The sequence below is a fragment of the Caldalkalibacillus mannanilyticus JCM 10596 genome, assembly GCF_000615945.1.
Classification (GTDB): Bacteria; Bacillota; Bacilli; order Caldalkalibacillales; family JCM-10596; genus Bacillus_AT; species Bacillus_AT mannanilyticus.
Genome location: NZ_BAMO01000003.1, coordinates 1 through 115,343, shown reverse-complemented (window position 1 = coordinate 115,343; position 115,343 = coordinate 1). Strand labels below are relative to the sequence as shown.

Below are 115,343 nucleotides of genomic sequence, written 5' to 3'. Positions count from 1 at the left end.
GCATTCCCAAAACCATCTCTATGGCTGATCTTGATCGTTCACAAGGGGATCTTATGACCGTGATAATTCCATTAGATGAATATATAAGAGATCGTACCAATGAGCTGATCGAATTGCGTATGGAGGCTCACATTGCTGATGAAAAAGGAGGAGCTTGCTATCGCAATCAAAACGATGGTCAGTGGATATTAATAGACAATGATAGTGCTTTTCATCTCCCATACGAAGTGGCGAAGGAAAGAACATTCCGTTATTGGCCTGCTCCATTTGTCAATGAGCGAGGGATGGATTCAACCGTCTTTTTGATTCCTCAAGAAGTAGACGGGAAATACCTGACTCAGCTTGCTCGTGTGGCAAAAGAGATGTTACTAAGCACCCAGCATCGGAACACAATCGATATTGTGAAGGACACACCAGCGGCGAAAGAGAAGCTGATGCATCATCATGTTGTGATTTTGGGCGATGCAAGTCAGTACCAAGCCCTGGATACATTAGAGGAGTTATTGCTCGTCCAAAGGGAGAAAGGGCAGCTTCAGGTATCGGACTTTCATGCGCTGAATGAAACAACAGCCTATGTGGCGTGGTTACAACCCTCTGTCTGGGATGAGAATCGAACCATGCTGATTATTCAACATACGGATGTAGGTGAAAATGAAAAAGGAAACTTTATTCATCCAGCGCTCTTGCGTTCTCTTACGTCTGAACCAAGGGATTCTGTGTTATTGACGATGAATCATGCGCAGCAAATCCATCACCTCCCTGCTACACTGGAACAAGAAACGGAATTTGTTGATCCTCCCGAGAAGTCTAAAGAGGATGATCAAAGCTTGCCTTACTGGATTTTTCTGATCATTTTTGCTGTGTTTCTTATTGCTTTCTATGTCTTTATGAAACTCTGGAGAAGGCAAAGCCAAGTGAAGGAATAGGCTTTCTTGTGTTTTTAAAACCGTTCTGTTATCATCAGTACATTGATGATGTTCGGTGGAGGTCGAATTATGACATACAAATTGGTGGTTGATTATTCTCCGGTATACGAGCTTATTTCCAGCTTTACCTTGTTTTCAAGTAAGAAATTTATTCGTAATACGGACTTGGGTAGTGAATGGGTTCAAAAGGTGAAAAAACAGTTGGATCCTGAATTTCTTAGTCTGATAGCGAATCCGAAAACGGTACCTTGCTTGGAGAAGCCGTATATCTTGGCGTGGAAATCACCATATAAACAGGACATACAGAAATTTCTTTGGTGGTTAGGAGAACTTACACCAGGGGATATGTATGAGATGCTCGCTCCTTTTGTCACAGAAGGGCTGCCCAATGATTTAGGAGATGTGCGTGACAAGTATGTCCAGCTATTTTCTGCTTGGTATGAACAATATTATAGCAAGGTTGAGGAGCACATAGGAAAGGCGTTAGAGCAGGATGCCGAGTACAAAAAGCGGTTAGAAGGTAGCCTGAATGCGGTAGATTTACTAGAACAAGCCTCAGGCGGAGTACGAATTGAACCACTAGAGGGCTTGGACCTGATCGTCTTATCTCCAAGCTCTCATTACGCTCCTCTGACAGTGTATTGCGAGTTTCAACACTTTTATTTTGTGCAGTATTCCATAGATATTCCGCATGAAGACCCAGAGGCACCACAAAAACCGTTAATGAGAATTACGCGTGCCTTAGCAGACGAAAATCGCATGAAGATTCTTAAGTTTTTAGCTCAAGGTCCCAAGACGTTTAAGGAAATTGTAAAGTTTACTAGACTTTCTAAGAGTACAGTGCATCATCATTTGATGGCACTTCGAAGCTCAGGACTTATTAGTGTCTATGTGACGCAAGATTCGAATGTGGATCGCTATCGCTTTCGACCCAATGCGTTTAAGGAATTTAATAAATTAATGTCCACCTTTTTAGATGCTGGGATCGAGCATATTGGGTAGGACAGTTCCGCGAAAACACAGGTGTCTTCAAGACTCCTGTGTTTTCTTATACAGAAAACAAAGTAATCATTCATTTTATAGAATAGTAAAAAAAATATTGCAATTATATTAAGTTCTACTATAATTATTTCTAACGAGTAGTTTTATGCACATAGAACAACGTGAATATGTTTAATACATATCAAATCTCAAGAACTAGGGAAAAAGGCTCTTGTATGGAATGTGTATAGGTAATTTATAACACTTAGGTTTGGAGTTAGAGGATGCCGGACGATGTAAGAGACAGGTCCTGCATTCTTTCTCAATATAAAAAAAGTAAGGGGAGAGTTTACTTATGAACAAGAAGTTCTATAAAGTCCTGTGCTTAGTGCTGGTGTTTGTTCTCGCACTGACTGGATGTTTTGCTGGTCAAGAAACGAGCACGCCGAGTACATCTGGTGAGCAAACAGGAGAATCAGGAAATACAAACACAGATGCTAAAATCTTACGTTTAAATAATAGCTCAGAGCCGGGTTCATTACACCCAGCAAAAGCACTAGGTACCCATGATTCTTGGGTGATCGAGCATGTTCTAGAAGGATTAACGAGAATCTCTGCTGATGGGAAAGCAGAGCCTGCAATCGCGACAAAATGGGATGTGAGTGAAGATGGTTTATCCTACACGTTCTATCTGCGTGATGATGCTAAATGGTCCAATGGCGATACAGTCACTGCTGGGGACTTTGAAGTAGCTTGGAAGCACCTGCTAGCTCCTTCTACTGCTTCTCAATACTCCTATCAACTATACTATCTAGTGGGAGGAGAGGAGTATAATAGCTCTGAAGCAAAAGATGCAGAAACATTGAAGGCTTTAGAAGATGCAGTGGGAGTCAAAGCAGTAGATGATACAACACTAGAAGTGAAGCTAAAAGCTCCAACTCCATATTTTATCGAGTTGCTTGCTTTCTATACCTACTTACCAGTCAATAAAAATGTACAAGCGTCAAATCCAGACTGGGCGAACGATGCTTCTACTTATGTTTCCAATGGACCTTTCAAGCTAGTAGAATGGAAGAACAAAGAAAGCATTAAGATTGCCAAAAATGATAGCTACTATGAAAAAGATAGAGTGAAGCTTGATGAAATTCACTTCGCTATGATTGAAGATGAGAATACAGCTTGGCAAATGTACCGTAATGGTGAATTAGATGTAGCGTATCCAATTCCTGGAGATGTATTGGGCCAATTGGTTAACAGCGATGATAAAGAATTTATTATCGGATCTGATTTAGCCACCTATTTCTATAACTTTAATACCAATCGTAAGCCTTTGAACAATGTAAAGGTGCGTAAAGCACTAGCAATGGCAATTGATCGTCAAACGATCGTTGAGCATGTTGCCCAAGGTGGACAGCAGCCTGCTTATAGTTATACTCCATTTGGAATTCCAGATATTCAAGGGGATTTCCAACAAAATAACGGTCCTCTTTTCTCAGAGGATATTGAATTAGCGAAGAAATTGTTAGCTGAAGGCTTAGCAGAAGAGGGCATGGATCAGTTCCCTAAAATGGTCCTTCTCTACAATACATCTGATGGTCATAAGAGAATTGCTGAAGCTGTACAAGAAATGTGGCGTAAGGAGCTTGGAGTTGATATTACCCTTGAAAATGTGGAGTTCCAAGTGAAAATAGACCGTGAAAAAGCAAAAGATTACGATATTTCTCGTGCAGGCTGGATTGGTGATTATGTAGATCCAATGTCTTTCCTTGACATGTTTATCACGAATGGCGGTAACAATGATACCGGCTGGAGCAATGCGGAGTATGATGCTTTAATCGCTAACGCGAAAGCATCTAATGATCAAGTTCAACGTATGGCTGATTTACACGCAGCAGAAAAAATCCTGATGGAGCATATGCCGATTTCACCTATCTACTACTATACCTTCCCGTATAGTCAGAAAGAGCATGTAGTGGGTGCATTCAAACCAGCAGGAAGATATCCTCAATATCAATTTGCTGATATCGTGAAGTAATGAACTGTAAATAGGAATCTAGTCCAAACTGAATCTGGGGATGCTGATGAGCAAACCCAGATTTTCTTGGTTTTGTTTTAATAAATTCAAATAATTCAAGCAATGAAGAAGAGGAGGGAAGCAAGTGTTAAAATATACGCTGAAAAGACTAGGCTGGTCATTACTAACCTTATGGATCATCATCACGCTCACATTTATTTTGATGCACTCTGTCCCTGGAAATCCTTTTGCCAAGGAAGGTCCAATGCCACAGGGAGTGTATGATAATCTTCAACGCTACTATAACTTAGATAAGCCTCTGTATGTGCAATATTTTCTTTATTTGAAGCAGCTTGCCAAATTAGATTTCGGCCCTTCACTTAAATCTTCCGTGATTACCGTGAATGATTACATAAAAAATGGTTTCCCTGTTTCTCTGCATTTGGGAGCGCAGGCACTGGTTGTCGCCATCACCTTTGGCTTGATTTTGGGTGTAGTCGCCTCATTACACCATAATAAATGGCCTGATTATTTTTCAATGGTTCTAGCTATTATTGGAATTTCTGTACCAAGCTTTATTCTTGCCACTGTCTTAATTCACTATATAGCAGTAGAATGGGGAATTCTCCCTGTAGCAACCTGGAAATCTTGGTCCCATACCATATTGCCTACCCTTTCTTTGGCGATGATGCCCATGGCATATATTGCACGTTTAATGCGCTCGAGTATGTTAGAGGTCTTAGGTCAAGAATACATCAAGACGGCGAAAGCAAAAGGAATGTCTAGAAGTGTTATTATTATCAAACATGCGATTAGGAATGCAATCCTGCCTGTTGTGACAGTATTAGGTATCATTGCGGCAAATCTAGTAACAGGCAGTTTTATCATAGAGTCTATCTTTGGGATACCTGGAATGGGAGAAATGTTTGTCAAATCGATAAATAACCGTGATTACCCTGTGATTTTGGGTTCGACTGTCTTTTATAGTACCATCCTTATTTTCATGATCTTTATTGTCGATATTGCGTATACATGGATTGATCCGCGAATCAAGCTTACAGGAGGGAGCAAGTAATGCAACCACACAAAGAAATTAAATTTACCGAAGACATGTTCCTTCCTGTAAAAGATAATTTTGCTGAAGCGGAAAAAATATCAAGACCTAGCCTTTCCTACTGGTCTGATGTTTGGCGTCGTTTGAAGCAAAACAAGCTGGCGATGCTAGGTCTAGTGATTATTATTGTTTTAGTCACTCTAGCGATTATTGGTCCTTATTTGAATGAATATAGCTATTATGAACAGGATTTTACGAAGAAGAATTTAAGTCCTAATGCCGAGCATTGGTTTGGAACGGACCAAGCTGGGCGAGATATTTTTACACGTGCTTGGCATGGAGCAAGAATTTCTCTGTTTATCGGGATCATGGCGGCTATTCTAGACTTTGCTATTGGTGTGATCTACGGAGGAATTTCAGGAATGCGCGGAGGAAGAGTGGATAACATTATGATGCGTATAGCTGAGGTCTTATATGCTATTCCTTACCTTCTATTGGTTATTTTACTCATGGTTGTAATGGGTGGAGGAATATGGACCATCATTATCGCTATGACGATTACGGGTTGGATTCCAATGGCGCGTTTAATCAGGGGACAAGTCCTGCAATTGAAGGAACAAGAGTATGTTCATGCTTCTTATGCGCTAGGAGCCAACAATGGCTGGGTACTGCGTAAGCACTTGGTTCCTAATACGATGGGACCGATCTTGGTTAATGTGACCTTAACCGTTCCTACAGCTATTTTTGCTGAAGCGACTCTAAGCTTCCTTGGTTTAGGAATTCCTGCCCCACAAGCAAGCTGGGGAACAATGACCGCAGATTCCTTGGGAAGTTTATTGGTTGGGAATGTATACCAGTTGTTTATTCCTGCCGCTTTAATTTCTTTGACGATGTTTGCCTTTAACGTTTTAGGGGACGGTTTACGTGATGCTCTAGACCCTCGACTTCGTAAATAATCAATAGAAAGGAGGAGCATTAATGGATAACGTATTAGAAGTAAAGGATTTACATGTTTCCTTCCATACGTATGCTGGGGAAGTGAAGGCGGTACGGGGAGTTAATTTTGAAGTGAAAAAAGGGGAAGCGATTGCCATCGTAGGGGAGTCGGGCTGTGGGAAGAGCGTAACTGCTCAATCGATTATGCAGCTTCTACCTAAGCCCCCTGTAGATTACAAACAAGGTTCTATCGTTTTTGATGGTCAGGATCTGTTGCAGAAAACAGAGAGGGAAATGCAAAGTATACGTGGGAAAGAAATCGGAATGATCTTTCAGGATCCCATGACTTCCTTGAATCCCACGGCTAAAATCGGACATCAAATTGCCGAAGGGATGATCAAGCATCGGGGTATTTCTAGAAAGGAAGCCTATGAGCATACCTTAGATATGCTAAAGCTAGTAGGAATACCCGAGCCTGAGAAGAGAATTGATCAATATCCTCACCAGTTCTCTGGGGGAATGCGTCAACGAGCGATGATTGCAGTTGCCTTAGCCTGTCAGCCTAAGCTGCTTATTGCTGATGAACCAACGACGGCATTGGACGTGACCATTCAGGCGCAAATTCTAGAATTAATGAAGGATTTGAAAGAGAAGATTGGCTCTTCTATTATTTTAATCACCCATGATTTAGGTGTGGTAGCAGAGATGTGTGACCGAGTGATTGTCATGTATGCGGGACAAGTGATTGAATCAGGGACCATTGATGAAATTTTTTATCAGCCGAAGCACCCTTATACCAAGGGACTACTTAAATCCGTTCCTCGCTTAGATATGAAGCGTGATGAACCTCTCTATCCGATTATTGGTACCCCTCCTGATCTGCTTAAGCCGCCGGCAGGATGCCCTTTCTTCGCACGCTGTGAAAGTGCGATGCGAATATGCAGAGATCATAATCCAGTTCTAGAACAGATGGGTGGAACACAGCAAGCTGCCTGTTGGCTGCATCATCCAATGGCACAGGTAGCGGCAGGTAATGAGAATGGAGGAGGGAGATAGTATGGCAATGACAGCTCAATCCCTCAAACAGACAGGGACGAAGAAACCATTGGTAGAGGTGCGCAAGCTAAAGAAACACTTTCAAGTTGGTGATCAGGTACTAAAGGCAGTTCAAAACCTCGAACTGGATATTTATCCTGGAGAAACCCTTGGGTTGGTAGGAGAAAGCGGCTGCGGCAAATCCACAGCAGGAAGAACCATGCTCCGTCTCTATGAACCAACAGAGGGAGAAATGTTATTTGATGGAAAAGACATTTTCAGGCTGTCTCAATCTGAGATGAAGAAGATGCGCAGGGAAATGCAAATGATCTTTCAGGACCCGTATGCCAGTTTAAATCCCCGCATGACGATTGAGGATATTATTGGAGAGGCATTAGATATTCATCAGCTAGCTCCAGGTAGCAAGCGCAAGGAAAGGATCGCAGAACTGCTTCAACTTGTTGGGCTTAACCCTGAGCATATGGAACGCTTTGCTCACGAGTTTAGTGGAGGTCAGCGTCAACGGATTGGGATTGCTAGGGCGCTTGCTGTTGAACCCAAATTTATTATTTGTGATGAGCCGATTTCAGCACTAGATGTATCGATCCAAGCTCAGGTTGTGAATTTATTGAAGGAATTACAGGTGAAAATGGGCTTAACCTACCTGTTTATTGCTCATGATTTATCGATGGTCAAATATATTTCAGATCGAGTGCTAGTGATGTATCTAGGCAACATGGTGGAATTAGCGGAAAGTGATGAACTGTATGAGAACCCATTACACCCCTATACCCAAGCTCTGATGTCAGCCGTTCCGATTCCAGATCCTGAAGTGGAAAGAAATCGTGAGAGGATTGTATTGACAGGAGATATTCCAAGTCCGATCAATCCACCAAGCGGTTGTGTGTTTCGAACTCGCTGTCCAGTAGCCATGGAGGTGTGTGCAAGTCGAGCCCCTGAATGGAAGGAAGTCAAGTCAGGTCATTATACGGCTTGTCACCTTTATAATGATAAATAAGTAGAATAGGGATCTTTTAGCGTAATAAGAGTGCCTTTTGATAGGAGTGCACTCTTATTTTTTTGTGTTTGCAGGATAGGACGACTACTCAACAGGTGGAGTGAAGCTCCATCTAATCCTCTTCTTCAAAAATTTTGTATTGTAGGGAAAGAATTTTGGAGGTAGAATCGTCTATATGTGCAGAATGGAGAACGGAGGAGATCGTGTGATCGAATATGAGCAACTATTTAAAGATCATTTCCACTCTGTCTATCGTTATGTCTATTATATGGTAGGTAACAAGGCGGATGCAGAAGATGTTACACAAGAAATTTTTATAAAAATAGCTCAACATTATGAGGATTTTAGAGGAGATAGTTCTATTTCTACTTGGATATTTACAATTGCTAGAAGAGCGGTGATTGATTTTGCGCGGAAGAAGAAAACGATCAAATACCTCACCTTCTGGAAGCATCACATCCCTGAGAATATGGAGTTTGAAGGGAATTTGGAAATACCAGGAGAATCCCTCTTGAAGCAAGAGCAAGCAGAGGAAATCCATCGAATCATTAAACAGCTACCAGAAAAATTGCAAACCGTGATTTATCTGCGTTGGATCAAAGGATTAACTGTACAAGAAACGGCTGGGTTATTAAATATCTCTATTAATCAAGTAAGTGTAAGGCAAAATAGAGCGATGTCGAAACTGCGAGGAATGCTCGATTCAGAGATCTTATTAAAGGAGGAAAGCATATGAATCAAGATAGAATGGAGAAAAAAATCCTAGAGTCGATTCAAACGTTAGAAATCCCTGGTCCAGACCCTGAATTTGAAGCAAAGGTAAGGTCGCAGTTTTTAAACAAAGCTAGTCATAGCAAAAGAAAACGCAATTCATATAAAGTGATCAAATATACAAGTGTTGCGGCTGCCACTATATTTCTTGGGAGCTACTTATATAATAGCAATGTGTTAGAACTCATTCCTTCTAATCAAAAGGAAATCGTGCAAGAATACAGCGAGAAGGATACGAAAATCCAGACGGCAGAGCTGTCGAAGGGAATGTGGGAAAAGTTCACGCTAAGCTTGGCAGATGGATACCAAGTTATTTCTGCCCCTGATCAATCCTTCTCTCTATTTGTTGATGCTGACCACAAAAAGCTGTACATGGTCAAGGGAGACCAAGGTCTGCTGATTCATGAAAGTGCCAATGATATCGTCAATATGCAATTGGTTCCTTTTCCTAATCAAGAGGATCGATTCTATGTTTTTATCAATGAGCTAGACGCTACCTCAGAGTCGGAGTCTCGAAACATGACAGCTGTGCTTTATGAGCTTCATGCAGATGGTTCTGCGGAATTCATTCATGATCTCCCGCAAGCGGGCTATTATGGTGATTATCAAGTGTATTGGTCACCTAAAGGTGAAAGAGCCTTTATCACTTTTGAGAATCAAGAGGGGTATTGGTAGGTGGAATCATTGATCCTTTAACCTATTCGTATCAGGTTTTGTATGGTCAGGTGAAGAAGACACCAGAAGAAGAACGTAGAGAAGGACCTCAGTTAAATAGATGGGCAGCCAATTGGCTGGATGAATCAAGAATTCTCTTCTACAATGCTCCTGGTCAAGCGTTCTATCAATTACATGTTGATGAGAAGAGAGCCTTTGAACTTAAGCTACCTTTGCCTGAGCTTTCAGATCAAGCTTCTACGTTCAAGAGATTCGACCAGCCAATGAAAGTGCAAGGTATGCTTTTATTAAAGTAGGACCGCCGCAATATGATGCGTCTTTTGCCGGAACACAAAGAGTGTACCTTCTTGATGTCGAAAAGGAGAGAATGAGTGAGCTTCCCTTCCCGTTTAAAAGAACGGCTTCATCCTATGATCAGGAATATATTACGGGGTTACCAGAGGGAAATGCTTTGGTGAGTCAGGTTCTTCAGCTGAAGAAAAATCACTATCTTCTTCATGTGGGTCTTTTTGATCTGAATCATGAAGAGTATACTTTCGATTACGAGGTGAGCTTTGATTATCCTGTTTATGTAGATAAAACCATCCTGATTTCCCCAAGCGGAAAACAAGCGGCGATGCGAGTGATTGGCTATACCTTAGAAGGAGAACCGCAGCAAACGCTTATCCTGTTTGATTTAGAAACGGTGTCGGAGCTGCTTTCCCCACTTGAAGTAGGAGCGTACTATGACACGTTTGAGTGGAAGGATGATCATACCATTATTGTGCAAGGTGAGGAGATCTCCATTTCCTCTGTAAAAAAATAGCTGAGGCGATACACTACAATATGTTACACTAATGACAAATCATATAACTTATTATGAGGTGAAGCTGATGAGTCATGAAGTAATGATCCGTTTACGTATGTCCCAAGCTGATGCGCATTATGGTGGTGATTTAGTAGATGGTGCTAGAATGTTGGCATTGTTTGGAGATGTAGCAACAGAGCTATTAATTCGTCATGATGGGGACGAAGGTTTATTTGTAGCCTACGATAAGGTGGAGTTTAAAGCTCCTGTTTATGCTGGGGACTATATTGAAGCCACTGGAAAGATCGAAAAGATAGGCAATACGTCTAGAAAAATGACGTTTCATGCCTACAAAGTGATTGAAGGAAGTCGAGATCCGAATCATCCAACATCAGCGACCTACTTAGAGGAACCTCTTCTTGTTTGCTATGCATCAGGAACCTGTGTAGTTCCCAAGGATAAGCAGAAAGGGAGCTGATGTAAGGATGGAAAAATGCATCATTACGGTTGCTGTCAACGGGGCTGAGGTAACTAGAGAACAACAGCCCGCACTCCCTTATACACCTGAAGAGATTGCCTTGGAAGTGGAAAAAGCCCATGCAGTAGGGGCATCAATTGCTCATATTCATGCACGATGGGACGATGGTTCTTCAACTCAAGCGAAAGAACGCTATCAGGAAATCATCGAACAAATTCAAAAACGTTGTAATATCATTATCCAGGTATCAACTGGAGGGGCTGTGGGAATGTCGATTGAAGAGCGCATGCAGCCCCTTTATTTGAAGCCGGAAATGGCAACGCTTTCAACGGGTACGGCTAATTTTGGGGACGGAGTCTTTATGAATGCCCCTAGAGATATTGAGCGAATCGCCACGGTGATGAAACAAGAAGGAGTCAGACCTGAATTTGAAATATTTGAGGTCGGGATGATTAATAATGCTCTTCAATTGGTGAAAAAAGGATTCGTAGAAGGGCATCTTCATTTTGATTTTGTCCTCGGAGTTCCAGGGGCGATTCCAGCGACGATTCAGCATTTGCTCCATATGGTTCAACAAATCCCTGAAGGAGCGAGCTGGACCGTAGCAGGGATTGGACGTCATCAATTACCTATGGCGATGCATGCCCTTGTCTTGGGAGGTCATGTGCGAGTTGGTTTTGAGGATAATATTTATTACCATAAGGGCGTATTAGCGGAATCCAATGCCCAGCTTGCCGAGCGAATTGTTCGAATTGCCCGAGAGCTTGGACGAGAGATAGCGACTCCTGACGAAGCAAGGAAAATGTTAGGGATTGTTAGAGGAGATGCCTAAAATTCGGCACATACGACGAAAAACGGGCAGATTGTTTTTCGTTTAAGGAGGTGCACATGGGACAATCCGTAGTTACTCTGGAAATGCTACAAGCAGTATTAGGTTCGATTGATGAAGGAATTCATGTGGTCAATGCGGAAGGTGAAACGATTTATTACAATCATGTCATTGCCAGCCTAGATGGTTTATCGGAAGAAGAAGTCATGGGCAAGCATATTTTAGAAGTCTTTCCTTCTCTGGACACGCACACAAGTACATTACTTAAAGTGATTCAAACAGGGGAAGCGATCGAGAATCAGCCTCAGACCTATACGAACCTGAAGGGCAAGCAAGTAGATACAGTGAATACAACATTACCCATCTATGTTCATAGGAAGCTAGTGGGTGCAGTAGAAGTAGCCAAGGATATTTCTAAAGTCAAACAGCTTTCAGAAAAGCTGCTTGAGCTTCAAGAGAAAGTGAATGCAACACAGAAAGCACGTAAGATATCACGTGCCAAAGCCAAAGAATATTATGAGATGGATGACTTTATCACGCAAGATCCCACAATGAATCAGATGAAAAAAATGATTCCCCGAATTGCCAAGACGGATTCTCCTGTTTTGGTATATGGTGAAACCGGCACAGGAAAGGAAATCGTAGTTCAAGCGATTCATTCTGCTTCTGGCAGAAAAAAAGCTCCTTTTATCGCCCAAAACTGTGCGGCTCTACCTGCTACCCTGCTTGAGAGCTTATTATTTGGCACGACGAAGGGCTCCTTTACAGGCTCGATTGATCGTCCTGGTTTATTTGAGCTAGCAGATGGGGGAACTTTATTTTTAGATGAAATTAACTCTATGCCCGTAGAGCTTCAGGCTAAATTATTGCGAGTTCTGCAAGAGGGGGTCGTGCGGCGAATTGGAAGCAGTAAGACCTATCCCGTGGATATTAAGGTGGTGGCGGCTTCCAATGAAGAGCCGTGGGAGGCGGTCAAAGAAGGGCGACTTCGTTCGGATTTATACTATCGCATCAATGTCGTGTCGATCTTCTTGCTTCCTTTACGAGAGAGAAAAGGAGATATTCCCTATCTGATTGACCATTTTTTGCGGTACTATTGTCAGCGCTTTGGACGAGAGAAGGTCCAGATCGAGCCCAGTGTTTTGCGAAAAATGAAGGAGTATTCGTGGCCGGGAAATGTACGTGAGCTTGAGCATGCGATTGAAGCCGCCTTGAATGTGGCGGAAGGAGATCTTTTACAAGAAGAGGTCTTTCCAGAGTCTCTTCAACGTCGCTGGGTTGGAACACTACCAGCCTCTCCAACAGAAAGGACGCAATTATCCGATGCAGGCAAGGCTTCTCGGGAGAAACAATCGGAGATGCCCTTGTATTCCTTGAAAGAGAGGCTGGAGAGGGAAGAAAAGAGCTGGATTCAGAAAGCTCTGGAGCAAACCTCTGGGAACATTATGCAAGCGGCAAGTGTGTTGCGTATACCGCGCCAAACGCTGCAATATAAAATCAAAAAATACAAAATTGAATGAGGGTAGCTGAATGTAAGATGAACCTTCATAGATAAAAAATTGTTCAAGAAAAAGAGCAGTTATTCAAAAATAAAGAGTGTGCCCGAAATCCGGCACGCCCTTTATTTTTTTGGATAAAACAAAGCCTAGAGAAAAAAGAATCAAGGGAGAGAATAAAAGACTCTCCCTTTATATAAACAGCTTTTTCAGTATTCTTATTCCTTTTCTTATTCTTTTTTTTCTTCATTTCTGTCTTTTGGCATCACTTTTGCTTATAAATAACTAACAGAAAAAATTAGAGAGGGGGAGGGACGTGTGCAAGGTCATCGATATGGCTGTCACCGAGTGATTGAACCACAGGGAAGCTTACCGCAGCCTGCGTGGAGGCTGGATGCTTCTTCTTTCTTATATGACAATGAGCTATTAATTGAGGTAGACGTCCTCAATATAGACTCCGCTTCTTTTTTACAGCTTAAGGAAGAAGCAAAAGGAGAAGTGGAAGCGCTTCAAAAATCAATTTTATCCATTGTAGAGGAACGTGGAAAGCTGCATAATCCAGTCACTGGATCAGGAGGAATGCTGATTGGCAGGGTCAAGGAAATAGGAGCCAACTATGGTTCATCTGAGGTCCAAGTGGGAGATCGGATTGCGACACTGGTTTCTCTGACCTTAACTCCTCTCTCTATCCAAAAGATCCATCATATTGATCTGAACACAGGTCAAATCAAGATCACAGGAGAGGCGATTTTGTTCCAATCAGGAATCTATGCCTTGCTGCCTGGTGATTTACCAGAGGCATTATCCTTGGCTGTATTAGATGTCTGCGGAGCCCCTGCTCAAGTAGATCAACTAGTTCAAGAGGGAGATACGGTTCTCATACTAGGTGCTGGTGGAAAATCGGGTCTGCTCTCAACGTATCAAGCGAAGAAAAGAGCAGGAAGCAAGGGCAAGGTGATTGCGATGGAGTATGGGGAAGCGGGTATACAGCTTCTCGAACAACTTCAACTGGCGGATCATGTGATTCAAGGAAATGCCAGAGATGCCGTAAAAACCTTGGAGCAGGTGGAGCAAGTGACGGCTGGAGCCTTAGCGGATGTGGTTATCAATTGTGTCAATGTTCCTCAGACGGAGATGAGCTCTATTCTCTGTACCAAAGAAAGAGGAATTACTTACTTTTTTAGTATGGCTACTAGCTTTTCAGCAGCGGCATTAGGAGCTGAAGGGTAGGTAAGGATGTTCAATTAATGATGGGAAATGGCTATACCAAGGGGCATGCTGAGCTTGCCTTGCAAATCGTTCGTGAATCAACAGCCATTCGACAAGAGTTTTTGAAAAAGTATGCCTGACTACCCCATAAGCCTGATATACCTATAAAAAAAATCATTCGAGGGAGGAAGATAGAGATGAGAACGCTTCGTCATTGGAAAGAGGTTGAAATGTGGAAGGATGTTACACAGGAACAATGGGATGATTGGATGTGGCAATTAACCAACACGATTCGTACGGTCGATGATCTAAAAAAAGTCATTAACTTAACTCCAGAAGAAGAAGAGGGAGTACGGATTTCGACACAGACCATTCCTCTAAATATTACACCATACTACGCATCCATCATGGACCCGGATGATCCAAGATGCCCGATCCGCATGCAATCTGTACCGATTTCCTCGGAAATAACTAAGACACGATACGACATGGAGGATCCTTTGGAGGAAGATGAAGACTCGCCAGTTCCTGGTTTAACTCATCGTTATCCAGATCGTGTGTTGTTCCTAGTCACTAATCAATGTTCGATGTATTGCCGGTACTGTACAAGAAGACGCTTTTCCGGTCAGGTAGGGATGGGCGTTCCCAAGAAACAGCTTGATGCTGTCATCAACTACATTCGTCAGACTCCTGAGATACGAGATGTATTAATTTCTGGAGGAGATGGACTCCTTATTAATGACCGCATTCTTGAATATATTTTGAAAAATTTACGTGAAATAGAGCATGTGGAAATCATCCGAATTGGAACAAGAGCTCCTGTTGTTTTCCCACAGAGAATTACAGAAGATTTGTGCAATATTCTAAAAAAATATCATCCTGTATGGCTGAATACTCATTTCAATCATTCACTAGAAATAACTCCTGAAGCGAAGAAAGCCTGTGAGATGTTAGTCAACTCAGGGGTTCCAGTCGGAAACCAATCTGTTATTCTCGCAGGAATTAATGATAGTGTCCGAATCATGAAGAAGCTGATGCATGATTTAGTAAAAATACGTGTACGTCCGTACTATATCTATCAATGTGATTTATCAGAAGGAATCGGTCACTTTAGAGCCCCTATTTCCAAAGGGTTAGAAATTATGGAAGGCTTACGCGGTCATACATCTGGTTACTCCGTTCCTACCTTTGTTGTCGACGCACCAGGGGGTGGAGGTAAGATCCCAGTGGCGCCGAACTATATTATCTCTCAAAGTGCAGACAAAGTGATTTTGCGTAATTTCGAAGGGGTCATTACCTCGTATCCAGAGCCAGAGGGCTATGTGGCGGGTCGAGCAGATGCTTATTTCGAGGAGATCTACGGGGAGAAAGCAGAGAAATCAATTGGAATTAGTGCCTTAATGGATAATTCTGAGTTTAATCTGGTCCCTAAAGGGCTACAGCGGATGAAGAAGAGGGAAGCGTATGAAGAAATCGGGCGTGAAAGCTTGAAGGACCGCCGAGAAAAGCGAGATGAGATGAAATCTAAGCTAATGGAGAATCAAGAAAAGAAAAAAAGCAGTCAAGATGATGCCGATCAAGATAGACGGGCAGAAAAGAGTGGAGCTTAAATGGAAGGTTTCCTTCCTTTCACCTATCAACGTCTAGCGATCGTTGGTTTAGCCAAAAATGTAGGGAAAACAACCACATTAAATTGGCTGGTTGAAGAAGGTGACAGGCAAGGCCATCAGCTTGGCTTGGCGAGTACTGGGGTGGATGGTGAGAAGCAGGATGTCTGGGATCTTCACCAGAAGCCAGCGATTAACATCAAAAGAGGAATGTGGGCTGCTACAGCTAAAGCAGCCCTTCAGCAATCGACTGCCCATGTGCGAATTGTAGAAGAACTCAAGTCAAGCTCTCCTATGGGACCTGTTTACTTGGTGGAGTGTATTCACGATGGACAAATCAAGTTGGCAGGAACACACATGAATCAGGATGTTCGTCAAGCAATAGAAAGGTTCACTCAACATGGAGTGACTCTTTCTTTCATTGATGGCGCATATGATCGACTTGCCTCAGCACAGGAAGAACTAGCTGACGCCTTTATTTTATGTACAGGAGCCGCCTTAGATGCTGATTTAGAAACGGCGAAACGAAGGACAGAAGAGGTTCTTTTGCGCTGGGACCTGCCGCTATGGACGGAGCTTCAAAGTGTTACGGAGCAGAAAGTGGGATATCTACAAGAGGGGAAATGGAACAGCCTTGAAACACCTTCTTTACTTGCTTCTCTGGAGGAACTACGGCTGAAAGTAGCAGAAGGAATATCCTGTCTTTCCATTCCTGGCGCATTGACTGAATGGGTGATGCAACACTTTATCCACACTCGAAAGCCGTTTGCTTGGATTATTGAAGATCCGACAAAAATATTCCTTACTCGCAATACCATCCAACGTTGGTTCCGCATGGGAGGAGAAATCTATTTGCGTCGAAAAAGCAAGCTTATCGCCTTATCTGTCAATCCTTTTTCTCCTCAAGGAGAGCAGGAAAGTGAAAGGTGGCTTCATGGAATGAAGGAAATTGCAGGAGAGATTCTTGTCATCGATGCTAAACGTCGTCACATCATATAGAGTTTAAGGACTAGAGGGTGATCATGTGCAGAACCGGGAATGGATGGACCGAATCACAGCAGAATGGCTTGAATGGTCATGGATTTGGAATCAATTAACCCCCTTGTCTCCTCAAGGTAAGGCTCATAAAAAGAACCTAAAGCCCTTTTTCAAAGGACAAGAAGTGGAATGGCAAGCAGAAATAGAGCGAACAAAAAAGCTAGAGGAGCTTCTGCAACAAGAAAAAAGGGCAGAAATGGAGGAAGCCTTCACCAAGCTGAAGGACCCTTCTTTCTTTATTCAATTGCTGCAAAAAGGGGAGGCAGGGGCAGAAACAGATTGGTTTCATCTCAAACAGTTTTTATGGGAAGTAAGAAAGCTGTTTCATTATTTAGGCAGTATGGATACTGAGCTAGCCTCTAGTCTGGATAAGGTGGAACAGCTCATCCAAATCCTAGCCGCAGATCAGAGTTCTTTTGCACTGAGCGATTTCAGTAAGAGATTACAAGAATATCATCAAGAGAAGGTTCGAGCCAATCTTGCTCTGCAACAAATAACAGAGGAACGAAAACAGAGGTTAGAGGAAGAATTAGCTCTATCCTTCCAAGGAACTCACTTATTTGTTTCATTAAAAGATCAACGAAGAGTCGAACAATGTCTTCAGCACAAAGAGTTGATGAAGGTCAGAGAAACCCCTTTTGAAATGGTTTTTTCTCTATCACCCTCTCAGGAGGAAAAGGCTTTTCATGAGCAGATTGAAGAGATGGAAAGAGCTATTGCTGCCGAGGAAAAGAGCTGTTTAGAAGCCCTGCTCAAAGCGTTTACTCCATATCTACAAGATCTTGAACAATGGAACAGATGGGTAGGAGAATGGGATTGGCGCTGGACCAAGTTCACTTGGCTACTGAATGAGGAGCGTTCCTGGCCTGTTCTTGACCCGCGAAAAATCCATATTCAGCAGGGAAGATATTTACCTCTTGAAAAACGGCTTCAGAAGGAAGGAAAGCTGTACACTCCACTTTCTGTTGAACTGGAATATGGCTTAACAACTCTTGTAGGTTCAAATATGGGCGGGAAAAGTGTGACCTTAAAAACAATGGCTTTACTCGTCGCCTTAGCCCATTATGCTCTTCCTGTTCCAGCACGCTCCTTCTGTATGTCCTTAGTCGAGCGTATGGTGGCGATTCATGGGGATCAGGAGAATATAGAAGAGGGTGTGAGCACATTTGGCTCAGAGATGCTGCGTTTAGCCGAATATGTTCATGGTCATCATCAGCTATTCCTCATGGATGAGCTGGCAAGAGGAACAAATCCTCAAGAGGGAGAGGTGCTGGCTCTAGCACTGGCTGAACATATGGCAAGAGAAAAAACACAACTATGTGTGATGGTAACTCATTTTTCACGCTTATCTGCCTTATCTGAGGCGAAGCATTATCGTGTGGTGGGGTTAGAAGCAGAGGGTCACATGAATTATGTATTGGTTGAGAATGAAGAGCAGGATGTACCTAGACATGCTTTAATTATGGCAGAGAAGCTGGGGGTACCGACAGAGATTATCAAGAGGGCACATGACCTGCTAGAGGAGGGGGAAAGCCATGGGGCAATTAGATCTGGATCAGAACAAAATTGAGCAAGCGAGAGCTGCGGCAGCCAAAATTGCTGAAGAAATGGATCGCTTTATTGCAAAAAGATCCACGGTAGCTACAGAGAGGACGGTATTACGCCTATTGGGGATCGATGGGGTCTATGATGGGATTCCTTATGTCAATCTGATTGTTGATCATTTAAACGAAGTTGGCTTGTTAGAAAGAGGTTCCTTTCTGCCCGTTATACAAGCGATGATGACGCTGAATCTATCTGGTCAAGAGATAGCAGAGAAAGTAACCAACTCTAGCTTGTCTTTGGCAGAACTGCCAACGGTAGCAGAAGAAGAGCTGATTTCCTTTTCTGCCCGTCTAGTCGATCAACAATTGGGCAGGATTGAGCAGCGACGTCAAGAAAGGGAGCAATATCTTGCCACATTAGGGGAGGGGAAACAGCCCTATCTATATGTCATTGTCGCTACCGGTGATATTTTTGAAGATGTTCGTCAGGCAAGGACAGCAGCTCGACAAGGTGCTGATATCATTGCGGTTATTCGCAGTACGGGACAAAGCCTGCTAGATTACGTTCCTTATGGAGCCACACGAGAAGGATATGGAGGAACGTATGCGACCCAAGAAAACTTCCGTATTATGCGCGAAGCTCTAGATGAAGTAGGGGAAGAGGTCGGGAGATATATTCGGCTGTGTAACTATTGCTCAGGTCTATGTATGCCCGAAATCGCAGCGGCGGGTGCTCTGGAACGATTAGATGTCATGCTGAATGATGCCTTGTATGGCATTCTGTTCCGAGATATTAATATGCAGCGTACTTTGGTTGATCAATATTTTTCAAGGATGATTAATAGCTATGCAGGGATCATTATTAATACAGGGGAAGACAATTATTTGACAACGGCAGATGCTGTGGAAGCGGCTCACACCGTATTAGCCTCTCAATTTATCAATGAACAGTTCGCATATAAGTCTGGTCTTCCTGCCTCACAGCTTGGATTGGGTCATGCTTTTGAAATGAATCCTGACTTGGAGGACGGTTTTTTACTCGAATTGTCTCAAGCCCAGATGGCTAGACAGATTTTTCCTGATGCTCCCTTGAAATATATGCCTCCAACCAAACATATGACGGGCAATATATTCAAAGGACATATCCAGGATGCTCTCTTTAATGTGGTATCGATTATGACCAATCAAGGGATTCAATTACTGGGAATGATGACAGAGGCGATGCATACCCCGTATATGCATGATCGTAAATTGCTTTGGAGAATGCCCAATATATTTTTAACAATATGCGTCATATTTCAGAGGAAATTCAATTTACACCAAATGGAAGAATCCAAAACAGAGCCAAAGAGGTGTTAGATCAAGCCGCAGCTTTCTTGCTAGAAGTAGAGAAAAAAGGATTATTTGAGGCTGTTGAGGCAGGACTCTTTGCCGATGTGAAACGTCTAAGGGATGGAGGACGGGGATTAGCAGGGGTCTTTCTCAAGGATGAAGCCTACCAAAATCCATTTGAAGATGAACTGAGAAGACGCTTAGGTCTGAAGTCAAGGAGGGGGTAAAAGAATGGAACGTGAGGGGATCTTTCAAGTAGATTATTCACGAGTGAAGCCGTATGGCGATACATTCAATGACGGAGCTGTACAAATGAGCTTCACACTCCCTGTCCCTTATGGAGAAGAAGGAAAGGAAGCGGCTAGACAGCTTGTCTTGAAAATGGGCTTTGAAGAGGCTCAGGTTTACGATGCTCAGGATTTGGGAGAGGGCTTTAGTTTTTATACTGTTTATGGAAAGTGTCAGCATTGGGTGGACTATTCCTCGATCTATGTCCCCAAAGTGGAATCGGAAAGAATGAGCTTCTATGAAATTAATCAATTTATTAAGGATCATATTGGACGGAAGGTCACGGTGATTGGAGCCTGTACGGGAACGGATGCCCATACTGTAGGAATTGACGCCATTATGAATATGAAGGGCTATAATGGAGAATATGGATTGGAACGCTATCCCGAAATGGAAGCATTGAACATGGGGAGTCAGGTTCCCAATGAGGTACTGATAGCCAAAGCACTTGAAATGAATGCAGATGCGCTACTTGTATCACAGATCGTCACCCAAAAAGGCTCACATATCAAAAACCTAACAGAGCTAGTCGAGCTGCTAGAGGCAGAGGGTTTGCGCCAGCAATTTCTGTTGATCTGTGGAGGACCGAGAATCAATCATGAAATGGCGTTAGAGCTAGGTTTTGATGCCGGCTTCGGTCCAGGATCTCTTGCTCCTGATGTTGCTTCCTTTGTGGTTCATGAAATGGTTCGAAGGAATAAAGGGATTTAAGCCTGGGCAGGGTGAATACTTTTAAAACAAGCTAGTAGAAAAAAATAGCCAGAAGAAACAACCCCGCTCTGATAGGGTTGTCAAGCTGTTGAGCCGTTCTCGACAGCTTTTTTGTATTTTTTATCCATTTTTCGCGGTGATTTAGTATAATAAAAAGAAAGGCAAATACAAGCAGTGAGGATGAGTGATATGGAAACGGCAGAAGAAATCGTGCTATCGCTAAAAGATCTAAGAATGAGCTATGCTGAAAAAGAAATCCTAAAAGGGATTAACTTAGATGTTTATCAGGGTCAAATTATTGGATATATCGGTCCAAATGGAGCGGGAAAAAGCACAACAGTGAAAATCATGTTAGGTCTTGTAGAAGGATACTCTGGAACTGTGCAGGTGTTTGGTCGGGATATCTCGGATGGAGATGTAGAGTATAAAAGAAGAATTGGGTATGTGCCTGAGGTGGCAGAGATCTATGATAACCTAACAGCGAGAGAATATTTAACCTTTATTGGTGAAATCTATGGGTTATCATCAGAACAAGCGGAGCACAAAGCAGCTAAATTAATGAGCAAATTAGGATTAGGAGAGGTGTATGACACTAGAATAGCTTCTTATTCTAAAGGAATGAAACAAAAGGTGCTAATCATCTCAAGTTTATTACATAATCCAGACCTCTTATTTTTTGATGAGCCTTAAGCGGTTTAGATGCGAATAGTGTAATGGTGGTCAAGGAAATGCTAGCTCAATTAGCAGCCCAAGGAAAAACCATCTTTTATTCCTCGCATATTATGGATGTCGTAGAGAAAATAAGCAGTCGAATCATCCTATTAACGGGTGGGGAAATTGTGGCAGATGGAAGCTTCGAAGAGTTAAGGGAACAGAATAAAGAAGGGACACTAGAAGATATTTTTAACCAATTGACTGGCTTTCATGAGCATAGAACCATTGCAGAGGAATTTGTGGCGATTGTTCAAGGGAAGGAGGAGTCATGAAGAATTTCTATAGTTTGAAGTTTCTTGATCTGTTTCGAGGCATCTTTCTCAAGCTGGGCATTGATTATCCAATGATGCGAAAAATACTAGAGTTAAAGCTGGTTATGGATCAGAGAAGAGTGCCGACAATTTTTAATCAATCTGCCATGAAGAAAAAGGGTGATTCCTCTGCAGAGAGCAACCATTTTCTTAAATCTATGTGGTTGTATGGGCTACTAGGATTATTTCTGATTCCCATTGCTCTAATGGGGGAAAACTTTATTTTTCAAATGAGTATCGTCTTTGGTATTTTTATGTTTCTAGCGATGAGCTCTATGATTTCTGATTTTTCTTCTGTCCTGCTAGATTTAAGAGATAAACAAATTCTGTATACCAAGCCTATAGATAGAAGAACAATTGGCATGGCAAAAACCATCCATGTGACCATCTATTTGTTTTTTATTAGTTTCTTTCTCATGGCAGGGGTCTTAGTAGCGAGTCTTATGAAATATGGTGTGCTCTTTTTTTTCTTGCTCTTAGTAGAAGTTTTTCTAATGAACCTTTTTATTGTGGTCCTTACAGCTCTGCTCTATTTGATCATCTTAAAATTTTTTGACGGCGAAAAACTAAAGGACATGATTAACTATTTTCAAATTTTCTTATCTGTTGCCATGATTATCGGCTATCAATTATTGATTCGGTCATTTGAACTTGTTCAGCTGGATGTGATCTTTCATTTGCAGTGGTGGCAGATCTTGATTGTCCCTCTTTGGTTTGGGGCTTCCTTCGAATGGTTATTTAATGGAAATGGAAGTATTGAAATTGTTTTGTTTTCTCTAATGGCACTCATTGTTCCGATTGTATCGATTCTTTTGTATAGTAAGATGATGCCTTCTTTTGAACAGCATTTACAGAAGCTTTCCACACATAGCTCTAAGGGGAAAAGGAAGATCAATCTTTGGAGCAGTCTCTTTGCCAGAATCGTGTGCCCTAAGCGAGAAGAAAGGACGTTCTTTCTTTTTGGAACGAAAATGATGCGCCAAGAACGAGAGTTTAAACTGAAAGTATATCCTGCACTCGCCATCTCTCTGTTCCTACCCTTTATTATGATGCTAAGTCAATTGCAGTTTCGAACCCTAGAAGAAATCTTCTCAGGGAAGTGGTACTTTTCCATTTATATTGCCTTACTATTTATTCCGCAAGTGGTGATGATGCTCAAGTATTCAGGAAAGTATAAGGGAGCATGGATCTATCGGGTAAGCCCTACCCAGACACCTGAACCCATTCTTAAGGGAATACTGAAAGCCTTTTTTGTTCAGCTCTTTCTTCCTATTTACTTTATTTTAGGCACAGCCTTTGTTCTTTTATTTGGAATTGAGATCCTCCCAGATCTAGGCTTAGTGTTCTTGTACGCTTGTTTATATACAATGATCTGTTTTAAAATGCTTCAACCAGGTCTGCCTTTTTCGACCTCCTTTACCGCTATGCAAAAAAGTGATGGCTGGTTAGTGATCCCGATGTTTTTGATCCTTGGAGGAATGGGGCTTCTCCATTTTTTTGCGGCGACTGAAGGCTACATATTCTTACTATTGATCGTTTTTGTTTTCTTCTGCAATTTGTTACTATGGAGAAAAGGCTGTAAGGTATCATGGGAAAGTGTCGCGGATCAGAAAGATTAAAAGAATAGGATAAATTTATTCGTTAGTTAAGGGAGTGGTATCATTTGTTTGGAAAGAACACGAGCTGGGCTGAAATCCAAAAAAGAGGAAAGATCAATTTTATTCTTACTAATGGTGTCATTGGTTGGGGAATTCCAACGGCAATCCTTGTTTTTCTTTTCACACAGTTTCTCGAGTTTGGACTAAATTTTTCTTTATATTTCAGTAACGAATGGGTTGGAGATTTATTAATCAACCTGATTGTCTTTCCAATAGGCGGTATATTCTTTGGATGGTTGCTTTGGAGATCGGTGGAGAAAAAAAATCAAGAAGGCTGACAGGGGTAATACAACATTTGCTCAGAATTCTTAGATAAGGTAGCCCTAAACATAAGAAAGTAGGATAAAAGATGGTTAATGAAAAAAATCAATCTATTGATGCTACTTTTAAGATTGAAGATTATGAACAATATATAGGTATAATCTTAGGATTAGGCATAGTAGTATTAACTTTTTTATATTTTCATATTTGGGATTTAAGTTCTTTTAAAGCTCTTATTTCACTAAGATACATCTTTATTTTAATAGGACTTGTAATCGTTGGGCTGATTCTTCATGAATTAATCCATGCCTTTTTCTTTCTGATACTAAGCAAAGGAAATGCGTCAGGGATTAAATTTGGTTGTAACCTTAAACAAGGAATATTTTATGTGGGATGTTCAGAACCGCTCAAAATAAATAGCTATAGGGTAGTAGTATTTGCCCCATCGTTTTTCCTTGGAATGCTTCCTTTAATTATTAGTTATCTATATAACCTACCATTGCTGTTCATCTGGTCTATTATTATGCTGCTAGTATCAATTGGAGATTTTCTGATTTTATGGAATATAAAAAAATTCCCGGCTAGCTCTTATGTGCAAGATCACCATGAAAAGATCGGTTGTCTAGTTTTTTTGAATAAATAAAAGAATTTCCGCTTCCTGCTTTATCAAAACAAAAATATCATACGAATATAGAAGCCAATTCAAAGGAAAGTACTGGATTGGTTTTTTTTTTGAAAAAAACCATTGAATAGAAACCGGTTTCGTTCTATTATTTAAATTAACGCGCGTTATTATGTAAAAATGGAAAGGTGGGGATATTTGTTATTGAGAGATTGTATTTGAAGGTTGTTTCTTTAACAGCAGAGATGATAATGAACTAAATCTGAAGGAGGTTTACTATTTTGAAAAGGTATCTCACTTTAATTCTCATTGTTAGTTTGATTCTTTTACAAGGTCCTGTATTAACTTTAGGATTTTCAGGAGAGGTGAATGTAGGATTGGGAAGTTACTCAACGGTTAAACCACCTGGTGTGACAGATGTTCAAGAAATGATTTATAAAACATCAAATGTGAGGGGAGCGATGCCGACCAATGATTGGTGGAGTTCAACTGCTTGGATGCAATATTCTGAACGACAATATCCCCATCCTTTAGCCGTTCAAAATCAACACAATGGCTTGCGTGTATTCTATCCAGGTCCAACAATGACAGCCAACTCAGCTTGTATTTGCGCTTGGATGCCAGGTTTAACAGATCCTAATGGAAATGACGATTTTATTATTGGACATACTGGAACTTCTCAATTTTCTAGTACAAATGTAGATGGTTTTAATGACTGGTTTGTAACAAATGTTTTTGAAAGCGTTTCCGGTTCGTTAAAGGTAACGTATGGTCATGGTTCACCGTATATATATGCTACCTACGCAGGAGGAAGCCCTAAAATTAGTTTTCCACAAACACCCATGATCTGGTCTGGGCATGCTCATAGTGCTGTGTTAGGGGTCACGATCAATGGGAGACATTATGGTTTGTTTGCTCCATCAGGATCGACCTGGTCTGGAATGGGTACCTCTACTTTAACTAATAATATGAATGGAAAAAACTATTTTTCAATTGCAGTATTACCTGATAACTCAAGTGCTACGCTAGAAAAATTTAGAGAGTACGCTTATGCCCATGTTATTGATACCAAAGTATCATGGTCATTCAATGAGAACACTAGTGAAGTCATCACCACGTATAACTATACTACAGAAGCCAAGGAAGGCATTCAAACTGGCACCCTCTTCGCTTTATACCCACACCAATGGAAAAATACCTCTACGAATTTCTTACCCTATACCTATACATCCGTTCGAGGAATGATGAAAGTAGCAGAAGGAAGTTCTTTTCAAACAAAAATGATATTTCATGGGGTCCTCCCTTCTCTACCAGACTTAGGCTCTTATGACAGAAGTAGATTAGCGAGATACATTGATGAGGCAGAAGAAGAAATATTCCCAGGGGTGGCTGACACATATTGGTATGGCAAACATCTTGGGAAATTAGCCACCTTAGCACCTATTGCGGATCAAGTAGGTGACACCAAGGCAGCTAATAAATTCCGTAACGAGATAAAGAGTGGCTTAGAAAGATGGTTTAAAGCCAGTGATGTGCATGGAAACCTTAAATCCTCTGAGGTATTTTACTATAACAATCATTGGGGGACCTTATTAGGCTATCCGGATAGTTTTGGTAGTGTTGTAGAAATGAATGATCACCATTTTCACTATGGTTATTTCATTAAAGCAGCATCTGAAATTGCTAGGGTAGATCAAAACTGGGTCAACAATGCGAACTGGGGAGGAATGGTGAATCTCTTAATTCGAGATATAGCAAGTGCGGATCGAAATGATCCAATGTTCCCTTTCTTACGCAACTTTGATATTTACGCTGGGCATACATGGGCATCTGGACATGCCAAATTCGGAGATGGAAACAATAACGAATCCTCCTCTGAGGCAATGAATGCATGGACAGGGGTTATCCTATGGGGAGAAGCTACGGGGAACAAGGCTTTAAGAGATCTAGGTATTTATCTCTATACGACAGAGATGAATGCAATTAATGAATATTGGTTTGATGTTCATGATACCAACTTTCATCCTGATTTTACTCGCTCTACGGCAAGTATGATTTGGGGTGGAAAGGTCGTAGGTGATGGAGTGTGGTGGACAGGGAATCCCGAAGAAGTTCATGGAATTAACTGGTTACCACTTCAAGGAGGCTCCTTGTATCTAACGCATTACCCGAACTATACTCAAAAAAATTATGAAGCTTTAGTCAGAGAAAACAACGGAACCAATTGGGATGCTTGGGAAGATATTATTTGGATGTATCGTGCGATTCATAATCCTGCCGATGCCATTCAACAGTTTAATGCTAGAGCGGATGTGTATATTCCAGAGGCAGGAAACTCAAAGGCAAATGCCTACCACTGGATACACAACTTAAACGCTCTCGGGACGGTAGATCGATCGATTACAGCAAACACTCCTCTTTATGCCGTTTTCAATAAAAATGGAAGAAAGACCTATGTAGCCTACAACATGAGTTCTGCTAATAAAACGGTTCAATTCTCTGATGGAATTACACTCTTTGTGCCTGCGCATAGCTTTGCATCTAGAAACTAAATTTGTGATTGATCAATGAAAGAGCATGGACATCCATGCTCTCTTGGTAATATATCCCTGATCGACAATAAAATTAAAAGTGTTGCTCCATTTTTTGAGAAGTTTTCTTATAATATCGACCTAAAAACACTATGAACCATATACACATGATGAGAGGAATGCCGTGCATGATTCCTGCAACAATAAAAGGAGTTGTGATTTCTAATAATGGTGAACAGATAATCATACCAATTCCAAAACCAAAGGTTTGAATGGAAGAAGCCACACCGAAGATTCTTCCTCGAATATGATCTGGCTCACTCTGAAGTCGGGAGTTAAAGCAAATGGCTGATACCCCATCAGCAATTCCGGCTAGAACGGCTATAGGAAGTATCAAATACCAATGTTCCCAGAAAAAAACAAAAATAAAGAATAGAGACATAAAGAAGGTAGCATAACCAAAAGCATACTCACTGGTTTTGGCTGAGTTGTTTTTCAGCTTTTTCATCGAACCACTGGCTCCAAGTACATTACCGACTGCCCAACATGCCCAAATAGAACCTAGGTAAATGGAAGGGTTTTGCGGATCTAATTGTGCAGCAAATACGGGCATGCCTACGTTATGAGAAGCAGAACCAAATGTATCGACGAGTCGAATAAACAAGAAAGTCATCATAATGGGTAGTAGACGTACATATTGGAATATCTGAGTAACTTGAGAGAGAAAGCCTTCTTTTTTCTCGGTAGAAGAGTCAAGTGAGGTTCTTTCCCTTGTTTCAATGGATAGTAGGATTAAGATGAATCCTGACAGAATGAACAGCAAGGCATTTAACGAAAAGACAAAGGCATAAGAAACAAAACCAAGGAGAACGCCAGCTGTTAATGTTCCTCCTACCATACTAATCGATTGTAGAGCTGTAATGACTGCATTGGCTTTGATCACTCTTTCTTGACCTACAATAGCGGGGATACTTGCTTGTAAGGCAACATTAAAAACTTGTCCCAACCCCCCTAATATAAATGATGTAAGTGCTAGTAACGGGATATGCCATTCTTGTGGAGTTAAGACTAGCGCCAATAATGCGAGTCCTCGAACAAAGTCCGAAAAAATCATCAAAGATTTACGGTTCCATTTATCAGCTAAAAACCCTGAAAGAAAGCCACAGATAAATCCTCCAAACAAACGTATGGCCATAAAAAAACCTAAGTATAAAGCACTTCCAGTTAAAATATAAACATATAAGTTAAACGCAATCATGTTCAGAAAATTACCGAAATCAGACATCCCTTTACCTGCGACCATCATATAAAAATTTGTCATAGGTTGTAAGGGTTTGGTAGTTGAAGACATTCTATTCCCTCTCTTTACATGCAGCCCATTATCCACAGAACCTGTGGATAATGGGTCTACTATTCTTATTTCACATATTCCTGCTTTTTGATATGGAACTTGACTGTTTCTTTTGCTTTTTCATAAATGGTGACAATGTCATCATAGGTTTTGGCTCGTGTCCAACACATTAAGAGGAAGATTTCCTCGTGATCCCCTTGTATCCATGTTTTCTCTGGAAAAATGAGAATGGCTTGTAATATCTCTTCCCATTCTTTCAACTCTTCAAATCCCTCCACTTTTTCGAAAAAACCTGCATGGGGCGGATACAAAGTAAACATGGCGTGCAATTCTTCTTTACTCGCAGGTGGCTGGTACCCAGATGGAAAAGTTCCAAGTGCCAGATGAATCATAGCTTCTAGGGCGTCAAATTCAATCATCGTTTTTAAGCTTTGAGTCACCAACATCCCACCTACTCTGGGATTAATCTCTAATAATTGGGGACCTCTTGTTTCGTCATACCGAATTTCTATATGACAGAGTGAATTTTTGATCCCTGTAGCTTTAGCCACTTGAACCGCATATTGCTTCATCGCTTCTACTTCAGAGGGAGTGAATCGTACAGGAGGGACGGTAAGTAAATGTTCATAAACGGTTGTTTCTCCATGACTTACGAGCACCTTATCATGAATGAGCAGAGGAATCATCTCGTCTTCAGTAGCCAAGAGTTCAATGCTTGCTTCTCTTCCAGAGATATATTCCTCGATAAGCAATGTTTGGAGGGGATCAAAAAAGATCATTTTTCCAGACATATCAGTATATTCGTGACATCCAGTATAAATTTCTTGCTTAAATTCTAATAGAGGGAGCTGTTTAATAGCATAATTAAACTTCTCAACAAGCTCTATTTCATTTTGACAGGTCATTACTAACTGCGAAGCGCAACCATTTATGGGCTTAAGAACAACTGGAAAGCCAATTTGTTCAGCTCGTAAGCGTGCCTCTTCAATGTTTGAAGCTAGTCCGAAATTCACAGTGGGTACGCCCGCTACTTTCAATGCATCACGAGCCAGATATTTATTATTTGTTCGATATAAAGCTTCAGGAGACTGGGAGGGTAATCCTCTATCTTGAGCAAGCTGCGCTGTATAGGCACCCAATAAACCGGAACGGTTAAATAATCCGCCTAAAGTGAGAAAAGCAGCAATCGGTGTTTCCCTTTCAAATGTAGCCACCGTTTCTTGCAGAAATGAGAAGTCCCATTGATCGGTTTCGATGACATGCTCAAATAGAGGAGAGGGATTTGTAGCATTATACTTATCGATTCTTTCGCGCTCATGCTCCTCTAGGATTCGAGAGATGACGTAATTGGTGTAGCCAAGCTGCTTTGTTCGCTCTGCTAATTGAGTTAGAGTAACAAATGCAGTATCCTCTATAAATACAAAGCCTTTTTTCATACAAAAGCCTCCTCTTCATCATACCCGTCAAGATAATGTGAAATGATGTAGCCATCTTCATTTACTTCATGCAGTGGAGGGAGGGATATGTTATCTGAAAAGGCTAAAAAGTCAGATTCTTTATAAGGGGTAACAGCCCGAATATAACGGTGATCGTTAATGGTTACATAATCCAGATGGTGCTCGGGAGAGATTCGATGTTTGCCGATGGGAGTAACATACACGTACTGTAGAGCTGTAGTACCTGAATATGTAGAAAGGGTACGCAGTATATCCAGTCCTTTTTTCACAGAGGTGCGGAAATGTTTTGCTCCTACTACTGGCATGCAATGGAATAGGTAGTAAGGAACAATCCCTGTACAGGTAAACGTTTCAACTAGGTTATAAATATCCTGAAAACGATCATTAATTCCCTTTAATAAAACAACTTGTCCTCGTACGGATACCCCTTCTTGAATAAATTTTTGGTAGGCATTAACAACATCAGGAGTTAGTTCGTCAACATGATTGATCGAGAGTCCAATTGACACGTTTCTGGATAAATGGGGTTGTGTAAGGTTAATAGAGCGGTAACTAGCAATCATTTTAGCCAGTTCTGTCGTAATCGTTTCGGGTTTAAATAAAATGTTTCTTGTTCCAATACGAATGTTTCTAACATGAGGAATAGGAGCCACCTGTTCAAGTACTTTTTGAAGAAGATAGGGATTAATGAACGGATCGCCACCAGTGATGAGTACAGTACGAATTCGTGGGTCTGAAGCAATAAATTGAGTAGCTTTTTCGATATCTGCATCACTCATTTCCTTCGCTTCCCCTGCTAATGTGCGTGTTTTCTTGAAACAGTATCTACAGTAAGCAGAACAATCAAAATAGGGTGTAATGACGGCTCGATCTTCGTAAATTCTTTCTAAGCCGTAAATCCCATGATTATTCTTCCCTTCTTCAAAGGGAGTTTCTGTTCCAAAATCTAACGCTTCAAAAGCACTGGGGACAAATTGTTTCTTAACTGCCTCAGAATGTCGTGTAATTCTTGTCAGGCTTGGACTTAGCTTAGAGCGATACTTTTGAATTACTTCCTTGATCATTTCCTGTTCCTTTTTCTTTTGTACTACAGTTTTCACTTTTTCCATACAAAGCCAAACCTCCTAAATAATCGTTATTTTTAGGCTGAGGCACTTTCTATGATAGTACAAGTTCAGGAAGAACTTTCCTCTATATTGTATCACTCAAGACCCATTATTGTCAGTATTTTCTTTGGTTTATTTTAGAAGAAAAGTACTAATAACTCAATAAAAAATAATACTATATATTTAAAACACAAAAAATGAATGACTCTTCATTCAATATGTGCTACAATAAATTCAAAATCATCTCTCACCAGTTTGTATAAGGCTTCTTCAAGTAGTCTGGCTATAAAATACAGTGACAGAAAAAGGGACTCTTGTTATAATACAATTACAAGCATAGGGAGAGAAAATATATCACATGTTTATGCTTGGCTGAACATATATATCACTATATCGAACGAGCGTTCAGTCAGGGTAAGGCTGTTGGGGAGGAGTGTGTTGACATGTCATCATGGTTATCAGTACTTAACTTACTTGCTTTTTTTGCTGTGCTAAGCTACGTACTTTACTTGTTTACTCACATCGTGTATAGCAGATATTTGTTTATCAAGCTGGGAAAAAAGGTTGACTTCAAAGGAGAGCTGAACGAACGCCTTAATGAATTATTCGCCCAAATGTTTGGTCATAAGAAATTAATGAAAGACAAGAAAAGCGGGATCATGCACTTCGTTATGTTTTATGGTTTTATTATTTTGCAATTTGGAGCCCTAGACTTGATTGGGAAGGGCTTAACAGGGAATCCTTATTGGCTTCCTTTTGGAAGCGCTTACCCCTATTTTGTCTTTATGCAGGAAATAACGGTTCTGTTGATTCTTCTTGCTGTAGGGTATGCAGGATATCGTCGATTTATTGAAAAGCTTCCGCGTTTAAAGAGAAATTTTAAATCAAGTATCGTGATTATCCTTTTATCATCCTTGATGCTCACTGTTTTAATGTCCCTAGGATTTGAAGCGGTTATGCTGGTCCAAGAAGGAGAATTGGCAGCAGGTTTTTATGTGCTTCATCCCGTATCTTCTGTGGTTGCCCTCGCGTTTGGCTGGCTTTCTTTGGAGGCGGCAACCGTTTTGTTCTATATCTTTTGGTGGGCGCATAATCTTGTGTTGCTAACGTTCTTATTATATGTACCTCAATCAAAGCATTTTCATATCTTTGTGGCTCCTATTAATATTTTCTTCAAGCGCAAGGTTCATCCAGGTAAATTAAGTACGATTGATTTTGAAGATGAATCGGCTGAGGAGTTTGGTGTAGGAAAGGTTGAGAACTTCACTCAAAAGCAAATGATTGATCTTTATGCCTGTGTAGAGTGTGGACGATGTACGAACATGTGTCCAGCTGCTGGAACGGGGAAAATGCTTTCACCGATGGATTTAATAACAAAAATCCGTGATCACCTGACAGATAAAGGGGCTGCGATTACGTCAAGAACTCCTTGGATGCCTGTATTTGCTTTTAGTGGAGCACAAGGAAATCAGTTAGCCTTAGCGGCTGCGAAGGTTCAGCAAGCTGGAAGCGACGAAGTGGCAGTAGCGACAGAAAAGGAATTACTATCTAATTTTGAATATAATATCAATTTAATTGGTGATGTCATTACAGAAGAAGAAATTTGGGCCTGTACGACCTGTAGAAACTGTGAGGACCAATGTCCAGTCATGAATGAGCACGTAGACAAGATTATTGACATGAGACGTTACCTTGTCTTAACAGAAGGGAAAATGGCGACAGAGGCTCAGCGTACCTTCAATAATATTGAACGTCAAAGCAATCCTTGGGGAATTAACCGTAATGAGCGAATCAACTGGCGTACAGAACGTGAGGATATTCATGTTCCTACGGTGAAAGAAGTGGAGGAGTTTGATGTACTATGGTTTGTTGGTTCGATGGGGAGCTTTGATAACAGAAATAAAAAAGTGGCTCATTCCTTCGCCAAAATCATGAATGAAGCAGGTGTGAAATTCGCCATTCTGGGTAATGAAGAGAAGAATTCTGGAGATACAGCAAGACGTATGGGGAATGAATTCCTCTTCCAGCAGCTCTGTCAGGAGAATATTGAAATCTTCCAAAAGTATGGCGTGAAGAAAATCGTGAGCACATGTCCACATACCTTCAATACATTAAAGAATGAGTATCCTGAATTTGGTCTTGAAGCCGAAGTTCTGCATCATACAGAATTGATCGCTCAATTGCTGAAAGAAGGAAAAATCAAGCCAACAAAAGAAGTAAAAGAAAGAATTACATTCCACGATTCCTGTTACTTGGGTCGTTACAATAATATCTACGAGCTTCCACGTGAAATCCTACAAACGATTCCCGGTGTAGAGCTGGCTGAAATGGATCGAAACCGTGAAGATGGAATGTGCTGTGGAGCCGGTGGTGGAATGATGTGGCTGGAGGAAACAGAAGGGAAGCGAGTGAATATTGCTCGTACCGAACAGGCACTAGCTGTCAACCCAACCATGATCAGTAGCGGCTGTCCTTATTGCTTAACGATGATGGGAGACGGGACGAAGGCACTCGAAGTCGAAGAGAAGGTAGCGACCAAAGACATCGTTGAGATTCTTGAAATGTCCCTAGAATTTTCAGATGAAAAAGCCGTACATTAATCGAACAACAGCAGAATAAATGGAAAATGGTATAGCTAACCCGATACACGAAAAGGTGTATCGGGTCTTGCTAATCATTCATAAACTGAATGAGCGCTCAGTTGACTGAGCGGGATGGGCTTAGTTAAGAAGAGGAATAAGGAACGATCCATCTATAAAAAAAACTATTCTGTCCATGACAAATATGAGAAAGGGGATTAGAAGATGAAGCATAGTGTTATTGTAAGTGGAGCAAGAACACCTTTTGGTAAATTTGGAGGAGCGTTAAAATCATTACAGGCTGTGGATTTGGGAGCGGTTGTGTTAAAAGAAGCAGTACATAGAGCCAAAGTTCAGCCTGATGAGGTAGATGAAGTGATTATGGGGATGGTACTACAAGGAGGACAGGGGCAGATTCCCTCTCGTCAAGCTGCTAGAAAAGCAGGTCTACCGTGGGAGGTTCAAACCGAAACGATTAATAAAGTATGTGCTTCAGGATTGCGCGCTGTGACGCTGGCTGATCAGATTATTCGTGCAGGAGACGCTGAAGTGATTCTGGCAGGAGGAATGGAAAGCATGAGTAACGCTCCTTACATTGTTCCAGGAGCACGTTGGGGGTTGCGCATGGGAGATCATACGATGAAGGATCTGATGATTCATGACGGACTAACCTGCGCTTTTCACGGAGTGCACATGGCAGTACATGGCAGTAACGTAGCCAGTGAATTACAGGTGAGTCGTGAGGCTCAGGACCAGTGGGCTCTGCGAAGTCATCAACGAGCGGTCAAAGCCATAGAAGCAGGCAAATTTGATGAGGAGATTATTCCTGTTACCATTCCTCAGCGTAAAGGAGAGCCTCTTATCGTTCAGAGGGATGAAGCCCCTAGAGCAGATACGAGTCTAGAACAGCTTGCTAAGCTTTCCCCGATATTTGATCCACAAGGGAGTATCACGGCGGGAAATGCTCCTGGAATCAATGATGGAGCGGCTGCTTTTCTGATCATGTCAGAAGAGAAAGCGCTTCAAGAAGGGAAGCAGCCTCTGGCTAGAATCTTAGGTCATACCGCTGTAGGAGAGGATGCTCCTTATCTAGCGAAAACACCAGGTCTTGCTGTCCAGAAGCTGTTAAAAAAGACAGGTTATACTCCAGAACAGATTGATTTATATGAAATGAATGAAGCCTTTGCCGCTGTGAGTTTAACAAGTGCTGGAATCGTCGGCTGTGATCCTGAGAAAGTGAATGTGAATGGAGGAGCTATTGCTCTAGGGCATCCTATTGGAGCAAGTGGAGCCCGTATTCTGCTTACTTTGATATACGAGCTCAAGCGACGCGGAGGAGGACTTGGAGTTGCCGCGATATGCAGTGGAGCAGCGCAAGGGGATGCGATTTTGGTTGAAGTCATGCCTTAAAAGGGCGGTGGCTCTGTAGAGAGGGTAGTAAAAGATGAAAAAATTCATTTAGTGAGCTAAAGTGAGGGAGGATATAGGTATGGAAATGAAAAAGATAATGGTGATTGGTGCAGGGCAAATGGGCTCGGGATTGCTCAAGTGATCGCTCAGTCAGGACTTGAAGTGATTCTTCAGGACTTAAAAGACGATTTTCTGAATCGTGGGGTAACAACAATCCAAAAAAACCTCATGCGACAAGTGGAAAAGGGCAGGCTATCTGAAGCAGAAGTAGAGGCAATTCTCTTAAGAATTCGAACCACGACGGATGTGTCGGATGTGAAGAAAGTAGACATGGTGATTGAAGCGGCTGTTGAAAACATGGAGATAAAAAAGAATATTTTTAGTCGTTTAGATAGCTTGGCTCCTGCCCATACGATTTTGGCGACGAATACGTCCTCCCTACCTATTACAGAAATTGCCGCAGTAACGAAAAGACCTGAGAAGGTTATAGGGATGCATTTTATGAACCCTGTACCGGTGATGAAGCTGGTCGAGATTATTCGTGGTCTGGCAACGGCAAATGAAGTGTATCAAGCGGTCTATGACTTAACGTTAAAGCTGGAGAAAACACCTGTAGAAGTAAATGATTTTCCAGGCTTTGTTTCAAATCGGATCTTAATGCCTATGATCAATGAGGCTATTTACACCGTGTATGAAGGAGTTGCTTCTCCAGAAGCTGTTGATCAGGTCATGAAGCTAGGTATGAATCATCCCATGGGTCCCTTAACTCTAGCTGATTTTATCGGGTTAGATACTTGCTTATATATAATGGAAACCTTACATGAAGGGTTTGGAGATGACAAGTACCGTCCTTGTCCATTGTTACGAAAATATGTGAAGGCAGGATGGCTAGGTAAGAAATCAGGGCGAGGTTTCTATCAATACGAGTAGAGCGTGCCAGTATAGATTGTGGCTGAGAAAGCGCGCCGGATAGCTGATAAGAATCAAGCCCAGCAGCGAAGAATGGTAAGGAGGAGAAGGAATGGAGTTTCGATTTACTGAAGAACAAGAAATGATGCGCAGAATGGTTCGAGATTTTGCCCAGCAAGAAATTCTACCTATTGTGCATGAAATGGATGAAACAGATCAATTTCCAAGAAAAATTGTAGAGAAGATGGCAGCATTAGGACTGATGGGCATTCCGATCCCAGAAGAGTTAGGTGGAGCTGGAGCAGACTTCCTTTCTTATATTATTGCAATTCATGAGCTATCCAAGGTGAGTGCGACGGTAGGAGTGATTCTCTCTGTGCACACATCAGTAGGAACCAATCCTATTCTCTATTTTGGTAATGAAGAGCAAAAAAAGAGCTATATTCCCAAGCTAGCCAGTGGAGAATACCTGGGAGCCTTTGCGCTTACGGAACCTCATGCTGGATCTGATGCAGCAAGGATCAAAACCTCCGCTGTAAAACAAGGAGAAGAATATATACTTAATGGCTCCAAGGTGTTTATCACAAATGGAGGAGAAGCGGATGTCTATATTACCTTTGCTGTAACCAATCCGGAATTAGGCACGAAGGGGATCAGTGCTTTTATTGTGAATAAGGATACTCCGGGACTCACAGTCGGTAAGAAAGAGAAAAAAATGGGGATGAATGGCTCAAGTACGACAGAGCTGATTTTTGATCAAGCTAGGGTTCCTGCCAGTCATTTATTAGGTCAGGAGGGAATGGGCTTTACCATTGCCATGGCAAACTTAGATGCAGGACGTATTGGAATCGCTGCTCAAGCGCTAGGGATTGCAGAAAATGCCTTAGAGTTATCCATTCAATATGCTAGAGAACGAAAGCAATTTGGCAAACCGATTGGAGCCCAGCAAGGCTTAGGTTTTAAGCTAGCAGACATGGGGACACAAGTGGAGGCGGCAAAGCTATTAACCTATCGTGCTGCCTTCTTACGAAATGAAGGAGTGAAGTGTGGGATGGAGGCTTCTATGGCGAAGAAGCTCTCATCAGATACGGCTATGATGGTGACAACAGAAGCCATACAGGTTTTTGGTGGCTATGGTTATACCAGAGAATATCCAGTAGAACGACTATTTAGAGATGCCAAGGTGACTCAAATTTATGAAGGAACGAATCAAATCCAACGCATTGTGATCGCCAAGCATCTATTGCAATAGAAAACGAGTAGGGAGAGATGAGAGATGAATTTTAAATTATCTGAAGAGCATGAAATGATCCGCAAGATGGTCCGTGATTTTGCTGAAAATGAGGTAGCCCCTAGTGCGGCTCATCGAGACGAGGAAGAGATTTTTGATCGAGCGATTTTTGAACAAATGGCGGAATTGGGCTTGACTGGAATCCCGTGGGATGAGAAATATGGAGGGATAGGCTCAGACTATTTAAGCTATGTCATTGCAGTAGAGGAATTATCGAGAGTGTGTGCTTCTACTGGAGTGACCTTATCCGCGCATGTATCCTTAGCGAGCTGGCCGATCTATAAATTTGGTACAGAGGAGCAGAAACAAAGGTTTTTACGTCCCTTAGCTGAAGGAACAAAGATGGGTGCGTATGGCTTAACTGAGCCAGGTTCAGGATCGGATGCCGCGGCAATGAAAACAACAGCGGTGCGTCAGGGAGATCATTATGTCTTAAACGGCAGTAAGATTTTTATTACCAATGCTGGAGAGGCAGAAATTTACGTTGTTTTCGCGGTAACAGAGCCAGAGAAAAAGCACAAAGGAATTACGGCTTTTATTGTGGAAAAAGGGATGGAGGGCTTTGGCTTTGGGAAAAAAGAAAAGAAATTAGGGATTCGTTCTTCCCCTACACTGGAAATCTTATTTGATCAAGTAAAGGTTCCCGTAGAAAACCGTTTAGGAGAAGAAGGGGAAGGCTTTAAAATAGCGATGATGACCTTAGATGGAGGACGCAATGGAATCTCAGCGCAGGCTGTGGGCATTGCTCAAGGAGCGTTAGATCATGCTGTGGACTATGCCAAGGAACGTAAGCAATTTGGCAAACCCATTGCTCAACAACAAGGACTTCAATTTATGCTGGCAGATATGGCTACGAAGGTGGAAGCAGCTAGACTTCTCACTTATCAGGCAGCTTGGTTAGAAAGCGAAGGTCTGCCTTATGGGAAGGCGTCAGCTATGTCCAAGCTCTATGCCGGAGATATTGCCATGGAAGTGACAACCGATGCGGTTCAGGTCTTTGGTGGTTATGGTTATACCAGAGAGTATCCCGTGGAACGGTTTATGCGTGATGCCAAGATAACACAAATATATGAAGGAACCAATGAAATTCAAAGGCTAGTGATTTCTAAATATTTATTAGCAGATTAATAAGCAGTTAAGTTGATGGAGAGGAATCCATTCTGGCGGTGACGAGAATGCATGAGTTGGCGAAACGAATTTTAAAACAAGAAGTAAGAGCTTTGGCGCGGGCAATCAGCTATGTAGAGAATGATCATCCTGATCGACTGACAATTCTCAAAGACCTGCATTCCTATCAAAACAAGGCTTATACGTTAGGGATTACGGGAGCTCCCGGTGCAGGGAAAAGCTCGCTAGTCAATCAACTGGTTACTTTTTTACGAGCAAGGGAGCTTTCTGTGGGAATCATTGCTGTTGATCCTACAAGCCCTTTTACAGGAGGCGCACTCTTAGGTGACCGAGTTCGAATGTCCAATCATTTTACAGATCCTCACGTCTATATTCGAAGTATGGGGACAAGGGGGAGTCTAGGAGGACTAGCCAGAGCGACCAAGGAAGCTATTCGGTTGGTGGATGCTTATGGCATGGATGTGATCCTTGTTGAAACAGTAGGTGTGGGTCAATCAGAACTAGATATTATGAAGGTTGCCGATACGACGGCTGTGGTGCTCACTCCGGGTGGAGGGGACTCTGTCCAAGCCTTTAAGGCTGGGATTATGGAGATTGCCGATTTTTATATCATTAATAAGGCAGATTTGATGGGAGCAGATAAGCTTGTTGCTGAAATCAATCATATGCTAGACATTGTCAAGCATGATGCTACGTGGCGACCTCCTGTGCTCAAAACGATCAGCACCCAAAATAAAGGGATGGAGCTCATCTGGGATACCTGCGAGCAGCATCAGAAGTATCTGGTGCAATTTGGTTTAGGTGAGGAGAGAAGAAGGCAGCGCTATGTGACGGAAATGCTCGAGGTACTAGAGCATCAGTATGTTAAACGTATGCAACAAGAAATAGAAACACCCATATACCAAGAAAAAATAAAGCAAATTGAACAAGGAGAAACAGATCCGTATTCGGTTGCTGAGGATCTCTTTGCGAGTTGGTTACAGCAGTTGAAACATAGAGAAGAAAAATAGCAAGGAATTGGGGGAGAGGAAAAATGACACAAAAAAAACAAATACCGTCTTTAGTAAAAGACCCAAAATTAGTGAAAAAAAGACGTGAACAAATGATTGAAGCAGCGGTTTCCCTATTTATAGAGAAAGGCTTCCATAAAACAACCACTCGTGAGATTGCAGCGAAGGCGGGCTTTAGTATAGGCACACTTTATGAGTATATACAGTCGAAGGAAGATGTCTTGTATCTCGTCTGTGATTCCATTCATCAGCAGGTGGAGGATCGCTTACTTGAAGCGATGAAGGAGAAAGAGAATAGCTTAGAGTCGCTGAAAGCAGCAATGAAGCACTACTTTATGGTACTGAATGATATGCAGGATCAGGTGCTTCTGATCTATCAGGAAACAAAATCACTGCCTAAGGATACCTTGCATTACGTCTTAAGCCGAGAAGAACAAATTACGGAGATATTCGAAGAGGTATTGAAAAAAGGGATTGAGGATGGCAGCATTCATCTTGATCCACGAGAAATTAAGCTAATGGCTCACAATATTGTGGTACTCGGGGAAATGTGGGTCTTTAGAAGATGGGCGTTAACCAAACAATTTAGCTTAGAGGACTTTATTGAAAAACAGACACGATTGATCGTGGATCAACTCTCTGTGGCGAAGTGAAAGACCATGAAAATGATATGAGGAAGAAGATGTGAGATGTAAGGGAAAGGAGGATCAAGTATGGTTCAAGAAACGATTTATGTACCGAAGCATAAGCTTCGTTTTGTTACCGCCTCTAGCTTGTTTGATGGACATGATGCATCCATCAATGTCATGCGCCGTATTTTACAAGCCTCTGGTGCAGAAGTGATTCACCTAGGGCATAATCGTTCGGTGGATGAAGTAGTAGGTGCTGCCATACAAGAGGATGTTCAGGGGATTGCCATTAGCTCCTATCAAGGGGGACACATGGAATATTTTAAGTACATGGTGGATTTGCTGAGAGAAAGAGGAGCAGGGCATATTCGAGTGTTTGGAGGTGGAGGTGGCGTTATTATTCCTCCAGAAATGAAAGAACTCCATGAGTATGGCATTGCCCGAATCTTTTCTCCTGAGGATGGACGCAAATATGGCTTGCAAGGAATGATTAATCAAATGCTAGAGCTTGCTGATTTCTCAACATTGACTCCTGAGGAAGATGCGGAGTTAGAGAAGGAATGTGATCTTGAGCAGCTACATGTGCAGGCCAAGCGTTCTGTAGCACAATTAATCACCTTAGCGGAGGAAGTGGTAGACGGAAAGAGTCCTGCTTTTCTCGGAAAAACAGCTTTAGATGTTCTAACTGAATTAAGAGCAAAGGCAAAGCAGAAGAAAGGGCTTGCTCCTATTCTAGGGATTACCGGAACAGGAGGAGCGGGGAAAAGCTCGTTAACAGATGAGCTCGTTCGTCGCTTTTTAGAGCACTTTCCCGATAAGCATCTTGCCATTATTTCGATAGACCCATCGAAGCAGAAAACAGGTGGAGCTTTACTTGGGGACCGTATAAGAATGAATGCCATTCACAATCCAAGAGTGTATATGCGTAGTTTAGCCACACGTAAGTCCAGAACAGAGTTAAGTGCGGCTATAGCTGATGCGATTCATGTGGTGCAGGCAGCAGGGTTCGATTTCATCATTGTGGAAACAAGCGGAATTGGGCAAGGAGATGCGGAGATTATTGAGATCTCGGATCTTTCGATGTATGTGATGACTAGCGAATTTGGAGCTCCATCACAGCTAGAGAAAATTGATATGCTAGATTATGCTGATCTGATCGTCATTAATAAGTTTGACCGTAAAGGCTCTGAAGATGCCCTGCGAGATGTTCGTAAGCAATATCAGCGAAACCATATGTTGTTTGAAGCAAGACCTGAGGAGTTGCCCGTCTTCGGAACAATGGCGAGTCAATTCCATGATCCAGGAACCAATCAATTATTTACGGCTTTGATTCGCAAGATCAATGAAAAGTGTGAGCTAGGCTGGTCCCTTCCTTCCTTTACAAGTCAAGATATCTCGAAAAAAAGCACAATTATTCCGGGAGAGCGCGCACAATACCTTGGTGACATTGTACAGACAATGAAACAATACAAAGAGTTTATGTCTGAGCAAGTGGAGATTGCCCGTAAGCTGTATCAGATCAAGGGAACGAAGGAAGCGTACCGACAGTGGAGGAATGTAGAGGCACAAGTAGCAGAATCAGAAAAATGGGCAGAACAGCTTCACACGCTGGAAAAGTATTATGCTGACCAACTTCATCCTGAGTCCAAGAAGAAGCTAGAGGAATGGCCTCAAGTGAAGGCAGCCTATGCACAGGATGAATTTGTGACAAAGATTCGTGATAAGGAAATAAGAACTGTCTTGTATACAGAGTCTCTGGCAGGAACGAGAATTCCAAAAGTATCCCTTCCTTCATATGAAGATTGGGAGATATTCTAAAGTGGCTAATGAAAGAAAATGTTCCTGGAGCCTTTCCTTTTACCGCAGGAGTGTTTCCTTTTAAACGAGAAGGAGAAGACCCAAAGCGCCAATTTGCTGGAGAAGGAACACCAGAAAGAACGAACCGTCGCTTTCATTACTTATCCAAGGATGATGAGGCAAAGAGGCTATCGACAGCCTTTGATAGCGTAACCCTTTATGGAGGAGATCCAGACTATCGTCCTGATATTTATGGAAAGGTAGGAGAAAGCGGTGTCAGTATTTGTACCCTCGAAGATATGAAGAAACTCTACAAGGGCTTTGATTTATGTGCACCGAGCACCAGTGTGTCGATGACGATCAATGGACCTGCACCGATTATCCTAGCGATGTTTATGAATACAGCGATTGATCAGCAGATCGAGAGCTTTAGAGAACGTGAAGGAAGAGAGCCTGCACCTGAGGAAAGAGAACAAATAAAGGCGTATGCCTTGCAGACCGTAAGAGGAACCGTTCAAGCGGATATTCTGAAGGAAGATCAAGGGCAGAATACGTGTATCTTCTCTACTGAATTTGCGCTAAGAATGATGGGAGATATTCAGGAATTTTTTATTCAGAATAAGGTTAGAAACTATTATTCAGTGAGTATCTCGGGCTACCATATTGCAGAAGCAGGAGCGAATCCAATCACTCAGCTTGCCTTTACCTTAGCGAATGGCTTCACGTATGTAGAATACTATTTAAGTCGTGGAATGCAAATTGATGACTTTGCGCCTAACTTATCGTTCTTCTTTAGTAATGGATTAGATCCTGAATATAATGTAATTGGTCGGGTAGCTAGACGGATCTGGGCAACCGTGATCAAAAACAAATACAAAGGGAATGAACGTAGTCAGAAGCTGAAGTATCATGTCCAAACCTCAGGGCGAAGTTTGCATGCCCAAGAGATTGATTTTAATGACATTCGAACCACGCTTCAGGCGCTTATGGCGATTTATGATAACTGTAATTCCCTGCATACCAATGCGTATGATGAAGCCATTACAACGCCGACAGAAGAGTCTGTGCGCCGGGCAATGGCCATTCAAATGATTATTACCAAAGAAATGGGCTTAGCTAAGAATGAAAATCCATTACAAGGCTCTTTCATTATTGAGGAGCTAACAGACCTGGTAGAAGAAGCCGTTCTTCTAGAGTTTAGTAGAATGAACGAGCGTGGTGGAGTTCTTGGATCGATGGAAACTCAATACCAACGAGGCAAGATCCAAGAGGAATCCTTGCTTTATGAGATGAAGAAACACTCTGGAGAGCTTCCTATTATTGGAGTCAATACGTATATTAACCCACATGCTTCTGACGAAGAAGAATTTAATATGGAGCTAGCGCGAGCGACACAGGAAGAAAAAGAGCAGCAAATTCATTCACTCCAGCAATTTCAACAGCTTCATCAAGAACAAACAGCCGTGGCTCTACAGCGCTTGAAGGAAGTAGCAAGAAACGGAGAGAATATTTTTGCTAAGCTGATGGAAACAGTGAAAGTGGCGAGTTTGGGTCAAATAACGAATGCTTTGTATCAAGTAGGAGGGCAGTATCGCAGGAATATGTAAAAAAAACCTACTAAAAAAGCTAGCATAAATTTCCTCATTCAGTCTATAATGAGTAGGTAGATGAAGTAGAAGGGAAGTGCTAGTGTGAGCATTCGGGACTTAGACAGAGAAGTTATTATGGAGATGTCTATGGTAGATATCGTTTATGCTCTCTTAAAAGAGAGTAATAAAGAGCCTAAACCATATCATGTCCTGCTAGATGAAGTAGCGGCTTTGAAAGGCTTCACTCAGGAACAAAAAGTAGATGCTATGCCTCGTTTATATACAGAGATTAATATTGATGGGCGCTTTAATGGGCTTGGTGATAATGTCTGGGGACTTCGTAGCTGGTATCCAGTAGAACAAGTTGAAGAGATTGTTATTACCGAGTTGAAGAAGAAGCCGAAGAAGAAGAAAAAGGATGAAGACGATGATTATCTAGATGACGATTATCTAGAAGATGAGCTAATAGATGAGGATGATCTTTTGCTTGATGATGAAGATGATCTGGATGATCTAGATGACCTCGATGAAAATCTGGACGAGGAAATCGAAGATATTGATGATCTCGATGAAGATTTAGACGACAGCATTGACGAAGACTTGGAGCTTGAAGATGACGACCTTGTTGACGACGATGAGAGTGAAGAAGACAGCGATTTTGAAGACGAAAACGAGGATTTATAGCACAAATGAAAGAGAGATAATCCCCCTTGACAAAGGTATGTTCAAGGGGTATTATTTTCCTTGGGCTTTATTATAATTTTTTTGGACGTGAATACGTTAAATTGAATATGAAGATATCCAGCTACAAAAGCGCCCCCTGATCTTGATAGGGATTCGTGTCTTTTGTTTTTTTATTTTTTAAGAAAATTTTTCTATAAAAAAATGATTGTTTTTACCAAATTGAGCAAAACTAAGAGCAGGAAAGAGGGGTAGTAGGTGATGACAAAATATATTTTTGTGACAGGTGGAGTTGTATCTTCATTAGGGAAAGGGATCACAGCAGCTTCCTTAGGGAGATTATTAAAAAATAGGGGACTAAATGTAACGATTCAAAAATTCGATCCTTACATTAATGTGGACCCGGGAACGATGAGTCCATATCAGCATGGAGAGGTTTTTGTAACAAATGATGGAGCGGAAACGGATTTAGATCTAGGTCATTATGAGCGCTTTATTGATATCAATCTGAATTCAAATAGTAATGTAACCACAGGGAAAATCTACTCAAGCGTCATAACAAAAGAAAGACGTGGGGATTACTTAGGGGGAACTGTTCAGGTTATTCCTCATATTACGAATGAGATCAAAGATCGTGTTTTTCGTGCAGGACGCGAAAACGAACCAGATGTCGTTATTACTGAAATTGGGGGTACAGTAGGTGATATTGAGTCCCTTCCTTTCTTGGAAGCCATACGTCAAATTAAGAGCGATACTGGACGTCAAAATGTCATGTATATCCACTGTACATTGATTCCTTATTTGAATGCGGCAGGTGAGTTAAAGACAAAACCAACTCAGCATAGTGTCAAAGAGCTTCGTAGCTTAGGAATCCAACCTAATGTGATTGTGTGCCGAACAGAACATGATTTATCTCAAGATATGAAGGAAAAGCTAGCTCTATTCTGCGATATTGATAAGAATGCAGTGATTGAACTGAAAGATGCCGAAACGCTCTATGAAGTGCCTTTATTCTTACAAGCTCAAGGTGTTGATGACTATGTGTTGAATCATTTAGGTATTGATGCTCCACCAGCAGATATGACGGAATGGCGAGAAATGGTGAACAACATCAAGGGATTAAGTAAGATGACGAGCATTGCTTTGGTGGGTAAATATGTAGAATTACAGGATGCCTACATTTCTGTGGCGGAAGCACTATATCATGCGGGAATTGCTAATGAAACGGATATTGATATTAAGTGGATTAACGCGGAAGAAGTGACAGCAGAGAATGTGACGGAGCTGCTTACTGGTGTTGATGGAATCTTGGTTCCAGGTGGATTTGGAGATCGTGGAGTAGAAGGGAAAATCGAAACGGTGCGCTTTGCCAGAGAAAACAAAATTCCGTTTTTCGGTATTTGTTTAGGAATGCAGGTTGCCTGTATAGAATTTGCTCGCAATGTTGTAGGGCTTAAGGGAGCGAACAGCTCGGAGATTAATCCTGAAACAAGATACCCAGTGATTGATTTATTACCTGAGCAAAAGGACATTGAAGATTTAGGTGGAACGATGCGTTTAGGCTTGTACCCTTGTAAAATTGAAGAAAACTCGATGGCAATGGAGGCTTATCAACAGGAGCTTGTCTATGAACGTCATCGTCATCGTTATGAATTTAACAATGAGTTTAGACGTCAATTAGAGGAAAAAGGCTTTAAATTCTCAGGAACTTCACCAGATGGCAGATTGGTTGAAATTATTGAAATTCCTGATCATCCTTGGTTTGTGGCGAGCCAATTCCATCCTGAGTTTACTTCCAGACCAAACCGTGCTCAAGCTTTATTTAATCAATTCGTCAAAGCATCCATTAAGGTAAACCAATTAGTATAACCAAGATTCCCTATTAGTATGTCTTAGTTTGGTACGAAACTTTAATTTTGTATTTTTTAGACAAAAGTGCTGAACAGAGGAGGATATAAGGCAAAAAGGGCGAATTTAGCTAACTATGGATCAATAGAGAGGTCAATTGTATAGCTAAATAAGGGAAGAGGGGATTAGTTTGGAAAAAAAGAAGATTTTAATCGTTGATGACCAGTATGGTATCAGGGTACTTCTTGATGAGGTTTTTAGAAAGGAAGGCTACACCACTTTTCAAGCAGCCAATGGAACTCAAGCTTTAACGATTGCCCAAAACGAAGAACCGGATCTTGTTATCCTTGATATGAAGATCCCAGGAATGGACGGACTAGAAATATTGAAGAGAATCAAACTCTTGAATCAAACCATTCAGGTCATTATGATTACAGCCTATGGAGAGCTAGACTTGATTCAAGAGGCCATGCGTTTAGGAGCCCTAACTCATTTCACTAAACCTTTTGATATTGATGAGTTACGCAAAGGTGTCGAGAGTTATTTGACACCAACTCAAATGAGCTAAGAATAAAAGGAGGACGAAGCACATGCCATTAGTTTCGATGAAGGAAATGCTATTAAAAGCCGTAGAAGGAAAATATGCTGTAGGACAATTTAATCTAAACAATCTAGAATTTACTCAAGCTATTCTCCAAGCAGCACAAGAAGAGAACTCCCCTGTTATTTTAGGTGTAAGTGAAGGCGCTGCTCGCTACATGGGAGGATTTAAGTTTGTAGTTGCTATGGTCAAAGCTCTAATGGAGGAATATAAAGTAACGGTTCCTGTAGCGATACACTTGGATCATGGATCTTCATTTGAAAAATGTGTCGAAGCGATGTATGCTGGATTTACTTCTGTTATGATCGACGGTTCTCATCATCCACTTGAGGAAAACATCGCCCTAACGAAGAAAGTAGTAGATGTAGCTCATGCCCTCGGTGTTTCTGTCGAGGCAGAGCTAGGAAGAATTGGGGGTCAAGAAGACGACCTGATTGTTGATGATGCAGATGCGATGTATGCTATTCCTCATGAGTGTGATCAATTAGTGAGAGAAACGGGAGTAGATTGCTTTGCACCAGCTTTGGGTTCGGTTCATGGACCTTATAAGGGAGAGCCTAACCTTGGTTTTGACCGCATGGAAGAAGTTCAAAAATTAACGGGTGTACCTCTTGTCCTTCATGGTGGTACTGGAATTCCGACGCACGATATTAAAAAAGCGATCTCCCTAGGAACAGCAAAAATCAATGTGAATACAGAAAATCAAATGTCTTCAGCTGCTGCTGTAAGAAAAGTCTTAGCGGAAAAGCCAAATGAATACGATCCTCGTAAATATTTAGGACCAGCAAGGGATGTCATCAAAGAAACAGTTAAAGGAAAAATGCGCGAGTTTGGCTCAAGTAATCAAGGATAAGGGACGAGGATAGGAGGAACGAGATGAAAATTTTTATTGATACAGCCAATTTAGAAGAAATTAAGAAAGCACATCAGCTAGGAATTCTTTCAGGTGTGACAACAAATCCTTCTCTTGTAGCGAAAGAGGGAATTGACTTTAAAGAGCGTTTGAAAGAAATTTGTAGCTTTGTGACTGGCTCTGTGAGTGCCGAAGTGATTAGTCTTGAAGCAGAAGGCATGATTAAAGAAGGGGAAGAGCTTGCTGCCATTGCTCCTCAAATTACAATTAAGGTTCCGATGACCTTAGAAGCTTAAAAGCCGTACACCATTTTGCCCAAAAGAAAATAAAAACCAATGTGACTCTTATTTTCTCTGCCAACCAAGCTTTGCTTGCTGCTAGAGCAGGAGCTAGCTATGTGTCGCCATTTTTAGGACGTTTAGATGATATTGGTCATAACGGAATTGAACTGATTTCAGAAATTGCTCAACTATTTGAGATCCATCAATTAGAAACGGAAATCATTGCCGCCTCCATTCGTCACCCTCAACACGTGACGCAAGCGGCACTTCAAGGAGCGCATATTGGGACGATGCCTCTATCTGTCATTGAACAAATGAGCAAACACCCATTAACAGATCAAGGGATAGAGAAATTTTTAGCTGATTGGCAGAAAGTTCAATAATATACATAAGACCACTAACTCGCTTCGATATGAGCGAGTTAGTGGCATGTATAGAACTTGTTAAGAATTAGATGTTAAATTTACCAATATCGGTAATAATAAAAGGTATGGGATCTCTATCAACAAAGGAATGTACATAAGGAAGGAGAAGAGAGATGGACAAGTTATATATTCAGGGAGGAACACCCTTAAAGGGCAAGGTGCAGATTAGCGGAGCAAAAAATAGTGCCGTAGCATTAATTCCAGCTACGATCTTAGCAGAAAGTACTATAACCATCGATAATCTCCCGAATATTAGTGACGTGCGCGTTTTTGCTGATCTTCTCAGAGAAATTGGAGGTACAGTAGAACTTCGAGAAGGAGAGCTAACTGTGGACCCTTCAGCCATGACGGCAGTACCTCTACCTAATGGAAGTGTGAAGAAGCTTAGAGCCTCCTACTATCTAATGGGAGCTATGCTCGGACGCTTTGGGCGCGCAGCAGTAGGATTACCAGGTGGATGTAATCTAGGTCCACGTCCTATTGATCAGCATATTAAAGGATTTGAAGCCTTGGGTGCTACGGTTTCCAATGATCATGGAGCCATTTTCTTAAAAGCAGATGAGTTACGTGGCGCTCGAATTTACCTAGATGTAGTTAGTGTAGGTGCAACGATTAATATTATGCTAGCTGCTGTAAGAGCGAAGGGGCAAACCATCATTGAAAATGCAGCAAAAGAACCTGAAATTATAGATGTTGCTACTCTTCTTTCTTCTATGGGTGCCAAAATTAAAGGAGCAGGAACCGATGTTATCCGTATTGAAGGGGTAGACAAACTAAACGGTTGTCGCCATACAATTATTCCTGATAGAATAGAATCAGGTACGTTCATGATCGCTGCGGCAGCGTCGAAGGGTCAAGTCATTTTGGATAATGTGATTCCTAAGCATCTTGAGTCCCTTTCTTCTAAGTTAAGAGAGATTGGAGTCACCATTCAAGAGCAGGACGATCAGTTGTATATTGACGCTTCTCAAGCTGATTTTCAAGCGGTTGATATTAAGACGCTCGTACATCCAGGATTTCCAACCGATTTGCAACAACCCATGACAACACTGTTAACTCAGGCTGTAGGCACCAGTATTGTCACTGATACGATCTATAGTGCCAGATTTAAGCATGTAGATGAATTGCGCCGAATGGGAGCTAACATTAAAGTAGAAGGAAGATCCGCTATTATTTATGGTGCGACTCCACTGCAAGGAACCAAGGTGACAGCTTCTGATTTGCGTGCAGGTGCGGCTCTAGTCATTGCTGGACTTATATCAACGGGCGTGACTGAAATAAGTGGAGTAGAACATATCGATCGTGGTTACGAAGATCTGGTTGCGAAGCTTCAGGAGCTGGGAGCGGAAGTATGGCGTAATCTACCAGCGCCTGCAACAGAACCCGCAGAAATGGACAAGGCTATTGAATCGTAGAAATGTATACACTATGAACGGGGTATACACATGAACAAAACATAAGTAGACCAGATAAACCTTTTTTGTAGATAAGGAGAGGATGCTAATGATCGTCATCGTATTAGTCATAACCTGTCTCATTAGCTTCTTCTTTTCCCTCATTTTCTCTACATCTGTCTTCCAGCATAAGCGTTGGAATCATATCTATATTTCCCTTTCATTCTTACTCATCTCTTTTACCCTATTCAGTCTCATTGTTGGACAATTATTAAATTGGTATCAATGGGTGATCCTGTTGTTTATCTTTAGTTTTTCCATGTTAGGACCAAGTATGTTTGGTTTTCTTTGGGAAACGGTTGTACAACGATACGCTGAGAGAAACAAGAGATACTATTCTATATTTTATGCCATTATTTATAGTGTATTAATGATAACATATTTCGCAAATGTGTTATACTTAGAAGAGGTCGTTCTGATTGTTCCTCAAGGAATTCAATTACAGTGGGTTCAAGAAAACCTTGTGATGTATTCCTGGATCACCGGTATTTCTACCATTCTATTCATTTTAGGGAGCCTTTTTTTGTGGCTTCGTAAACAGGGAAATACATGGATCTGGTGTGGGTTGGCGGGCTGCTCTATTTTTTAATAGAAAGAATCGCAAGCCAATCGGCTTTAACGACTTACTTATATACGTTGTTTATTTTTGTTCTTGTTGTTTTACTTTATCAGGGTTCTAGGAGACAGGGAGAGCAGGATCTAATATAAACAAGGGCAGATAAAATATATGAATGTGATCGGTTTAGAATCAGTGATGAGTCTATCGCGATCAAGAGAAGGGGAATTGAGAGATGGAAAGAAGTTTATCAATGGAATTAGTGCGCGTCACAGAGGCAGCAGCCCTTGCTTCAGCACGATGGATGGGAAGAGGACGAAAAGATGAGGCAGATGATGCTGCAACAACCGCGATGCGTAGAGTTTTTGACACCGTTCCAATGCAAGGGACAGTGGTGATTGGAGAAGGAGAGATGGATGAAGCTCCTATGCTCTATATTGGAGAAAAGCTAGGGATGGGCTATGGTCCAGAAGTGGATGTTGCTGTAGATCCTTTGGAAGGAACCAATATTGTGGCTAAAGGAACATGGAATGCCTTATCTGTTCTCGCTGTAGCTGATCATGGGAATCTGTTACATGCACCAGACATGTATATGGATAAATTAGCCGTAGGTCCTGCTGGAGTAGGGCATGTAGACATCAATGCTCCAGTAAAAGACAACCTGCGTGCCTTAGCCAAAGCTTTAAATAGGGATGTATCTGATTTAGTAGCCATTATCTTAGATCGTGATCGTCACGCTAAAATTATTCATGAAGTAAGAGAGGCTGGAGCCAGAATTAAGTTGATTTCCGATGGAGATGTCGCCGCTGCAATCAATACCGCGTTTGAAAATACGGGTGTAGACATCTTATTTGGAACCGGTGGAGCTCCAGAGGGAGTCATTGCAGCCGTGGCTTTAAAATGCCTTGGTGGTGAGATTCAAGGAAGACTGGTTCCTCAAAGCCAAGAGGAATTAGATCGTTGCAAAAAAATGGGGATTGTGAACCCGAACCAAGTCTTGCGTATGGAGGATCTTGTTCGTGGGGACGACGCTATTTTTGCGGCGACGGGAGTGACTGATGGTGAACTGCTCCGTGGAGTTCGATTCAAAGGAAATGTGGGGAGTACACAATCAGTAGTAATGAGAGCCAAATCTGGCACAGTACGATTTATTAACGCTGATCATCGACTAGAAAGAAAACCAAATATGGTGGTAGAGGAGTAGAGATCGGCAATTAGAGAAAAGTGGTGGATATTTTTTATGTCAATAAACATAACTGAACTAGAGGAAAAAAAATTAACAGATCTATATAAACTAGCTAGAGAATATCAAATTCCTTATTACGGACAGCTGAAGAAAAAAGAAGTTGATTTTCGCCATATTAAAAGCACAGGCTGAAAAGGATGGGCTCTTTTTCATGGAGGGAGTACTTGAAGTTCTCTCTGAAGGATATGGTTTTTTAAGACCGATTAACTATTTACCATCTTCAGAGGATATTTACATCTCTGCTTCACAGATCAGACGATTTGAATTAAGAAATGGGGATAAAGTATCGGGGAAAGTACGACCTCCTAAGGATAATGAGCGCTATTTCAGCCTACTCTATGTCGAGGCTGTGAATGGAGAAGATCCAGAACTAGCCAAGGAACGCCCGCATTTTCCGGCGTTAACCCCTCTATATCCTGATAAAAAAATCATGTTAGAAGCATTTCCGAATAAATTAGCTCCACGGATTATGGATTTAGTGGCTCCTGTCGGTTTAGGTCAACGTGGCTTAATTGTGGCACCTCCTAAAGCAGGAAAAACCGTTCTTTTACAAGAGATTGCCAATAGTATATCTCATAATTACCCGGATATAGAACTGATTGTGTTACTTATTGATGAGCGTCCTGAAGAAGTGACGGACATGTCTCGCTCTGTCAAAGGGGAAGTCGTTAGCTCTACTTTCGACGAAGTTCCAGAAAATCATATTCGTGTAGCGGAGCTAGTGCTTGAAAGGGCTCAACGTCTTGTGGAGCATAAAAAAGATGTGGTCATCCTATTAGATAGTATTACAAGACTCGCTAGAGCCTATAACCTTGTTATTCCGCCAAGTGGACGTACGTTATCTGGGGGGATTGATCCAGCCGCTTTCCATCGACCAAAACGCTTTTTTGGATCGGCACGAAATATCGAAGAAGGCGGAAGCTTAACTATTTTAGCTACGGCACTTGTCGAAACAGGGTCGAGAATGGATGATGTCATCTATGAAGAATTTAAAGGAACAGGAAATATGGAGCTTCATCTAGATCGTAAGCTAGCTGAGCGAAGAATCTATCCATCCATCGATATCCGCCGTTCAGGAACAAGAAGAGAAGAATTGCTGCTGGAGAAGGAAGACTTAGAAAAACTATGGCTCATTCGAAAAAATCTGTCAGAAACACCAGATTTTATCGAACAATTTGCTAGGAAAATAAAAGAAACCAAAACAAATGAGGAGTTTATGGCGACATTATCAGCCCCAACCTCCAATAAGTCAAGTCAACCAAGCCCGCCAAGAACAGCGGCAACTTCTCCTGTGAGAACAGCCAAAAATAAAAATCCTATTTCGTAAATGAAATAGAAAAATCACTACATTAGACAAAATGTAGTGATTTTTTTGCCTATGCATCATATAGTTACAATGGAAGATCAAAGGAGGGGAAATCTGTGCCTAGTATAAAAAAGGTGGTCACGTCTGCTCTATTCGTGACAGGGGCTACGGCTCTTTCCACCCTACCAGCAGGAACAGCAGAAGCTGCGATGGATGGCTGGCTACAGGAAGACATAGATATGCTAGAGATGGAAATGATTGAGAACGCTCTCAGGAATTATACCAACCCTCTTCACCGAATACACTCAACCATTGATCAGGTAACTGTAGAAGATACCATTACATATGAAGTGCAATTAGGGGATACATTATCTGATATTGCTTACAAATTTGGGATCCCGCAAAAAGAAATTGAACAAGTGAATCATATTCATAATAAACACAAGCTTTCCATCGGTCAAAAGCTGCAAATACGCTTGAAGGAAAAAGAGTATGTAGTCAAGCATGGTGAGTCTGTTGACGAAATTGTTAACCAACTGGGAGTCAGCAAGGAGGAATTGATTACCTATAATCAAATCGTCAAAACAATGAATTATACAGTCTACCCGGGGCAAACCCTAAGAATCCCTACCGCTCCTCCTGAACCCATCCATCAACCAATCATGACAGTCAGCCAGCAGGATAAGAGAGAAGTGAAAATAGCCAGCCGATTTAAAACCGATCAGGCAGGAGCGTTTCAATGGCCTTTGTCTGGGATTGTGACAAGTAATTTCGGTACAAGATGGGGAAGGATGCATAACGGAATCGATATTTCTAATGCTGATCGCTCCAATGCAGAAATTAAGGCAGCAAAGTCTGGTGTTGTAACAGATGCCTATTTTCATCGAGGAGGCTATGGGAATCTGGTCATTATTGACCATGGGGAGGGTGTAGAAACCTATTATGCTCATCTCAGTAAAATAAGCGTTAGCGAGGGTGATCAGGTGAACTCTGGTGACCTGATCGGTTATATGGGCAGGACAGGGAAGACAACGGGGTATCATCTACATTTTGAAATTAGAAGGGATAACAACCCTGTCAACCCCCTTAAACATTTGCCTTGATGAACATTGCAGAGGAAAGTTATTGCAAGTCTAAGACCGATCATGATATAATCTTTTTATGTGTTTAGTTAACTCTGTTTCTTCAAGATTCAGGGCGGAAGGAGTGAACCAAGATGAAACCAGAAATTCATCCTAAGTACCAAACTGCAAAAGTAACTTGCGTATGTGGTAACGAATTCGAAACTGGTTCTGTTAAGGCTGAGCTACGCGTTGAGATTTGCTCAAACTGTCATCCATTCTTTACTGGAAAGCAAAAGTTTGTGGATGCAGGTGGACGTGTGGATCGCTTTAAGAAGAAATATAAGATTCAATAATCTTATATTTTTGAAGCCGTCGTCAATTAGAACAGGCAAGCGTGGTCTTGCCTGTTTTTTGTATTTTTGAAAAACGAGAAGAAATAGCAGGACAGCTCATTGCTGATAAGAGGAAGAATATTATGGGTCTGGGGGAAAAAGCGGTGGCACAACTCTATTTTCGATATGGCGCCATGAATGCGTCTAAGTCTATACAACTACTAACGGTGGCACATAACTATGAACAATCTGGAAAGAAGGTCATTGTGTTTACTCCAGCTATTGATGATCGTTTTGGAGTAGGGAAAGTAGCGTCCAGAGTGGGGATTAGCCGAGAAGCAATCCCGATTTCATATGATACTGATATTTATCATATTGTTGAGCAAGAGCATCCCTTCCCAGATTGTGTTCTGGTCGATGAGGGACAATTTCTTCATGCTCATCATGTTTCTCAGCTTACTTCTATTATTGATCGTTTAAATATTCCTGTGATTGTCTATGGCCTGCTTAAAGATTTTAAAAATCAGTTGTTCGAAGGAAGTCAGGCTTTGCTATGTGAAGCAGATAAAATAGAGGAAATCAAAACGGTATGCGTTTTTTGCAATAAAAAAGCAACGCATATCTTAAAATTCAAGGATGGAGCGCCTGTTTATACCGGTGAATCCATAGAGATTGGTGGAGAAGAAACTTATAGCAGTGTATGTCGAAAACATTACTACAATCCACCACTAAAAAAATCATAACGCATTTTTTATTCCTCTTTATTTGCCATGCTATAAAAAAATATGTATAGCATGGCATAAATTGTTGTAAAGTGGAATACTCATATATACGGTCGTTTTTTGCAAGGGGAAACCAATATGATTTCCTTGAAGGGAGCGCTTCAGATGACGACACATCCTTTGGTGAAGAATCCAGGCTTTGAAGAGGGGCTACATGGCTGGACCCATTGGGGAAATGTTCACATCGTGTCCAGTCCAGTAGCAGGAGGAGAAAGAGCAGCAAGAATTGGTCCTGACGCTGGGGGTGCAGGGCAAGTGATTGGAGGAGTTTCTCCAGGTGAGAGGTATACATTATTCGCCAAAGGAGCTGTTAGCGGAAGAGGAGAGAGGGCATATATAGGAGTGGATTGTCTAGACGCGGACGGAAATAAGTTACCTCAAGGAAAATTTGAAATCGTTTTCAATAAGACGGTGTATGCACATCATAACGTAAGTTTTACTACGGTTCCTAATACCGCTAGTCTTCAAGTATATATTTGGAAAAATGCAGCGAACAACAACGGAGGCTACGCTTATGCCGATGATATTGCCTTAATTCACCTGAATCCATATGTGGAGAAGGCTATGTTTAATGATTTTCATTATGATCATTCCACAGATCCTCTGATTGAAGAACACAATTGGTCGATTCGAAGTTATGCTGGAGGTCCTGGACCAGATGGGGTTACATGGTCTAGGGATAATGTTGCTTTTTTGGATGATCCTACAAATTGCCACAACAGACTGTTACGGCTGACAGCTGTAACAGATGGTACAGGAGCGGGAACGAGTCAAGCTCAAGTATATACTTCAGAAAGAAAGTTTTTTGAGGGGACCTATGCGGCAAGAGTGAGGCTCACCAATGAGCCAATATCCGGTATGAGCGGTGATGGGATAGTGGAAACGTTTTATACGATCTCTCCGTTCAGATACGATCAAGACCCGCTCTATAGTGAACTGGACTTTGAATATTTGGCTAATGGCGGTTGGGGCGTGGCACAAGCTGCTATGTGGAATACATCGTGGTACACGTATACGGTTTCACCCTGGTCTGCGGATAGTCAAAATACAACGACCGTTGGCGATTGGTCAGGTTGGCGTCAGCTGGTCATGGTAGTCTATAACAATGAAGTGAACTATTATATGGATGGAGAGTTACTGGCTACGCATGGAGGTAAATACTATCCAAGGCAAGCGATGAGCATAAACTTCAACTTATGGTTTCTTCCAGAACAATTCGTAGCTTCGTCGGGGACGAGAATGTATGAAATGGATGTGGATTGGGTTTACCATGCCAAAGACGTTGCCCTTACTCCTGCGGAAGTGAATCGTATTGTTCAGAACCATCGCATAGCTGGTGTAACATTTACAGACAATATAAAGTAGACTACGACTATCATCTAATGGAGTTCTTACCCCATCAGGCGGTTAGAACGAGATCAATTAGTTTCACTTTCACTTTCACTTTCACTTTCACTTTGACTCAGAGGACTCTCTATACTATAATTATAATGTTATGGATTTTTTCCAATGAGGTGAGACTGATGTACGATCGTTTACAATCACTAGAGGATCGTTACGAAGACCTGAGTCAGCTTTTGTGTGACCCGGCCGTAGCAAGTGATCCCAAGAAGTTAAGAGAATATTCCAAAGAACAATCCAATCTAGAGGATACGGTTCAGTGTTACCGTGAATATAAAGAAGTGGTGGACCAGTTACAAGATGCGAAGTCCTTGCTCGAAGAGAAGCTAGATGACGAAATGCGAGATATGGTCAAAATGGAAATCTCCGAGTTATCTGAGCGCAAAGAAGAGTTAGAAGGTCGCTTGAAGATCTTGCTTCTACCTAAGGACCCCAATGATGATAAGAACGTTATCGTCGAAATTCGTGGTGCAGCTGGTGGAGATGAGGCTGCCTTATTTGCTGCTGATTTATATAAAATGTATACAAGATTTGCAGATAGCCAAGGCTGGAAAACAGAAATGATTGAAGCTAGTCTGAATGACGTTGGAGGCTATAAAGAAGTGATCTTCTCAATCAATGGAAATGGAGCCTACAGTAAGCTGAAGTACGAAAGTGGAGCCCATCGAGTTCAACGTATTCCAACAACGGAATCAGGCGGTCGCATTCATACCTCTACAGCTACTGTTGCTGTTCTTCCTGAGGTAGAAGATGTCGAGGTAGAAATCCATGATAAAGATATTCGAGTCGATTTGTTCTGTTCCAGTGGGGCAGGTGGACAAAGTGTTAATACAACTCAGTCCGCTGTACGTCTTACACATATTCCAACAGGAACAGTTGTTACCTGTCAGGATGAGAAGTCACAGCACAAGAATAAGGATAAGGCGATGAAGGTATTACGTGCCCGAATTTTTGATAAGATGATGCAGGAAGCTCAGTCTGAATATGCTGGCATTCGTAAATCTGCGGTAGGAACTGGAGATCGAAGTGAGCGTATTCGTACGTATAATTTTCCTCAAAGTCGTGTGACGGATCATCGGATTGGATTAACCTTGCATAAGCTAGATACCGTGCTTAACGGAGACCTTGGTGAAATCATCGATACTCTTATTGTTCATGAACAGGCAGAACAATTAAAGAAGGTTGAATCCTAATGCAAAAGCCAACTACGTATAGAGAAGCCCTTCACAGGGCTTCTTCTTTATTAGAGCAGAATCAATTAAATCCTAAAATAGCAGAGTGGCTTATGCTGCATGCCGCGCAGATAGAACGTAGGGAATGGCTAGAGAAGTTGAATGACATCATTTCTGTTTCGCTGCTAGACATCTACATAAGTTGGATAAGACGGGTTATAGAGGGGGAGCCTTATCAGTATATCACCGAAGTTGAAGAGTTTTATGGGCGAGAATTTCATGTCAATTCTGCTGTCTTGATTCCACGTCCAGAAACTGAGCTGTTGGTTGAACATGTATTAGCGTATCGTCAGGAGGTCTGGCCTGCTTTGCAACAGGATCAGCAAATAAAAGGCGTTGATGTAGGAACAGGAAGCGGAGTCATTGCGATTAGTTTGGCCTTGGAAGACCCGAAGCTAGAGATGCTGGCCGTTGATCTTTCAGAGAGTGCCCTCGAGGTCGCCCAAAAAAATGCCGATCGTTGGAGAGCACAAGTGCAATTCTTGCCTAGCGATCTCTTGACAAGCTTGCAACAAGCCCAAGAAAAAGTGGATGTCATCGTTTCGAATCCTCCCTATATTCCCTATCGTGATAAAGCAACCCTAGCTCGTAATGTGGTGGATTTTGAACCGCATTTGGCTTTATTTGCTGATCAAGAGGGCTTATCTTGTTATCGTCAAATTGTAGAGCAATCACGTGACATTTTACGACGTCCAGGGCTTATTGCTTTTGAAATCGGACAGGGACAGGATGAGGCTGTTGTTCAATTGATTCACAGCGTGTATCCAGAGGCAATCTGTCAGGTGAAAGAAGATTATAATAGGATCAAGCGGATGGTCTTTGCCATCGTTCGATAGAAAAACGAATGTAAAGTAACGAATTCAAATTAATTCTCTCAGACATGTTTAGATTTACTAGAATCAGACTATGCTATAGCTAGAGAAAGGAATCTAGTGTCTGAGAGGAGATTATGATAATGATTAGAATCCATGGTCGTTTAAGATATAGATTGACGATTTACCTTATTACTAGTTTACTAGTTTTGGTTATGAGCTGGGAACATCAGAAATACGTAGCTGCAACGGTGCTTTCGGCTCAAAACCAAAACATTGAAATTCCTGAGGAATCCATGCGGTTACGAATTTTAGCCCATAGTGATTCTGTTCGTGACCAGTGGCTTAAGCGTGAAGTAAGAGATGAGATTGTTCAACAGATTACCGAGTGGGTAGAAGAAATAGAAACGCTAGAAGAAGCGCGTGAGCAAGTCCAGCTTTCTTTACCAGAAATTGAACAAATCGTTGGACAGACGATTCAAGAACATGGCTTTGATTACACTTTTAGTGTAGAATATGGTCAAATCGCGTTTCCTTCCAAATTATATGGAAACAAGCTCTATCCTGCTGGAGAGTATGAAGGTTTGCTCGTCAAGATCGGTTATGCTCAAGGAGATAACTGGTGGTGCGTATTATTTCCTCCGTTATGCTTTGTCGATTTTGGTACAGGAGAGGTTCAAGATCCCGACCAAGAAGCAGAGGAAACGGATGAGCTAGAGAAAGAGGAAGACCAGGATCAAATTCAGGATCAAGTTCAAGACAAGGCAGAAGAGAGTGCACAAGATCAAATTGAAGTTCGCTTCTTTTTAGTAGAATTGTTTACAAAAATAAAAAACATCTTTGTTTAATACATACTATGCTGTAAAAAAGAGGAGTTATCAACATGAAAGGAACAAAATGGGATACCAAACATTGGGTTATACACAATGCTGTGGATAAAACTGTGGAAAACTTGGTGAAACATCCACATATTCAAGAAGCAGCACAGTGGATAAACAGGGATGAACTTGTTGCCTTTCCCACTGAAACGGTCTATGGATTAGGGGCAAATGCCTTGTCAAATCAAGCTTCTATGAAAATTTTTGAAGCCAAAGGGCGCCCAAGTGATAATCCACTTATTGTCCACATTGCCCATCTGGAACAGCTTGATGGTGTTGTGGATAACATTCCTCCTCTGGCAGAAAAATTAATGAAAACCTGCTGGCCAGGTCCTTTAACTTTAGTTTTAGCCAAAGGAAGGAATGTATGTCAGACCGTTACAGCTGACTTATCCACAGTAGCTGTGCGTATGCCTGATCACCCTGTAGCCCTAGCTCTCATATTAGCTAGTGGCAAACCACTAGCGGCACCAAGTGCCAACCGTTCAGGGAAGCCGAGCCCAACTTCAGCCGAGCATGTTCTTCATGATCTAAATGGACGTATCTCAGGGGTACTAGATGGAGGAATGACAGGGGTGGGTGTCGAATCGACGGTTGTCGACGTCACAGAAGAAATCCCGATGATTCTCAGACCTGGAGGGGTCACCAAGGAACAGCTCGAGCAGATTGTGGGAGAAGTGCGTGTTGATCCGGCTCTGCAAGCGGAAGGGCTAGATGTACGGGAAAAACCCAGATCTCCGGGTGTAAAGTATCAACACTATGCGCCAGAAGGCGACATGTGGTTAGTTGGATTAGAGCAAGGGCTTGAATGGATGCAGCAAAAAATCCGTCAACTTGTACGTGAGGATAGGTTGAAAGGCTATCGTGTAGGTGTACTAACAACAGATGAAGGAATGTCAGGCTACGAAGCAGATACGGTTCTATCTGTGGGCAAGCGCGAGGACTTATCCACAGTAACCCAGAGGATATATCATGTTCTAAGAGAATTTGACCAACAAGGAACTCAACGAATATATGCTGAAACCTTCCCTATAGAGGGCTTAGGTGCTGCTGTGATGAACCGTCTTCATAAGGCGGCGGGAGGTAAGGTAATTCGGTTCAACAGCGATCTAATATCTGAAAAATGAAGAAGCTAACAGGAGAAAACCTGTTAGCTTCTTCATTTTTTCCGAAAGTAGTTTTCCACTTCAAACGTTAACGAAATGGGAGTAGTTCAGGAGTGCTGTTTAACCATGTGTTCTACAAAAGCTAAGAAATCGGGATAGTCGGACTTCCCTTGCAAAAATTGTGCTACTTCGCTTAATGGAGATAGCACCACATCCCTTTTTTTAGAATAAAGGAGAGTATAAGGTGAGGTGTGTCTATATTCCTCAGCCAGATTGGATGAATGTTGATAGACAGAATGAAATTCATACCAGCAAAAATCCTCTTGGATCTTACTTTTAATTACTTCTCCAATATACGCCCCAATTCTGGACACAAGATGATCAAAATGCTCATTTAAAAGCGCTTGACCCTGTTCTGTAGTCAATAATCGATTTACATACAGATCTATATACCGAATACTTTCAATGGTGAAATCTAAATTCCTTTTCGTGAGATTCTCTTGGTCCCAAGCATCGTCTGATACATCATCATACATTAACTTTGCAATTCCTTTTAAAGGATCTTTTACTAGCTTTGTTTTTTTCAAGAAACTAAACATTCTAGCACCTCTATTTTGCCAGTATTTTGAGCAAAACTTTATTCATATTTAATTTTGCTAACTCTCTAAGGGCTAGTTTTCTAAAGAAACGATCACCAGCATTTTGAAAATGATCTATTGATTTATAAAGATCATCTCTATTTTGATGAATATAATAGGAAAAATACAAATAATAGGCCTTTAGTTGTTCATTTAGTTGATCGAAAGAGATTTTGTGCAGGTGTGCTAAAGCCAACTCTTTTTCCCCTTTTATGATGTAGTAACTAACCGCGTTAAGAACGTCGTGTGGTCGTAGAGATTCAAAATCAATGTGTTCGGGTGCTTTGTTCCACACGAAGTCAAGGAGATTTAGGGATTGTAAAGCCCATCTAGGATGTTTGAAGATGGTAAGAAAATGATGGTGTGCTTTAAGTAAGTAGGATTTTGACAGCTCATAATCTGTATATAAATATGTTTCACCCATCAGTTGATAGCCAGAAGCAATAAGGACTCGGGCATTCTCCTGCTCGATCATTTGCTTTGCAGACTCCCTGCATTCCTCTACTTCATCATTGTATAATTTGGTTATAGCATGCAATTGATTACTTCGTACTAGATAAGATTTCTTCAAAAAATCAGATTCTATCCTTTTAATGGCTACTCTCAATCTTCGGGCAAGCTCGTCCATCGGTTTAAAATCCCTTTTATCATAATAGAGCATCATCCGTAATAAGATTTTATAGGCTTTCATTTCAATTGATTTTGTTTTAAGTTCATCAAGCTGTTCAAGTACATGATCGGGGTCTGAAACAGCTCGCAACGAACCAATGAAGTAGACATTGGCCCATTCTGGATCAACATCCCTCATTTTTGTTATTAGTTCTTCACGTTGAGGTAGGGAATTGGCAACGCAATATTCTAAAGCGACTTTCATTTCTTCTGAGCGCTTTGCCGTAAGAGCGTAATCTCCCATCAAGTCAAATTCTTTATCAGGGACAATCTCTCGGATTATGCTTAATGTTGAAAGGAAGTTCAGTCTAGCTTTTCCTTGCAACCATTTAGAGATATGAGTATCATGGACGTCCGCTATTTTGGCTATGTGTCGATTTGAAATTTCGTATTTGTATATGTACTCTCGAATGAATTTATATAAATGAATACTCACCTTTTGTCCCCTCCCCTTTTGATCCTTCAAAAAGTGGTCTTGCTCATTATTCTACACCCATATTCCAAATAATTCCACAACAAAATAACGCTTACTATTTGACAGACTGAAAAGAATCGATTTATAATATGACTGACTATCAGTCATTATTTAAAAGAGTTGGGGCAGTAGAAAAATATGAGAGTATGAAAGTAAAGGAGAGGTGAATGAGGTATGTCTGTTTTTTCGAAGCCCTCTGGGCCAAAAAGTATTCCGTTATTAGGGAATATGGTAGACTTCGGTAAAGATCCACTTCAGTTTTTAACCAAATGTGCTCAAGAATTTGGAGAGATTACACGCTTTAAGCTGGAAAGGGATCATGATGTCTTCCTGATTACGAATCCTGATGATATTGAGTATGTCTTAATGAATAAGGAGAATCATTTTTCGAAAGGGTACCAACGTGATCCAGTCATGAAGCTGCTATTGGGGAATGGACTTGTCACTAGTGAAGCTCGTTTTGGCTTAAACAACGCCGCTTATCTCAACCTGCCTTTCAACCCAAGCGCATCGCAAGTTATGCAGATACGATTGTTGAATTGGGTGAACGGATGATCCATTCTTGGGAAGAAGATCAGGTGCGTGATATCCACCATGATATGATGCAATTGACGATGAACATTGCAACCAAGACCCTTTTTGACCTGGACTTAGAGGAGGATAGTTCTCATGAATCGAGCGAGGCACTTGATATTGTTTTCGCTGAATTTAACAAGCAAATGACGAACATCTATAAGCATGTATTAACCTCCATTGGATTGGGCAGATTCGTTCCTCCCGTTAGTCGTCGTTATCAAGAAGCTGTAGAACGGCTTGATCAGGTGATCTATTCGATTATCGAGGAGAGAAGAAAAGATCCAAGAGATCGGGGAGATTTACTCTCCAAGCTGATTTCGACACAGGATGAGGAAGGAACGGTCATGACAGATCAACAGCTTCGTGATGAAATCATTACGCACTTTCTGGCAGGACACGAAACCACAGCCAATACCTTAAGTTGGGCTTGGTATTTATTAGGGCAGAATCCTGCTGTTGCAGAGCGTCTATTTACAGAGATCAGAGAGGTTCTTGGAGATCGTTTGCCTACATATGCTGATTTACCTCGTTTAACCTATGTAGAGCAAGTGATTAAAGAAACACTACGTATTCAGCCGACAGTGTGGTGGATTTCTAGAAGAGCGGAACAAGAAGTAAACCTTGCGGGATACCGTATCCCTGTAGGATCTGAAATTGCCATGAGTCAATGGGTGATGCACCGCGATCCGCGTTATTTCGATGAACCGTTGACTTTTTCACCTGAGAGATGGAATAATGACAATAATATTCCTTCAAAGTTTGTCTATTTTCCCTTTGGAGGAGGACCTAGGGTTTGTATCGGAAGTCATTTCGCCATGATGGAGTCTGTTTTGTTGTTGACGATGATTGCCAATCACTATCGCATTGAATTAGTTAAGGGTCATCCAATAGAACTGGAGCCGTCCATAACATTAAGACCCAAGCACGGCGTTAAAGTCATTCCTCATAAGAGAACTTAAAGAATACAAGAGGGTGGTGGTTACGATTGGAAATAAAAAACAAGATCGTCGAGTACAAATCCTAGCTGCTGCCCGCGAAGTATTAGCTGAAAAAGGGTTAGATGCCACTAAGATTTCGGATATTGTAAAAAAAGCGGGGGTCGCTCAGGGTACATTTTATCTTTATTTTGAAACAAAAAATTCATTGGTACGAGCTTTAGAAGAAGAGATGCTCGAAGTTGTTTTTAAGGAAATAGGATTGATTATTGACCAATATAGCTCTTTTGACCAAGCCATGGCAAAATGTATTGAAGTGGCTTTTTATCGAATGGCTGATTATGATGACATTTTCTTTATCATTAATAATGGATGCGGTATTGAAGCCGACCCCTTAGAGTGGGAAAGATTATGTGCTCCTTACTACACGCTGATGGAGGGCTATATTTTGAAGTGGCAGGAACAAGGTGAATTAGATCCTATACTTAACCCCAGGATTACAGCCAGATTAATCGTTTCTTTAACAGAAAAAGCCGTACAGGACTATTTCATTCATCCTTCCGAACACACCATCGATAGCTATATTGCCAATGTCGTTCGCTTTGTCTTAAAAGCATTAAAGCCCTAGGAAAAATAAGCTGACCCCATCTCGTAATATCGGATGGGGATTTTTCATGGCTTTTAAAAAGGCAAGAGCCTGTACTTTTTCCTTTCATCTCTGCATATTCTGTGAGAGACAGGGGGGAGAAAGGATGCCGTATCAGTCAGGGGAATTTATGGCGTTATGCTTTATGGCAGTGGCTTTAGGGATGGATGCATTTTCGATGAGTATTGGCTTAGGAATGAGAGGCATAAGGTTACTGCATGTTGTCAAAATCAGTATGATGAATGGCTTATTTCATATCATTATGCCTTTTCTAGGGATGATCGTTGGGCGGTTTCTAAGCTCTTTTATGGGGGATATAGCGGTAACCATAGGAGGGGTCCTCTTAATTTTCTTTGGTTTTCATATGATTTATTCCTCCTTATTTGGAGAAGATAAGGTGTCTTGGATCAGCGGCACTCCTTGGGGGCTTCTTCTTTTTTCCCTAGGAGTGAGTATGGATGGGTTTTCTGTAGGCTTATCTCTGGGCATGTTTGCCGTCAATACTTGGCTAAGTCTGCTTTGTTTTGGTCTATTTGGCTTTCTACTGACAGCCTGTGGCTTATTATTGGGCAGGAGATTAAGGGGCTGGATTGGTCAATATGGAGAAGCTTTTGGCGGTATGATTCTACTTGCCTTTGGTATTAAATTTCTCATATGATGAAAGATAATATAGAATAGAGAAAAAAGTAGATGAAAGTAGGGGTAGAAAATGATGCATGTGCTATTTGTGTGTACCGGAAACACGTGTCGAAGTCCTCTAGCTGAATATCTATTACGTTCCAAGGCAGGGGAGCAGCTAGAGGTGAAGTCTGCTGGAGTAGCTGCCTATTCGGGTGACCAAGCCTCCTCTCATGTGATCAAGCTGTTAGAAGAAAAGGGAATAGCTGCTAAGCATAGTTCGCAGATCGTAACGGAGGAGCTGATGCACTGGGCGGATCTTATCCTAACCATGACTACTTCTCACAAACTGCGTTTACTTCAGCAATTTCCCTACAAGGCGGATCATATTTTCACCTTAAAAGAATATGTAGATCCTTCTGGTTCGTCTTTAGATATTTCAGATCCCTTCGGAGGAGATCTTGAAGTATATAGGAGCACATTAGAAGAATTAGAACAGCTATTAGATCCCTTATTAGAGAAGCTGCATCATGAACAAGATTCCTCCACTTAGAGAGAAAAGATACATGAACAATACGTTCAATTAGGGTATAATAAGAACAGCATTTACTATGATGACATGGTCCTTCAATGAGCAATCATACATAAAAATGAAAAATGTCAGGGAAAGGAATGATGGTGGGATGAGAATTGCACTTGCTTCTGATCATGGTGGGCTTAAAATTAAAGAGGAAATTAAGCATTTGCTGGAGGATTTAGGATTCCAATACGAAGATTTCGGGTGTGAATGTTCGAATTCAGTTGATTATCCAGATTACGCTCTTCCTGTGGCAGAAAAAGTGGTGGGCGGTGAATTTGATCGCGGGATCTTAGTATGTGGTACTGGAATCGGGATGTCTATAGCCGCTAACAAGGTAAAAGGGGTACGTTGTGCCTTGGTTCATGATACGTTTAGCGCCAAAGCAACTCGCCAGCATAATGATAGCAACATTCTTGCCTTAGGAGAAAGAGTGATAGGTCCGGGCTTGGCTCGTGAGATTGTGAAGGTATGGCTAGAAACCGAATTTGAAGGTGGGCGTCACGCTACAAGAGTGGACAAAATTACAGCACTTGAGGCGAAGTAAACATGATGGAAACAGAGCAATTACATTCCATATATCAAGGGACGCAGCAGGTGTTAACGGAACTACTAGATACATTTCCTTTGACCGAAGAGCACATTCTTGTGTTGGGTGTAAGCACTAGTGAAGTGATCGGTTCCAATATAGGAACCAGCGGAACAGAAGAAGTTGCGGCAGTGATCTATCGAGCCGCTTCTGAATTTCAAGAGAAATATCAGTTCCACCTTGCTTTTCAATGTTGTGAGCACCTGAATCGAGCCCTTGTGCTTGAAAAAAAGACAGCAAAACAGTTTCAATTAGAGGAAGTAACCGTTGTGCCTGTTCCTAAAGCAGGTGGTGCGATGGCATCGTATGTGTACAAGCAGTTACAACATCCAACGATGGTAGAACATATTCGAGCGGATGCTGGAATTGATATCGGTGATACATTTATCGGTATGCACCTTAAGCATGTGGCTGTTCCTCTTCGCAGTTCTTTAAGAAACATCGGGGAAGCTCATGTAACGATGGCAATCACAAGACCCAAGCTCATTGGTGGGGCACGTGCGGTTTACATAATTTCTACAGAAAAAGAATAATTCAGGAGGGAAAGAAACATGTCAGTATTAAAAAACCAAGATCCAGAAATTTTTCAATCTATTCAGGATGAGCTTGCTCGTCAGAGAGACAAAATCGAGCTAATTGCATCAGAAAACTTTGTTAGTGAAGCTGTTTTAGAAACCATGGGAACTGTTTTAACGAACAAATACGCAGAAGGGTATCCAGGACGTCGATATTATGGCGGATGTGAGCATGTCGATGTAGCAGAAAACCTAGCGCGTGATCGCATTAAGCAGTTATTTGGCGCAGAGCATGCCAATGTGCAGCCCCATTCTGGAGCACAGGCGAACATGGCTGTTTATTTTACCGTCTTAAAGCCTGGAGATACTGTACTTGGCATGAACCTTTCACATGGGGGACATTTAACACACGGAAGCCCTGTTAACTTTTCAGGGAACCTCTATAACTTTGTAGAATATGGGGTTGACGAAACAGAGCATCGTATTAACTATGATGATGTTCGTGCTAAGGCGAAAGAACATCAGCCTAAGCTGATTGTAGCTGGAGCAAGTGCATACCCACGTGAAATTGATTTTGCTAAGTTTAAGGAAATTGCCGATGAAGTAGGAGCTCTTTTCATGGTAGATATGGCGCATATTGCGGGTCTAGTAGCTGCTGGAGTTCATCCATCTCCTGTTCCTTATGCTGATTTTGTTACATCTACAACGCACAAGACACTTCGCGGTCCACGTGGAGGATTAATTCTATGTAAGGAAGAATATGCGAAGGCAATTGATAAATCTGTCTTTCCTGGGGTACAAGGAGGACCTTTAATGCATATTATTGCGGCAAAAGCAGTTGCATTTAAAGAAGCCCTAAGTCCAGATTTCAAAGGCTATGCAGAAAAAATTGTGGAGAATGCGAAGCAATTGGCGGCGAGCTTAAAAGAGCATGGTTTTAAGCTTGTTTCTGATGGGACAGATAACCACTTGATTCTTATTGATGTCCGCAACTTGAACTTAACTGGGAAGGTAGCAGAGCATTTACTTGATGAAGTGGGAATTACATGTAATAAAAACTCCATTCCTTATGACACAGAAAGCCCATTTGTAACGAGTGGAATTCGTATTGGTACAGCAGCTGTAACCTCTCGAGGCTTTGATCTTGAAGCCATGAAGGAAATTGCTAACATCATGGCGATTTCTCTTAAAAATCCTGAGGATGAAGGGAAACAAAAAGAAGCTGCCCAGAGAATAGAGGCTCTGACCAAGAGATTTGCGTTATATCCAAATAAATAAAAATAAGCAGAGGAAGTCTAAAAGGTCTTATTTAAAAATAAAGGAGTTTATTCATGAGCAAAGTGTACGTATTTGATCATCCCTTAATCCAACACAAGTTAACCTACATCCGAGATAAACATACAGGGACCAAAGAATTCCGTGAGTTAGTTGATGAGGTTGCAGGTCTTATGGCTTATGAGATCACACGTGATATGCCGCTAAAAGAGGTCGAAGTTGAAACTCCTGTGGCAAAATGCACCTCGTATAAACTAGCAGGTAAAAAACTAGGTCTTGTACCGATTCTGCGTGCGGGCTTAGGAATGGTTGATGGAATTCTTAAGCTGATACCAGCTGCAAGAGTAGGGCATGTAGGCTTATATCGTGATCCAGATACTTTAGAAGCTGTAGAGTATTACGTGAAGCTTCCAAAAGATGTGGAGGAAAGAGAGTTTATCGTGATCGATCCGATGCTTGCAACTGGTGGTTCAGCCGTTGCTGCTATTAACTCATTAAAAAAGCGTGGAGCTGTTAATATTAAATTAATGTGTTTAATTGCAGCGCCAGAAGGAATTAAAAAAGTAGAAGAAGCTCATCCAGATGTCAACATTTATATTGCTGGCGTAGAGAGAAGCTTAATGATCATGGTTATATTGTACCTGGTCTTGGTGACGCTGGAGATCGCTTATTTGGTACTAAATAAGGAGAATACAGATGTCTAAGAAAATCAAAGTAATGTCCGTATTCGGGACAAGACCTGAGGCCATTAAGATGGCACCGCTCGTGCATGAATTAAGAAAACATCCTGAGCAAATCGAAGCGTATGTGACTGTGACAGCTCAACATCGTCAAATGCTGGATCAGGTATTAGAGATTTTTGAGATTACTCCAGATCATGATCTAAACATCATGCAGAATCGCCAAACCTTAACGGATGTAGTGACAAGAGCGTTAAGCGGTCTAGATGAAGTGATGAAGGAAGTAGAACCTGATATGGTATTGGTTCATGGAGATACAGCGACTTGTTTTATTGCTAGCTTAGCTGCTTTTTATAATCAGGTAGCAGTGGGGCATGTCGAGGCAGGATTGCGTACACATAATAAATATTCTCCGTTTCCTGAAGAGATGAATCGTCAGCTTGCGGGAGTACTTGCTGATTTGCATTTTGCTCCTACTACTCAGTCGGCTCAGAATCTATTACGAGAGAATAAGCCGGAAGAGTTAATCTATATTACGGGAAATACGGCGATTGATGCCTTGAAAACCACGGTAAGAGAGGATTATCAGCATCCGATCCTAGAGCAGGTAGGGGAGGATCGCTTGATTCTCATGACAGCTCATCGTCGGGAAAATCTAGGTGAACCTATGCGACAAATGTTTAAGGCGATTAAACGTTTGGTTGATGAGCATCAGGATACCCAAGTGGTCTATCCTGTTCACCTTAATCCTGCTGTGCAAGAGGTTGCTAATGAGATATTAGGGAATGATCCTAGAATCCATTTGATTGAGCCTTTAGATGCTTTAGATTTTCATAACTTTGCCGCTCGTTCGTATCTCATTCTGACTGATTCTGGTGGTGTGCAGGAAGAAGCACCTTCCCTAGGCGTTCCTGTCCTTGTCTTACGGGATACGACGGAACGTCCAGAAGGAATTGCAGCAGGCACCTTGAAGCTAGCTGGAACGGAGGAAGAAACGATTTATCAGTTAGCGAAAGAGCTTCTAACAGATGAAGCGGCTTATCAAGCCATGGCTAAGGCATCCAATCCGTATGGAGATGGTGAAGCATCAAGAAGAATTGTCGAGGCAATCCTTTATTATTTTCAACAGAGCAACCAGAAGCCTGATGAATTCACTGTCTAAACCGTTTCTAAAAAAGAGCATTCAGTTGATCATGACTGATGCTCTTTTTTTCAAACAATAGATTCAAAAAAATGTAAGCGCTTAAATAAAGTGCTATAATAGAAAAGGAAAATGAAATGAAGGGGGAAGGGTTTACATGAGAGAGGTTGCTATTGTAAGCGCTGCAAGAACAGCGATTGGAAATTTTGGAGGAAGCTTAAGTCAAGTACCTGCTACAGAGCTTGGTGCTACTGTAATAAAAGAAGTACTGCATCGAGCAGGTGTATCACCAGAGCAAGTAGATGAAGTGATTATGGGAAATATTCTGCAAGCAGGGCTAGGACAGGGGCCGGCGCGTCAAGCGGCGATTCGAGCTGGGCTTCCTCATCATGTCCCGTCCATGACCATCAATAAATTATGCGGTTCTGGATTGAAAGCGATTCATCTTGCTTCACAAGCGATCCAACTTGGAGAAGCAGATGTCGTTATTGCTGGTGGAATGGAAAACATGAGTCTAGCTCCTTATCTATTACCCAAAGCAAGAACAGGGTTTCGAATGGGAGATCAAACGGTCGTAGATAGTATGATTCACGATGGATTAATGTGTTCCGTCAATCAATATCACATGGGAATTACCGCTGAAAACCTTGCTGAAAAGTACGGAATCACGAGAGAGGAACAGGATGCTTTTGCCGCATTTAGCCAACAGAAAGCGGAAAAAGCGCTGCAAGAAGGGCGCTTTAAAGACGAAATTGTGGCTGTAGAGCTTCCTCAACGAAAAGGAGATCCTCTTCTTTTTGATACAGATGAATTTCCGAAAGCAGGCTCCACAGCAGAAGGACTTGGAAAACTAAGAGCTGCCTTCAAGAAGGATGGGACGGTAACAGCAGGGAACGCGTCAGGACTCAACGACGGGGCAGCAGCTGTCTTGCTTATGTCTGTGGAGAAAGCACAGGAGTTAGGAATCAAACCGATGGCTGTGATCAAGGCGAATGGTCATGCAGGAGTAGATCCTGCTATAATGGGAATAGGTCCTGTACCAGCCACTGAAAAAGCCCTGCATAAATTAGGTCTAAGCCTAAAGGATATAGACTTAATAGAAGCGAATGAAGCCTTTGCAGCACAATCATTAGCTGTAGGGAAGGAATTAGGGTGGAATCCTGACATCGTCAATGTAAATGGAGGAGCGATTGCACTAGGGCATCCAGTTGGAGCAAGCGGAGCCAGAGTGCTAGTCACATTGCTCTATGAAATGCAAAAAGGAGAAGCAAAAAGAGGATTGGCTACCTTATGTATCGGTGGAGGTCAGGGAGTGGCAACTATAATAGAAAGAGTGTGATGTATATGAGAGAAGTAAAAACAAATGAAGAATTTAATCAAGTGATTTCTGAAGGGATTATAGTGGTAGAATTTTTTGCAGATTGGTGTCCTGATTGTCACCGAATTGATCCATTTATGCCAGAGGTAGAGGAAGCGTATAAGCCTAAATTGAACATGGTGAAGGTAAATCGAGATGTCCTTCCAGAAAAATCTCAAGAGCTAGATGTGATGGGGATTCCAAGCTTTATTGCTTTTAAGGATGGGAAGGAAACAATTCGTTTTGTTAGTAAGCTATCTAAATCAAGAGAAGAGATTGAACAGTTTTTAGACCGTGTGGTACAGGTTTCTGAGGAATTGTAGATTGGAAGTTCTGAATTCACGAAGTGTGATTTAGGTCACAAAAATTTCACAATTAAAAGTAAATCAACTAATCCGAGTTGTTTAGCGTGTGATAGACTGAAATAGTGGGTCAATCTGCGTTGACAAACATATGTGACTATTGTACGATATTACAGGTATGTTTTATTATTCACAAGCAGGTATATATTCACCTAATGAGCAAATACTTACTCTATGTATAGATATCACCTAGGTAAGGGGAGGATCTATTTGGCAGAACCTAGTTCACCTTGGAAAGCCCTTTCACTCGTTAGTCTGATAGGTATTGACATTGCCTTTTGTACTGTTTTAGGCTATTGGATTGGCGGGAAGGTAGATGCTTGGTTAGGAACAGCTCCCTTTGGCTTAATTATTGGGGTGCTTGTAGGTTTGGCCTCTGGAATTCTTAGTATGATTCCAGTAGTAAAAAAGTACTCAAAGGATTTGGGATAGTGGAAGAGTATATCAGGCAAGTCAAAAGACTCTCAATAACGTTATGTTCAGTCCTCATAGCTAGTGTCATTCTATGGCTCCTTACCTCTTATTCTACATGGGTTGCTGGGTTTGCATTAGGCTTATTTATCGGTTTGTTTAATACGCTCCTAACAGGGATCAAAGTACATAGATTTAGTGAAGCAATAGCACAGGGTGGAAGAAGAGCTGGATTAGGGATGGCAACGCGTTTCTCTATGGCGATTTTGGGTGCCTCATTGCCACGCGCTTTCCGGAGCATGTAAGCGTGGTCGGTTTAATTGTAGGAATCCTAGCTACACAAGTATTCGCCGTTGGCGATGCTATATATTTTCAGAAAAAGAACCAACATACATCACAAATAGGGGAAAGGGGTGAATAAATCATGGAACATAACGATCCAGTCATAGAGCTGTTTAAAGGTTTTAGCCTAAATCTTTCAACAGCGCTTATGGTTACGATTACTGCAATTATTGTATTCGCTATTTGCTATGCTGGAGCTAGAAATGCGACTTCAGGGAAACCATCTGGAATGCAGAACTTTATGGAATGGGTTATTGACTTTATTAGAGGAACCATTGCTTCGACAATGGATATGAAGAAGGGTGAGAAATTTGTGGCATTAGCTACAACACTTATCATGTTTATCTTCGTAGGTAACTTCTTAGGAATTCCATTTTCCATTTCTGTCAATACAGAAACTTGGGGCCATCATACTTTGTTTTGGAAATCTCCAACAGCAGACCCTCATGTTACATTAACTTTAGCGATGGCAATGATCGTACTCACTCATGTTTTCGGTATCAAATATACCGGATTTAAAGACTATCTCTTACATTATTTCAAGCCACAGTCATGGCAATTCCCTCTACATATTATTGAGGAATTTACGAAGACCTTAACGCTTGGTCTGCGTTTGTTTGGTAACATCTATGCCAAAGAAGTATTGCTTGCAATGCTTGCAGGAGCAGCTGGGTATGGAATGTTGGCAGCAGCACTACCACTTTTAGTCTGGCAAGCATTTGGAATTTTTGTAGGAGCTATTCAGGCTTTCGTTTTTACAGTATTGACCCTAGTATACATTTCACAAAAAGTGCAGCATGATCACTAATCTTAAGAAGGTTATGTAATTAGCTTTGGATTCTTAATCTCAGCTATGCTTGGGATTTGAATTATATACTTATATAAAATTTTGTTTTTTCATATTTTGAAGGGAGGATTTACAAATGAGTTTAGGAGTATTAGCAGCGGGTATCGCAGCAGGTTTAGCCGCAATCGGTGGAGGTATTGGAGCAGGGATTCTAGTAAGTAAAACAGTTGAGGCGATTGGTCGTCAACCAGAAGCACGTGGAGTTCTTTCCACTACAATGTTTATCGGTATCGGTCTATTAGAGGCGATTCCAATTATGGCAATCGTTATTGCGTTTATTGCATTAGGACAATAATCATCTCTAGAGATTAAAGTACTTATGGCGAGGTCCAAGGGTCTTCGCCATTCCTTTATGTCCCTAAAACATAAAACTAGATGAATTAGGAATCTAGAAAGGAGTGAATCATTGTGTTGGAATTTATCTCAGCCCCTGCAGAAGAGGGAGCAGGCTTATTAGGAAGTGTAGAATGGGGAACGATGTTCTTTTCGCTCTTCATTTTTATGATATTGTTATTACTTCTTCGTAAATACGCTTTTGGACCGTTGATGGGTGTTATGGAAGAGCGTCAAACTCAGATCGCGAATGACATTGCCACAGCGGAACAAAACCGTTTAGAAGCACAAAAGCTAATTGCTGAGCAGCAAACGGCACTGGAAAAGGCTCGTAAGGATGCACAGCAAGTACTAGATAATGCACGAGTAACAAGTGAGAAACAAGCCGCTGAAATTCAACGTCAGGCACGTGAAGATGCGGAACAATTTAAGAAAGTAGCTCGCGATGAAATCACTCGTGAGAAGGAACAAGCTGTGGAAGCATTACGTACTCAAGTAGGAGCACTATCTGTTTTATTAGCTACTAAAGTGATTGAAAAAGAACTAGATCAGAAGCAACAAGAAAAATTGATTGCTGACTATCTAAAAGAGGTAGGGAATAAATAATGAGTGGAGCTATAGCGAAACGTTATGCAAAAGCCTTATTTGAAATCGTAGCCCAACAGGGAGCGCTTGATTCAGTAGAGCAAGAACTGACGCTGATCCGTCAAGCTCTGAATGATAACCCTGCTTTTGTTCAACTGCTTCATCATCCACAGATTGATAAACAAGTAAAAAAACAAGAGTTCACGACGATCTTTGGTGGAGCCGTATCTCAAACCATGGTGAACTTTATGAGCTTACTTATTGATAATAATCGAGAAGAGCATATTGAAGACATTCTGGACAGCTTTGTGCGTTTTGCGAACAAAGAGCGTGGTCTAGAGGATGCTTATGTGACCTCGATTCAACCATTAACAGATGCTGAAAAAGAAGAGATTGCTTCTCGTTTCAGTCAGATTATAAATAAGAAGATCCGTATTCACAATGTCGTCGATCCTGCTATTTTGGGTGGGATTATTGTGAAGATCGGGGATCGTCTTTTTGACGGTAGTGTAGTAGGTAAATTAAATCGCTTTAAGCGACGTGTAGAAACAACAATAAGCTAGTAGATTGGGGTGAAACGAATGAGTATCAGACCGGAAGAAATTAGTTCACTGATTAAAAAGCAAATTGAACAATACCAAGCAGAAATTGAAGTTGTTGAAGTAGGTACTGTTATCCAAATAGGGGACGGTATTGCTCGTGTACATGGACTTGAAAAAGTAATGGCAGGAGAGCTTCTTGAATTTTCTAATGGTGTTATGGGTATGGCACTTAACCTTGAAGAGGACAACGTTGGGGTTGTTATCTTAGGTCCTTATACAGAAATTCGTGAAGGTGACCAAGTGAAGCGCACAGGGCGCATCATGGAAGTACCTGTAGGTGAGGCATTATTAGGACGCGTTGTAAATCCATTGGGTCAACCACTAGATGGTCGCGGGCCTATTGCTACAACAGCTTATCGTCCAATAGAATCACCAGCTCCTGGTGTTATGGATCGTAAATCGGTTCATGAGCCAATGCAAACAGGTATTAAAGCGATTGACTCTATGGTTCCAATCGGACGTGGTCAACGTGAGTTAATTATCGGAGACCGCCAAACAGGTAAAACAGCGATTGCCTTAGATACGATCATCAACCAAAAAGGAAAAGATGTTGTCTGTGTCTATGTAGCTATTGGACAAAAGCAATCAACAGTAGCTGGGGTTGTGGAGAAGCTTCGTCAACACGATGCTCTAGATTATACAATTGTAGTGACGGCAAGTGCATCTGATCCAGCACCTCTATTATTCTTAGCACCATTTGCAGGATGTGCAATGGGTGAGTATTTCATGTATAACGGCAAGCATGTCCTTGCAGTATATGATGACCTATCCAAGCAAGCTTCTGCTTATCGTGAGCTTTCATTACTATTAAGACGTCCTCCAGGTCGTGAAGCATATCCAGGGGATGTATTCTACTTACACTCTCGTTTATTAGAGCGTGCTGCTAAGCTAAGCGATGAAAAAGGCGGCGGTTCTTTAACAGCCCTTCCTTTCATCGAAACGCAAGCAGGAGACGTATCTGCTTATATTCCAACAAACGTTATCTCCATTACAGATGGACAGATCTTCCTAGAATCTGATCTATTCTATTCAGGGGTTCGTCCAGCAGTTAACGTAGGTCTATCCGTATCTCGTGTAGGTGGATCTGCTCAAATTAAAGCAATGAAGAAGGTTGCTGGAACTCTTCGTCTTGACTTAGCTCAATACCGTGAGCTACAAGCCTTTGCTCAGTTTGGTTCTGATCTAGATAAAGCAACAGCGGCGAAGCTTACTCGTGGAGAAAGAACGGTTGAGATCCTCAAGCAAGGTGAGAATCAACCTCTAGATGTAGAAAAACAGATTATTAGTATCTATTCTGTAACAAAAGGTTTCTTAGATGAAATTCCTGTACAAGATGTGAGTCGTTTTGAAAAAGAGCTACTTGCTTTCTTTGATGGAACAAAGAGCCATTTATTAGACCATATTCGCCAAACAAAAGAACTTCCAGATCCAAAAGAATTAGACGCAGCAATTAATGAATTCAAAACAGGCTTCATTCCGTCCGTCTAAATAGATCTTGAGGAAAAGGAAAGGATGGTGAAAAAATGGCGGCAGGAACAAGAGAGATAAAACGAAGAATCAAAAGTATAAAAAACACTAGGCAGATTACCAAAGCAATGAAAATGGTTGCAGCAGCAAAGCTTCGCCGTGCGCAAGAGCGGGCAGAAAGCGCTCGTCCATATTCAGAAAAGATCAAAGAAGTGATTTCTAGTATTGCAGCTGGTACGAAAGATTTTTCACATCCAATGCTAGAAGATCGTCCAATCAAAAAGACTGGCTATCTTGTGATGTCTTCCGATCGTGGTTTAGCAGGAGGGTATAATGCTAACGTTCTTCGTTTGGTCCTTAATACGATTCGAGAAAGACATAAGTCAGAAGATGAATATGTAGTTTTTGTCATTGGAAGAAAGGGAAGAGACTTCTTCCGCAAGCGCAGGCTGCCAGTCGCAGAAGAAGTGACAGGCATAAGTGAAAATCCCACTTTAGTGGAGATTCAAGCTATAGCTGGGAAAGCAATTGGGATGTTTGCCAATCAAACGGTTGATGAACTCATCTTATTCTATAATCGTTTTGATAGTGCCATTCAACAGACCCCTGTTGAGAAGAAGCTACTTCCTCTTCAATCAGAGGATGTCTTAACTGGCAAAGTAACCGCTTATGAATATGAACCAAGCAGTGATGTCGTCTTACAAGATCTATTACCGAAGTACGCTGAAACGCTAATCTATAGTGCTTTACTTGATGCCAAGGCGAGTGAGTATGGTGCTAGAATGACAGCGATGGGGAATGCGACGGATAATGCGACTGAACTGATCGATTCACTAACTTTACAATATAACCGTGCTCGACAAGCAGCAATTACACAAGAAATTGCGGAGATTGTTGCAGGAGCTAATGCATTAAGCTAGAACGTAAGAAGGAGGGTATCTCATGTATAAAGGACGTATTGCTCAAGTAATGGGTCCCGTTGTTGACATTGAGTTTGAACGCGGACAATTACCTGATATCTATAATGCCATTACAATCAAAAAAGAAGATGGAACGATTCTTACTGTAGAGGCTGCTATCCATTTAGGAGATAATATGGTTCGTTGTGTTGCGATGGCGACAACGGATGGACTTGTTCGTGGAATGGAAGCTGTGGATGCTGGCAAAGCAATCTCAGTACCTGTAGGAAGAGCCACTCTTGGTCGTGTATTTAACGTATTAGGAGAGCCGATCGATAACAAGGGTGAGTTAAAAGCAGAAGAGAATCATCCGATTCATAGACCAGCTCCAGCGTTTGAAGAGCTTTCTACTGCCGATGAAATCTTAGAAACAGGAATCAAGGTAGTAGACTTACTTGCTCCTTATGCTAAGGGTGGTAAGATTGGTCTATTCGGAGGTGCGGGAGTAGGAAAAACCGTACTTATTCAAGAATTAATTAATAATATTGCTCAAGAGCACGGTGGATTATCTGTATTCGCAGGTGTTGGAGAGCGTACTCGTGAAGGAAATGACCTTTTCCACGAGATGAGCGATTCTGGGGTTATCGCTAAGACATCCATGGTATTCGGACAAATGAACGAGCCGCCTGGAGCACGTCTTCGCGTAGCATTAACAGGATTAACAATGGCGGAATACTTCCGTGATCGTGAAGGACAAGACGTACTTCTGTTCATCGATAACATCTTCCGCTTTACTCAAGCAGGTTCTGAGGTATCGGCATTACTTGGACGTATGCCATCTGCGGTAGGTTACCAGCCTACTCTTGCAACAGAGATGGGACAGCTTCAAGAGCGTATCACCTCAACGAAAAAAGGTTCTGTAACATCGATTCAAGCGGTCTATGTACCAGCCGATGACTATACGGATCCAGCTCCAGCTACAGCGTTTGCTCACTTAGATGCAACGACGAACCTTGAGCGTAAATTATCTGAGATGGGGATTTATCCAGCGGTGGATCCACTTGCATCTTCTTCTCGTATTTTAACTCCTGCGGTTGTAGGAGAAGAGCATTATCAAGTAGCTCGTGGCGTTCAGGCGATCCTACAACGTTATAACGAGTTACAAGATATCATTGCAATCCTTGGTATGGATGAGCTTTCTGATGAGGATAAATTAACTGTTGCTCGTGCTCGTAAGATTCAAAAGTTCTTATCTCAAAACTTCCACGTTGCGGAGCAATTTACAGGTCAACCGGGCGTATATGTTCCGTTGAAGGAAACGATCCGTAGCTTTAAAGAAGTCTTAGAAGGTAAGCATGATGAATTACCAGAGGATGCATTCTACCTCGTTGGTTCCATCGATGATGTAATAGAAAAAGCGAAAAAAATGCAGTAGGATACCCTAGATAAAGGGGAGGAATCCAGATGAATACAGTGCAAGTTGATATTGTAACACCTGAAAGAAAGGTGTTTGAAGGGCAAGCGACGATGGTGATTGCTCGTGGAGTGGAAGGGGAGCTGGGGATATTACCTGGTCATACCCCTCTCGTTACACCGTTAAAAGTAGGGGTTTTACAGCTCAAAGAAGGAACTACGGAGAAGCTGATTGCTATTAGTGGTGGATTCTTAGAAGTAAGACCTGATAAAGTAACGGTGCTGGCTGAAACAGCCGAGCTGCCTGAAGAAATCGATGTGGACCGTGCAGAGAATGCAAGACGTAGAGCAGAACAGCGACTAGCTAATCTGAACAAAAGTGATCGTGACTTTGACCATACAGAAATCGCATTAGCACGTGCCATTAATCGAATTCGAGTGGCTAAATGGAAGTAAACACAAAAAAACTCTAAGGAACTTTACAGTCCCTTAGAGTTTTTTCCGTTTACACTACATCTTCATTTGGTTTCAACACAAAGGAACCAAAACCAAGTAATACAATACCAAAAAGAAGGAGAATGCCAAGCTGTATACTAATTTGCACTAGATCTTCCCCTGCAGCAAGCCTTTCAATACTTTCTATCGCCCATTTTTGAGGAACAAAGTTGGCTAGCTTTTGCATAAAATCAGGCATGATGGAAATGGGCCACCAACATCCCCCAATCATCGCGCTCGGAGTGATAATCAACGAATTAATCGTAGAGATCGTTTTATGGTTTTTGACCAACCCTGCTACGGCAGTCCCTATTCCCACAGTGGCGAATATAAAGAGCGAGAATACGAGGAGTAAGTGGGGCAACGAAACCCCATATTGATAACCCAGAATATATTTGGTGACACATAACACGATGATAATTTGGAGCAAACCAAGCCCAAAGCTACCAAGAAAATAACCAATTGCTATCTCAATCGAGCGTATAGGAGTTGTATAGATACGAGCCATAGTACGCATCGTCCGATCCTCCATGACTAGTCCAAGAGAACTCATGATAAGTCCCATAACGAAAAACAGCATAAAACCAATGACTAGAAATCGTCTTTCATTGACAGGAAGATTTTGATCAATTTTGGATAAGGAAATCTGCGTTTGATTTTGCTGATGGATTACTTTTTCAATAAGAGTTAGCTGTTCAGCTTCTGTTGGTTGGTAGGGCAAGAGTCCATGAACCGTTTGGGCTAGCTGACTGACTTGCTCTCTTAAATATAACTCTGTGCTGACCGCAGTATCACTTACGGCTAAATAGTAGTATTCAACCTGCGGAGCTTTTCCGGCTAAAAGCTGCTGACTGAAATTTTCTGGAATAATAAATCCAGCACGTATCTTCTGCAACATAATTTTTTCCTTCAAGCCTTCTTCATCGTATTCTTCAAAAGTATACTCAGTATTCGTAGACAAAGAGTGAAGTAAATGAGAGCTTAATTCCCCTTGATCATGATTGGCATAGGCGATGTGAATGGGTTCAGATGAATCGCTCCCTAAGAAATGAACAATCAAGGACATAAGAATCGTAGGGAAAAGAAGGTAGGCAATGATGCCTTTGGGACGCCCGAACATTCGTTTAAAGAGATAAAATGTAATGGTTAAGCTATTCATTGTAACCCGCCTTTCGATAAAAACCAATAGAGCAGAGAGTAAGTGTCATGACTATGGCAAATAAGTACATAAGATTGTGATAAATATGACTAGGATCTTGACCTAGCATGAGCTGAATCAAGCCCTGGTGTGCCCAATAATTGACTGTAAATTGCTGTAGGGTAGCAAAGACACCCTCGGTATGTGGAACCATACCACCAGCAATAAAAGTCATGACCCCGATAAAGGCTGAGAATACACTTCCTAATGTCTTAACATTGTGGAAGATGAAAGAAACCAATAAAGCCATCCCCATTGAAGCAAAGATCGTGAGTAATAGGATTAAAATGATATAGCCAATAGATTCTCCCCAATCGACATCATACACCAAAGCAGTGAAAACAAGGATGATACCAGCTTGGATAAAGGCTAAGAGGACATTACCCAAAAGCTTTCCAAGGACAATGTGATACGATGTAATGGGAAGGGAATGTAGGCGTTCTAAGGTGTGCTTTTCTCTTTCCTCTACTAAACTAATGGCAGCAGTTAGCCCAGTATATAATAGAAACATTATCAACATGGTTGAGGTGTAATATTGAACAGCAGAAAAGTCCTTCTCTCGATGTAGCTTTCCAGAGATCACATAGTCTTGAGAAGTGCTTGAAGAAAGAGCGGACTCTTTTATCATGTTCTTTTCTAGAGAGAGAGCTGCCACAACAGCCCCCGTAGCTTGAACACGATTTAGTTCATCTAAGAACGACCGAATGATCGTTTCTGCTGTTCGATTTTTTACTTGAGAATAGCCTAGAAAGAGCTTAAGTTCTGTCTCGCTTCTAGATATAACAGCCTCAGTAAAGCCGTGTGGAATCATTAGTCCAAATTGTCCTTCACGCTCTTTTATTGCCTCCTCCACCTTCTCTATTGAGTCAACGTAATGAACGTGAATCATTTCTTTGATGGGTTCAGTTTCCAGAAATTGTTGTAAGGCAAAAGATATTTCTTTGGCATCAGCATCATAGAGATACAGATCTAATGGCTCTATTGCCCTATCTGTGACTCTAAAATCTTCGGATAAGGCAGAGCCTAAAATAAAGATAAGTAATAGTGGAGTAATGATGAGCATGACAAATAAGAATTTCATTCTCCAGTATCTTTTTAATTCATAGATTGCAATTGTCCATATTGACATCATGATGAACCTCCCATGTCCTTCTAAACCATGATTGTTAATTCGATTCTTACATTATCCATCTCTTAGACTACGTCCAGTTAAGGATAAGAAAAGCATTTCAAGATTAGGCTCAATTTGCTTTAAGGATTTAATTTTTACTTGATGCTGAGCAAGGATGAACAATATATCCTGTAGAAAAAATTGAGAGTTTTCTAAATAAATTTCAAGCGTTTGAGCTTCATGTAGAACCTGCTTTACATTAGGATGCTTTTGGATCTCTTTAAAAGCATCCGGAACCATGCCTGAAAGCTCAAGGATAAGCTTTTCTTCATTTTTAATTTTTTGACGCAACTCCTCCTGAGTTCCAGATATCATGAGATGTCCTTGATCCATGATTCCGACACGATCACTGATGGCGGCGACCTCCTCCATGTAGTGACTTGTATAGATGATGGTTGTTCCTCTGCGGTTTAACTCCTTGATGCTTTCAAGAATATGGTTTCTTGATTGGGGGTCGATTCCTACTGTAGGTTCGTCCATTATTAAGAGCTGAGGCTGGTGAACAATGGCACAAGCGATATTGAGCCGGCGTTTCATTCCTCCTGAGAAAGTAGAGGGGTATTCTTTTTGACGATCAAGTAGACCAACAAAGGATAAGGCTTCATCTACACGCTGGTGTAGGAGCTTTCCACGCATACCATGTAACTTTCCAAAGAATAAAACATTATCCTTTGCTGTAAGTGTTTCGTAAATGGCTAATTCTTGTGGAACTAAACCAAGTCTTTTTTTTGCTTCTAAGGGATTGCGATTGACACTGATACCATGAAAGATAATCTCTCCTTGATCGATTTTGATCAGACCACAAAGCATCTTTATTGTCGTGCTTTTTCCAGCTCCGTTGGGTCCTAAGAGACCAAATATTTCTCCTTCTTGAATGGACAAGCTTAAATGATCGATCGCGACTTTGGATTGATATCTTTTGACTACATTCTTCATTTCAATTAGACTCATCGTTCTTCTTCCCTTCTTCTGTCCGATTCGTTTTGTCTTCTTATTGTAACTGGTTCTTTTCCGTTACACAGGTAGAGAAAGTCATGAAGGTGATATGACAAAAGTCATATGACTATGCAAATAAAGAATGTGTTATAATCTAGCCAATCTACGGAGAGTGAAGGAGCTTAGGAATGGAGCAGAAATTGCTTTGGATTCGTTACTTTTTAATCCTTATTGCCCTGTTAGGAACCATTTTTTTAGAAGAGGTGGGTTCTTATAAAATCTATACTTTTTTAAGTTTGTTGTATATCGCCTTAGATCAGCTTCTGCATAGAAAGTTGGATGAGGGAAAACAAGCGCTGCTTTTAGTGCTTCAGCTTTGTTTTATTACTTTTTTAAACCATAGCTATATGGGGATGATGTTTGTTTTGTACTACTCCACTCTATTGAGTTTTTTTAGACAGACGAGAAGTGTATGGCAGGTGCTCTATACTTTGATTCAATGGATAGTGATGAATGTGATGTTGTTGCATGAAACTCAACAGGTTTTGATTCTGGCCAACCTTATGTATGGTGTCATGGTCGCCTCTATCTTCTTAATGCGGAATATTTTTCTCCAAAGAGAGGAAATTCAACATCTCTATGATTCTCTGCGCAAAAAGCATTATGAATTGGAGGAGGCAAGAGGGAGACTTTTAGAACATTCTCGGAAGGTAGAGAATTGGGCTCAGCTTGAAGAGCGTAATCGAATATCAAAATCGATTCATGATGATATCGGTCACCAGTTGATACGCTGTAAAATGATGATGGAGGCAGTGATTCAGGTACTTCCAACAAATCAAGAAAAGGGAATGGAGCTTATTTATCAGGTGCGGGATCACCTGTCTGCTAGTATGGATATTCTACGTAAGACCGTAAGACAATTAAAGCCCAATGAACGGCAAATGAGAAATATTTCTTTAAAGCAATGGATGGATTCGTTCGCTCTCGAAAGTGGCGTAGAAGTTGATTTTCAAATAGAGGGCGAGCCTTACACTTTGTTTCCAAGCATGGAGGTGGTGCTATATCGCAATGTACAAGAGGCGTTTAGTAATGCTATTCGCCATGGACAAGCAACTAAAATAGAGGTTCGGCTGATCTACGATACGGAAGGAGTACAGTTAATCATTCGCAATAACGGATCCCCTCCATCTGAAGGTTTTGAGAAGGGACTAGGTATAAAAGGAATGGAGGAACGAGTTGAACTGATTGGTGGAGAATGTTTGGTAGAATCCAGAAATCCATTTACGATCAAGACCGTGTTACCCTACAAGAGAAAGGTGGATGTAAGTTGATTCGTGTATTAATAGTAGATGATGATTTATTTATTCGTGAGAGCTTGAAATTAATTATTCAGCAGGCTGTAGATATGGAAGTGGTGGGGACCTGCCAACAGGGGGAGGAGGCGTACCAATTTTGTTTCGAAAACTCGACTGAGGTGGATGTCATACTGATGGATATTCGAATGCCAGTGTGTGACGGGGTAGAGGCAACGAAGCGAATGAAGCAAATGAACCCAGAGTTGGTGATTTTAATATTAACCACCTTTGACGATGACGAGTATATTCTAGAAGCCCTAAAGCATGGGATTCATGGGTATATGCTAAAAAATGTACCGCCAGATCAGATTCTTGAAGGGATCAGGATGGTGGCACAAGGACATATGCTAGTACATCCTCATGTGGCTAGAAAGCTGCCAAGTTTTCTTCATGCTAAACCGCAAAGCTCTGTAGATTTACAAACCTATGGTCTGACGCCTACAGAGCAAAAAATTCTTGAGCATATAGCAGAAGGACTATCTAATAAAGAAATATCTCAGGCTCTTTTTCTAAGCGAGGGAACAGTGAAAAATTATATTACTCAAATGCTAGGAAAGCTTCAGCTTAGAGATCGAACACAGATGGCTATTTTTTATTTAAAAAATACGAGTGGAGCATAAAGGATCGTTCACTTAAAATGATGTCCAATGCTGCTGAAGGAGTTTACGCAGAATGAACACTAGATTCATTTGCTGACGATATAAGGTTTGTGCTTTTTCGACGGCGATCGGTGTAAAGCTGATCTTGTGATGTGCTTGCATTTGTGCGATGAAGGAAAGATCAATGGAAGCGACACAAGCTATTTTCGTGTAGCCACCTGTTGTTTGGCGATCGGACATCAGAATGATAGGCTGTCCGTCCGCTGGAACCTGAATTCCTCCAAGGGGAACAGCTTCAGATAAGATATCCGCTCCATCTAGATGCTCGATAGCAGGGCCTTGTAATCGGATTCCCATCCGATCCATTTGAGGGCTCACATGATAGGTTTCTGAAAAAAAGGTTTGAAGTCCTTTTGAAGTGAAATGATGGGTCTGTGGACCCTGAATAACTCGGATAGGCTGTACTTCAGCAGGGTAGATTAATTTGGTTAGCTGTGTAAGACGAAATGAAGGAACCTTCTGCCCTCTTATGGCTGGGGTAGAAGGATAGGGGAGAATATCTCCTTTTTGCAAAGCTCTTCCTTTCCAGCCTCCTATTTTTCCTTTGACATAAGTGGAGCAGCTTTGAAATACGTTAGGTACATCAAATCCTCCATAGATGCTAGATAGGATCTACAGCCTGCCACAGCTCTACCGAATGTAAGAATATCTCCTTCTCTTACAGCTACCGCTTGCCACATAGGAATTGTTTGACCGTTGAGCATTGGGGATAAGTTAGCCCCCGTGATAGCAATATAGGTAGGCTGTGAAAAATATAATCGAGGTCCTACTAGAGTGATTTCCAGTGCTGGACTCGTTGGTTTATTTCCCACTAGGATATTCCCAATCTGATAGGAAAAAGAGTCCATTGCCCCCGAAACAACGATCCCTGATGCCTGAAAGCCAGAGCGTCCTTGGTCCTGAATGGTATCTAATAATCCAGCTTTTTCTACGATTAATCCTTCCATTTCGTTAAAGACTCCACTTCAATGGATGCGTGATGAAGAGCTTTGCTTAGCTTCTCAGCAAACTCTGGAGCGTTGGGCGAATCCCCATGGATACAGATCGTGTCTGCTTTTAGTGTTAGTTCCATCCCCTCAATACTAGCTACTTTTTTCTCTTGAACCATTTGAATCACCTGCTTAATGGCCATATCCACCTCGTGAATAACGGCTTGTGGATGTGTTCTAGGGGTTAGACTCCCGTCCTTTTGATAGGTTCGATCAGCAAATACTTCATGGGCTGTGACAAGGCCGATGTTTTCCCCTGCCTTGACTAATTCGCTATTGGCTAAGCCAAATAGAATAGCCTCAGGTGCAACATGATAGACGGCTTGAGCAATTGCTTGGGCAATCACGGCATCCTTAGCGGCTGTATTATATAAGGCTCCGTGAGGCTTAACATGGCTCATGATGCCGCCGAAAGCACGAGTCATACTCTGTAGAGCGCCAACCTGATACAGCACCATATGATAGACCTCCTGTGGTGAAACTTGTAATGCACGACGTCCAAAGCCGACCAAGTCTGGATAGCCCGGATGAGCACCAATGGAGATGTTTTGCTGTAAGCACATCGCAATGGTTTTAGCCATCACAGAGGGGTCCCCTGCATGGTAGCCACAGGCAATATTAGCTGAGGTAATAAAGGGAAGCACCTTTTCATCCTGACCCATCGTATAAGCTCCGAAGCTTTCCCCCATGTCACAATTTAAATCTACTTTCATAGTGCTAAAATCACTCCTCACATTCTGAGTATATGTATCTATTAATTTGAACTTCTTGACCGATAGATCGAGCGTTTTGCAGTTCTAAAAATGTAGTAAGCCCAATGGGTACAAAGCGTATGTAGTCCCCAGCGTTTAATAGAATGGGCTGTTCATTTTCTGGCTCATATAAATGGAGAGGGGTTCTTCCAATAATTCTCCATCCACCAGGACTTTCAATAGAATAAACTCCTGTTTGGTTCCCGGCAATTCCTACTGAACCAGCGGCTACTTTTGCCCGTGGTCTGGAAAGGCGTGGTGTGGCAATGCGAGGAGATAATCCTCCGAGGTAAGGGAAGCCGGGAGCAAACCCTAACATATAGACTAGATAAGGTCGGGAAGAATGCAGAGAGATGACCTCTTCTATACTGAGCTGGTGATAAGAGGCAACGTCAGCTAAGTCTGGACCATAATCCCCTCCATAGAGCACGGGGATTTCGATGATATAGCGCTTTACTTTTGGAGTTTTTTGTAGCTGGTTTGTAAGGGAACGAAGCTGCTGTGTTAATTCATCATAACTAATTTTTAGTGCATCATAATAGAGAGTGATGGTTGTATAAGCAGGGACAGCTTCTGTAATGGGGAGTTCTGTCTGCTCTTGAAGCAAAGCCATATAGTGTAGGATCTGTTTATGGATATCTTCATCGATTTGTTCGCCAAAGACCAGTTGGATGGCTTGATCTCCCAAGGGATGGAAGTGAATCATGGGATTCTCTCCTTTTCTTTTTTGTTCGGCCTCTTTCATCCACTATTATTATAATAGATCCATGGTTTGAAGATAAGTCTAGAATAGCAAGAGAAGGATTTTAGAAAAACTCCTTTTAATTGTCTATTTTACGAGTTAGACATGGGCAAACACATTTGATATAATTGACTCGGTATTTGGTTAAGATTAGAAAAATCAGCAAGAACCTTTTATAGTTGGAGGGAAGGATTCATGGATTTATTAAATCTGTATCAAAACAATTATTTAATGATTATTTCTTTCCTTATTTTAGGCGTTTTTTTGCCTGTAGCTGCCCTTACTTTTGGGAGATTTTTACGTCCGCATAATCCAACCTCGGAGAAGATGACAACGTATGAAAGCGGTGTCGATCCGATTGGAGAAAGCTGGATTCGATTTAATGTACGTTATTATATTTTTGCTTTGCTTTTTGTCATATTTGATGTTGAAACCGTATTCTTGTACCCTTGGGCTGTAGCTTATGAACATCTTGGTCTATTTGCACTAATAGAAATGCTCATATTCGTAGCCCTTTTACTCGTGGGACTCATCTATGCTTGGAAAAAGAAGGTGCTCAAATGGAACTAAATTTAGAAGGTATTACACCTGAAGAACGGGAAGAGCTTCAACGAAATGTTTTTTTAACAACTTTAGAACAAGTGAAGGCATGGGCTAGAAGTAATTCTCTTTGGCCCTTAACTTTTGGATTGGCCTGTTGTGCGATTGAGATGATGGGCACAGGAGCATCCCATTATGATTTAGACCGTTTCGGTGTCATTTTCAGAACTTCTCCCCGTCAATCGGATGTGATGATTGTAGCGGGAACGGTGACGAAAAAGATGGCTCCGTTGCTTCGACGTCTCTACGATCAAATGGCAGAACCGAAATACGTTATTGCGATGGGAGTTTGCGCGACAGCAGGAGGTCCTTATATCAAATCCTATGCTGTGGTTAAGGGAGTGGATCAGGTGGTTCCTGTGGATGTCTATATCCCGGGCTGTCCACCGAATCCAGCTGCTTTGATCTATGGAATTAACAAGCTGCAAGAAAAAATCCGCTATGAAGCTAAGACAGGAAAGCGGGTGACTACATAATGAGTGATCAAGAAAAGAAGGATGTAACGGCAGAAGAAAAGAAGCTGGCGGCCGAGAAGGCAAAAGCCGCAGCCAAAGCGAAGGCTGCTGCGGCTGCGAAAGCAAAGGCGGCAGCTGCTGCCAAAGCTAAACAAGCAGCTATGGAACAGCAGAACGAAAGCACGTTAGCTGATGGTGCTGAACCTAATTTTGAACCTGATGTCTACAAAGCAACTACACCTGAGAATAATCCGGAGCAGAGTGATCAAGTTGTGGATGCTGTCAAGGATACAGACGGCGAAGCAGTAGATTCAGGAGATGATATGGCGAAAGCGAAAGCGAAAGCCGCTGCGGCTGCGAAAGCCAAAGCTGCTGCCGCCGCAAAGGCAAAAGCTGCTGCGGCAGCCAAAGCAAAGGCTAGTGCTGGAGAAGACACTACTAGCGAGGCGGAAGCAACAGATGATGATGCCAAAGCGAAAGCCGCTGCTGCTGCGAAAGCCAAAGCCGCTGCCGCCGCAAAGGCAAAGGCTGCTGCTGCAGCCAAGGCAAAAGCAAGTGCAGAAGGAGCTTCCGGTGAGGCTCTCTCAGAAGATGAGGAAGCGAAAGCCAAAGCGGTGGCTGTAGCGAAAGCGAAGGCTGCTGCCGCTGCGAAAGCCAAAGCCGCTGCGGCTGCTAAAGGAGCGGATGCTGGAGAAGAAGCTGAGCCGAAAAAACCATCCATCAATCAACCAGTCTTAGATCGAATCGTTAAAGTGATCAGTGAGCATTTGGGGCAGGAAGTCATTGAAGAATCCTATATCAATGAGCGAGGCAAGGACGTACCTACCCTAGTCATAAAAAATGAAAGATGGTTTGAGGTTGCTCAGTTCCTCAAACACAATGAACAACTGGCTTTTGACTATTTATCTATCTGCATGGCTCGGACTTCGAGAGTCATATGGAGGTCTATTTTCACTTCTATTCTTACAAAGAAAAGCACTCATTAGCAGTAAGGGTAAAGACAGAGCGTGAGCAAGCTACCATCGCCTCCATTACTCCTATTTGGTTTGGAGCTGATTGGCCAGAACGCGAAACCTATGATTTGTTAGGGATTGTTTTTGAAGGGCATCCCAATTTAACTCGCATTTTGCTGCCAGATGATTGGGTTGGCTATCCATTAAGAAAAGATTATGAACAACATGATGAGGAGGTGTAGAGGACAATGATTAGAACAGAAGAAATGCTGCTCAATGTTGGGCCTCAGCACCCTAGTACACACGGGGTGTTCCGTGTCGTAATAAAAATAGATGGTGAAATTATCACTGAAGCAACGCCAGTGATTGGTTACCTACATCGTGGAACAGAGAAACTAGCTGAGGATCTTAATTATACTCAAATTATTCCTTACACAGATCGTATGGATTATTTATCTGCGATGACAGGGAATTATGTGATCTGTCATGCGGTGGAAACCTTAATGGGTCTTGAGATTCCGGAGCGCGCAGAATACTTGCGTGTCATTGCGATGGAGTTAGGACGAATAGCCAGCCACCTTGTATGGTTTGGAACCTATCTGCTAGATATAGGGGCTATGAGTCCGTTTTTATATGCTTTCCGTGAACGGGAAATGATTACGAATATGATTAATGAATTGTGTGGAGCTCGCTTAACGTTCAACTACATGCGTGTAGGTGGAGTGAAGTGGGATGCACCTGAGGGATGGATTCAGAAGGTTAAAGAGTTTATTCCTTATATGAGAGAGCAATTAGAAGGTTATCATCAGCTTGTTACAGGAAATGAGATCTTCTTGACTCGTGTCAAAGGAGTAGGGATCTATAATGCTGAAACAGCGATCAAGTATTCACTAAGTGGTGCTAATCTTCGATGTACAGGGGTGAAGTGGGATCTGCGCAAAAACGAGCCTTATTCCATCTATGATCGTTTTGAGTTCGATGTTCCGACAGAAACAGAAGGAGATGCTTATTCTAGATATTTAATTAGAATGGAAGAAATGCGTCAATCGCTTCGTATTCTAGAACAAGCAGTAGAACAATTTCCTTCATCTGGAGAGATCATGGGTAAGGTACCAAGGGTCATCAAGCCTCCAGCAGGAGAAACGTTCGTTCGTATTGAGTCACCTAGAGGGGAAATCGGCTGTTATATCCATAGTAAAGGAAAACCCCAGCCCTATCGATTAAAGTTTCGCAGACCGTCCTTCTACAATCTTCAAATATTGCCTGAATTGTTAAAAGGGCAGAACATTGCTAATTTAATCACTATTTTAGGTGGAATTGATATTGTTCTTGGGGAGGTGGATGGATAATGATGAATGATCTTTTGACATCTACCCCATCCTGGCTAAATTTTTTCATTTATTTAGGCTTAACGGCTGCCTTTTTAGGAGTGGTTTTAGGATTTGTAACGTATGCGATTTTAGCAGAGCGTAAAGTCATTGGTTATATGCAGCTACGTATTGGGCCCAATCGTGTCGGAGGACGTTTCGCTTTATTACAGACTGTCGCTGACGTTTTAAAGCTTTTGTTGAAAGAGGACACCATGCCTAAGAAAGCGGATCGAGCCTTATTTGTAATTGCTCCGGTCATTGCTTTTGTTCCTGCGTTTATGGTTATTGCTGTTATTCCTTTTACAGAGAACCTGTACTTTTCAGACCTAGGAGTAGGCTTGCTTTATTATTTAGCAATTTCTGGCTTGACTACCTTTGGAGTGATTACAGGCGGATGGGCATCGAATAACAAGTATGCACTATTAGGCGGTATGCGTTCAGTAGCAGATGATTTCTTATGAGATCCCGCTAGTGATGTCTGTGATAGGAGTCATTTTATTAACAGGAAGTTTGAACTTAATTGATATTGTGGAAGCACAGTCAAGAACCTATTGGTATATTCTTTTACAGCCAGTGGCTTTTATCATTTTTATGATTGCATCTGTAGCAGAATTAAATCGAACCCCATTCGACTTGCCTGAGGCAGAATCTGAACTGGTTGCAGGATATCATGTAGAATATAGTGGATTTCGCTTCGCCTTCTTTATGCTGGCAGAGTATGTCTATCTTTTTGCGATGGCGTCACTTGTCACGGTGTTATTCCTAGGTGGCTGGTATCCTCCATTCGCTTTCCTTGACTTTATTCCGGGTGTGGTCTGGTTCTTATTGAAGTTTTCAGCCATTGTGTTCTTCATGTTCTGGATTCGAGCTACATTCCCTCGTTTACGAGCGGATCATCTTATGGAGTTTGGTTGGAAAGTGTTACTCCCATTAGCCTTGATCAATATTTTTGTCACGGCATTAGTAAAAGAATTGTTCTTTAGATCTTAGTTAAAGGAAGTGATACCATGTTCGGATTAGTGAAAGGGTTAGGATTTACTCTAAAGAGCCTTGCACAAAAGAAAGTAACCTATTCTTATCCTGACGTGCCGCTTGAGATGCCAGATCGCTTTAGAGGGATACAGCATTTTTATCCAGAGAAGTGTATTGTCTGTAATCAATGTGCGGCCATCTGTCCTACAGATTGTATTCAATTAACGGGAAAACCACATCCCGATCCAAATAACAAAAAGAAAATCATTGATACGTATGATATTAATTTTGAAATCTGTATTCTCTGTGATCTCTGTACAGAGGTCTGTCCTACTGAGGCGATTGTGATGTCCAATAATTTTGAGCTGGCATCCTATAGTCGAGATGATTTATTTAAGAACCTAGAATGGTTACATGAGAACACGAAGAATACAAGAGAGGTGAACAAACCATGAGTGGTGAGTTAGTTGTATTCTTCATTCTGGCTCTTTTTACCTTGGGTGGAGCGGTTCTGATGATTAACCTGACTAAAGTGGTTCATATGGTTGTTGCTCTTGCTTTTACTTTTATTAGTATAGCGGGAATTTATGTTCTTTTGGATGCAGAGTTTATCGCTTTTGCTCAGGTGCTTATTTATGGAGGGGCGGTTTCGATTATTATGTTATTTGGAATCATGTTAACCAAACATAATGATCATGATGAAACAAGAAATGCAGGTCATAAATGGCTGGCTAGAATTGGAGTAGGAGTATTTTTCCTTGTCACGTTGTATGCCATTAACGGTGTTAACTGGCTTCCTGAGCCTTCAGCCATGTATGATGACAACACAACTCAAATCGGAATTCAGTTATTTTCCAAGTATGTTATTCCTTTTGAGTTAACCTCTGTGGTTTTATTAGTGGCATTGGTTGGAGCCATTATTTTAGCGAAGCGCGATGATCACCCTGAGCCTGTAAAAGAAGGTGAAAAAAATGAGTAGTATCCCTTTAGCTACCTATCTAAGTGTGGCTGCCATTTTATTTTCCATTGGTTTGTATGGAGCCCTGACCAAGAGAAATGCTGTCGTGGTTCTTATCTGTATAGAATTGATGCTAAATGCTGTAAATATTAATCTGATTGCATTTTCTAAGCTAGGTCTGTTCCCTCATATTACAGGGCAGGTGTTCACTGTTTTTACGATTTCTGTGGCTGCGGCAGAAGCGGCTGTGGGCTTAGCGATTCTCATTGCTTTATATCGTAATCGAGCCACGGTTAATGTAGATGAGATGAACATGATGAAGCGATAGGAGGTAGTTTGTGTTGATGATAGAAAACGTATGGCTTATACCTCTCTTTCCGCTCTTAGCTTTTATCCTGTTGATTGCTTTTGGGCGTCAGTTAAAAGCAGGATCTGCATGGCTAGGAACTCTATTTATGTTGGGAGCATGGATCCTAGCAACGATGACGTTGATCGAAAGACTTCAGTCAGAGCAGGTTGCTCCTATTGTGTTTGACTGGTTGAATATTGGAGATCAGTATATCACGATGGGAATAGAGGTAACACCATTAAATGCTTTAATGTTATTTATAGTCACTTTCGTCAGTTTATTAGTACATATCTATTCTAGAGGATATATGGATGGGGATAATCGTATTGCTGTATTTTATTCTTACTTATCTCTGTTTACCTTCTCCATGCTAGGCTTAGTTATTTCACCCAACCTGCTTCAAATGTATATCTTTTGGGAGTTGGTCGGAGTATGCTCCTTCTTACTAGTTGGCTTTTACTACTATAAACCAGAAGCAAAAGCGGCTGCTAAGAAAGCCTTTATTGTCACGAGAATAGGAGATGTCGGTTTCTTTGTCGGAATGATTCTTTTATTCTGGCAGGTAGGTAGCTTTGATTTAGCCGCGATCTTTCAGGCTGTACAAAACCAGCAGATTGAGAGTGGAATGATAACGTTGATCGCCATTTTAATTTTTATCGGGGCGATCGGAAAATCAGGACAATTCCCATTACACACGTGGCTACCTGATGCCATGGAGGGACCTACACCAGTCAGTGCTTTGATCCATGCGGCAACCATGGTGGCTGCGGGGGTATACCTAGTAGCTGTTCTCTTTCCACTGTTTGAGGCATCACCAGTTGCTCTAGATGTTGTTGCCTATGTCGGAGCATTTACGGCTATTTTTGCCGCTTCGATAGGTTTGGTTCAAAATGATATCAAGCGAGTCCTTGCCTATTCCACAGTGAGTCAGCTTGGCTTCATGATGCTAGCTTTGGGAGCAGCAGGGTATGTAGCCGGTGTCTTTCATCTAATGACACATGCCTTTTTCAAAGCTTTGCTGTTCTTGGCAGCAGGTAGTGTGATTCACGCAGTCCACACACAGGACATTCGCGAGATGGGCGGTTTGTTTAATCGCATGAAGCTTACAGGAGTATTGTTCTTCATTGGCTGTTTAGCGATTGCAGGGATTCCGCCATTCTCTGGCTTCTTCTCGAAAGAAGAAATCCTGCTAACGGTTTGGGCGGATGGGCGTTATGGAGTCTTTATTGTTGCAGTGATTACTGCCTTCTTTACCGCTTTTTATATGTTCCGTCTATTCTTTAAGGTCTTTAGCGGTTCAGCTAAAACAACTGCGGTGAACAAGGCACATGAATCTCCGTTTGTCATGGTTCTCCCTATGATATTATTAGGTGTTTTGGCGGTTACGGCAGGCTTTACGCATACTCATTTCTTCGGTACTTGGTTAGGAGATTGGCTTGTTACAGGTCCTGCTCATACCTATGGACTTATCGTCCGAGAGGCTCCTCTGTGGATTATGCTTTTAGCGATTGGAGTTTCCATTGCAGGGATTTGGCTCGCTTATCTGCTCTATGTTAAGAGATCGATTTCCAAGGAAATGTTTATGGGCAGTTTCCCATGGGCGTATGATGTCTGGCTCAATAAATACTATATAGATGAATTATATCAAGCTACAGTTGTGCGAGGTCTAAGAGGAGTAGGTGTTCTCCTTCATTACTTTGATACATATGTGGTCGAAGGAATCGTCAACCTCTTTAGCAATGTGACCACGGGTCTAGCTGGAGTAGGGGCGAAGCTACAGAATGGACAGGTGCAAACATATGGTATTGTTGTCATCATAGGTTTTGTCGTTCTATTCGTAGCCTTTATGAGTGCAGGGGGGTATTTAGGATGATTTCAAACTATTTATTAACATTGATTGCCTTCTCCCCACTCCTTGGAATTCTAGCTGTTCTTTTTGTTCCGAAGCAAAAAGCAGGTTTAATTAAAGCGATAGGAATCGTAGTGACTTTGATCCCTCTTGCTTTGTCTATCCTATTGGTTGGCTCATTTGATTTTAATAAGCAAGAATATCAATTTGTTGAACATGTCCAGTGGATTACGTTTCAAATTCCCGCTACACAAAATTCATTATTAGAAATTGATTATGAATTAGGGGTAGATGGTCTAGCTGTTACCTTGATTCTACTAACCACTGTGATTGCTTTCTTAGCTGCCATTGCCTCCGTGCATATTAAAAAGAGATGGAAGGAATATTTTATCCTGTTTTTTATCCTTGAAACAGGAATGCTAGGGGTCTTTATGTCCTTAAATCTTTTCCTTTTCTTTATTTTCTTTGAGCTAACCATTATCCCAATGTTTTTCTTAATTGGTATCTGGGGTTATATGGAAAGAGAGAAGGCGGCAAACTCCTTCCTGATTTATAATGGAATAGGTTCAGCGGCGATGCTAATTGCTTTTGTTACCTTGTTCATTTTCACTCGTGAGGTGAATATTCCAGCATTGCAGTATATTATGGGTCATCCTCAAGTGAAGGAGTCCTTTAGATTTGGGTTGTTTTTGACTCTCGTATTTGCTTTTGGAGTCAAGCTTCCGATTTTTCCTTTGCATACTTGGATGCTCAAGGTGCATGTACAGGCTCCACCTGCTATTGTAATGATTCACTCAGGAATCCTGTTGAAATTGGGAGCCTACGGATTGATTCGCCTAGGAATGGGGATTTTTCCTGAGGAAACCTACGCCTTTTCCTATATTCTTGCGATTCTAGGAGTGGTCAATATCCTCTATGGAGCGATTTTGGCTTTTGTCCAAAAAGACCTCAAAATGGTTTTGGCATACTCTAGTATTTCACATATGGGAATTGTGCTTCTGGGGATTGCAGCTCTTAACTACAGTGGACTTCAGGGTGCGATTTTTCAAGTGATTTCTCATGGTTTAATTTCCGCTTTACTCTTCTTCCTCATCGGGGTTATATATGAGCGAACCAACACTTCTATGATTGACCAAATGGGGGGCTTAGCGAAAAGCATGCCATTTATCTCAGGCGTACTCTTGGCTGCTGCATGGCAAACCTTGGTCTACCAGGTATGAGTGGGTTCATTAGTGAATTTCTTGCCTTTAAAGGCTTGTTCGCCGTTTACCCTTGGGTTGCAGCAGTAGGTGTGCTAGGTATTATTCTAACGGCGGTTTATTTACTCAGAGCGGTGTTGAATACGACATTTGGTCCAGCCAAGGAAGAGTTTGCTGAGATCTCAGATGCTAGGGGCTTTGAGGTGGTTCCGATGGTTCTGTTATTGGGACTGATTATTCTCATTGGAGTCTATCCAAATATGTTAGCTGAGGCGTTAGGCCTCTCAGTAGATACTATTTTACAGAGCCTGTGGGCTAGGATAGGAGGGTATTAGAGATGGATATGCAGGAGCTATTAAGTTATCCATGGAGCATTATGATGCCCGAGTTCATTATCCTAGGCGTGGCAACATTCTTGTCATTACTAGATCTCTTTATGAAAGAAAAGACCAATCGAAAAATCATTGCTTATATTGCATTGGCTGGAGTTGGAGCGGCTTTGTTCTTCGTCCTAAGGCAGCTTCAAACGATCGGGCTAGAACAGCCTGTCTACCAAATTCTACACGATACCTATCGTTTGGATGGATTTGCTATCGCTTTTAAGCTCATTTTTCTGGTAGGTGTTGCTTTTTGTTTGATCTTGTCTTTGGATTACGTCAAAACCAAAGAAATTTCATATGAGGGTGAATTTTACTATTTAATTTTAACGGGGTTATTAGGGGCCATGATTCTAGCCTCTTCAGCAGATATGATCACGATGTTTGTGGGACTAGAGCTACTTTCTCTATCTTCATACATTCTGGTCGGATTGAGGAAAAAACGTCTTCAGTCCAATGAATCAGCATTTAAGTATGTAGTATCAGGCGGGATTGCCACTGCGATTATGCTGTACGGAATGTCCTTTATTTATGGGCTATCTGGTTCGTCTAACCTGTTTGAAATTCAGGATCGTTTAATCACAGCTTATACAGAAGGATATGAATTTCTCATTTATTTTGCCTTCTTCTTGCTATTTGTAGGGATGGCATTCAAGATTTCAGTGGTTCCTTTCCATATGTGGGCACCTGATGTCTATCAAGGAGCTCCTACACCGATTACAGCCTTTTTGTCTGTAGTATCGAAAGCAGCTGGCTTTGCCTTGATGCTTCGTTTGTTCATTGTGACAATCTGGCCTATCGGTGAGTTTAACCAAATGACGGGAATGGCAGATTTAATCTTTTTCGACCTAAACTTCTATCTGGCTTTGGCAGCGGCGGCATCCATGATTATCGGTAACTTACTAGCCTTGCGTCAAACCAATATCAAGCGAATGTTTGCTTATTCGAGTATTGCTCAAGCTGGGTATATTTTAGTTCCTTTGGCGTCATTGTCCCATTTGTTCTTCATTCAGAATAACCAAGTGGTATCCACCATGATCTTCTATCTGTTTGCCTATTTATTTATGAATCTTGGCGCCTTTGCTGTGATTCAGGCTGTAACAAATCAAGCAGGCACAGAGGATATTAAAGCTTTTGCAGGGCTGTATCATCGCTCACCTTGGAAAGCATTTGCCATGACCATATTCTTGCTTTCATTAGCTGGATTACCGATTACCGCAGGTTTTTTTGGTAAGTTTATGATTTTTATGGTGACATTAGATCAAGGGCTATTCTGGTTAGCAGCTGTTATGGTAGTAACAAGTGTCGTTTCTTATTTCTACTATTTTGGAGTGTTTCGTCAGATGTACATGCGTTCAGGGGATTCAGATACACCTATACGCCTCTCTGTAGGAATAGGGGTCGTCACGGTCCTGTGTTTAGTTGGAACGATTGTTCTTGGGTTAGTGCCTACAGATGCGTTGCAGATGATTCACGAACGCTTCCATTTTACCGAACTGTTCTTTAGATAGTTGGAAGAAAGCTAAAAGCAGAACACTCAAATAAACCTGTACTTAAGACCCGGGGGAAGACATCAGGAAAATAACCCAGGTATGAAGTACAGGTTTGTTTTTTTGACTGAATAAGAAAGGATTTTATGAAAAATAGAGGATTTTGACTATTTATGTCGAATGTGTTTTTGAACCAAAGAAAAGAGGGAACAGAAGAATGTTAGAAGCAACGCTGGGAGTCAATGCGATCATTAGCATGCTCTTGAGTATTTTTTTCATTGGGGTTAGTTGGTGGGCGCTTCAAGCTTTCAAGTTCGACTTGTTTATACGAAACAAGAATGGAACCCAAGCGAAGCTGCTGCAATTAATTATCGCCATTGTACTTGGTTATGGTGTAACGAGCTTTTTCATGGATTACTTGAAATGGTCAGCTCTGCTTAAGTACATATTTTATTAAATTCATAAATTGGCTTCAAGAGTTGAACCTTGAGAACCATTGTGTCGATAAAAGACATTTTTTTTCACGTATGCCTCTCCCTGTAGTGGACAAAATGGGAATAAGAACATTTTAAGGGGAGAGAAATCATGAGGTTGTCTAGGGGAGAGCTTGTATTTGTTGGTTTTGTTTTGGCAGTGATTGTTCTTTTTTCTATAAGTGATGAGTCTAATGAACGATTACAAACCATAAGGAGTCATTCTGTATTAGCTAGTACATCAGAGGGAATTCCTTCTGGAGCACTACCTACTTTAGAACTGTTCCAAGAGATGCAGGAAGTGGGCATTTCTTTAAAGGAATGGACGGTGTATTGGAGAGGAACAATAGGAGTAGAAGAGAAGGAAAATCTGCTCCAATGGATAGAGGAAGACCCTCTGTTCATAAAGCAATCTGAAGCTCTCCAGCCTGATTGGGATGAGGGTTCACCAGTTCAAACCATATGGGAGAAAAGAGAGAACAATACGATTCATCAACTCAAAATCATCAGCTACCCCCAAGAAAAAAAGCAAAATTCGAACTATATCTACACTTGGTCTGGGACACAATTAGAGCCTAATTGGGTAGATGCCTATCAAGAGACGGAGCAACGAATCGTAACCCATTTGAAAAAAATTCCTGAAATTTTCACTTGTTTAGAAGGATTTACTAGTGATAAACTAAATTTTGACTTGTCAGTTGTTGATCATGTGTTATCTAAGATCATTTATCAATTGGATGGTACGGTGACTCATCAAATGGCTGACGCTAATTTTTTAAGTATGAATGGGTATATTTCAACTTGGGGCCAACGTTTTTTACCGTTAGAAAATGATCAGAAAATGAATATTCAACTCTCTGCTCGATTTAACGCTTTACTGAATCAAACCCAAGTAACGATAGGATATCCGCTGATCTTAAAAGAACACTAACAAGAAAAAACGTGCGGAGGGGAACGACATTGGACAAAATTATTGTAAGAGGTGGTAATCGACTGACTGGAAAAATCCGAGTTAGTGGCGCTAAAAACGCTGTATTACCCATTATCGCAGCCTCCATATTAGGAGAAAAGGGAACAAGCGTCATTGACGATGTACCTCAATTAGACGATGTATTTACAATCAATGAAGTGCTAAGAAACTTAAATATACAGGTTCATTATCACAACAGAAGGCTGACAGTAAACGCGAGTCAGGAGTTAAATTATGAAGCTCCTTATGAATATGTGCGTAAGATGCGTGCTTCTGTTTTGGTCATGGGACCACTCTTAGCTAGAACTGGGAGAGCTAAGGTTGCTTTACCTGGAGGCTGTGCTATAGGTTCACGCCCTATTGATCAACATCTTAAAGGATTTGAAGCTTTGGGGGCGGAAATCACTCTGGGTAGTGGTTATATTGAAGCAAAGGTAGAGGGACGCCTACAGGGAGCGAAGATTTATCTAGATATCCCAAGTGTAGGAGCAACAGAGAACATTATGATGGCAGCGACCCTTGCTGAAGGCATCACGATCTTAGAAAATGCTGCTGAAGAGCCAGAAATCGTGGATTTAGCCAATTATTTAAATGCGATGGGTGCCAAAATCCGAGGAGCTGGAACGGGGACTATTCGAATTGAAGGAGTCGAAAGCTTAGAGGGAGCCAATCATGTAGTGATCCCTGATCGGATTGAAGCGGGAACTTATATGATTGCAGCAGCGATTACACGTAGTAATCTCTTCATCGAAAATGCGATTCCACATCATCTTTACCCGCTTATCGCAAAGCTCAAGGAAATGGGTGTTGAGGTTCTCGAAACCGAAGATGGTATTCAAGTGAATGCGGACGGGAAAGAGCTTCATTCTGTAGATGTCAAAACCATGCCGCATCCTGGCTTCCCAACGGATTTACAGCCGCAAATGATGGCGTTGTTATGTTCGACTAAAGGCCCTTGTGTTGTGACAGAAACGGTTTTTGAGAATCGTTACATGCATGTAGAGGAATTTAAGCGAATGAATGCGGCGATTAAAATTGAAGGGCGCTCAGCCTTTCTTCAAGGAGAAACAAAATTCCAAGGAACTAAAGTAACGGCGACAGATTTAAGAGCAGGCGCCGCTTTAATTCTAACTGGCTTAATTGCCGATGGCTTCACTGAAATTGGAGCTCTTCATCACATTGATCGTGGATACGAAGACATTGTCAGCAAGCTTGTAGGCATAGGCGCTTCTATTGAACGAATTACTGCACAAGAAGTTGAACAGGAAGAAACAGAAAAAGTGAATATTCATGTAACTCAAGCGTCTTTTGCTTAAGGGAAAAGCACCTACAACGGGTGCTTTTTATTTTTGTCATAAAGCTCCACCTTCACCCATATGATGTGTAGAAGAAAGAAAGTTTGTCCACATTAAACTACAAATCATAATAGGAGTGAGTCAGAGTATGGTACGTCCAGTGTTTATCGTTACAGTCGTTCTATTCGTTCTTATTGTAGCTATCCCTACTTTTGTTGTTCAGTTTTTACCTAAGGCTCCCGAGGCAAGTCAAGAAACAATGGTTGAACTGGTAACAGAAACCAAAGAGGTAGAAGAAGCTTTTCCACAGGTGGAAATAGCGGTATATCGGACAGGCTCTAAGACGATTGAAAAGGTTCCCCTAGAGCTTTACATTAGAGGTGTTGTGGCATCTGAAATGCCAGCCAATTTTGAGCTAGAGGCTTTAAAAGCACAAGCTTTGGCTGCGAGAACGTATATTGTACGAAGATTAGTGGAGAAGGATTATTCGGATACACCTAAAGGCAGTATCGTGACGGATACGGAAAGGCATCAGGTTTACCAAAGCGAAGGAGAATTGAAAAAACGCTGGGGGAAGGATTTTGAGCCTAATCTTAGCAAAGTGAACCAAGCTGTCAATGAAACAATGGGACAAGTATTGACGTATGAGGGAAGACCCATTAATGCCACCTTCTTCTCTACGAGTAATGGATACACGGAAAATTCGGAGGAGTATTGGGGTACAGAGCTTCCGTACCTGCGCAGTGTGACGAGTCCTTGGGATCAAGACTCACCACGTTACAAGGAACAAGTGGTGATGAGTATAGAAGAGTTTCAAAAAAAATTAGGAATTAAGCTGACTCTACCAACATCCCCAGATGAACCATTTAGCGAAGTCGTGTCACGAACAGAAGGAAATAGAATTGGGAAAATCAAGGTGGGGGAAGCTTCTTTCACTGGGAAAGAGGTAAGAGAAATGTTGAATCTCTCCTCTTCGCATTTTGAATGGCACATTAAGAATGGAAATGTCTATATAGATACAATTGGTTGGGGACATGGGGTCGGTATGAGTCAGTGGGGGGCGAACGGGATGGCAAAGGAAGGGCATACAGCAGAAGAAATCGTTACTCATTATTACAAAGGAATCATGATTCAAGATTATAGACATTGGATAGTAAAAAGGTAATGGGGAAAACTAAATTTTTTACCTCGGCAGATGTATAAAGACTAGTAAACTGGCAAGAATGATTGCTGAGGTGATGTATTATGAAAGAAGAACAAAAAAATCAATCTTCTATCTCTGAAGAAATGAATGTCAAACCTGCGGGATGGAAGAAGTTCTTCAAAAGAAAATGGTTTTTCCCAGCAATTTACCTAGGTTTAGCAGCTCTTATTCTTGCTCTCATCACATGGTATCAGAATCCGAATGACTTCGAAATAACAACAGAAGATCTAGGATTTGATACAATCTCTCAAGAGTCTACTGACCCTAAAATGAGTGATTATCTTGTAGATGAGCAAAGAGAAGAGGCACTTCCTGTTACAGCAGGTACAGAAAGCATGGCATGGCCTGTAGCTCAAGATGAAGAAGTGCAGGTGGTTTTAGGATTCTTTGACGACAATGCAACAGAAGAGGAGCAAATGGCAGCGATGGTAGAATACGATCGAGCCTATCATCCGCATCAAGGCTTAGACTTGTCTAGACCTGATGGCAAAACTTTTGACGTATTAGCGGCACTTACTGGAACTGTTATTGCCGCAGACAAGGACCCCCTTGTTGGTTATTTTGTTGAAATTGAGCATGAGAATGGGCTTGTTACGGTGTATCAAAGCTTAGAGAATATTGAGGTCGCAGAAGGAGATACCGTAAAACAGGGTGATCTTCTAGGACAAGCAGGTCGCAATGTATTCGAAAAGGATTTAGGTATTCACTTGCATTTTGAAGTAAGGGAAAATGATGTAGCTGTTAATCCAGATCAATATCTTGCAAAAGTGGATACACAGCAATAGGTGATCCACTCTAAAAGCAAAATCAGAGGGTTGCAGTAAAAGTAAATGAACTCGCACATAAAAAACCTATGTATTGGTAAAAGGGCATCAAGTAAGATTTATCACTCTTGAATGTACTTTTACTTGGCATAGGTTTTTTTTGTTCAATACTGAGGGACACATGGGTAGCCTTGTTATTCTTAGGAATCAGGCGGGATCTGTTGAGTCCAATTGATCAATAAATAAAAAAATTGTACGAATTAGCTTGTCAGGCTTGGATTTGTAGAATATATGCCTTCCTACCCCAATATAATGTATCAGACTAGAATGAATAGGGAGGCGAGGGGAGTGCACGATTACATCAAAGAGCGAACCTTAAAAATTGGTCTGTATATTTTAGAAACCAGAAATACGGTTCGCACAATCGCTAAGGAGTTTGGCGTTTCAAAGAGCACAGTGCACAAAGATCTTACCGAACGACTACCCGAGATAAATCCAGACCTAGCAAACGAAGTAAAAGAGATCTTGGAATATCACAAATCTGTGCGACATTTAAGGGGGGGAGAAGCTACCAAGATTAAGTATAAGCAAAATGGTCATGATAATGTAGAGGAGAGTGAATTGGCGCAAGCAAAATCATAAGAAGATTCTAACAAAGGAACCATAATACAAGCAAAAAAGGATATCCCTGAGTCATACAGAAATAGTTATAGAAAAAAATCGAAATTTAGCAGATAATTTAGTATGATATATTTATCGTGGAAAGAAACAGGGAGGGCAATCGTAACATGTTTACTCGTGATATAGGAATTGATTTGGGTACAGCGAATGTTTTAATACATGTCAAGGGGAGAGGAATCGTCCTTGATGAACCAAGTGTAGTTGCACTTGATAATAATACAAAAAAAGTCTTAGCAGTAGGTGAAGACGCACGAAGAATGGTCGGACGAACACCAGGAAATATAGTAGCGATTCGCCCATTAAAGGATGGGGTTATTGCTGACTTTGAAGTAACAGAAGCAATGCTCAAGTATTTTATTCAAAAAATTGGAGTCAAAGGATTCTTCGTTTCTCCAAGAATTTTGATCTGCTGTCCAACAAATATTACCTCTGTGGAGCAAAAGGCGATTCGCGAAGCGGCAGAAAAAAGTGGTGCCCGCAAAGTCTTCTTAGAAGAGGAACCTAAAGTGGCAGCTATTGGAGCTGGAATGGATATTTTTGAACCTAGTGGAAACATGGTGGTAGACATTGGCGGTGGTACAACAGATGTTGCCGTTCTCTCTATGGGAGACATTGTCACCGCCTCTTCTATTAAGGTTGCAGGGGACAAGTTCGATCAAGCCATTTCACGCTATATCAAACGCAAATATAAGCTTCTAATTGGGGAACGAACGGCTGAGGATGTCAAAATAAATATTGCTACTGTATTTCCTGATGGTCGTAATGAACAGATGGATATACGAGGGAGAGATATGGTTTCTGGATTGCCTCAAACGATCACAATTTCTTCAAAAGAGATTCATGAAGCATTGGAAGAACCCGTTTCTAACATTGTCGTAGCTTCAAAAAGCGTGCTTGAAAGAACTCCGCCAGAATTATCTGCTGATATCATAGACCGTGGAATCATCTTAACAGGCGGTGGAGCGCTACTGCACGGGATTGACCAGCTTTTAGCAGAGGAATTAAAGGTTCCTGTACTGGTCGCTGAAGAGCCGATGACATGTGTGGCTAGAGGGACAGGCATCATGCTAGAGAATTTGGATAAAGTTCCTAAGCGTGCCTATGTGTAAAAAATGAATCACCCTGCCGATATAATAAAGTGAGGTGATGACACATGTTTCGAGGTATTTATACAGCTACATCTGGAATGGTGGCTACAAGTAGGAAGCAACAGATGCTAACAAACAATTTAGCCAATGCAGAAACCCCAGGATATAAGCAGGATCAAACGGTTTTAAGAGCTTTTCCAGATATCCTAATTCAACGAATTAGAGGAGATCAGGGGATGAATGTGCAAGGAAAACCCTCTTTCCCTGGAAATACGAATTTAGGTGTTTTACACACTGGAGTCTATGCTCAGGAAGGAATTCCATCCTTTATGCAGGGAGCTCTTAAGGCTACGGGTCGTAACCTAGACTTAGCGCTGGTAGATCAAAGTATGCCTCCTAATCCACAGACAGGGTTACAGGGACATGTGTTTTTTGCTGTTCAAAAAGGCGAGGGTGAAATTCGTTATACACGAAATGGACAATTTGCCATCGATCCAGAAGGATATCTAACAACAAGTGATGGATACTATGTACTAAATGAAAATCAACAACGCATCCAATTGGAAAGCCATTCCTTCCAAGTGAGGGAGGATGGACGAATTTTAGTTGAAAACAACAATCAACCAGGTACCTTTATGGCTGCCGGCAGAATATACATTGGTTATACAGAACAACCTGAGCAGTTTGTGAAGGAAGGAAACGGACTGCTTCGAATGAATGGTGGAGGAGAGTTACCTCTTGCAAGGAATATGGCATTTTTAAATGACCCTGCAAATCCGGGAAGTTATCCATTTCAAATCATACAGGGATATACAGAGTCCTCTAATGTGGATGTGACTCAAACCATGACGGATATGCTCAGTATGTTTAGACTATATGAAGCGAACCAGAAAATACTTCAGGCGTATGATCGTAGTATGGAAAAAACGGTAAATGATGTAGGGCGTTTATAAAAATGAGGCAACATAGTGAGGAGAGGGAACAATGAATCTACAAATGATGTCAGCTGCAAATACATTAAATCAGCTGCAAAAAAAGGTGGACATTATTTCAAACAATATTGCCAATGTGAATACGACAGGGTATAAAAGAAATGAAGCAACCTTTCAGGATTTACTTACTCAGAACATCAAGAATCAGCCGCATGCTGTAAAAGAAGCAGGACGTGAAACTCCATATGGTTTGCGAGTTGGCTTTGGGGCTAGAATTGGTCAAACCACGATGAGATATGAGCAAGGTGTTCCTCAAGCAACTGGGCGCGATCTTGATTTTATGATTGAAGGGGAAGGCTTCTGGTTCAGAACGGCTCGTACGTGGGTTGATGAAACAGGCAATGCCAGAAGAGAAGAATATTTTACTAGAAATGGTTCTTTTCATCTGCAACCTACTTCACAACAAGCGAATGCTCCATTACGACTTGTCACCCACACGGGGTTACCTGTGTTAAATAATAATGGACAAGAGATCAGAATCCCTGCTAATATGAATCATATCGAGATGCAATCAGACGGTACCTTGCGAGCAGTGGATCAAAGTACAGGCGAAGCCATGAATATTCAATTGGGTATAGCTAAGATTAATCGCCATGATCTTTTAGAAGCGGTTGGTGAGGGACAATTTAGACTGACTGTCAATCAAGCTCAGTTAGTAGCAGATGGTGGAGTTGTACTAAATCCCAATCAAGGAAGCTACGGGCTTAAACAGGGAGTTCTAGAGATGTCTAATGTTGACTTAACCCAAGAAATGACAGAGTTAATGGTTGCCCAACGTTTAATGCAATTCCAATCCAGAGCTATTTCCATGGCTGATGATATGATGGGATTAGCTAATTCGATTAGAGGGTAACGTGGGTATAAAGGAGTAATAAAGATGGATAATAGAGAAAGAACATCAGAACCAACAACAACAACCAAAGGAAATCCACCAACAAAAAAGAAAAGAAAGCGAAAGAAACAAGGCAATAAGTTTTTAATGGGGATGACTAAATGGCTCTTTATTCTTTTTTGTTTCGTTAGTTCCACTGTCGTGGGTGTAGCTGTTGGATATGGTGTTCTAGGAGAAGGATCAATCTCAGAAATTTTTGATCTAAATATGTGGAAGCACTTATATCAGCTTGCTTTTGGCAGTTAACGTTACAACTTCGGTCTTGAATAATAAGCCGAAGTTTTTGTATGTGAGGTCTGATAGAGAGGAAGGACGTTTTATGAATCTACCTAACCTAATAACGATTGGAAGGTTCTTCTTTATTCCGCTCTTTATCCTTACCTTTTTTTCATATCAGTCTAATCTATTTGCCTTTCTCATCCTTCTTGCCGCAGGAATTAGCGATATATTAGATGGTTATCTTGCGAGGAAAAATGGGCAGGTTACAGATATCGGTAAGCTCTTAGATCCATTGGCAGATAAGCTGATGATGATTACCGTCATTCTGGCATTTGTGATGGATGACCGTATTTCTTGGTGGGCAGCAGGAGTTTTTTTCTTTAGAGATATTGGTATGATTCTCATTTCTGCCTTTTATCACTTCAATGGGAAAAGGCAAGTTCCTACATCTAATATCTTCGGTAAAGCGACTACGGTCTTTTTCTATGTTGCTTTTCTAATGATTATGTTTGAATTACCGTACCACTCGGAAATGCTGTGGTCCACGATTTTGTTTTCCTTATTTACAAGCTGTATTTATTTCTTTATTTTTCGCAGGCTTAACACACCAATGAAAAGAGCTTCCCAGTAAGGCTGGAAAGCTCCTTTATATGAACCCCAAGCTTTTCTAGAAAAGTTGGGGACAGTACATATTGTTCTCTACTTAGTGAAGTTTATGCTTGGATGCTGATGTAAAATGTTAGTAGTTGTCTATAATGATGAATAGAAGGAGTGGTAAATAACATGTTAGATATTCAGCAAATCAAAGAAATCATCCCTCATCGCTATCCGTTTTTATTAGTGGATCGTATCCTTGAATTGGAGGACGGGAAAAGAGCCGTGGGCTTGAAGAATGTCACAGTGAACGAAGAATTTTTCAATGGACATTTTCCTTCTTTTCCTGTGATGCCAGGAGTGCTTATTGTTGAAGCATTGGCGCAGGTTGGAGCAATTGCTATTTTGAGAATAGAAGAGTTTCAAGATAAACTTGTCTTATTTGCTGGAATAGATGAGTTTCGCTTCAAAGGTCAAGTCAAGCCTGGAGACCAATTAATTCTCGAAGTGGAGCTTACCCGCTTGCGTGGGTCGGTTGGTAAGGGACGAGGGACAGCAAAGGTAGATGGAAAGGTTGTCGCAGAAGGTAACATCATGTTTGCCATGGTAGACCAAGAGATATAGATATAAAGAGTAAGTGAAAGAGCATAAAAAAGGACCCCCTTGAAATTAATTCAAGGGGGTTTTAAATGAGTTCCTTCATTAATATGTATACGCTTACAGTAAGAGGAAGGTAGCTTGGTCAATCAGTTGAATATCCTTTCTCTTTTTGATCTCTTCCATCAGTTGGAATAGGGCTTGGTCCTTTTGTTTAGCTTCAATCATACAATGAATTTCGGGAAGACTCCCTTTTATTTGCTGGAGAAAGTCCAGAAACATTTGCAGGTCAATATAGTCAGCGTGATGTCTGAACTCTTTTTCATTCTTAGGACTAGAAATATGCATTTTAGGTGGGAGTGGAGAATGCTTCCAAGTATCGATGACTCTTTCCCATTCACTTTCCCAGTTCTTTTCTTTATGATGAGCTAAATGATGATGGTAATCAAACACCAAAGGGATCCCCAATTTTTCACAGAGATAGAGAGTATCCAGCAGTGTGAAAGATTTATCGTCATTTTCCAACATGATCATTTTTTGTATTCCTGTAGGAACATCCGCCCAGTTGGTGACAAATCGTTCAAGGGAGGCTTCTGTATCCTTGTAGTTTCCTCCAACATGCATCACACAGCGATGCTGGAGATCGATTCCCATGGCTCTTAGCAGTTGATGATGCAACTTAAGAACCAGTAGGGATTGCTTAAAAATTTCAGGCTTAGGGGAGTTAAGTAAGACAAAGTGATCGGGATGAAAATCAATTCGCATGTCATTTTCCATAGCAAATTTCCCAAGTTCTCTTAGGGATTCAATCATTGGTGTAAGATAATCCCACCCTGCAAGCGCATCATGGGTGGCTAAAGGGACAAGTCGAGAACTTAGTCGAAAGAAACGAACATCATGCCCCTTATTATGTTTTAATAGCCGAAGGCAATTTTGAACATTGGAAATCGCAATTTGCTCTAGCTTGCGAATGACAGCCTCCCGATCGTCCATTTTAGTAAATTGGGCATAGGTCATAGTTTGTGAGGGAGAACAGTTTTTCAGATTGACACTCATCGCTACATAGCCGAGTCGAACGATTGTTTGAGTCATATAAAACACCTGTCATCATATAGTAGTAACTATGTTATTATTTCGAAATTAATAAGAAAATATGTAAAGAATCAGAAAAATTCAAGTTTAAGGGAACAAAAGAAAAAACTACATATGAAGAATATTACAAAAATTGAATAAAATCTACATAAGTCGATAATTGTCGACATTTGTCTGACGATTATAGAAGGATAAAAAAAATGCGGGAAGAACAATAAAAAATAGGTAAATAGAGTGTAAAATGTTTATGAAAGTACCGATATAGGTCTGGACAAAAATCACAAACCACGGTATAGTCATTTTTATGCAAGTAGCGGTTGATTAACGTAATGGAGGAAGATTATGGGGAATAAAGATTATGTAGAAATAGATTTGAGAGCAATTTTCGGTATTGTTTGGAAAAAGATGTGGTTAGTTTTATTAATATCAGTTTTTGTTACATCATTGAGTGGATTTTATAGTATATATTTGGTTGAACCAGAGTATAAAGCATCTGCTGAAATATTAGTCAGTCAAACATATGATAGCACAGAAGAGTTTTATTACTTTAGAGGAGATATATACACTAATATAGAGTTGATTAATACATATAATGTTATTATTAAAAGTCCAAGGATACTAGATAAAGTGATTGAAGAATATAACTTGGATCTAAACTATGCTCAACTTAATAGTAGTGTTGTAGTAAATGCAGTTAAGAATTCTCAGGTTATGTCTATCTCGGTTTACGACAGAGATTATAATAATGCAGTATTTCTTGCTAATGCAATTGCTAGCACATTTCAAAAAGAGATTAAAGAACTAATGAAAGTAAACAATGTCCATATTATGGCTGAGGCAAAAGAAGAATCGAACCCTCGACCAGTAAGCCCACAACCATTCTTTAATATGCTCATCGCTTTTGTTATAGGAACTATGCTAGGTATTGGCCTCATCTTTTTATTAGAATACTTGGATAACACCATTAAAACAGAGGATGATTTGGAACAATTGTTAGGTTTACCTGTACTGGGCACAATTGCCAAAATTGATGAAAAAACCGAAAATAAAATAATGAAAAAGCACAATACACAATTAGGAGGGGAACAGATTGAAGCGTGATCCAAAAACAGCATCTAGATATCGTAATTTAATCACAAAAAATAATCAAAAATCTCCTATTTCAGAATCTTTTAGAACATTACGTACTAATATTCAATTTACAAGTGTTGATACTGATCTAAAAAGCATTATGGTCACAAGTGCAACTCCTCAAGAAGGTAAGTCAACCGTTTCAGCAAATTTAGCAGTGGTTATGGCGCAATCTGGAAAGAAGACACTTTTTGTAGATGCAGATTTGAGGAAGCCTACGGTTCATTATACTTTTAGTTTACAAAACCGTGAAGGGCTGACAAATTTATTGGTTGCTAACAGTGAGATGAATCAACTTGTTCAGAAGTCGGATGTAGAGAACTTATTTGTTCTTACATCTGGACCTATCCCACCGAACCCTGCAGAGTTACTCGGATCTAAAATAATGGGGCGCTTTGTGAAGGAGTGTATGACGCAATATGACATTGTAATTTTTGATACCCCTCCAGTTATTCCGGTAGCAGATGCACAAATTTTGGCAAGTCAAGTAGATGGTGTATTGCTTGTTGTGAATTCAGGAAAAACAAAGCAAGATTTAGCTTACAAGGCTAAGAACTTGTTAGATAAAGTAAATGCAAATATTTTAGGAACTGTATTAAATAATAGAAAAGTCAGTGATACTAACTACTATTATTATTATGGAAGATAATTTTGCTGCAAAGTTGACAAAATCTCGAACAATTATGTTAATAATTTGTTAAATTTTACATTTTCCACAATAATCACTGGATTTATATGTAAAAAATGATGTAATATGTAGTCAGGGAGAATATTCAGCAAAAATGTTTTTAAGTTTTTTATTTGTATAGGTTAGGAAGGGGAGTGTGAGTTTTATGATTGATTTTCATTGCCATTTATTACCTGGTTTGGATGATGGGGCGCAGTCAATAGATGAAAGTCTTGCTCTAGCACAAGCAGCAGTAGAGGATGGGATTTCAAGAGTAGTCGTCACTCCTCATCATCAAAATGGAGTATTTGTGAATGAAAAAAAGAAAGTAATAGAAGAAACCGAAAAATTACAACAAATTCTAAATGAACACAAAATACCACTTCAACTTTTTTCTGGGCAAGAGATTCGAGTGTATCCTGAAATCATAGAAGATCTAAAAAATGATAGACTATTAAGTGTTGATCGAAATAACAAATATATTCTCCTTGAATTACCCTCTAATGAAATACCAGCCTATATGGATCGAATTATTTATGAGATCCTTCTTCTGGGGATCATCCCTATTATTCCACACCCTGAGAGGAATACAATGATTCGTAAAAATCCTAGATTGTTTTATAAAATGATTGAAAAAGGTGCTTTGTCTCAGCTCACAGCAGCTAGTGTGGCGGGGGAGTTTGGAAGGGAAGTTCAAAAGTTTTCTTATCTATGTCTTGAACATCAATTGAGCCATTTTATTGCATCGGATGCTCATAATGTAACCTCAAGATCTTTTCAATTAACTAGAGCATATCAACATGTTGAAAAGAAATATGGCTTTGACTTTGTGTCAAGGTTACAGAGAAATGCGGAGTTAATGGTTGACGGAATCGAATTTTATGTAGACCCACCTATAAAAATAGAGAGTAAAAAATCATTACTCCAATATATTAAAAGGAGTTTTTTTTAATGGATAAGAGTTGTCCTTGTTGTTCTTCCAAAAAAATTGCAATAGATGACGTGAATGGGATCAATGATAAAGAGCAGATACTCCTAAGAATAGATTATAAATGCATTGAGTGTGGAGAAAAATGGTTAATAACTCAAGAGCCATATAAAAGCAAAATAAGTTAATAACTTTCTAGGTAGCTTATTACAATTAGGTAATGCCTACTACACCAATATCATTGTAGGTACTCGGCTATGCTGTGGGTTAACAACCTTAGACGTAAATCGTCAATGGTATGGTTTGAGGACTATTTTTTAAAGGTTTTATCTATAAGGTTCTCTTAGTAGAAATTTATAGCTAAAATCTTTAAATACTTTTTCGAGATCATGAAAGGAGGATTAATGTATGAGCTTTAAGAACAGATTATTTTTTTTGATGGGGCTTGATTCAGTCATTATTCTTACAAGTATTTTCATAGGTAACTATATTTTATTACCGAATCAGAATGTATTAACAACAACTCTAGCTATTAGTGCTTTATCATTATTTGTTTTCCATCATTTACTTGCATATAAGTACAGACTTTACCATCGTGTTTGGGAGTATGCCAGTGTGGGGGAATTAATTTCAATATTTAGAGCAGTGACTTTGTCAATACTATTAACAGCTGTTGTGCAGTTGATCGTCATGCAGCATATTTATATGCGAACGTTACTAATTACTTGGATGATGCATATCTTGTTAATAGGGGGATCACGATTTGCTTGGAGGCTATTCAGAGATAATTACAAAAACTCAAGTGATAAAAAGAAAAGAGCCCTTATAATTGGTGCTGGTTCCGCTGGCGCTATGGTTGTAAGACAGTTAAAGCATAATGAAGATGGAGAATTGTATCCTGTTGCTTTTATAGATGATGACATCAAAAAACATAATCTTTCTGTTATGGGGCTACCTGTATTAGGAGGTAAAGAAGTTATTGAAGAAACAGTAGAACGATTAGATATTGAAAATATTATTATTGCTATCCCCTCACTTAAAAAGAAAGAATTAAATCATATATTTACAGAATGCCGAAAAACGAAAGCACAAACTAAAATCCTTCCTCTAATTGAAGATTTAATGGTTGGGAATGTATCTGTCAGTGAAATGAGAGATGTAAAGGTAGAAGATTTATTGGGGAGGGATCCAATAGAATTAGATACCAAGAATATTTCAGGGTATATAGAGAATGAAGTTGTTTTAGTAACAGGTGCAGGTGGATCGATAGGTTCAGAGGTTTGCAGACAAATATCTCTATTTAATCCTAAAACGCTTGTTTTATTAGGTCATGGGGAAAATAGTATCCATTCAATTGAATTGGAACTAAAAGGAAAGTATGGAGAAAAGATAAATTACCTTACTGAAATTGCGGATATTCAAGATAGGGCAAAAATGTTTTCTGTTATGGAAAAGCATAAGCTAGTGTTGTTTTCCATGCCGCTGCTCATAAACATGTACCTTTAATGGAAAGAAATCCAGAGGAGGCAGTAAAAAACAATATTATTGGTACAAAAAATGTAGCGGAAGCATCAGATACCTGCGGAGTGAATACATTTGTTATGATATCCACAGATAAAGCTGTAAACCCGACAAGTGTTATGGGTTCCACAAAACGTTTGGCAGAAATGGTCGTTCAACATATGGCTAATAGAAGTAAAACAAAATTTGTGGCCGTTCGTTTTGGAAATGTACTTGGAAGTAGAGGGAGTGTGATTCCTTATTTTAAAGAACAGATAGCCAAGGGAGGACCTGTTACAGTAACTCATCCAGATATGATTCGGTATTTCATGACAATACCTGAGGCTTCTAGATTAGTAGTTCAAGCGGGTGCTTTAGCTCGGGGTGGGGAAATCTTTGTTTTGGATATGGGAGAACCAGTAAAAATAGTAGATCTAGCGAAAAATTTAATTAAACTATCTGGTTTTACATTAGATGAAATAGAAATAAAGTTTACAGGGATGCGTCCTGGGGAAAAGCTATTTGAGGAATTATTAAATGATGATGAAGTTCATCCTGAACAGATTTTCCCAAAAATCTATGTAGGAAAATCTACGACAGAGAGTATAGACCAAGTTATTGATCTAATTAATCGCTTTGAAAAAATAGAACCAAATTGTTTAAGAGATGAACTTCTAGAAATAGCAAATAATAAAAAAATAACAAATCAATTAATTGGTATTAATTAGCTACTTAAATTGATAATTTAAGAGATTGAGGTTATGTTATGTTAGCACGTCACACTTTCGTGTATTTCTTTTCCCATGCGCTTCCTGCTATATTGACATTTTTGGGAATTACAATTTATACAAGAATGCTTAGTCCTGAGCAGTATGGTGTATATTCACTTGTAATGGTCATGGTGGTTTTTATTAACTCTGTCTTGTTTCAATGGTTGAGGCTAAGTTTATTACGTTTCTATGCAGTTTACGATAATGATGAGCAAAGGAAATCCTTTAACTCTACAATAATGATTTGTTTTGTAACAATTATGTTCGCATCTTTTATTCCAGCGTTCATCTTCAAAATTATCAATAGGACTGACGAAATTAGTTGGTCACTCATTCTCTTAGGGGTTGTACTTTCGTGGTTACAATCATGGTTAATGATGAATTTAACTATGTTTAGATCAAAGCTTTCGCCTATCAACTATGGAATACTCTCTTTTTTAAAAGCGTTTCTAACTTTACTTTTCGCTGTATTTTTTATCTATATTGGCTTTGGAGAAGTTGGTCTAATTATTGGTTTAATCGTGGGAACCTCGTTGGCAGTGCTTTATCCGACTTTTAAATTTTGGAGAGGAAGCGTTTCTTTAGAAAAATTTGATCTTAGCTTATCTAAACAATTTTTAAGTTATGGAATTCCATTAACCATAACTTTTGCTATGGGAATAATCATTAATAGCTCTGACAGAGTGTTTATTAGTTGGCTAATAGGTGCCGAAGCAACAGGAATATATTCAGTTGCGTATGATTTCTCAGAGTACTCTCTTTTAACCGTCATGACTATTGTAAATCTTGCAGCATATCCTTTAATTGTTAAAACGTATGAAGAAAAAGGAATTGAGGCTACCAATCAACAATTAAAAAAAAATGCATCGCTTCTTATGCTAGTAGCCATACCATCTTTAGCTGGTCTAATTATACTTAATGAAAACATCTCTTCTACGTTATTCGGTAATGAGTTTAGTCAAGGTGTAGCTGTACTAATACCTTGGATAGCAATAGCGGGGTTTCTTAAAGGTTTTAAGCTCTACTATGTTGATATTTCGTATCAAATTACAAAGAACACAAAGCTGCAAGCCATTCCGGTTTTTATAGGAGCAGTAATTAATGTACTATTAAATATATTGTTGATACCACTATATGGTACAGTAGGAGCGGCAATTGCAACTGTCCTCGCTTATGGGGTAGCAATAATCATTGGGGTATTAATTGGAACGAAAATATTCAAACTAGAATTTCCGTTAATTAATTTTATGAAAATTACAATCGCTTCAATTATAATGTCATTTATATTGTATAAGACAACTTATTTAGAAGGTTTAGTTTCACTAATGTTACAAATAATATTGGGGATATTAACTTATTTTTCAATTCTGTTGATGCTGTATTTTAGTAGAGTAAGAGGGCAGATTAGAAGAATATTAAACACTAAATCAAGTAAAGATGTATCAAAATAAATTTATTTTAGTAATAACTATCAACTTGAGGAGATTTTATGTTATGTATAGTAACGAAATCCAGGAGAGAAAGCTAAATTCAATAAAAGCCACTAAAAATTTATATGCATCTATATTTATAGCAATGATGCTAAGTGTAATACTAATTGTTTTTTTTATATTGTATATGGATTCTATTTCTATTAATATAACTCTACTCATTTTAGCATTTAGTATTTTATATATTCCACTCTTTTTTATAAAGGATCTATTACATCCTTTTTTTCTTTACTCATTAATACAATCATTAATTCTTTTGCATTTTACTTTTAAAATTGTTGATGGAGAGGGGATAAGATATGCACCTCTTCTTCTGGGAGAGGAAAAGAATTTTTTTCTACAGTACTCAATTTCATTGTTTATTGTTTGGCATTTGTGTTTTTACTTAGGGTATTATTTTTCTACAAAAGTTAAATCTAACTTTATTAGAAGAAAAAATGCGTTAGAAGTTAATAATCCAGCTACCATAGGTTTTGTTCTATTTGGAGTAGGGGTGCTTGGTTTTGTATTTACAATCTACTTAAACGGAGGATTATCGGCAACTATTGCAGCAATGGTAAATAGAGTTGAAACTTATCAAGGGTTAGGTTACTTGATCAAAATTGTAGGACTCTGTGGAATAGGTTCAATTTTTTTATTGTTTGCTGGGTACAAAAAAACCTCTTTTTGCTTCATAGTTTTATCTTTTCTAATGCTTGCTCTTTTTGGAGGTAGGGGGAATGCATTGTTTGGAATATTTTTACCATATATTATTGTTTATCATTATTTATATAAAAATATTCGCTTATTCAAACTTGGGCTATTTTTAATTTTTGGGTTACTATTTACGTTTATTTGGGGACTCTTAAGGTCTACTGGGGAATTGGTTGTATCAAATGATGGTTTTAGTGAAACTCTTAAAGAAGTCGCTAGGCAAACTGGAGTTGCTGATACTATACCATCGTTAGTTAGTAAACTATACTATGGACAATTGGAGTTTTTAGGAGGTCAACCCCTTATAAATATTTTCTTTGCACCTATACCTAGAGGTCTGTGGGAAAACAAACCTCGTATAGATGAAACGGGAATTGTTGGTCAATCCATAATGGGCCAGGATTCATGGGGACTCCCACCAGGACCTTACGGTTGGGCATATTTTAATTTTAGTTGGATTGGGTTAATTATTATAGCTTTCATAACAGGCATTATTATTTATCAAGTTTATAAAAAATATATATTGTTAAGAAAAAAGAGAA

General features: G+C 40.9%; 105 protein-coding genes and 12 pseudogenes (1 of these 117 running past the window's edge). 105 read left to right on the top strand and 12 right to left on the bottom strand.

The genetic code is table 11. The features are described 5' to 3' along the window. The 25 genes and pseudogenes from JCM10596_RS02730 to JCM10596_RS02610 all read left to right on the top strand — a co-directional run. Positions 1 to 926, top strand: partial view of a cellulose biosynthesis cyclic di-GMP-binding regulatory protein BcsB gene (locus tag JCM10596_RS02730; protein ID WP_025025820.1) — the end only. The gene continues 1,282 nt to the left of window position 1, outside the view; 926 of the gene's 2,208 nt are visible here — the last part of the coding sequence; the start codon falls outside the window, past its left edge; it ends in the stop codon at positions 924 to 926. A 69-nt stretch (positions 927 to 995) separates the two neighbouring features. Further along, entirely contained in the window at positions 996 to 1,928 is a 933-nt protein-coding gene (locus JCM10596_RS02725; protein WP_025025819.1) for a winged helix-turn-helix domain-containing protein, read from the top strand. Between the two features lie 334 nt (positions 1,929 to 2,262). Then, complete coding sequence (locus tag JCM10596_RS02720; RefSeq protein ID WP_025025818.1) at positions 2,263 to 3,942, top strand: peptide ABC transporter substrate-binding protein; 1,680 nt, start codon at positions 2,263 to 2,265, stop codon at positions 3,940 to 3,942. A gap of 124 nt (positions 3,943 to 4,066) precedes the next feature. Then, a complete protein-coding gene (locus JCM10596_RS02715) occupies positions 4,067 to 4,996 on the top strand; it encodes an ABC transporter permease (RefSeq protein WP_025025817.1) in 930 nt (309 codons plus the stop codon). After that, positions 4,996 to 5,931 (top strand): ABC transporter permease, encoded by a 936-nt coding sequence (locus JCM10596_RS02710; protein WP_025025816.1) that lies wholly within the window; start codon positions 4,996 to 4,998, stop codon positions 5,929 to 5,931. Before JCM10596_RS02715 ends, JCM10596_RS02710 begins: the two co-directional genes overlap by 1 nt. A 22-nt stretch (positions 5,932 to 5,953) precedes the next feature. Beyond that, a complete protein-coding gene (locus JCM10596_RS02705) occupies positions 5,954 to 6,967 on the top strand; it encodes an ABC transporter ATP-binding protein (RefSeq protein WP_025025815.1) in 1,014 nt (337 codons plus the stop codon). 1 nt (position 6,968) lies between these two features. After that, positions 6,969 to 7,964: an ABC transporter ATP-binding protein gene (locus JCM10596_RS02700; RefSeq protein ID WP_025025814.1), complete on the top strand. Its 996-nt coding sequence runs from the start codon at positions 6,969 to 6,971 to the stop codon at positions 7,962 to 7,964. 175 nt (positions 7,965 to 8,139) lie between these two features. Continuing rightward, positions 8,140 to 8,700: an RNA polymerase sigma factor gene (locus JCM10596_RS02695; RefSeq protein WP_081791867.1), complete on the top strand. Its 561-nt coding sequence runs from the start codon at positions 8,140 to 8,142 to the stop codon at positions 8,698 to 8,700. Then, positions 8,697 to 9,410, top strand: coding sequence for a hypothetical protein (locus tag JCM10596_RS02690; RefSeq protein ID WP_025025812.1), 714 nt, complete (start codon positions 8,697 to 8,699; stop codon positions 9,408 to 9,410). Before JCM10596_RS02695 ends, JCM10596_RS02690 begins: the two co-directional genes overlap by 4 nt. Continuing rightward, positions 9,404 to 9,706, top strand: coding sequence for a hypothetical protein (locus tag JCM10596_RS02685; protein ID WP_025025811.1), 303 nt, complete (start codon positions 9,404 to 9,406; stop codon positions 9,704 to 9,706). The genes JCM10596_RS02690 and JCM10596_RS02685 overlap by 7 nt, the downstream gene beginning before the upstream one ends. A gap of 71 nt (positions 9,707 to 9,777) precedes the next feature. Continuing rightward, complete coding sequence (locus JCM10596_RS02680; protein WP_025025810.1) at positions 9,778 to 10,215, top strand: hypothetical protein; 438 nt, start codon at positions 9,778 to 9,780, stop codon at positions 10,213 to 10,215. A 67-nt stretch (positions 10,216 to 10,282) separates the two neighbouring features. Continuing rightward, the gene (gene kal / locus JCM10596_RS02675; RefSeq protein WP_025025809.1) at positions 10,283 to 10,675 is read left to right on the top strand and encodes a 3-aminobutyryl-CoA ammonia lyase; all 393 of its coding nucleotides are present in this window, start codon (positions 10,283 to 10,285) and stop codon (positions 10,673 to 10,675) included. 7 nt (positions 10,676 to 10,682) lie between these two features. Continuing rightward, positions 10,683 to 11,507 (top strand): 3-keto-5-aminohexanoate cleavage enzyme, encoded by an 825-nt coding sequence (gene kce / locus JCM10596_RS02670; RefSeq protein ID WP_025025808.1) that lies wholly within the window; start codon positions 10,683 to 10,685, stop codon positions 11,505 to 11,507. 56 nt (positions 11,508 to 11,563) lie between these two features. Further along, complete coding sequence (locus JCM10596_RS02665) at positions 11,564 to 13,024, top strand: sigma-54 interaction domain-containing protein (RefSeq protein WP_025025807.1); 1,461 nt, start codon at positions 11,564 to 11,566, stop codon at positions 13,022 to 13,024. Positions 13,025 to 13,318: 294 nt separating this feature from the next. Continuing rightward, positions 13,319 to 14,230, top strand: coding sequence for an L-erythro-3,5-diaminohexanoate dehydrogenase (gene kdd / locus JCM10596_RS23465; RefSeq protein WP_234410377.1), 912 nt, complete (start codon positions 13,319 to 13,321; stop codon positions 14,228 to 14,230). Between the two features lie 176 nt (positions 14,231 to 14,406). Then, positions 14,407 to 15,819, top strand: a complete 1,413-nt coding sequence (gene kamA, locus JCM10596_RS02655; protein WP_025025806.1) for a lysine 2,3-aminomutase — start codon at positions 14,407 to 14,409, stop codon at positions 15,817 to 15,819. After that, positions 15,820 to 16,815 (top strand): lysine 5,6-aminomutase reactivase subunit KamB, encoded by a 996-nt coding sequence (gene kamB / locus JCM10596_RS02650; RefSeq protein ID WP_025025805.1) that lies wholly within the window; start codon positions 15,820 to 15,822, stop codon positions 16,813 to 16,815. Between the two features lie 25 nt (positions 16,816 to 16,840). Beyond that, positions 16,841 to 18,424, top strand: a complete 1,584-nt coding sequence (gene kamC / locus JCM10596_RS02645; protein WP_025025804.1) for a lysine 5,6-aminomutase reactivase ATPase KamC — start codon at positions 16,841 to 16,843, stop codon at positions 18,422 to 18,424. Continuing rightward, positions 18,390 to 19,957, top strand: a pseudogene (kamD, locus tag JCM10596_RS23460) (lysine 5,6-aminomutase subunit alpha). The gene kamC and the pseudogene kamD overlap by 35 nt, the downstream one beginning before the upstream one ends. Positions 19,958 to 19,961: 4 nt before the next feature. Beyond that, positions 19,962 to 20,729, top strand: a complete 768-nt coding sequence (gene kamE / locus JCM10596_RS02635; RefSeq protein WP_034680312.1) for a lysine 5,6-aminomutase subunit beta — start codon at positions 19,962 to 19,964, stop codon at positions 20,727 to 20,729. A gap of 189 nt (positions 20,730 to 20,918) precedes the next feature. Then, positions 20,919 to 21,715 (top strand): annotated as a pseudogene (locus JCM10596_RS23455) (ABC transporter ATP-binding protein). Then, complete coding sequence (locus tag JCM10596_RS02625; RefSeq protein ID WP_025025802.1) at positions 21,712 to 23,373, top strand: hypothetical protein; 1,662 nt, start codon at positions 21,712 to 21,714, stop codon at positions 23,371 to 23,373. Before JCM10596_RS23455 ends, JCM10596_RS02625 begins: the two are co-directional and overlap by 4 nt. A gap of 44 nt (positions 23,374 to 23,417) precedes the next feature. Continuing rightward, positions 23,418 to 23,690, top strand: a complete 273-nt coding sequence (locus JCM10596_RS02620; RefSeq protein WP_025025801.1) for a hypothetical protein — start codon at positions 23,418 to 23,420, stop codon at positions 23,688 to 23,690. 71 nt (positions 23,691 to 23,761) lie between these two features. Continuing rightward, a complete protein-coding gene (locus tag JCM10596_RS02615; RefSeq protein WP_025025800.1) occupies positions 23,762 to 24,316 on the top strand; it encodes a DUF3267 domain-containing protein in 555 nt (184 codons plus the stop codon). A gap of 260 nt (positions 24,317 to 24,576) precedes the next feature. After that, complete coding sequence (locus JCM10596_RS02610; RefSeq protein WP_025025799.1) at positions 24,577 to 26,847, top strand: glycosyl hydrolase; 2,271 nt, start codon at positions 24,577 to 24,579, stop codon at positions 26,845 to 26,847. 73 nt (positions 26,848 to 26,920) lie between these two features. On the opposite strand, the gene JCM10596_RS02605 is transcribed toward JCM10596_RS02610, so the two are convergent. The 3 genes from JCM10596_RS02605 to JCM10596_RS02595 form a co-directional block, all read right to left on the bottom strand. After that, positions 26,921 to 28,177 carry an MFS transporter gene (locus JCM10596_RS02605; RefSeq protein WP_025025798.1) on the bottom strand — a complete coding sequence of 419 codons (1,257 nt, stop codon included), beginning with the start codon at positions 28,175 to 28,177 and terminating at the stop codon, positions 26,921 to 26,923. A 65-nt stretch (positions 28,178 to 28,242) separates the two neighbouring features. Further along, the gene (locus JCM10596_RS02600) at positions 28,243 to 29,613 is read right to left on the bottom strand and encodes an ATP-grasp domain-containing protein (protein WP_025025797.1); all 1,371 of its coding nucleotides are present in this window, start codon (positions 29,611 to 29,613) and stop codon (positions 28,243 to 28,245) included. Continuing rightward, positions 29,610 to 30,743, bottom strand: a complete 1,134-nt coding sequence (locus JCM10596_RS02595) for a radical SAM protein (RefSeq protein ID WP_025025796.1) — start codon at positions 30,741 to 30,743, stop codon at positions 29,610 to 29,612. The genes JCM10596_RS02600 and JCM10596_RS02595 overlap by 4 nt, the downstream gene beginning before the upstream one ends. A 440-nt stretch (positions 30,744 to 31,183) precedes the next feature. Between JCM10596_RS02595 and JCM10596_RS02590 the strand changes: the two genes are divergently transcribed. The 26 genes and pseudogenes from JCM10596_RS02590 to JCM10596_RS02470 all read left to right on the top strand — a co-directional run bounded on the left by JCM10596_RS02590 (position 31,184) and on the right by JCM10596_RS02470 (position 59,961). Beyond that, complete coding sequence (locus tag JCM10596_RS02590) at positions 31,184 to 33,340, top strand: heterodisulfide reductase-related iron-sulfur binding cluster (RefSeq protein WP_025025795.1); 2,157 nt, start codon at positions 31,184 to 31,186, stop codon at positions 33,338 to 33,340. A gap of 204 nt (positions 33,341 to 33,544) precedes the next feature. After that, positions 33,545 to 34,729: an acetyl-CoA C-acetyltransferase gene (locus tag JCM10596_RS02585; RefSeq protein WP_025025794.1), complete on the top strand. Its 1,185-nt coding sequence runs from the start codon at positions 33,545 to 33,547 to the stop codon at positions 34,727 to 34,729. 79 nt (positions 34,730 to 34,808) lie between these two features. Then, positions 34,809 to 35,659: pseudogene (locus JCM10596_RS23450) on the top strand (3-hydroxybutyryl-CoA dehydrogenase). A 91-nt stretch (positions 35,660 to 35,750) separates the two neighbouring features. After that, positions 35,751 to 36,890 carry an acyl-CoA dehydrogenase gene (locus JCM10596_RS02575; protein WP_025025793.1) on the top strand — a complete coding sequence of 380 codons (1,140 nt, stop codon included), beginning with the start codon at positions 35,751 to 35,753 and terminating at the stop codon, positions 36,888 to 36,890. Between the two features lie 24 nt (positions 36,891 to 36,914). Beyond that, positions 36,915 to 38,057, top strand: a complete 1,143-nt coding sequence (locus JCM10596_RS02570; protein ID WP_025025792.1) for an acyl-CoA dehydrogenase — start codon at positions 36,915 to 36,917, stop codon at positions 38,055 to 38,057. 47 nt (positions 38,058 to 38,104) lie between these two features. After that, a complete protein-coding gene (gene meaB, locus JCM10596_RS02565) occupies positions 38,105 to 39,067 on the top strand; it encodes a methylmalonyl Co-A mutase-associated GTPase MeaB (protein ID WP_025025791.1) in 963 nt (320 codons plus the stop codon). Between the two features lie 23 nt (positions 39,068 to 39,090). Further along, the gene (locus JCM10596_RS02560; protein ID WP_025025790.1) at positions 39,091 to 39,720 is read left to right on the top strand and encodes a TetR/AcrR family transcriptional regulator; all 630 of its coding nucleotides are present in this window, start codon (positions 39,091 to 39,093) and stop codon (positions 39,718 to 39,720) included. Positions 39,721 to 39,780: 60 nt separating this feature from the next. Beyond that, positions 39,781 to 40,222: pseudogene (locus JCM10596_RS31605) on the top strand (cobalamin B12-binding domain-containing protein); the annotation flags it as partial. Between the two features lie 197 nt (positions 40,223 to 40,419). Then, a pseudogene (icmF, locus tag JCM10596_RS23445) lies at positions 40,420 to 43,100 on the top strand (fused isobutyryl-CoA mutase/GTPase IcmF); the annotation flags it as partial. Between the two features lie 84 nt (positions 43,101 to 43,184). Next, the gene (rpoE, locus tag JCM10596_RS02550) at positions 43,185 to 43,766 is read left to right on the top strand and encodes a DNA-directed RNA polymerase subunit delta (RefSeq protein WP_025025789.1); all 582 of its coding nucleotides are present in this window, start codon (positions 43,185 to 43,187) and stop codon (positions 43,764 to 43,766) included. Positions 43,767 to 44,024: 258 nt separating this feature from the next. Next, on the top strand, positions 44,025 to 45,632 hold the full coding sequence (gene pyrG, locus JCM10596_RS02545) for a CTP synthase (protein ID WP_025025788.1): 1,608 nt from the start codon (positions 44,025 to 44,027) through the stop codon (positions 45,630 to 45,632). A 169-nt stretch (positions 45,633 to 45,801) separates the two neighbouring features. Continuing rightward, a complete protein-coding gene (locus JCM10596_RS02540) occupies positions 45,802 to 46,179 on the top strand; it encodes a response regulator (protein ID WP_025025787.1) in 378 nt (125 codons plus the stop codon). A gap of 22 nt (positions 46,180 to 46,201) precedes the next feature. Then, positions 46,202 to 47,065: a class II fructose-1,6-bisphosphate aldolase gene (fba, locus tag JCM10596_RS02535; RefSeq protein ID WP_025025786.1), complete on the top strand. Its 864-nt coding sequence runs from the start codon at positions 46,202 to 46,204 to the stop codon at positions 47,063 to 47,065. A 23-nt stretch (positions 47,066 to 47,088) separates the two neighbouring features. Then, positions 47,089 to 47,729: pseudogene (fsa, locus tag JCM10596_RS23440) on the top strand (fructose-6-phosphate aldolase). Between the two features lie 155 nt (positions 47,730 to 47,884). Further along, a complete protein-coding gene (gene murA / locus JCM10596_RS02525) occupies positions 47,885 to 49,186 on the top strand; it encodes a UDP-N-acetylglucosamine 1-carboxyvinyltransferase (protein ID WP_025025785.1) in 1,302 nt (433 codons plus the stop codon). 88 nt (positions 49,187 to 49,274) lie between these two features. Then, on the top strand, positions 49,275 to 49,814 hold the full coding sequence (locus JCM10596_RS02520; protein WP_025025784.1) for a hypothetical protein: 540 nt from the start codon (positions 49,275 to 49,277) through the stop codon (positions 49,812 to 49,814). Between the two features lie 202 nt (positions 49,815 to 50,016). Further along, complete coding sequence (gene glpX, locus JCM10596_RS02515; RefSeq protein ID WP_025025783.1) at positions 50,017 to 50,985, top strand: class II fructose-bisphosphatase; 969 nt, start codon at positions 50,017 to 50,019, stop codon at positions 50,983 to 50,985. 36 nt (positions 50,986 to 51,021) lie between these two features. Next, positions 51,022 to 52,354 (top strand): annotated as a pseudogene (gene rho / locus JCM10596_RS23435) (transcription termination factor Rho). Positions 52,355 to 52,449: 95 nt separating this feature from the next. After that, positions 52,450 to 53,436 carry a M23 family metallopeptidase gene (locus tag JCM10596_RS23430; protein WP_025025782.1) on the top strand — a complete coding sequence of 329 codons (987 nt, stop codon included), beginning with the start codon at positions 52,450 to 52,452 and terminating at the stop codon, positions 53,434 to 53,436. A 113-nt stretch (positions 53,437 to 53,549) separates the two neighbouring features. Further along, the gene (gene rpmE / locus JCM10596_RS02500; protein WP_025025781.1) at positions 53,550 to 53,750 is read left to right on the top strand and encodes a 50S ribosomal protein L31; all 201 of its coding nucleotides are present in this window, start codon (positions 53,550 to 53,552) and stop codon (positions 53,748 to 53,750) included. Positions 53,751 to 53,893: 143 nt separating this feature from the next. Next, a complete protein-coding gene (locus JCM10596_RS02495) occupies positions 53,894 to 54,472 on the top strand; it encodes a thymidine kinase (protein WP_025025780.1) in 579 nt (192 codons plus the stop codon). 117 nt (positions 54,473 to 54,589) lie between these two features. Next, complete coding sequence (locus JCM10596_RS27380) at positions 54,590 to 55,876, top strand: carbohydrate binding domain-containing protein (protein WP_025025779.1); 1,287 nt, start codon at positions 54,590 to 54,592, stop codon at positions 55,874 to 55,876. Between the two features lie 158 nt (positions 55,877 to 56,034). Then, entirely contained in the window at positions 56,035 to 57,105 is a 1,071-nt protein-coding gene (gene prfA, locus JCM10596_RS02485; RefSeq protein WP_025025778.1) for a peptide chain release factor 1, read from the top strand. Further along, positions 57,105 to 57,980 (top strand): peptide chain release factor N(5)-glutamine methyltransferase, encoded by an 876-nt coding sequence (gene prmC, locus JCM10596_RS02480; protein ID WP_025025777.1) that lies wholly within the window; start codon positions 57,105 to 57,107, stop codon positions 57,978 to 57,980. The genes prfA and prmC overlap by 1 nt, the downstream gene beginning before the upstream one ends. A gap of 119 nt (positions 57,981 to 58,099) precedes the next feature. Further along, a complete protein-coding gene (gene spoIIR, locus JCM10596_RS02475) occupies positions 58,100 to 58,804 on the top strand; it encodes a stage II sporulation protein R (RefSeq protein WP_025025776.1) in 705 nt (234 codons plus the stop codon). A gap of 35 nt (positions 58,805 to 58,839) precedes the next feature. Beyond that, the gene (locus JCM10596_RS02470; RefSeq protein ID WP_025025775.1) at positions 58,840 to 59,961 is read left to right on the top strand and encodes an L-threonylcarbamoyladenylate synthase; all 1,122 of its coding nucleotides are present in this window, start codon (positions 58,840 to 58,842) and stop codon (positions 59,959 to 59,961) included. 86 nt (positions 59,962 to 60,047) lie between these two features. Here JCM10596_RS02470 and JCM10596_RS02465 read toward each other — a convergent pair whose 3' ends face one another. Beyond that, positions 60,048 to 60,539 (bottom strand): hypothetical protein, encoded by a 492-nt coding sequence (locus tag JCM10596_RS02465; RefSeq protein ID WP_025025774.1) that lies wholly within the window; start codon positions 60,537 to 60,539, stop codon positions 60,048 to 60,050. A gap of 10 nt (positions 60,540 to 60,549) precedes the next feature. Next, a complete protein-coding gene (locus JCM10596_RS02460) occupies positions 60,550 to 61,683 on the bottom strand; it encodes an AimR family lysis-lysogeny pheromone receptor (RefSeq protein WP_025025773.1) in 1,134 nt (377 codons plus the stop codon). 213 nt (positions 61,684 to 61,896) lie between these two features. Between JCM10596_RS02460 and JCM10596_RS30715 the strand changes: the two genes are divergently transcribed. From JCM10596_RS30715 to JCM10596_RS02355, 22 genes and pseudogenes are all read left to right on the top strand, one after another. Further along, on the top strand, positions 61,897 to 62,277 hold the full coding sequence (locus JCM10596_RS30715; protein ID WP_267879662.1) for a cytochrome P450: 381 nt from the start codon (positions 61,897 to 61,899) through the stop codon (positions 62,275 to 62,277). Then, positions 62,232 to 63,257: a cytochrome P450 gene (locus JCM10596_RS23420; RefSeq protein ID WP_267879663.1), complete on the top strand. Its 1,026-nt coding sequence runs from the start codon at positions 62,232 to 62,234 to the stop codon at positions 63,255 to 63,257. The genes JCM10596_RS30715 and JCM10596_RS23420 overlap by 46 nt, the downstream gene beginning before the upstream one ends. 13 nt (positions 63,258 to 63,270) lie before the next feature. Next, a complete protein-coding gene (locus JCM10596_RS02450) occupies positions 63,271 to 63,861 on the top strand; it encodes a TetR/AcrR family transcriptional regulator (RefSeq protein ID WP_159102295.1) in 591 nt (196 codons plus the stop codon). A 124-nt stretch (positions 63,862 to 63,985) separates the two neighbouring features. After that, positions 63,986 to 64,537 (top strand): manganese efflux pump MntP, encoded by a 552-nt coding sequence (locus tag JCM10596_RS02445; protein ID WP_025025771.1) that lies wholly within the window; start codon positions 63,986 to 63,988, stop codon positions 64,535 to 64,537. 51 nt (positions 64,538 to 64,588) lie between these two features. Then, positions 64,589 to 65,050, top strand: a complete 462-nt coding sequence (locus JCM10596_RS02440; RefSeq protein WP_025025770.1) for a low molecular weight protein arginine phosphatase — start codon at positions 64,589 to 64,591, stop codon at positions 65,048 to 65,050. A gap of 130 nt (positions 65,051 to 65,180) precedes the next feature. Further along, positions 65,181 to 65,621, top strand: a complete 441-nt coding sequence (gene rpiB / locus JCM10596_RS02435) for a ribose 5-phosphate isomerase B (RefSeq protein ID WP_025025769.1) — start codon at positions 65,181 to 65,183, stop codon at positions 65,619 to 65,621. Positions 65,622 to 65,623: 2 nt separating this feature from the next. Further along, positions 65,624 to 66,196: a TIGR01440 family protein gene (locus tag JCM10596_RS02430; protein WP_234410374.1), complete on the top strand. Its 573-nt coding sequence runs from the start codon at positions 65,624 to 65,626 to the stop codon at positions 66,194 to 66,196. Between the two features lie 18 nt (positions 66,197 to 66,214). Next, a complete protein-coding gene (gene glyA, locus JCM10596_RS02425; protein WP_025025767.1) occupies positions 66,215 to 67,456 on the top strand; it encodes a serine hydroxymethyltransferase in 1,242 nt (413 codons plus the stop codon). 53 nt (positions 67,457 to 67,509) lie between these two features. Next, positions 67,510 to 68,138 (top strand): annotated as a pseudogene (upp, locus tag JCM10596_RS23415) (uracil phosphoribosyltransferase). 11 nt (positions 68,139 to 68,149) lie between these two features. Beyond that, positions 68,150 to 69,295, top strand: a complete 1,146-nt coding sequence (gene wecB / locus JCM10596_RS02415; RefSeq protein WP_025025766.1) for a non-hydrolyzing UDP-N-acetylglucosamine 2-epimerase — start codon at positions 68,150 to 68,152, stop codon at positions 69,293 to 69,295. 136 nt (positions 69,296 to 69,431) lie between these two features. Then, entirely contained in the window at positions 69,432 to 70,613 is a 1,182-nt protein-coding gene (locus tag JCM10596_RS02410; protein ID WP_025025765.1) for an acetyl-CoA C-acetyltransferase, read from the top strand. A gap of 5 nt (positions 70,614 to 70,618) precedes the next feature. Next, positions 70,619 to 70,954 carry a thioredoxin family protein gene (locus JCM10596_RS02405; RefSeq protein ID WP_025025764.1) on the top strand — a complete coding sequence of 112 codons (336 nt, stop codon included), beginning with the start codon at positions 70,619 to 70,621 and terminating at the stop codon, positions 70,952 to 70,954. Between the two features lie 249 nt (positions 70,955 to 71,203). Then, entirely contained in the window at positions 71,204 to 71,425 is a 222-nt protein-coding gene (locus tag JCM10596_RS02400) for an AtpZ/AtpI family protein (protein ID WP_025025763.1), read from the top strand. Further along, on the top strand, positions 71,425 to 71,709 hold the full coding sequence (locus JCM10596_RS02395) for an ATP synthase subunit I (RefSeq protein ID WP_025025762.1): 285 nt from the start codon (positions 71,425 to 71,427) through the stop codon (positions 71,707 to 71,709). Before JCM10596_RS02400 ends, JCM10596_RS02395 begins: the two co-directional genes overlap by 1 nt. Positions 71,710 to 71,828: 119 nt before the next feature. Next, positions 71,829 to 72,554 carry a F0F1 ATP synthase subunit A gene (gene atpB, locus JCM10596_RS02390; protein ID WP_025025761.1) on the top strand — a complete coding sequence of 242 codons (726 nt, stop codon included), beginning with the start codon at positions 71,829 to 71,831 and terminating at the stop codon, positions 72,552 to 72,554. 115 nt (positions 72,555 to 72,669) lie between these two features. Continuing rightward, positions 72,670 to 72,888 (top strand): F0F1 ATP synthase subunit C, encoded by a 219-nt coding sequence (atpE, locus tag JCM10596_RS02385; RefSeq protein ID WP_025025760.1) that lies wholly within the window; start codon positions 72,670 to 72,672, stop codon positions 72,886 to 72,888. A 116-nt stretch (positions 72,889 to 73,004) separates the two neighbouring features. After that, the gene (gene atpF / locus JCM10596_RS02380; RefSeq protein ID WP_025025759.1) at positions 73,005 to 73,532 is read left to right on the top strand and encodes a F0F1 ATP synthase subunit B; all 528 of its coding nucleotides are present in this window, start codon (positions 73,005 to 73,007) and stop codon (positions 73,530 to 73,532) included. Then, positions 73,532 to 74,074 (top strand): F0F1 ATP synthase subunit delta, encoded by a 543-nt coding sequence (locus JCM10596_RS02375; protein ID WP_025025758.1) that lies wholly within the window; start codon positions 73,532 to 73,534, stop codon positions 74,072 to 74,074. Before atpF ends, JCM10596_RS02375 begins: the two co-directional genes overlap by 1 nt. 18 nt (positions 74,075 to 74,092) lie before the next feature. Next, positions 74,093 to 75,601: a F0F1 ATP synthase subunit alpha gene (gene atpA / locus JCM10596_RS02370; protein ID WP_025025757.1), complete on the top strand. Its 1,509-nt coding sequence runs from the start codon at positions 74,093 to 74,095 to the stop codon at positions 75,599 to 75,601. 35 nt (positions 75,602 to 75,636) lie between these two features. Then, positions 75,637 to 76,500, top strand: a complete 864-nt coding sequence (gene atpG, locus JCM10596_RS02365; RefSeq protein ID WP_025025756.1) for an ATP synthase F1 subunit gamma — start codon at positions 75,637 to 75,639, stop codon at positions 76,498 to 76,500. Between the two features lie 22 nt (positions 76,501 to 76,522). Next, complete coding sequence (gene atpD, locus JCM10596_RS02360; RefSeq protein ID WP_025025755.1) at positions 76,523 to 77,914, top strand: F0F1 ATP synthase subunit beta; 1,392 nt, start codon at positions 76,523 to 76,525, stop codon at positions 77,912 to 77,914. A gap of 29 nt (positions 77,915 to 77,943) precedes the next feature. After that, the gene (locus JCM10596_RS02355; protein ID WP_025025754.1) at positions 77,944 to 78,348 is read left to right on the top strand and encodes a F0F1 ATP synthase subunit epsilon; all 405 of its coding nucleotides are present in this window, start codon (positions 77,944 to 77,946) and stop codon (positions 78,346 to 78,348) included. A 49-nt stretch (positions 78,349 to 78,397) separates the two neighbouring features. On the opposite strand, the gene JCM10596_RS02350 is transcribed toward JCM10596_RS02355, so the two are convergent. Genes JCM10596_RS02350 through JCM10596_RS02340 form a run of 3 tightly spaced genes read right to left on the bottom strand, consistent with a single transcriptional unit; the run spans position 78,398 to position 81,707 of the window. Continuing rightward, positions 78,398 to 79,546: an ABC transporter permease gene (locus JCM10596_RS02350; RefSeq protein WP_025025753.1), complete on the bottom strand. Its 1,149-nt coding sequence runs from the start codon at positions 79,544 to 79,546 to the stop codon at positions 78,398 to 78,400. After that, on the bottom strand, positions 79,539 to 80,717 hold the full coding sequence (locus tag JCM10596_RS02345; RefSeq protein ID WP_081791864.1) for an ABC transporter permease: 1,179 nt from the start codon (positions 80,715 to 80,717) through the stop codon (positions 79,539 to 79,541). Before JCM10596_RS02345 ends, JCM10596_RS02350 begins: the two co-directional genes overlap by 8 nt. A gap of 51 nt (positions 80,718 to 80,768) precedes the next feature. Then, positions 80,769 to 81,707: an ABC transporter ATP-binding protein gene (locus JCM10596_RS02340; RefSeq protein WP_025025751.1), complete on the bottom strand. Its 939-nt coding sequence runs from the start codon at positions 81,705 to 81,707 to the stop codon at positions 80,769 to 80,771. A 173-nt stretch (positions 81,708 to 81,880) separates the two neighbouring features. Between JCM10596_RS02340 and JCM10596_RS02335 the strand changes: the two genes are divergently transcribed. Next, positions 81,881 to 83,023 (top strand): sensor histidine kinase, encoded by a 1,143-nt coding sequence (locus tag JCM10596_RS02335; RefSeq protein ID WP_025025750.1) that lies wholly within the window; start codon positions 81,881 to 81,883, stop codon positions 83,021 to 83,023. Continuing rightward, a complete protein-coding gene (locus JCM10596_RS02330; protein ID WP_025025749.1) occupies positions 83,020 to 83,667 on the top strand; it encodes a response regulator transcription factor in 648 nt (215 codons plus the stop codon). Before JCM10596_RS02335 ends, JCM10596_RS02330 begins: the two co-directional genes overlap by 4 nt. Positions 83,668 to 83,679: 12 nt before the next feature. On the opposite strand, the pseudogene JCM10596_RS28535 reads toward JCM10596_RS02330, so the two are convergent. From JCM10596_RS28535 to pxpB, 3 genes and pseudogenes are all read right to left on the bottom strand, one after another. Next, positions 83,680 to 84,554: pseudogene (locus JCM10596_RS28535) on the bottom strand (5-oxoprolinase subunit C family protein). An 86-nt stretch (positions 84,555 to 84,640) separates the two neighbouring features. Then, positions 84,641 to 85,408 (bottom strand): LamB/YcsF family protein, encoded by a 768-nt coding sequence (locus tag JCM10596_RS02320; RefSeq protein ID WP_025025748.1) that lies wholly within the window; start codon positions 85,406 to 85,408, stop codon positions 84,641 to 84,643. A gap of 10 nt (positions 85,409 to 85,418) precedes the next feature. Beyond that, entirely contained in the window at positions 85,419 to 86,153 is a 735-nt protein-coding gene (pxpB, locus tag JCM10596_RS02315) for a 5-oxoprolinase subunit PxpB (protein WP_025025747.1), read from the bottom strand. Between the two features lie 231 nt (positions 86,154 to 86,384). On the opposite strand from pxpB, the gene JCM10596_RS02310 reads away from it, so the two are divergent. The 24 genes and pseudogenes from JCM10596_RS02310 (at position 86,385) to fabZ (ending at position 106,557) form a co-directional block, all read left to right on the top strand. Continuing rightward, positions 86,385 to 86,759 (top strand): NADH-quinone oxidoreductase subunit A, encoded by a 375-nt coding sequence (locus JCM10596_RS02310; RefSeq protein WP_025025746.1) that lies wholly within the window; start codon positions 86,385 to 86,387, stop codon positions 86,757 to 86,759. Beyond that, positions 86,750 to 87,265: a NuoB/complex I 20 kDa subunit family protein gene (locus JCM10596_RS02305; RefSeq protein WP_025025745.1), complete on the top strand. Its 516-nt coding sequence runs from the start codon at positions 86,750 to 86,752 to the stop codon at positions 87,263 to 87,265. The genes JCM10596_RS02310 and JCM10596_RS02305 overlap by 10 nt, the downstream gene beginning before the upstream one ends. Next, positions 87,265 to 88,230 (top strand): NADH-quinone oxidoreductase subunit C, encoded by a 966-nt coding sequence (locus JCM10596_RS23405; protein ID WP_199900106.1) that lies wholly within the window; start codon positions 87,265 to 87,267, stop codon positions 88,228 to 88,230. The genes JCM10596_RS02305 and JCM10596_RS23405 overlap by 1 nt, the downstream gene beginning before the upstream one ends. Continuing rightward, positions 88,182 to 88,439: an NADH-quinone oxidoreductase subunit C gene (locus tag JCM10596_RS31115; RefSeq protein WP_199900105.1), complete on the top strand. Its 258-nt coding sequence runs from the start codon at positions 88,182 to 88,184 to the stop codon at positions 88,437 to 88,439. The genes JCM10596_RS23405 and JCM10596_RS31115 overlap by 49 nt, the downstream gene beginning before the upstream one ends. A gap of 6 nt (positions 88,440 to 88,445) precedes the next feature. Continuing rightward, positions 88,446 to 89,546: an NADH-quinone oxidoreductase subunit D gene (locus JCM10596_RS02295; RefSeq protein WP_025025744.1), complete on the top strand. Its 1,101-nt coding sequence runs from the start codon at positions 88,446 to 88,448 to the stop codon at positions 89,544 to 89,546. Next, positions 89,546 to 90,557, top strand: a pseudogene (nuoH, locus tag JCM10596_RS23400) (NADH-quinone oxidoreductase subunit NuoH). Before JCM10596_RS02295 ends, nuoH begins: the two are co-directional and overlap by 1 nt. A 17-nt stretch (positions 90,558 to 90,574) precedes the next feature. Continuing rightward, positions 90,575 to 90,994 (top strand): NADH-quinone oxidoreductase subunit NuoI, encoded by a 420-nt coding sequence (gene nuoI, locus JCM10596_RS02285; RefSeq protein WP_025025743.1) that lies wholly within the window; start codon positions 90,575 to 90,577, stop codon positions 90,992 to 90,994. After that, a complete protein-coding gene (locus tag JCM10596_RS02280; RefSeq protein ID WP_025025742.1) occupies positions 90,991 to 91,518 on the top strand; it encodes an NADH-quinone oxidoreductase subunit J in 528 nt (175 codons plus the stop codon). Before nuoI ends, JCM10596_RS02280 begins: the two co-directional genes overlap by 4 nt. After that, positions 91,511 to 91,825, top strand: a complete 315-nt coding sequence (gene nuoK / locus JCM10596_RS02275) for an NADH-quinone oxidoreductase subunit NuoK (RefSeq protein ID WP_025025741.1) — start codon at positions 91,511 to 91,513, stop codon at positions 91,823 to 91,825. Before JCM10596_RS02280 ends, nuoK begins: the two co-directional genes overlap by 8 nt. Positions 91,826 to 91,841: 16 nt before the next feature. Further along, on the top strand, positions 91,842 to 93,719 hold the full coding sequence (nuoL, locus tag JCM10596_RS02270) for an NADH-quinone oxidoreductase subunit L (RefSeq protein ID WP_025025740.1): 1,878 nt from the start codon (positions 91,842 to 91,844) through the stop codon (positions 93,717 to 93,719). After that, a pseudogene (locus JCM10596_RS23395) lies at positions 93,716 to 95,229 on the top strand (complex I subunit 4 family protein). The gene nuoL and the pseudogene JCM10596_RS23395 overlap by 4 nt, the downstream one beginning before the upstream one ends. A 2-nt stretch (positions 95,230 to 95,231) precedes the next feature. Next, positions 95,232 to 96,782 carry an NADH-quinone oxidoreductase subunit NuoN gene (gene nuoN / locus JCM10596_RS02260; protein WP_025025739.1) on the top strand — a complete coding sequence of 517 codons (1,551 nt, stop codon included), beginning with the start codon at positions 95,232 to 95,234 and terminating at the stop codon, positions 96,780 to 96,782. A gap of 196 nt (positions 96,783 to 96,978) precedes the next feature. Continuing rightward, positions 96,979 to 97,218 (top strand): DUF1146 family protein, encoded by a 240-nt coding sequence (locus tag JCM10596_RS02255; protein WP_025025738.1) that lies wholly within the window; start codon positions 96,979 to 96,981, stop codon positions 97,216 to 97,218. 128 nt (positions 97,219 to 97,346) lie between these two features. Next, positions 97,347 to 98,165 carry a YwmB family TATA-box binding protein gene (locus JCM10596_RS02250; RefSeq protein WP_025025737.1) on the top strand — a complete coding sequence of 273 codons (819 nt, stop codon included), beginning with the start codon at positions 97,347 to 97,349 and terminating at the stop codon, positions 98,163 to 98,165. Positions 98,166 to 98,194: 29 nt separating this feature from the next. Further along, on the top strand, positions 98,195 to 99,520 hold the full coding sequence (gene murA / locus JCM10596_RS02245; RefSeq protein ID WP_025025736.1) for a UDP-N-acetylglucosamine 1-carboxyvinyltransferase: 1,326 nt from the start codon (positions 98,195 to 98,197) through the stop codon (positions 99,518 to 99,520). A 127-nt stretch (positions 99,521 to 99,647) separates the two neighbouring features. Continuing rightward, on the top strand, positions 99,648 to 100,664 hold the full coding sequence (gene spoIID, locus JCM10596_RS02240) for a stage II sporulation protein D (RefSeq protein WP_025025735.1): 1,017 nt from the start codon (positions 99,648 to 99,650) through the stop codon (positions 100,662 to 100,664). An 80-nt stretch (positions 100,665 to 100,744) separates the two neighbouring features. Continuing rightward, complete coding sequence (gene spoIIQ, locus JCM10596_RS02235) at positions 100,745 to 101,488, top strand: stage II sporulation protein SpoIIQ (RefSeq protein ID WP_025025734.1); 744 nt, start codon at positions 100,745 to 100,747, stop codon at positions 101,486 to 101,488. Positions 101,489 to 101,815: 327 nt separating this feature from the next. Next, complete coding sequence (gene spoIIID / locus JCM10596_RS02230; protein ID WP_025025733.1) at positions 101,816 to 102,109, top strand: sporulation transcriptional regulator SpoIIID; 294 nt, start codon at positions 101,816 to 101,818, stop codon at positions 102,107 to 102,109. A 146-nt stretch (positions 102,110 to 102,255) separates the two neighbouring features. Beyond that, the gene (locus JCM10596_RS02225) at positions 102,256 to 103,257 is read left to right on the top strand and encodes a rod shape-determining protein (protein ID WP_025025732.1); all 1,002 of its coding nucleotides are present in this window, start codon (positions 102,256 to 102,258) and stop codon (positions 103,255 to 103,257) included. A gap of 44 nt (positions 103,258 to 103,301) precedes the next feature. Continuing rightward, entirely contained in the window at positions 103,302 to 104,189 is an 888-nt protein-coding gene (locus tag JCM10596_RS02220; protein ID WP_025025731.1) for a flagellar hook-basal body protein, read from the top strand. Between the two features lie 31 nt (positions 104,190 to 104,220). Further along, complete coding sequence (locus JCM10596_RS02215; protein WP_025025730.1) at positions 104,221 to 105,081, top strand: flagellar hook-basal body protein; 861 nt, start codon at positions 104,221 to 104,223, stop codon at positions 105,079 to 105,081. Between the two features lie 24 nt (positions 105,082 to 105,105). Continuing rightward, positions 105,106 to 105,366, top strand: a complete 261-nt coding sequence (locus tag JCM10596_RS02210) for a DNA-directed RNA polymerase subunit beta (protein WP_025025729.1) — start codon at positions 105,106 to 105,108, stop codon at positions 105,364 to 105,366. Positions 105,367 to 105,439: 73 nt separating this feature from the next. Further along, complete coding sequence (locus JCM10596_RS02205) at positions 105,440 to 105,970, top strand: CDP-alcohol phosphatidyltransferase family protein (protein WP_025025728.1); 531 nt, start codon at positions 105,440 to 105,442, stop codon at positions 105,968 to 105,970. A 152-nt stretch (positions 105,971 to 106,122) separates the two neighbouring features. Continuing rightward, on the top strand, positions 106,123 to 106,557 hold the full coding sequence (gene fabZ, locus JCM10596_RS02200; RefSeq protein ID WP_025025727.1) for a 3-hydroxyacyl-ACP dehydratase FabZ: 435 nt from the start codon (positions 106,123 to 106,125) through the stop codon (positions 106,555 to 106,557). A 93-nt stretch (positions 106,558 to 106,650) separates the two neighbouring features. On the opposite strand, the gene uvsE is transcribed toward fabZ, so the two are convergent. Further along, on the bottom strand, positions 106,651 to 107,622 hold the full coding sequence (gene uvsE, locus JCM10596_RS02195) for a UV DNA damage repair endonuclease UvsE (protein ID WP_025025726.1): 972 nt from the start codon (positions 107,620 to 107,622) through the stop codon (positions 106,651 to 106,653). A gap of 342 nt (positions 107,623 to 107,964) precedes the next feature. On the opposite strand from uvsE, the gene JCM10596_RS02190 reads away from it, so the two are divergent. From JCM10596_RS02190 to JCM10596_RS23385, 6 genes and pseudogenes are all read left to right on the top strand, one after another. Continuing rightward, the gene (locus tag JCM10596_RS02190) at positions 107,965 to 108,723 is read left to right on the top strand and encodes a YveK family protein (RefSeq protein WP_025025725.1); all 759 of its coding nucleotides are present in this window, start codon (positions 107,965 to 107,967) and stop codon (positions 108,721 to 108,723) included. After that, positions 108,713 to 109,402, top strand: coding sequence for a CpsD/CapB family tyrosine-protein kinase (locus JCM10596_RS02185; RefSeq protein ID WP_025025724.1), 690 nt, complete (start codon positions 108,713 to 108,715; stop codon positions 109,400 to 109,402). The genes JCM10596_RS02190 and JCM10596_RS02185 overlap by 11 nt, the downstream gene beginning before the upstream one ends. 184 nt (positions 109,403 to 109,586) lie before the next feature. Continuing rightward, the gene (locus JCM10596_RS02180; RefSeq protein ID WP_025025723.1) at positions 109,587 to 110,372 is read left to right on the top strand and encodes a tyrosine-protein phosphatase; all 786 of its coding nucleotides are present in this window, start codon (positions 109,587 to 109,589) and stop codon (positions 110,370 to 110,372) included. A 384-nt stretch (positions 110,373 to 110,756) separates the two neighbouring features. Then, a pseudogene (locus JCM10596_RS23390) lies at positions 110,757 to 112,576 on the top strand (polysaccharide biosynthesis protein). 38 nt (positions 112,577 to 112,614) lie between these two features. Next, complete coding sequence (locus JCM10596_RS02165) at positions 112,615 to 114,069, top strand: oligosaccharide flippase family protein (protein WP_025025722.1); 1,455 nt, start codon at positions 112,615 to 112,617, stop codon at positions 114,067 to 114,069. 43 nt (positions 114,070 to 114,112) lie between these two features. Then, the coding region (locus JCM10596_RS23385) for an oligosaccharide repeat unit polymerase (RefSeq protein ID WP_034680299.1) at positions 114,113 to 115,343 on the top strand (1,231 nt) is incomplete at its 3' end.

Excerpts from the sequence above, each read along its gene's own strand:
- JCM10596_RS02520 (WP_025025784.1), top strand. The coding sequence starts at position 49,275 with ATGATCGTCATCGTATTAGTCATAACCTGTCTCATTAGCTTCTTCTTT.
- JCM10596_RS02605 (WP_025025798.1), bottom strand. The coding sequence starts at position 28,177 with ATGTCTTCAACTACCAAACCCTTACAACCTATGACAAATTTTTATATG.
- JCM10596_RS31115 (WP_199900105.1), top strand. The coding sequence starts at position 88,182 with ATGGAGGTCTATTTTCACTTCTATTCTTACAAAGAAAAGCACTCATTA.
- JCM10596_RS02570 (WP_025025792.1), top strand. The coding sequence starts at position 36,915 with ATGAATTTTAAATTATCTGAAGAGCATGAAATGATCCGCAAGATGGTC.
- JCM10596_RS02320 (WP_025025748.1), bottom strand. The coding sequence starts at position 85,408 with ATGAAAGTAGATTTAAATTGTGACATGGGGGAAAGCTTCGGAGCTTAT.
- JCM10596_RS02625 (WP_025025802.1), top strand. The coding sequence starts at position 21,712 with ATGAAGAATTTCTATAGTTTGAAGTTTCTTGATCTGTTTCGAGGCATC.
- nuoL (WP_025025740.1), top strand. The coding sequence starts at position 91,842 with ATGATAGAAAACGTATGGCTTATACCTCTCTTTCCGCTCTTAGCTTTT.
- JCM10596_RS02335 (WP_025025750.1), top strand. The coding sequence starts at position 81,881 with ATGGAGCAGAAATTGCTTTGGATTCGTTACTTTTTAATCCTTATTGCC.
- rpiB (WP_025025769.1), top strand. The coding sequence starts at position 65,181 with ATGAGAATTGCACTTGCTTCTGATCATGGTGGGCTTAAAATTAAAGAG.
- uvsE (WP_025025726.1), bottom strand. The coding sequence starts at position 107,622 with ATGACTCAAACAATCGTTCGACTCGGCTATGTAGCGATGAGTGTCAAT.
- spoIIR (WP_025025776.1), top strand. The coding sequence starts at position 58,100 with ATGATTAGAATCCATGGTCGTTTAAGATATAGATTGACGATTTACCTT.
- JCM10596_RS02725 (WP_025025819.1), top strand. The coding sequence starts at position 996 with ATGACATACAAATTGGTGGTTGATTATTCTCCGGTATACGAGCTTATT.
- JCM10596_RS02705 (WP_025025815.1), top strand. The coding sequence starts at position 5,954 with ATGGATAACGTATTAGAAGTAAAGGATTTACATGTTTCCTTCCATACG.
- kamE (WP_034680312.1), top strand. The coding sequence starts at position 19,962 with ATGGAACGTGAGGGGATCTTTCAAGTAGATTATTCACGAGTGAAGCCG.
- JCM10596_RS23405 (WP_199900106.1), top strand. The coding sequence starts at position 87,265 with ATGAGTGATCAAGAAAAGAAGGATGTAACGGCAGAAGAAAAGAAGCTG.
- glpX (WP_025025783.1), top strand. The coding sequence starts at position 50,017 with ATGGAAAGAAGTTTATCAATGGAATTAGTGCGCGTCACAGAGGCAGCA.
- JCM10596_RS02210 (WP_025025729.1), top strand. The coding sequence starts at position 105,106 with ATGGATAATAGAGAAAGAACATCAGAACCAACAACAACAACCAAAGGA.
- JCM10596_RS02590 (WP_025025795.1), top strand. The coding sequence starts at position 31,184 with ATGTCATCATGGTTATCAGTACTTAACTTACTTGCTTTTTTTGCTGTG.
- JCM10596_RS02350 (WP_025025753.1), bottom strand. The coding sequence starts at position 79,546 with ATGAATAGCTTAACCATTACATTTTATCTCTTTAAACGAATGTTCGGG.
- JCM10596_RS02180 (WP_025025723.1), top strand. The coding sequence starts at position 109,587 with ATGATTGATTTTCATTGCCATTTATTACCTGGTTTGGATGATGGGGCG.
- JCM10596_RS02250 (WP_025025737.1), top strand. The coding sequence starts at position 97,347 with ATGAGGTTGTCTAGGGGAGAGCTTGTATTTGTTGGTTTTGTTTTGGCA.
- JCM10596_RS02310 (WP_025025746.1), top strand. The coding sequence starts at position 86,385 with ATGGATTTATTAAATCTGTATCAAAACAATTATTTAATGATTATTTCT.
- JCM10596_RS02720 (WP_025025818.1), top strand. The coding sequence starts at position 2,263 with ATGAACAAGAAGTTCTATAAAGTCCTGTGCTTAGTGCTGGTGTTTGTT.
- atpG (WP_025025756.1), top strand. The coding sequence starts at position 75,637 with ATGGCGGCAGGAACAAGAGAGATAAAACGAAGAATCAAAAGTATAAAA.
- JCM10596_RS02215 (WP_025025730.1), top strand. The coding sequence starts at position 104,221 with ATGAATCTACAAATGATGTCAGCTGCAAATACATTAAATCAGCTGCAA.
- JCM10596_RS02220 (WP_025025731.1), top strand. The coding sequence starts at position 103,302 with ATGTTTCGAGGTATTTATACAGCTACATCTGGAATGGTGGCTACAAGT.
- atpA (WP_025025757.1), top strand. The coding sequence starts at position 74,093 with ATGAGTATCAGACCGGAAGAAATTAGTTCACTGATTAAAAAGCAAATT.
- prfA (WP_025025778.1), top strand. The coding sequence starts at position 56,035 with ATGTACGATCGTTTACAATCACTAGAGGATCGTTACGAAGACCTGAGT.
- JCM10596_RS02280 (WP_025025742.1), top strand. The coding sequence starts at position 90,991 with ATGAGTGGTGAGTTAGTTGTATTCTTCATTCTGGCTCTTTTTACCTTG.
- meaB (WP_025025791.1), top strand. The coding sequence starts at position 38,105 with ATGCATGAGTTGGCGAAACGAATTTTAAAACAAGAAGTAAGAGCTTTG.
- pxpB (WP_025025747.1), bottom strand. The coding sequence starts at position 86,153 with ATGATTCACTTCCATCCCTTGGGAGATCAAGCCATCCAACTGGTCTTT.
- JCM10596_RS02165 (WP_025025722.1), top strand. The coding sequence starts at position 112,615 with ATGTTAGCACGTCACACTTTCGTGTATTTCTTTTCCCATGCGCTTCCT.
- JCM10596_RS02355 (WP_025025754.1), top strand. The coding sequence starts at position 77,944 with ATGAATACAGTGCAAGTTGATATTGTAACACCTGAAAGAAAGGTGTTT.
- kamB (WP_025025805.1), top strand. The coding sequence starts at position 15,820 with ATGGAAGGTTTCCTTCCTTTCACCTATCAACGTCTAGCGATCGTTGGT.
- nuoK (WP_025025741.1), top strand. The coding sequence starts at position 91,511 with ATGAGTAGTATCCCTTTAGCTACCTATCTAAGTGTGGCTGCCATTTTA.
- JCM10596_RS02345 (WP_081791864.1), bottom strand. The coding sequence starts at position 80,717 with ATGATGTCAATATGGACAATTGCAATCTATGAATTAAAAAGATACTGG.
- JCM10596_RS02440 (WP_025025770.1), top strand. The coding sequence starts at position 64,589 with ATGATGCATGTGCTATTTGTGTGTACCGGAAACACGTGTCGAAGTCCT.
- JCM10596_RS02680 (WP_025025810.1), top strand. The coding sequence starts at position 9,778 with ATGAGTGAGCTTCCCTTCCCGTTTAAAAGAACGGCTTCATCCTATGAT.
- JCM10596_RS02575 (WP_025025793.1), top strand. The coding sequence starts at position 35,751 with ATGGAGTTTCGATTTACTGAAGAACAAGAAATGATGCGCAGAATGGTT.
- JCM10596_RS02445 (WP_025025771.1), top strand. The coding sequence starts at position 63,986 with ATGCCGTATCAGTCAGGGGAATTTATGGCGTTATGCTTTATGGCAGTG.
- JCM10596_RS02710 (WP_025025816.1), top strand. The coding sequence starts at position 4,996 with ATGCAACCACACAAAGAAATTAAATTTACCGAAGACATGTTCCTTCCT.
- fba (WP_025025786.1), top strand. The coding sequence starts at position 46,202 with ATGCCATTAGTTTCGATGAAGGAAATGCTATTAAAAGCCGTAGAAGGA.
- atpD (WP_025025755.1), top strand. The coding sequence starts at position 76,523 with ATGTATAAAGGACGTATTGCTCAAGTAATGGGTCCCGTTGTTGACATT.
- JCM10596_RS02410 (WP_025025765.1), top strand. The coding sequence starts at position 69,432 with ATGAGAGAGGTTGCTATTGTAAGCGCTGCAAGAACAGCGATTGGAAAT.
- murA (WP_025025785.1), top strand. The coding sequence starts at position 47,885 with ATGGACAAGTTATATATTCAGGGAGGAACACCCTTAAAGGGCAAGGTG.
- kal (WP_025025809.1), top strand. The coding sequence starts at position 10,283 with ATGAGTCATGAAGTAATGATCCGTTTACGTATGTCCCAAGCTGATGCG.
- kamA (WP_025025806.1), top strand. The coding sequence starts at position 14,407 with ATGAGAACGCTTCGTCATTGGAAAGAGGTTGAAATGTGGAAGGATGTT.
- JCM10596_RS02585 (WP_025025794.1), top strand. The coding sequence starts at position 33,545 with ATGAAGCATAGTGTTATTGTAAGTGGAGCAAGAACACCTTTTGGTAAA.
- atpE (WP_025025760.1), top strand. The coding sequence starts at position 72,670 with ATGAGTTTAGGAGTATTAGCAGCGGGTATCGCAGCAGGTTTAGCCGCA.
- JCM10596_RS02470 (WP_025025775.1), top strand. The coding sequence starts at position 58,840 with ATGAAAGGAACAAAATGGGATACCAAACATTGGGTTATACACAATGCT.
- pyrG (WP_025025788.1), top strand. The coding sequence starts at position 44,025 with ATGACAAAATATATTTTTGTGACAGGTGGAGTTGTATCTTCATTAGGG.
- atpB (WP_025025761.1), top strand. The coding sequence starts at position 71,829 with ATGGAACATAACGATCCAGTCATAGAGCTGTTTAAAGGTTTTAGCCTA.
- JCM10596_RS02190 (WP_025025725.1), top strand. The coding sequence starts at position 107,965 with ATGGGGAATAAAGATTATGTAGAAATAGATTTGAGAGCAATTTTCGGT.
- kce (WP_025025808.1), top strand. The coding sequence starts at position 10,683 with ATGGAAAAATGCATCATTACGGTTGCTGTCAACGGGGCTGAGGTAACT.
- JCM10596_RS02615 (WP_025025800.1), top strand. The coding sequence starts at position 23,762 with ATGGTTAATGAAAAAAATCAATCTATTGATGCTACTTTTAAGATTGAA.
- JCM10596_RS02225 (WP_025025732.1), top strand. The coding sequence starts at position 102,256 with ATGTTTACTCGTGATATAGGAATTGATTTGGGTACAGCGAATGTTTTA.
- JCM10596_RS02600 (WP_025025797.1), bottom strand. The coding sequence starts at position 29,613 with ATGAAAAAAGGCTTTGTATTTATAGAGGATACTGCATTTGTTACTCTA.
- JCM10596_RS02205 (WP_025025728.1), top strand. The coding sequence starts at position 105,440 with ATGAATCTACCTAACCTAATAACGATTGGAAGGTTCTTCTTTATTCCG.
- wecB (WP_025025766.1), top strand. The coding sequence starts at position 68,150 with ATGTCTAAGAAAATCAAAGTAATGTCCGTATTCGGGACAAGACCTGAG.
- JCM10596_RS02465 (WP_025025774.1), bottom strand. The coding sequence starts at position 60,539 with ATGTTTAGTTTCTTGAAAAAAACAAAGCTAGTAAAAGATCCTTTAAAA.
- JCM10596_RS02695 (WP_081791867.1), top strand. The coding sequence starts at position 8,140 with ATGTGCAGAATGGAGAACGGAGGAGATCGTGTGATCGAATATGAGCAA.
- nuoI (WP_025025743.1), top strand. The coding sequence starts at position 90,575 with ATGTTCGGATTAGTGAAAGGGTTAGGATTTACTCTAAAGAGCCTTGCA.
- nuoN (WP_025025739.1), top strand. The coding sequence starts at position 95,232 with ATGGATATGCAGGAGCTATTAAGTTATCCATGGAGCATTATGATGCCC.
- JCM10596_RS02305 (WP_025025745.1), top strand. The coding sequence starts at position 86,750 with ATGGAACTAAATTTAGAAGGTATTACACCTGAAGAACGGGAAGAGCTT.
- JCM10596_RS30715 (WP_267879662.1), top strand. The coding sequence starts at position 61,897 with ATGTCTGTTTTTTCGAAGCCCTCTGGGCCAAAAAGTATTCCGTTATTA.
- JCM10596_RS02405 (WP_025025764.1), top strand. The coding sequence starts at position 70,619 with ATGAGAGAAGTAAAAACAAATGAAGAATTTAATCAAGTGATTTCTGAA.
- prmC (WP_025025777.1), top strand. The coding sequence starts at position 57,105 with ATGCAAAAGCCAACTACGTATAGAGAAGCCCTTCACAGGGCTTCTTCT.
- JCM10596_RS02700 (WP_025025814.1), top strand. The coding sequence starts at position 6,969 with ATGGCAATGACAGCTCAATCCCTCAAACAGACAGGGACGAAGAAACCA.
- rpmE (WP_025025781.1), top strand. The coding sequence starts at position 53,550 with ATGAAACCAGAAATTCATCCTAAGTACCAAACTGCAAAAGTAACTTGC.
- JCM10596_RS02690 (WP_025025812.1), top strand. The coding sequence starts at position 8,697 with ATGAATCAAGATAGAATGGAGAAAAAAATCCTAGAGTCGATTCAAACG.
- glyA (WP_025025767.1), top strand. The coding sequence starts at position 66,215 with ATGTCAGTATTAAAAAACCAAGATCCAGAAATTTTTCAATCTATTCAG.
- JCM10596_RS02665 (WP_025025807.1), top strand. The coding sequence starts at position 11,564 with ATGGGACAATCCGTAGTTACTCTGGAAATGCTACAAGCAGTATTAGGT.
- JCM10596_RS02295 (WP_025025744.1), top strand. The coding sequence starts at position 88,446 with ATGATTAGAACAGAAGAAATGCTGCTCAATGTTGGGCCTCAGCACCCT.
- JCM10596_RS02560 (WP_025025790.1), top strand. The coding sequence starts at position 39,091 with ATGACACAAAAAAAACAAATACCGTCTTTAGTAAAAGACCCAAAATTA.
- JCM10596_RS02375 (WP_025025758.1), top strand. The coding sequence starts at position 73,532 with ATGAGTGGAGCTATAGCGAAACGTTATGCAAAAGCCTTATTTGAAATC.
- JCM10596_RS02340 (WP_025025751.1), bottom strand. The coding sequence starts at position 81,707 with ATGAGTCTAATTGAAATGAAGAATGTAGTCAAAAGATATCAATCCAAA.
- JCM10596_RS02430 (WP_234410374.1), top strand. The coding sequence starts at position 65,624 with ATGATGGAAACAGAGCAATTACATTCCATATATCAAGGGACGCAGCAG.
- JCM10596_RS02255 (WP_025025738.1), top strand. The coding sequence starts at position 96,979 with ATGTTAGAAGCAACGCTGGGAGTCAATGCGATCATTAGCATGCTCTTG.
- JCM10596_RS27380 (WP_025025779.1), top strand. The coding sequence starts at position 54,590 with ATGATTTCCTTGAAGGGAGCGCTTCAGATGACGACACATCCTTTGGTG.
- spoIID (WP_025025735.1), top strand. The coding sequence starts at position 99,648 with ATGGTACGTCCAGTGTTTATCGTTACAGTCGTTCTATTCGTTCTTATT.
- fabZ (WP_025025727.1), top strand. The coding sequence starts at position 106,123 with ATGTTAGATATTCAGCAAATCAAAGAAATCATCCCTCATCGCTATCCG.
- JCM10596_RS02595 (WP_025025796.1), bottom strand. The coding sequence starts at position 30,743 with ATGGAAAAAGTGAAAACTGTAGTACAAAAGAAAAAGGAACAGGAAATG.
- spoIIQ (WP_025025734.1), top strand. The coding sequence starts at position 100,745 with ATGAAAGAAGAACAAAAAAATCAATCTTCTATCTCTGAAGAAATGAAT.